110 protein-coding genes and 1 pseudogene (1 of these 111 cut by a window edge) are annotated in these 109,459 nt (G+C 69.6%); 55 read left to right on the top strand and 56 right to left on the bottom strand.

Features of this window, described 5'->3' with window-relative positions:
- The first annotated feature begins 168 nt into the window (after nt 1-168).
- Nucleotides 169-1,122 (top strand): J domain-containing protein, encoded by a 954-nt coding sequence (locus ACYVO6_RS48695; RefSeq protein WP_461073346.1) that lies wholly within the window; start codon nt 169-171, stop codon nt 1,120-1,122.
- A gap of 92 nt (nt 1,123-1,214) precedes the next feature.
- Entirely contained in the window at nt 1,215-1,544 is a 330-nt protein-coding gene (locus ACYVO6_RS48700; protein ID WP_461073585.1) for a rhodanese-like domain-containing protein, read from the top strand.
- A gap of 260 nt (nt 1,545-1,804) precedes the next feature.
- Here ACYVO6_RS48700 and ACYVO6_RS48705 read toward each other — a convergent pair whose 3' ends face one another.
- The 6 genes from ACYVO6_RS48705 to paaA form a co-directional block, all read right to left on the bottom strand.
- The gene (locus ACYVO6_RS48705) at nt 1,805-2,941 is read right to left on the bottom strand and encodes an acyl-CoA dehydrogenase family protein (RefSeq protein WP_461073348.1); all 1,137 of its coding nucleotides are present in this window, start codon (nt 2,939-2,941) and stop codon (nt 1,805-1,807) included.
- 164 nt (nt 2,942-3,105) lie between these two features.
- A complete protein-coding gene (locus ACYVO6_RS48710; RefSeq protein ID WP_461073350.1) occupies nt 3,106-4,173 on the bottom strand; it encodes a 2Fe-2S iron-sulfur cluster-binding protein in 1,068 nt (355 codons plus the stop codon).
- Entirely contained in the window at nt 4,173-4,787 is a 615-nt protein-coding gene (gene paaD / locus ACYVO6_RS48715; protein WP_461073352.1) for a 1,2-phenylacetyl-CoA epoxidase subunit PaaD, read from the bottom strand. Before paaD ends, ACYVO6_RS48710 begins: the two co-directional genes overlap by 1 nt.
- Complete coding sequence (gene paaC, locus ACYVO6_RS48720; protein WP_461073354.1) at nt 4,781-5,500, bottom strand: 1,2-phenylacetyl-CoA epoxidase subunit PaaC; 720 nt, start codon at nt 5,498-5,500, stop codon at nt 4,781-4,783. The genes paaD and paaC overlap by 7 nt, the downstream gene beginning before the upstream one ends.
- A complete protein-coding gene (paaB, locus tag ACYVO6_RS48725) occupies nt 5,497-5,784 on the bottom strand; it encodes a 1,2-phenylacetyl-CoA epoxidase subunit PaaB (RefSeq protein WP_033320367.1) in 288 nt (95 codons plus the stop codon). Before paaB ends, paaC begins: the two co-directional genes overlap by 4 nt.
- Complete coding sequence (paaA, locus tag ACYVO6_RS48730; RefSeq protein WP_461073356.1) at nt 5,781-6,791, bottom strand: 1,2-phenylacetyl-CoA epoxidase subunit PaaA; 1,011 nt, start codon at nt 6,789-6,791, stop codon at nt 5,781-5,783. Before paaA ends, paaB begins: the two co-directional genes overlap by 4 nt.
- Nucleotides 6,792-7,061: 270 nt before the next feature.
- Here paaA and ACYVO6_RS48735 point away from each other — a divergent pair, with 270 nt between their 5' ends.
- From ACYVO6_RS48735 to ACYVO6_RS48745, 3 genes are all read left to right on the top strand, one after another.
- Nucleotides 7,062-7,841, top strand: coding sequence for a DUF5819 family protein (locus tag ACYVO6_RS48735; protein ID WP_461073358.1), 780 nt, complete (start codon nt 7,062-7,064; stop codon nt 7,839-7,841).
- A 65-nt stretch (nt 7,842-7,906) separates the two neighbouring features.
- Entirely contained in the window at nt 7,907-9,106 is a 1,200-nt protein-coding gene (locus ACYVO6_RS48740) for an HTTM domain-containing protein (protein ID WP_461073587.1), read from the top strand.
- A complete protein-coding gene (locus ACYVO6_RS48745) occupies nt 9,103-9,903 on the top strand; it encodes a TrmH family RNA methyltransferase (protein WP_461073360.1) in 801 nt (266 codons plus the stop codon). The genes ACYVO6_RS48740 and ACYVO6_RS48745 overlap by 4 nt, the downstream gene beginning before the upstream one ends.
- A gap of 13 nt (nt 9,904-9,916) precedes the next feature.
- On the opposite strand, the gene paaN is transcribed toward ACYVO6_RS48745, so the two are convergent.
- Nucleotides 9,917-11,608, bottom strand: coding sequence for a phenylacetic acid degradation protein PaaN (paaN, locus tag ACYVO6_RS48750; RefSeq protein ID WP_461073362.1), 1,692 nt, complete (start codon nt 11,606-11,608; stop codon nt 9,917-9,919).
- 148 nt (nt 11,609-11,756) lie between these two features.
- Here paaN and ACYVO6_RS48755 point away from each other — a divergent pair, with 148 nt between their 5' ends.
- Together ACYVO6_RS48755 and ACYVO6_RS48760 are read left to right on the top strand one after the other, a co-directional pair.
- Complete coding sequence (locus ACYVO6_RS48755) at nt 11,757-13,271, top strand: 3-hydroxyacyl-CoA dehydrogenase (protein WP_461073364.1); 1,515 nt, start codon at nt 11,757-11,759, stop codon at nt 13,269-13,271.
- Nucleotides 13,268-13,858 carry a TetR/AcrR family transcriptional regulator gene (locus tag ACYVO6_RS48760; protein ID WP_461073366.1) on the top strand — a complete coding sequence of 197 codons (591 nt, stop codon included), beginning with the start codon at nt 13,268-13,270 and terminating at the stop codon, nt 13,856-13,858. The genes ACYVO6_RS48755 and ACYVO6_RS48760 overlap by 4 nt, the downstream gene beginning before the upstream one ends.
- Before the next feature lie 36 nt (nt 13,859-13,894).
- Here ACYVO6_RS48760 and ACYVO6_RS48765 read toward each other — a convergent pair whose 3' ends face one another.
- The gene (locus ACYVO6_RS48765) at nt 13,895-14,380 is read right to left on the bottom strand and encodes an Lrp/AsnC family transcriptional regulator (RefSeq protein WP_461073589.1); all 486 of its coding nucleotides are present in this window, start codon (nt 14,378-14,380) and stop codon (nt 13,895-13,897) included.
- 188 nt (nt 14,381-14,568) lie between these two features.
- Between ACYVO6_RS48765 and pdhA (ACYVO6_RS48770) the strand changes: the two genes are divergently transcribed.
- The 7 genes from pdhA (ACYVO6_RS48770) to ACYVO6_RS48800 are packed head-to-tail and all read left to right on the top strand — an operon-like array spanning nt 14,569 to nt 22,678.
- Nucleotides 14,569-15,720: a pyruvate dehydrogenase (acetyl-transferring) E1 component subunit alpha gene (gene pdhA, locus ACYVO6_RS48770; protein ID WP_461073368.1), complete on the top strand. Its 1,152-nt coding sequence runs from the start codon at nt 14,569-14,571 to the stop codon at nt 15,718-15,720.
- Entirely contained in the window at nt 15,717-16,721 is a 1,005-nt protein-coding gene (locus ACYVO6_RS48775) for an alpha-ketoacid dehydrogenase subunit beta (protein ID WP_461073370.1), read from the top strand. Before pdhA (ACYVO6_RS48770) ends, ACYVO6_RS48775 begins: the two co-directional genes overlap by 4 nt.
- On the top strand, nt 16,721-18,244 hold the full coding sequence (locus ACYVO6_RS48780; protein WP_461073372.1) for a dihydrolipoamide acetyltransferase family protein: 1,524 nt from the start codon (nt 16,721-16,723) through the stop codon (nt 18,242-18,244). The genes ACYVO6_RS48775 and ACYVO6_RS48780 overlap by 1 nt, the downstream gene beginning before the upstream one ends.
- Before the next feature lie 25 nt (nt 18,245-18,269).
- Nucleotides 18,270-19,202, top strand: coding sequence for an NTP transferase domain-containing protein (locus tag ACYVO6_RS48785; RefSeq protein WP_461073374.1), 933 nt, complete (start codon nt 18,270-18,272; stop codon nt 19,200-19,202).
- Nucleotides 19,199-20,482 (top strand): molybdopterin molybdotransferase MoeA, encoded by a 1,284-nt coding sequence (locus ACYVO6_RS48790; RefSeq protein ID WP_461073376.1) that lies wholly within the window; start codon nt 19,199-19,201, stop codon nt 20,480-20,482. Before ACYVO6_RS48785 ends, ACYVO6_RS48790 begins: the two co-directional genes overlap by 4 nt.
- Before the next feature lie 39 nt (nt 20,483-20,521).
- Nucleotides 20,522-21,646 carry a potassium channel family protein gene (locus ACYVO6_RS48795; RefSeq protein ID WP_461073378.1) on the top strand — a complete coding sequence of 375 codons (1,125 nt, stop codon included), beginning with the start codon at nt 20,522-20,524 and terminating at the stop codon, nt 21,644-21,646.
- A gap of 51 nt (nt 21,647-21,697) precedes the next feature.
- Nucleotides 21,698-22,678, top strand: coding sequence for an NAD(P)H-quinone oxidoreductase (locus ACYVO6_RS48800; RefSeq protein ID WP_461073380.1), 981 nt, complete (start codon nt 21,698-21,700; stop codon nt 22,676-22,678).
- A gap of 96 nt (nt 22,679-22,774) precedes the next feature.
- On the opposite strand, the gene ACYVO6_RS48805 is transcribed toward ACYVO6_RS48800, so the two are convergent.
- A complete protein-coding gene (locus ACYVO6_RS48805) occupies nt 22,775-23,203 on the bottom strand; it encodes a hypothetical protein (RefSeq protein ID WP_461073382.1) in 429 nt (142 codons plus the stop codon).
- Between the two features lie 189 nt (nt 23,204-23,392).
- Here ACYVO6_RS48805 and ACYVO6_RS48810 point away from each other — a divergent pair, with 189 nt between their 5' ends.
- Nucleotides 23,393-23,932, top strand: a complete 540-nt coding sequence (locus ACYVO6_RS48810; RefSeq protein ID WP_461073384.1) for a bacterial proteasome activator family protein — start codon at nt 23,393-23,395, stop codon at nt 23,930-23,932.
- A gap of 109 nt (nt 23,933-24,041) precedes the next feature.
- Here ACYVO6_RS48810 and ACYVO6_RS48815 read toward each other — a convergent pair whose 3' ends face one another.
- Nucleotides 24,042-25,682 (bottom strand): protein kinase domain-containing protein, encoded by a 1,641-nt coding sequence (locus ACYVO6_RS48815; protein ID WP_461073386.1) that lies wholly within the window; start codon nt 25,680-25,682, stop codon nt 24,042-24,044.
- Nucleotides 25,683-26,016: 334 nt separating this feature from the next.
- Here ACYVO6_RS48815 and ACYVO6_RS48820 point away from each other — a divergent pair, with 334 nt between their 5' ends.
- Complete coding sequence (locus ACYVO6_RS48820) at nt 26,017-27,588, top strand: protein kinase domain-containing protein (RefSeq protein WP_461073388.1); 1,572 nt, start codon at nt 26,017-26,019, stop codon at nt 27,586-27,588.
- Nucleotides 27,589-27,708: 120 nt separating this feature from the next.
- Here the strand turns inward: ACYVO6_RS48820 and ACYVO6_RS48825 are convergent.
- Nucleotides 27,709-28,053 (bottom strand): annotated as a pseudogene (locus ACYVO6_RS48825) (phosphotransferase); the annotation flags it as partial.
- Nucleotides 28,054-28,506: 453 nt separating this feature from the next.
- On the opposite strand from ACYVO6_RS48825, the gene pdhA (ACYVO6_RS48830) reads away from it, so the two are divergent.
- Genes pdhA (ACYVO6_RS48830) through ACYVO6_RS48840 form a run of 3 tightly spaced genes read left to right on the top strand, consistent with a single transcriptional unit; the run spans nt 28,507 to nt 32,157 of the window.
- Entirely contained in the window at nt 28,507-29,673 is a 1,167-nt protein-coding gene (gene pdhA, locus ACYVO6_RS48830) for a pyruvate dehydrogenase (acetyl-transferring) E1 component subunit alpha (protein ID WP_461073390.1), read from the top strand.
- 2 nt (nt 29,674-29,675) lie between these two features.
- On the top strand, nt 29,676-30,656 hold the full coding sequence (locus ACYVO6_RS48835; RefSeq protein ID WP_461073392.1) for an alpha-ketoacid dehydrogenase subunit beta: 981 nt from the start codon (nt 29,676-29,678) through the stop codon (nt 30,654-30,656).
- A gap of 10 nt (nt 30,657-30,666) precedes the next feature.
- Nucleotides 30,667-32,157 carry a dihydrolipoamide acetyltransferase family protein gene (locus ACYVO6_RS48840; RefSeq protein WP_461073394.1) on the top strand — a complete coding sequence of 497 codons (1,491 nt, stop codon included), beginning with the start codon at nt 30,667-30,669 and terminating at the stop codon, nt 32,155-32,157.
- Nucleotides 32,158-32,484: 327 nt separating this feature from the next.
- Here ACYVO6_RS48840 and ACYVO6_RS48845 read toward each other — a convergent pair whose 3' ends face one another.
- The 3 genes from ACYVO6_RS48845 to ACYVO6_RS48855 form a co-directional block, all read right to left on the bottom strand.
- Nucleotides 32,485-32,739: a type II toxin-antitoxin system RelE family toxin gene (locus ACYVO6_RS48845; protein ID WP_165338890.1), complete on the bottom strand. Its 255-nt coding sequence runs from the start codon at nt 32,737-32,739 to the stop codon at nt 32,485-32,487.
- A complete protein-coding gene (locus tag ACYVO6_RS48850; RefSeq protein ID WP_461073397.1) occupies nt 32,736-33,083 on the bottom strand; it encodes a hypothetical protein in 348 nt (115 codons plus the stop codon). Before ACYVO6_RS48850 ends, ACYVO6_RS48845 begins: the two co-directional genes overlap by 4 nt.
- A 64-nt stretch (nt 33,084-33,147) precedes the next feature.
- Nucleotides 33,148-33,567, bottom strand: coding sequence for an ATP-binding protein (locus tag ACYVO6_RS48855; RefSeq protein WP_461073399.1), 420 nt, complete (start codon nt 33,565-33,567; stop codon nt 33,148-33,150).
- Nucleotides 33,568-33,833: 266 nt separating this feature from the next.
- On the opposite strand from ACYVO6_RS48855, the gene ACYVO6_RS48860 reads away from it, so the two are divergent.
- Together ACYVO6_RS48860 and ACYVO6_RS48865 are read left to right on the top strand one after the other, a co-directional pair.
- Complete coding sequence (locus tag ACYVO6_RS48860; protein ID WP_461073401.1) at nt 33,834-34,715, top strand: helix-turn-helix domain-containing protein; 882 nt, start codon at nt 33,834-33,836, stop codon at nt 34,713-34,715.
- 6 nt (nt 34,716-34,721) lie between these two features.
- A complete protein-coding gene (locus ACYVO6_RS48865) occupies nt 34,722-34,913 on the top strand; it encodes a DUF397 domain-containing protein (protein WP_461073403.1) in 192 nt (63 codons plus the stop codon).
- 80 nt (nt 34,914-34,993) lie between these two features.
- Here ACYVO6_RS48865 and ACYVO6_RS48870 read toward each other — a convergent pair whose 3' ends face one another.
- Entirely contained in the window at nt 34,994-36,223 is a 1,230-nt protein-coding gene (locus ACYVO6_RS48870) for an MFS transporter (protein ID WP_461073405.1), read from the bottom strand.
- A gap of 94 nt (nt 36,224-36,317) precedes the next feature.
- Here ACYVO6_RS48870 and ACYVO6_RS48875 point away from each other — a divergent pair, with 94 nt between their 5' ends.
- Nucleotides 36,318-36,746 (top strand): helix-turn-helix domain-containing protein, encoded by a 429-nt coding sequence (locus ACYVO6_RS48875; protein ID WP_461073407.1) that lies wholly within the window; start codon nt 36,318-36,320, stop codon nt 36,744-36,746.
- Nucleotides 36,747-36,827: 81 nt separating this feature from the next.
- Here ACYVO6_RS48875 and ACYVO6_RS48880 read toward each other — a convergent pair whose 3' ends face one another.
- Nucleotides 36,828-37,676, bottom strand: a complete 849-nt coding sequence (locus tag ACYVO6_RS48880) for a D-alanyl-D-alanine carboxypeptidase family protein (RefSeq protein WP_461073409.1) — start codon at nt 37,674-37,676, stop codon at nt 36,828-36,830.
- A 254-nt stretch (nt 37,677-37,930) separates the two neighbouring features.
- Between ACYVO6_RS48880 and ACYVO6_RS48885 the strand changes: the two genes are divergently transcribed.
- From ACYVO6_RS48885 to ACYVO6_RS48895, 3 genes are all read left to right on the top strand, one after another.
- Nucleotides 37,931-38,632 (top strand): GntR family transcriptional regulator, encoded by a 702-nt coding sequence (locus ACYVO6_RS48885; RefSeq protein WP_461073411.1) that lies wholly within the window; start codon nt 37,931-37,933, stop codon nt 38,630-38,632.
- A complete protein-coding gene (locus ACYVO6_RS48890; RefSeq protein WP_461073413.1) occupies nt 38,629-39,942 on the top strand; it encodes an MFS transporter in 1,314 nt (437 codons plus the stop codon). Before ACYVO6_RS48885 ends, ACYVO6_RS48890 begins: the two co-directional genes overlap by 4 nt.
- Before the next feature lie 220 nt (nt 39,943-40,162).
- The gene (locus tag ACYVO6_RS48895; protein WP_461073415.1) at nt 40,163-40,960 is read left to right on the top strand and encodes a hypothetical protein; all 798 of its coding nucleotides are present in this window, start codon (nt 40,163-40,165) and stop codon (nt 40,958-40,960) included.
- A gap of 97 nt (nt 40,961-41,057) precedes the next feature.
- Here the strand turns inward: ACYVO6_RS48895 and ACYVO6_RS48900 are convergent, their stop codons facing one another.
- Nucleotides 41,058-41,882: a maleylpyruvate isomerase family mycothiol-dependent enzyme gene (locus tag ACYVO6_RS48900; protein WP_461073417.1), complete on the bottom strand. Its 825-nt coding sequence runs from the start codon at nt 41,880-41,882 to the stop codon at nt 41,058-41,060.
- Nucleotides 41,883-42,018: 136 nt separating this feature from the next.
- On the opposite strand from ACYVO6_RS48900, the gene ACYVO6_RS48905 reads away from it, so the two are divergent.
- The gene (locus ACYVO6_RS48905; RefSeq protein WP_461073419.1) at nt 42,019-42,813 is read left to right on the top strand and encodes a carbon-nitrogen family hydrolase; all 795 of its coding nucleotides are present in this window, start codon (nt 42,019-42,021) and stop codon (nt 42,811-42,813) included.
- 37 nt (nt 42,814-42,850) lie between these two features.
- On the opposite strand, the gene ACYVO6_RS48910 is transcribed toward ACYVO6_RS48905, so the two are convergent.
- From ACYVO6_RS48910 to ACYVO6_RS48920, 3 genes are all read right to left on the bottom strand, one after another.
- Nucleotides 42,851-43,030: a hypothetical protein gene (locus tag ACYVO6_RS48910; protein ID WP_461073421.1), complete on the bottom strand. Its 180-nt coding sequence runs from the start codon at nt 43,028-43,030 to the stop codon at nt 42,851-42,853.
- 148 nt (nt 43,031-43,178) lie between these two features.
- Entirely contained in the window at nt 43,179-43,673 is a 495-nt protein-coding gene (locus ACYVO6_RS48915; protein WP_461073423.1) for an LURP-one-related/scramblase family protein, read from the bottom strand.
- Nucleotides 43,670-44,695, bottom strand: coding sequence for a GlxA family transcriptional regulator (locus tag ACYVO6_RS48920; protein ID WP_461073425.1), 1,026 nt, complete (start codon nt 44,693-44,695; stop codon nt 43,670-43,672). Before ACYVO6_RS48920 ends, ACYVO6_RS48915 begins: the two co-directional genes overlap by 4 nt.
- 53 nt (nt 44,696-44,748) lie before the next feature.
- Between ACYVO6_RS48920 and ACYVO6_RS48925 the strand changes: the two genes are divergently transcribed.
- The gene (locus ACYVO6_RS48925; RefSeq protein ID WP_461073427.1) at nt 44,749-45,147 is read left to right on the top strand and encodes a cupin domain-containing protein; all 399 of its coding nucleotides are present in this window, start codon (nt 44,749-44,751) and stop codon (nt 45,145-45,147) included.
- A 36-nt stretch (nt 45,148-45,183) separates the two neighbouring features.
- On the opposite strand, the gene ACYVO6_RS48930 is transcribed toward ACYVO6_RS48925, so the two are convergent.
- On the bottom strand, nt 45,184-45,579 hold the full coding sequence (locus ACYVO6_RS48930) for a DUF397 domain-containing protein (RefSeq protein ID WP_461073429.1): 396 nt from the start codon (nt 45,577-45,579) through the stop codon (nt 45,184-45,186).
- Between ACYVO6_RS48930 and ACYVO6_RS48935 the strand changes: the two genes are divergently transcribed.
- Nucleotides 45,578-45,718, top strand: a complete 141-nt coding sequence (locus tag ACYVO6_RS48935; RefSeq protein ID WP_461073431.1) for a hypothetical protein — start codon at nt 45,578-45,580, stop codon at nt 45,716-45,718. The two genes, ACYVO6_RS48930 and ACYVO6_RS48935, sit on opposite strands and share 2 nt — an antisense overlap.
- A 30-nt stretch (nt 45,719-45,748) precedes the next feature.
- On the opposite strand, the gene ACYVO6_RS48940 is transcribed toward ACYVO6_RS48935, so the two are convergent.
- From ACYVO6_RS48940 to ACYVO6_RS48950, 3 genes are all read right to left on the bottom strand, one after another.
- Entirely contained in the window at nt 45,749-46,000 is a 252-nt protein-coding gene (locus ACYVO6_RS48940) for a DUF6458 family protein (RefSeq protein ID WP_461073433.1), read from the bottom strand.
- 130 nt (nt 46,001-46,130) lie between these two features.
- Nucleotides 46,131-47,429 (bottom strand): M18 family aminopeptidase, encoded by a 1,299-nt coding sequence (locus tag ACYVO6_RS48945; RefSeq protein ID WP_461073435.1) that lies wholly within the window; start codon nt 47,427-47,429, stop codon nt 46,131-46,133.
- Between the two features lie 175 nt (nt 47,430-47,604).
- Nucleotides 47,605-49,431, bottom strand: coding sequence for an acyl-CoA dehydrogenase (locus tag ACYVO6_RS48950; RefSeq protein WP_461073437.1), 1,827 nt, complete (start codon nt 49,429-49,431; stop codon nt 47,605-47,607).
- Nucleotides 49,432-50,040: 609 nt separating this feature from the next.
- On the opposite strand from ACYVO6_RS48950, the gene ACYVO6_RS48955 reads away from it, so the two are divergent.
- The 3 genes from ACYVO6_RS48955 to ACYVO6_RS48965 all read left to right on the top strand — a co-directional run bounded on the left by ACYVO6_RS48955 (nt 50,041) and on the right by ACYVO6_RS48965 (nt 51,883).
- Nucleotides 50,041-50,514, top strand: coding sequence for an SseB family protein (locus tag ACYVO6_RS48955; protein WP_033320399.1), 474 nt, complete (start codon nt 50,041-50,043; stop codon nt 50,512-50,514).
- 110 nt (nt 50,515-50,624) lie between these two features.
- Nucleotides 50,625-51,596: a pirin family protein gene (locus ACYVO6_RS48960; protein ID WP_461073440.1), complete on the top strand. Its 972-nt coding sequence runs from the start codon at nt 50,625-50,627 to the stop codon at nt 51,594-51,596.
- 20 nt (nt 51,597-51,616) lie between these two features.
- Entirely contained in the window at nt 51,617-51,883 is a 267-nt protein-coding gene (locus ACYVO6_RS48965) for a hypothetical protein (RefSeq protein ID WP_461073442.1), read from the top strand.
- Here ACYVO6_RS48965 and ACYVO6_RS48970 read toward each other — a convergent pair whose 3' ends face one another.
- On the bottom strand, nt 51,884-54,058 hold the full coding sequence (locus ACYVO6_RS48970; protein WP_461073444.1) for a SpoIIE family protein phosphatase: 2,175 nt from the start codon (nt 54,056-54,058) through the stop codon (nt 51,884-51,886).
- A gap of 244 nt (nt 54,059-54,302) precedes the next feature.
- Between ACYVO6_RS48970 and aspS the strand changes: the two genes are divergently transcribed.
- Nucleotides 54,303-56,060 carry an aspartate--tRNA ligase gene (aspS, locus tag ACYVO6_RS48975; RefSeq protein WP_461073446.1) on the top strand — a complete coding sequence of 586 codons (1,758 nt, stop codon included), beginning with the start codon at nt 54,303-54,305 and terminating at the stop codon, nt 56,058-56,060.
- A 250-nt stretch (nt 56,061-56,310) separates the two neighbouring features.
- Nucleotides 56,311-57,288, top strand: a complete 978-nt coding sequence (locus ACYVO6_RS48980; RefSeq protein WP_461073448.1) for an intradiol ring-cleavage dioxygenase — start codon at nt 56,311-56,313, stop codon at nt 57,286-57,288.
- An 89-nt stretch (nt 57,289-57,377) separates the two neighbouring features.
- Here ACYVO6_RS48980 and ACYVO6_RS48985 read toward each other — a convergent pair whose 3' ends face one another.
- The gene (locus ACYVO6_RS48985) at nt 57,378-58,130 is read right to left on the bottom strand and encodes a phosphotransferase (protein ID WP_461073450.1); all 753 of its coding nucleotides are present in this window, start codon (nt 58,128-58,130) and stop codon (nt 57,378-57,380) included.
- A gap of 231 nt (nt 58,131-58,361) precedes the next feature.
- Between ACYVO6_RS48985 and ACYVO6_RS48990 the strand changes: the two genes are divergently transcribed.
- From ACYVO6_RS48990 to ACYVO6_RS49010, 5 genes are all read left to right on the top strand, one after another.
- A complete protein-coding gene (locus ACYVO6_RS48990) occupies nt 58,362-58,970 on the top strand; it encodes a DUF4956 domain-containing protein (RefSeq protein ID WP_461073452.1) in 609 nt (202 codons plus the stop codon).
- Complete coding sequence (locus ACYVO6_RS48995) at nt 58,967-59,749, top strand: polyphosphate polymerase domain-containing protein (RefSeq protein WP_461073454.1); 783 nt, start codon at nt 58,967-58,969, stop codon at nt 59,747-59,749. Before ACYVO6_RS48990 ends, ACYVO6_RS48995 begins: the two co-directional genes overlap by 4 nt.
- Entirely contained in the window at nt 59,746-61,581 is a 1,836-nt protein-coding gene (locus ACYVO6_RS49000) for a carbohydrate-binding domain-containing protein (protein ID WP_461073456.1), read from the top strand. Before ACYVO6_RS48995 ends, ACYVO6_RS49000 begins: the two co-directional genes overlap by 4 nt.
- Before the next feature lie 189 nt (nt 61,582-61,770).
- Complete coding sequence (locus ACYVO6_RS49005) at nt 61,771-63,099, top strand: pectate lyase family protein (protein WP_461073458.1); 1,329 nt, start codon at nt 61,771-61,773, stop codon at nt 63,097-63,099.
- Between the two features lie 223 nt (nt 63,100-63,322).
- A complete protein-coding gene (locus ACYVO6_RS49010) occupies nt 63,323-64,033 on the top strand; it encodes a class E sortase (protein WP_461073460.1) in 711 nt (236 codons plus the stop codon).
- A gap of 61 nt (nt 64,034-64,094) precedes the next feature.
- On the opposite strand, the gene ACYVO6_RS49015 is transcribed toward ACYVO6_RS49010, so the two are convergent.
- The 3 genes from ACYVO6_RS49015 to ACYVO6_RS49025 all read right to left on the bottom strand — a co-directional run bounded on the left by ACYVO6_RS49015 (nt 64,095) and on the right by ACYVO6_RS49025 (nt 66,301).
- On the bottom strand, nt 64,095-64,442 hold the full coding sequence (locus ACYVO6_RS49015; RefSeq protein WP_461073591.1) for a hypothetical protein: 348 nt from the start codon (nt 64,440-64,442) through the stop codon (nt 64,095-64,097).
- A 322-nt stretch (nt 64,443-64,764) separates the two neighbouring features.
- Entirely contained in the window at nt 64,765-65,649 is an 885-nt protein-coding gene (locus ACYVO6_RS49020) for an RpnC/YadD family protein (protein ID WP_461073462.1), read from the bottom strand.
- A gap of 157 nt (nt 65,650-65,806) precedes the next feature.
- Nucleotides 65,807-66,301, bottom strand: coding sequence for an ATP-binding protein (locus ACYVO6_RS49025; RefSeq protein WP_461073464.1), 495 nt, complete (start codon nt 66,299-66,301; stop codon nt 65,807-65,809).
- A 154-nt stretch (nt 66,302-66,455) separates the two neighbouring features.
- Between ACYVO6_RS49025 and ACYVO6_RS49030 the strand changes: the two genes are divergently transcribed.
- The 4 genes from ACYVO6_RS49030 to ACYVO6_RS49045 all read left to right on the top strand — a co-directional run bounded on the left by ACYVO6_RS49030 (nt 66,456) and on the right by ACYVO6_RS49045 (nt 69,008).
- Nucleotides 66,456-67,331 (top strand): helix-turn-helix domain-containing protein, encoded by an 876-nt coding sequence (locus ACYVO6_RS49030; RefSeq protein ID WP_461073466.1) that lies wholly within the window; start codon nt 66,456-66,458, stop codon nt 67,329-67,331.
- A complete protein-coding gene (locus tag ACYVO6_RS49035) occupies nt 67,328-67,600 on the top strand; it encodes a DUF397 domain-containing protein (protein WP_461073468.1) in 273 nt (90 codons plus the stop codon). The genes ACYVO6_RS49030 and ACYVO6_RS49035 overlap by 4 nt, the downstream gene beginning before the upstream one ends.
- A 374-nt stretch (nt 67,601-67,974) precedes the next feature.
- A complete protein-coding gene (locus ACYVO6_RS49040; RefSeq protein ID WP_461073470.1) occupies nt 67,975-68,421 on the top strand; it encodes a hypothetical protein in 447 nt (148 codons plus the stop codon).
- A gap of 17 nt (nt 68,422-68,438) precedes the next feature.
- Nucleotides 68,439-69,008, top strand: a complete 570-nt coding sequence (locus ACYVO6_RS49045) for a hypothetical protein (protein ID WP_461073472.1) — start codon at nt 68,439-68,441, stop codon at nt 69,006-69,008.
- 51 nt (nt 69,009-69,059) lie between these two features.
- Here the strand turns inward: ACYVO6_RS49045 and ACYVO6_RS49050 are convergent, their stop codons facing one another.
- Nucleotides 69,060-69,566, bottom strand: coding sequence for a MarR family winged helix-turn-helix transcriptional regulator (locus ACYVO6_RS49050; RefSeq protein WP_461073474.1), 507 nt, complete (start codon nt 69,564-69,566; stop codon nt 69,060-69,062).
- Between the two features lie 131 nt (nt 69,567-69,697).
- Here ACYVO6_RS49050 and ACYVO6_RS49055 point away from each other — a divergent pair, with 131 nt between their 5' ends.
- Both ACYVO6_RS49055 and ACYVO6_RS49060 read left to right on the top strand, forming a co-directional pair.
- Nucleotides 69,698-70,231: an ester cyclase gene (locus ACYVO6_RS49055; RefSeq protein ID WP_461073476.1), complete on the top strand. Its 534-nt coding sequence runs from the start codon at nt 69,698-69,700 to the stop codon at nt 70,229-70,231.
- A gap of 175 nt (nt 70,232-70,406) precedes the next feature.
- The gene (locus ACYVO6_RS49060; RefSeq protein WP_461073478.1) at nt 70,407-71,369 is read left to right on the top strand and encodes an SMP-30/gluconolactonase/LRE family protein; all 963 of its coding nucleotides are present in this window, start codon (nt 70,407-70,409) and stop codon (nt 71,367-71,369) included.
- Between the two features lie 233 nt (nt 71,370-71,602).
- Here ACYVO6_RS49060 and ACYVO6_RS49065 read toward each other — a convergent pair whose 3' ends face one another.
- The 4 genes from ACYVO6_RS49065 to ACYVO6_RS49080 form a co-directional block, all read right to left on the bottom strand.
- On the bottom strand, nt 71,603-72,007 hold the full coding sequence (locus ACYVO6_RS49065) for a hypothetical protein (RefSeq protein WP_461073480.1): 405 nt from the start codon (nt 72,005-72,007) through the stop codon (nt 71,603-71,605).
- Nucleotides 72,008-72,292: 285 nt separating this feature from the next.
- On the bottom strand, nt 72,293-74,017 hold the full coding sequence (metG, locus tag ACYVO6_RS49070) for a methionine--tRNA ligase (RefSeq protein ID WP_461073482.1): 1,725 nt from the start codon (nt 74,015-74,017) through the stop codon (nt 72,293-72,295).
- 259 nt (nt 74,018-74,276) lie between these two features.
- Nucleotides 74,277-75,884 carry a methionine--tRNA ligase gene (metG, locus tag ACYVO6_RS49075; protein ID WP_461073484.1) on the bottom strand — a complete coding sequence of 536 codons (1,608 nt, stop codon included), beginning with the start codon at nt 75,882-75,884 and terminating at the stop codon, nt 74,277-74,279.
- 132 nt (nt 75,885-76,016) lie between these two features.
- The gene (locus tag ACYVO6_RS49080; protein ID WP_461073486.1) at nt 76,017-77,885 is read right to left on the bottom strand and encodes a VWA domain-containing protein; all 1,869 of its coding nucleotides are present in this window, start codon (nt 77,883-77,885) and stop codon (nt 76,017-76,019) included.
- A 263-nt stretch (nt 77,886-78,148) separates the two neighbouring features.
- Here ACYVO6_RS49080 and ACYVO6_RS49085 point away from each other — a divergent pair, with 263 nt between their 5' ends.
- Entirely contained in the window at nt 78,149-80,227 is a 2,079-nt protein-coding gene (locus ACYVO6_RS49085; RefSeq protein WP_461073488.1) for a PhoX family protein, read from the top strand.
- A 69-nt stretch (nt 80,228-80,296) separates the two neighbouring features.
- Here ACYVO6_RS49085 and ACYVO6_RS49090 read toward each other — a convergent pair whose 3' ends face one another.
- Both ACYVO6_RS49090 and ACYVO6_RS49095 read right to left on the bottom strand, forming a co-directional pair.
- Complete coding sequence (locus ACYVO6_RS49090; protein WP_461073490.1) at nt 80,297-81,313, bottom strand: endonuclease/exonuclease/phosphatase family protein; 1,017 nt, start codon at nt 81,311-81,313, stop codon at nt 80,297-80,299.
- A 260-nt stretch (nt 81,314-81,573) separates the two neighbouring features.
- Nucleotides 81,574-82,365: an alpha/beta fold hydrolase gene (locus ACYVO6_RS49095; RefSeq protein ID WP_461073492.1), complete on the bottom strand. Its 792-nt coding sequence runs from the start codon at nt 82,363-82,365 to the stop codon at nt 81,574-81,576.
- Nucleotides 82,366-82,452: 87 nt separating this feature from the next.
- On the opposite strand from ACYVO6_RS49095, the gene ACYVO6_RS49100 reads away from it, so the two are divergent.
- Entirely contained in the window at nt 82,453-83,847 is a 1,395-nt protein-coding gene (locus ACYVO6_RS49100) for an aminotransferase-like domain-containing protein (RefSeq protein ID WP_461073494.1), read from the top strand.
- On the opposite strand, the gene ACYVO6_RS49105 is transcribed toward ACYVO6_RS49100, so the two are convergent.
- The 10 genes from ACYVO6_RS49105 to ACYVO6_RS49150 all read right to left on the bottom strand — a co-directional run bounded on the left by ACYVO6_RS49105 (nt 83,762) and on the right by ACYVO6_RS49150 (nt 90,476).
- On the bottom strand, nt 83,762-84,676 hold the full coding sequence (locus ACYVO6_RS49105; protein ID WP_461073496.1) for a hypothetical protein: 915 nt from the start codon (nt 84,674-84,676) through the stop codon (nt 83,762-83,764). The genes ACYVO6_RS49100 and ACYVO6_RS49105 overlap by 86 nt on opposite strands.
- A 106-nt stretch (nt 84,677-84,782) precedes the next feature.
- The gene (locus ACYVO6_RS49110; RefSeq protein WP_461073498.1) at nt 84,783-85,634 is read right to left on the bottom strand and encodes an ABC transporter permease; all 852 of its coding nucleotides are present in this window, start codon (nt 85,632-85,634) and stop codon (nt 84,783-84,785) included.
- A complete protein-coding gene (locus tag ACYVO6_RS49115) occupies nt 85,631-86,659 on the bottom strand; it encodes an ATP-binding cassette domain-containing protein (RefSeq protein ID WP_461073500.1) in 1,029 nt (342 codons plus the stop codon). The genes ACYVO6_RS49110 and ACYVO6_RS49115 overlap by 4 nt, the downstream gene beginning before the upstream one ends.
- 165 nt (nt 86,660-86,824) lie before the next feature.
- Nucleotides 86,825-87,217: a hypothetical protein gene (locus tag ACYVO6_RS49120; RefSeq protein WP_461073502.1), complete on the bottom strand. Its 393-nt coding sequence runs from the start codon at nt 87,215-87,217 to the stop codon at nt 86,825-86,827.
- Between the two features lie 80 nt (nt 87,218-87,297).
- A complete protein-coding gene (locus ACYVO6_RS49125; RefSeq protein ID WP_461073504.1) occupies nt 87,298-87,660 on the bottom strand; it encodes a DUF805 domain-containing protein in 363 nt (120 codons plus the stop codon).
- Nucleotides 87,661-87,830: 170 nt separating this feature from the next.
- On the bottom strand, nt 87,831-88,013 hold the full coding sequence (locus ACYVO6_RS49130; protein ID WP_461073506.1) for a hypothetical protein: 183 nt from the start codon (nt 88,011-88,013) through the stop codon (nt 87,831-87,833).
- A gap of 9 nt (nt 88,014-88,022) precedes the next feature.
- Nucleotides 88,023-88,232 carry a DUF397 domain-containing protein gene (locus ACYVO6_RS49135; RefSeq protein ID WP_461073508.1) on the bottom strand — a complete coding sequence of 70 codons (210 nt, stop codon included), beginning with the start codon at nt 88,230-88,232 and terminating at the stop codon, nt 88,023-88,025.
- Nucleotides 88,233-88,429: 197 nt separating this feature from the next.
- Nucleotides 88,430-88,606: a hypothetical protein gene (locus tag ACYVO6_RS49140; RefSeq protein ID WP_461073510.1), complete on the bottom strand. Its 177-nt coding sequence runs from the start codon at nt 88,604-88,606 to the stop codon at nt 88,430-88,432.
- 35 nt (nt 88,607-88,641) lie between these two features.
- A complete protein-coding gene (locus tag ACYVO6_RS49145; protein ID WP_461073512.1) occupies nt 88,642-88,818 on the bottom strand; it encodes a hypothetical protein in 177 nt (58 codons plus the stop codon).
- A 446-nt stretch (nt 88,819-89,264) separates the two neighbouring features.
- The gene (locus tag ACYVO6_RS49150) at nt 89,265-90,476 is read right to left on the bottom strand and encodes a helix-turn-helix domain-containing protein (RefSeq protein WP_461073514.1); all 1,212 of its coding nucleotides are present in this window, start codon (nt 90,474-90,476) and stop codon (nt 89,265-89,267) included.
- Nucleotides 90,477-90,678: 202 nt separating this feature from the next.
- On the opposite strand from ACYVO6_RS49150, the gene ACYVO6_RS49155 reads away from it, so the two are divergent.
- Nucleotides 90,679-91,212, top strand: a complete 534-nt coding sequence (locus tag ACYVO6_RS49155) for an NUDIX hydrolase (protein ID WP_461073516.1) — start codon at nt 90,679-90,681, stop codon at nt 91,210-91,212.
- Between the two features lie 88 nt (nt 91,213-91,300).
- Here the strand turns inward: ACYVO6_RS49155 and ACYVO6_RS49160 are convergent, their stop codons facing one another.
- Complete coding sequence (locus ACYVO6_RS49160; protein ID WP_461073593.1) at nt 91,301-92,683, bottom strand: hypothetical protein; 1,383 nt, start codon at nt 92,681-92,683, stop codon at nt 91,301-91,303.
- A 234-nt stretch (nt 92,684-92,917) separates the two neighbouring features.
- On the opposite strand from ACYVO6_RS49160, the gene ACYVO6_RS49165 reads away from it, so the two are divergent.
- Nucleotides 92,918-94,150 carry a molybdopterin-dependent oxidoreductase gene (locus tag ACYVO6_RS49165; RefSeq protein ID WP_461073518.1) on the top strand — a complete coding sequence of 411 codons (1,233 nt, stop codon included), beginning with the start codon at nt 92,918-92,920 and terminating at the stop codon, nt 94,148-94,150.
- A 343-nt stretch (nt 94,151-94,493) separates the two neighbouring features.
- Here ACYVO6_RS49165 and ACYVO6_RS49170 read toward each other — a convergent pair whose 3' ends face one another.
- From ACYVO6_RS49170 to ACYVO6_RS49180, 3 genes are read right to left on the bottom strand one after another with little or no spacing between them, the layout of a single operon-like run.
- The gene (locus tag ACYVO6_RS49170) at nt 94,494-95,282 is read right to left on the bottom strand and encodes a class I SAM-dependent methyltransferase (RefSeq protein WP_461073520.1); all 789 of its coding nucleotides are present in this window, start codon (nt 95,280-95,282) and stop codon (nt 94,494-94,496) included.
- Complete coding sequence (locus ACYVO6_RS49175) at nt 95,279-95,959, bottom strand: TIGR04282 family arsenosugar biosynthesis glycosyltransferase (RefSeq protein ID WP_461073522.1); 681 nt, start codon at nt 95,957-95,959, stop codon at nt 95,279-95,281. Before ACYVO6_RS49175 ends, ACYVO6_RS49170 begins: the two co-directional genes overlap by 4 nt.
- Complete coding sequence (locus ACYVO6_RS49180) at nt 95,956-96,711, bottom strand: glycosyltransferase family 2 protein (protein ID WP_461073524.1); 756 nt, start codon at nt 96,709-96,711, stop codon at nt 95,956-95,958. Before ACYVO6_RS49180 ends, ACYVO6_RS49175 begins: the two co-directional genes overlap by 4 nt.
- 164 nt (nt 96,712-96,875) lie before the next feature.
- Between ACYVO6_RS49180 and ACYVO6_RS49185 the strand changes: the two genes are divergently transcribed.
- Together ACYVO6_RS49185 and ACYVO6_RS49190 are read left to right on the top strand one after the other, a co-directional pair.
- The gene (locus tag ACYVO6_RS49185) at nt 96,876-97,631 is read left to right on the top strand and encodes a response regulator transcription factor (protein ID WP_461073526.1); all 756 of its coding nucleotides are present in this window, start codon (nt 96,876-96,878) and stop codon (nt 97,629-97,631) included.
- Between the two features lie 26 nt (nt 97,632-97,657).
- On the top strand, nt 97,658-98,770 hold the full coding sequence (locus ACYVO6_RS49190; protein ID WP_461073528.1) for a sensor histidine kinase: 1,113 nt from the start codon (nt 97,658-97,660) through the stop codon (nt 98,768-98,770).
- Between the two features lie 103 nt (nt 98,771-98,873).
- Here ACYVO6_RS49190 and ACYVO6_RS49195 read toward each other — a convergent pair whose 3' ends face one another.
- Both ACYVO6_RS49195 and ACYVO6_RS49200 read right to left on the bottom strand, forming a co-directional pair.
- On the bottom strand, nt 98,874-99,659 hold the full coding sequence (locus tag ACYVO6_RS49195; protein ID WP_461073530.1) for a sensor histidine kinase: 786 nt from the start codon (nt 99,657-99,659) through the stop codon (nt 98,874-98,876).
- The gene (locus ACYVO6_RS49200; RefSeq protein ID WP_461073532.1) at nt 99,647-100,378 is read right to left on the bottom strand and encodes a response regulator transcription factor; all 732 of its coding nucleotides are present in this window, start codon (nt 100,376-100,378) and stop codon (nt 99,647-99,649) included. Before ACYVO6_RS49200 ends, ACYVO6_RS49195 begins: the two co-directional genes overlap by 13 nt.
- Before the next feature lie 202 nt (nt 100,379-100,580).
- Between ACYVO6_RS49200 and ACYVO6_RS49205 the strand changes: the two genes are divergently transcribed.
- Nucleotides 100,581-101,942 carry a hypothetical protein gene (locus ACYVO6_RS49205; protein ID WP_461073595.1) on the top strand — a complete coding sequence of 454 codons (1,362 nt, stop codon included), beginning with the start codon at nt 100,581-100,583 and terminating at the stop codon, nt 101,940-101,942.
- Nucleotides 101,943-101,965: 23 nt separating this feature from the next.
- On the opposite strand, the gene ACYVO6_RS49210 is transcribed toward ACYVO6_RS49205, so the two are convergent.
- From ACYVO6_RS49210 to ACYVO6_RS49220, 3 genes are all read right to left on the bottom strand, one after another.
- On the bottom strand, nt 101,966-102,967 hold the full coding sequence (locus ACYVO6_RS49210) for an NAD-dependent epimerase/dehydratase family protein (protein WP_461073534.1): 1,002 nt from the start codon (nt 102,965-102,967) through the stop codon (nt 101,966-101,968).
- Between the two features lie 85 nt (nt 102,968-103,052).
- On the bottom strand, nt 103,053-104,297 hold the full coding sequence (locus ACYVO6_RS49215) for an amidohydrolase (protein WP_461073536.1): 1,245 nt from the start codon (nt 104,295-104,297) through the stop codon (nt 103,053-103,055).
- A 24-nt stretch (nt 104,298-104,321) separates the two neighbouring features.
- Nucleotides 104,322-104,750: an ATP-binding protein gene (locus tag ACYVO6_RS49220; protein WP_461073538.1), complete on the bottom strand. Its 429-nt coding sequence runs from the start codon at nt 104,748-104,750 to the stop codon at nt 104,322-104,324.
- An 84-nt stretch (nt 104,751-104,834) separates the two neighbouring features.
- Here ACYVO6_RS49220 and ACYVO6_RS49225 point away from each other — a divergent pair, with 84 nt between their 5' ends.
- From ACYVO6_RS49225 to ACYVO6_RS49240, 4 genes are all read left to right on the top strand, one after another.
- Nucleotides 104,835-105,683 carry a helix-turn-helix domain-containing protein gene (locus ACYVO6_RS49225; RefSeq protein ID WP_461073540.1) on the top strand — a complete coding sequence of 283 codons (849 nt, stop codon included), beginning with the start codon at nt 104,835-104,837 and terminating at the stop codon, nt 105,681-105,683.
- Nucleotides 105,643-105,903, top strand: a complete 261-nt coding sequence (locus tag ACYVO6_RS49230) for a DUF397 domain-containing protein (RefSeq protein ID WP_461073542.1) — start codon at nt 105,643-105,645, stop codon at nt 105,901-105,903. The genes ACYVO6_RS49225 and ACYVO6_RS49230 overlap by 41 nt, the downstream gene beginning before the upstream one ends.
- Before the next feature lie 81 nt (nt 105,904-105,984).
- Nucleotides 105,985-107,787, top strand: a complete 1,803-nt coding sequence (locus tag ACYVO6_RS49235) for a bifunctional serine/threonine-protein kinase/glutamate ABC transporter substrate-binding protein (protein ID WP_461073544.1) — start codon at nt 105,985-105,987, stop codon at nt 107,785-107,787.
- Between the two features lie 323 nt (nt 107,788-108,110).
- Nucleotides 108,111-109,061, top strand: coding sequence for an SGNH/GDSL hydrolase family protein (locus ACYVO6_RS49240; RefSeq protein WP_461073546.1), 951 nt, complete (start codon nt 108,111-108,113; stop codon nt 109,059-109,061).
- Nucleotides 109,062-109,115: 54 nt separating this feature from the next.
- Here ACYVO6_RS49240 and ACYVO6_RS49245 read toward each other — a convergent pair whose 3' ends face one another.
- Nucleotides 109,116-109,459, bottom strand: partial view of a helix-turn-helix domain-containing protein gene (locus ACYVO6_RS49245; protein ID WP_461073548.1) — the 3' end only. The gene runs 1,000 nt beyond the window's last position; only the last 344 of its 1,344 coding nucleotides appear in the window; the start codon falls outside the window, past its right edge — the gene reads right to left on this strand; its stop codon occupies nt 109,116-109,118.

Raw genomic sequence — 109,459 nt, forward strand, 5'->3', positions numbered from 1 at the left:
AGGGACGGGCGGGGGGAGGGGAGGGGGAGCCCCCTCGGGCCTGTCCGGCGGACCGGGACTCCAACACTCACTTGCGCAGCAGACCAAGGCCTTTGATGAGCCGGGCAGCTCAGGATCCCGTGCACGGGTGCTCCGGTGGGCGGTCGGCTCGTGACCTAGGCTGGGTGGGTGATGACCCCGGAAGCTGAGCAGTCCCAGTCCGAGCCGCCTGTTGAGGAAGGGGCTCCGGAGCCGTCGGCGGATGATGCTCCGCCGGCCGGGGACGAGGCGACGGCTGGGGACAAGGCATCGGCCGATGAGGGTACCGCCGGCGAGGATTCCACCAGCGAAGGTTCCGGTGAGGAGCAGGTGCGGCCGGAGGAGCGGCTGGAGCGGGCCGTGCGTGCGGCCGAGCAGGCGTTGATCGAGTACGAGATCGCGGTGGAGACCTTCCGCGTCGAGGTGGAGAACTTCTCCCGGTTGCACCACCAGAGGCTCGGGCCGATGTACGCGCGGCTCGACGAACTGGACGCGCAGATCGCCGAGGCCCGGGCCGCCCGCACCGGCGACCCGGAGGACATGCGCAAGGCGCAGGAGGCGCGGGCCAGGGTCATGCCGATGCCGGGGGTCGAGGAGCTGTTCCACGGCTGGCTCGACTCGGACGGGCTGTCCCCGGAGGCCTCGGCCATGCTGACCGAGCAGCCGGTACGGCCACCGCAGCGCGTGCGCCCGAGCGACGAGGCCCGCAAGCTCTACCGCGAACTGGTCCGCAAGGCGCACCCCGACCTGGCGCAGGACGACGCCGAGCGCCGACGGCGCGACGAGTTCATCGCCCGGGTCAACGCCGCGTACGCCCGCGGAGACGAGGCCCTGCTCCAGGAGCTGTCCGAGGAGTGGGCCGCCGGGCCCGTACCCAAAGAATGGCGTCCGAGCCGCAGCGAGGAGCTCTACGTCCGCCTCGAATGGCTGGCCCAGCGCAAGGAACTGCTCAGCATCGTGGCCCGCGACCTGGAGGAGAGCGCGATCGGCTCGATGCTCAAGCTGGCCCCGGACGACCCCGACCGGCTGCTGGAGGAGATCGCCGAGCAGCTGCTGACGCAGGTGAACGAGCGCGAGGCGGAGCTGGCGGAGTTGCTCGGCTAGCTTCGCCGGGCTGTGGAGCCGCACGGTGGATGGGCCGGCCGCAGGTGGTGGGTGAGTCGGGTAGCGTCGGGGGTATGCATTTCGGAGCTGGTGTGCCCACGGTCGAGGTCGGGGATCTCGCGGACGGAGACTTTCTGCTGGACGTCCGGGAGGACGATGAGTGGCAGGCCGGTCACGCGGCGGGGGCGCTGCACATCCCCATCAGTGAATTCGTGGCGCGCTACGGCGAGTTGACCGAGGCGGCGCCGCAGGATGGCAGGATCCATGTGATCTGCCGCTCGGGCAGCCGTTCCGCGCAGGTCGCGATGTACCTCGTCCAGCAGGGCATCGACGCGGTGAACGTCGACGGCGGTATGCAGGTCTGGGCAGCCACCGGCCGCCCCGTGGTCGACGACAAGGGTCAGCCGGGCTTCGTGCTTTAGCGCTCCGCTGGGGATGCGGTTTGAAGCTGCGGGTCCGTTGTGGCTGGTCGTTCCCCCACTCTCGGCTTCTCCTCCACTCTCGGCTTCGCTCGAGGGGGATCCCCGTCGCGGCGCAGCCGCACATTGATACAGCACCGCGCCTCTGAAGGGGCGCGGTGCCGCACCGTACTTCAGCAAGTCCGCTCAGCGCGTCACCCACGGCCCCCCGTGAGGCGCCTGGTCCTCAGCGACTCCAGCGGCTACGTGCCGCACTCCGCCGCTCACCCCAGCGCATGCGCCGCCAGCAGATCCCCCAGCGTCTCCTCATGGGCTGCTGCCGGGCCGAGGGAGAGCTCCAGGTGCTTGGCCCAGGCGTGGTAGCGGTGCAGCGGGTAGTCGGTGTCGGCGCCGAAGCCTCCGTGCAGATGTTGCGCGGTCTGCACGACGCGTCGTACGCCCTCGGAGGCCCAGACCTTGGCCACGGCGATGTCGCCGGACGCGGGCAGCGCCCCGCCTGCCCCCGTGCTGATCCGCCATGCAGCCTGCCAGAGGGTCGCCTCCATGGCGCGCAGGTCGATATAGCGGTCGGCGGCCTGCACGGCCACCGCCTGGAACGTGGCGACCGGGAACCCGAACTGCTCCCGCTTGCTGGTGTATTCACTCGTCATCCCGAGGACGCCCTCGCCGAGGCCGAGCGCCAGCGCACACGTTCCGGTGGCGAGCAGATCCCGCAGTGATTCCCAGGCGCCGTCGGCGTCGATGACGTCACGGGCGGCGAGGCGTACGGAGTCCAGCCGGAGTTCGCCGAGCCGTTCACCCGTCGTGGAGAACTGCTCGGCGAGTACGGCGCCTTCGTGGACGCGCGGCACGAGGGCGAGCACGGCGCGGCCCGAACCGGTGCTCAGCGCGGGCACCACGACGAAGTCCGCGTTGTACGCCCAGGGCACCGCTGTCTGCGCCCCGTCCAGCACCCACGCGTCGCCTTCCCGGTGTGCGGTGACGGCCAGTTCGGCACCGTCGTGTCCGGTACGGCCGTTCGCGGCGACGGTCAGCACCACCTCGCCCCGCCCGGCCCTCGCCAACAGCTCCGCCTTCAACTCCTCACCGCCGTACGTCTGCACGGCAAGCGCCGCCGCACTGCTCTCCAGCAGCGGCACCCGCGCGAGCACCTTCGCTGACTCGCGCAGCACCAGGCACAGCGCGATGGCGTCCAAGCCTGCCCCGCCATAGCGCGCGTCGAGCAGCAGGCTCAGCAGGTCGGCGTCGGCGAGCTTGGCCCACAGCGCCCGGTCGAAGTCGTCCGCGACGGCGCCCGCGGTGAGCGCGGGTGAGGGCACCCCGTCCGGCGCTACCCCGGCGAACACCGCCTTCGCCGCCTCCACGGCCGCCTGCTGCTCCTCGCTGAAGGTGAAGTCCACAGCCTGTCCTCCCACGTACCTGATCCATCGGACGGATCTGATGGACCGACGATGGATCTGACGGAGCGTCAAGGTAGAACAGGTTCTACGAAAAGGGAACGGCGCGACAGGAAGGGAGCCGTCGGCGAGCGAACCTTCACCCGCCGAAGCTCACGGGCCAAAGGTCACCGGTCGAAGTCCAACTCCACCCTCTCCGTGGCCGGATGGGACTGGCACGCCAGCACATACCCCGCTTCCGTCTCCTCCGGCTCCAGCGCGAAGTTGCGGTCCATCCGGACCTCGCCGGAGACCAGGAACGCCCGACAGGTTCCGCACACCCCGCCCCGGCAGGCGTACGGCGCGTCAGGGCGGTTGCGCAGCACCGTCTCCAGGAGCGGCTCGCCGTCCCGCACCGGCCAGGTGCCCGCGCGCCCGTCGAGCCGCGCGGTCACCGTGCTGTGCGCGGGAGTCGGCACGGTGGCAGCCGGTGTGGCCCCGTCGTCCACATGGAAGATCTCCTCATGGATACGGCTCCGCGCCACCCCGAGATCGCGCAACGCCCGCTCTGCCCCCTGCACCAGCCCGAACGGCCCGCACAGAAACCAGCCCGCGACCGCGTCGATGGGCAGCAGCGCCGGAAGCAGCCCCGTGAGCCGCTCCCGGTCGAGCCGCCCGGAGGGCAGACCGGCCTGCTGCTCCTCCCGGGAGAGCGCCGTCACCAGCTGGAACCGCTCCGGAAAGCGGTCCTTCAGATCGGCGACCTCCTCCAGGAACATCGTCGAGGCGGACGTACGGTCGCTGCGTATGAGGCAGAACCGCGCCTCGGGCTCCCGAGCCAGCAGCGTCGTGACGATCGACAGCACGGGGGTGATGCCACTGCCGCCGACCACCGCCGCATACAGCCCGGGCGCCGGTTCGAGTGTGAAGCGGCCGGCCGGCGTCATCACCTCCAGCTCGTCGCCTACACCGATCTCCTTGAGGGCGTACGCCGAGAAGGCCCCGCCCTCGACCAGCCGCACCCCGACCCGCAGCGTCCGGGGGCCGTCGCCCTCCGCGGGGACGGGCGCCGGCGAGCAGATCGAGTACGTACGCCGTATCTCCGCGCCGTCGATCGTGTGCCGCAGCGCCAGGTGCTGGCCCGGCGCGTACCGGTACTCCTCGCGCAGCTCCGGCGGCACCGCGAAGGTCAGAGCGACGGAGTCGTCGGTGAGCCGGTCGACCGCGGCCACCGGGAGCGTGTGGAAGCGGGCCATCACAACTCCTTGAAGTGGTCGAACGGTTCACGGCAGGACAGACAGCGCCGCAGCGCCTTGCACGCGGTGGACGAGAAGCGGCTGAGCAGTTCGGTGTCGGCACAGCCGCAGTGCGGACAGCGCACGGGGTCCGCCTCCGGGCCCGTATCCGGTGGGGCGTCGGCCACCCTGCCCGGAGTGTGCGCGGCCGTCCGCGTCGGGCCGAGCGATATCGGAACCGGCCCTGTCGCCCGCTGTGTACGCGGCGGCGCTATCCCGAACTCCTGCAGCTTGCGGCGTCCTTCGTCCGAGATGTCGTCCGTCGTCCAGGCAGGGGAGAGCACGGTCTGGACGGTCACTTCCAGCACCCCGTGCTCGTGCAGCACCCTCTCGATGTCCGCCGACATGGCCTCGACGGCCGGGCAGCCGGTGTAGGTGGGCGTCAGTTCGACCTCGACCGAGCCGGCCCCACGGATGTGGACCGCGCGGAGCACGCCCAGCTCCTCCAGGGTGAGGACGGGCAACTCGGGATCGGGCACGGAACCGGCGAGCCTGCGCAGCTCCTCTTCGAGGACGGTCGTCTCCTCTTCGAGGAGAGTCGCCTTCTCTTCGATGGGCGTCGTCCTGGTCACCATGACGCCCCCGGGTGACTGCGGTGCAGATGCTGCATCTCGGCGAGCATCCGTCCGAAGGGTTCGGTGTGCAGCCCCTGGCGTCCGGCGCCCGCGGTCCACGCCCCGGACCGCGGTCCCTCCGGAACGTCGAGGGTCGCCCGGCGCAGGACGGCGGAGACGGACTTCAGCCAACTGGTCTCCAGAGTCGCCCAGTTGACGTCCACCCCCTCGACCGGCTGGAACATCTCACCGGTGTACCGCCACAGCGCCTCGCACGCCCGTCGCATCCGCTGATGGCTCTCGGCCGTGCCGTCGCCCAGTCGCAGCGTCCACTGCTCGGCGTGGTCCTGGTGGTAGGCGACCTCCTTGACGGCCTTGGCCGCGAGCGGGGCGAACTCGCTCTCTGAGGTGGCCAGTTCCGCGTACAGCAGCCGCTGGTAGGTGGAGAAGTACAGCTGGCGGGCGATCGTGTGGGCGAAGTCGCCGTTCGGCTGCTCGACCAGCTGGAGGTTGCAGAAGGCGCGCTCCTCGCGGAGATACGCCAGCTCGTCCTCGTCGCCGGCCATCGACAGGAGCACCCGCGCCTGGCCCAGCAGGTCGAGGGCGATGTTGGCGAGGGCCACTTCCTCTTCGAGGACGGGCGCCTTGCCCGCCCACTCCCCCAGCCGGTGCGACAGCACCAGGGCGTCGTCGCCGAGGGCGAGGGCGGCTGCGGAACCGGCGGTGACCGTCACAGGTGCTTCACTCCTTCCGGGATGTCGTAGAACGTCGGATGGCGGTACGGCTTGTCGGCGGCCGGTTCGAAGAAGGGGTCCTTCTCGTCCGGTGAGGACGCCGTGATCGCGGCGGAGGGGACGACCCAGATGGAGACGCCCTCGCCGCGCCGGGTGTACAGATCGCGGGCGTTGCGCAGCGCCAGCTCGGCGTCCGGTGCGTGCAGGCTGCCGGCGTGGGTGTGCGAGAGTCCGCGGCGCGAGCGCACGAAGACCTCCCACAGGGGCCAGTCGTTGGTGGTCATGCTCGCGCCTCCCCGTTGCCCGCGGCGTGTTTGCCGGCGTATGCCGCGGCCGCTTCCCGTACCCATGCGCCTTCTTCGTGCGCTTGCCTGCGCTGCGTTATCCGCTGTTCGTTGCACGGGCCGTTGCCCCTGAGGACCTCCCGGAACTCCGTCCAGTCGATCGCTCCGAAGTCGTGGTGCCCCCGCTCCTCGTTCCACTTCAACTCCGGGTCGGGGAGCGTGAGTCCGAGGGACTCGGCCTGGGGGACGCAGATGTCCACGAAGCGCTGGCGCAGTTCGTCGTTCGAGTGCCGCTTGATCTTCCAGGCCATCGACTGCGCGGAGTGCGCGGACTCGTCGTCGGGCGGGCCGAACATCATCAGCGAGGGCCACCACCAGCGGTTCACCGCGTCCTGCGCCATCTCGTGCTGCTCCGGCGTGCCGCGGCTGAGGGCCAGCAGCAGCTCGTATCCCTGGCGCTGGTGGAAGGACTCCTCCTTGCAGATGCGCACCATCGCGCGCGCGTACGGCCCGTAAGAGCAGCGGCACAGGGGCACTTGGTTGGTGATCGCGGCGCCGTCCACCAGCCAGCCGATGGCGCCTACGTCCGCCCATGTCAGCGTCGGGTAGTTGAAGATCGACGAGTACTTCTGGCGGCCGGTGTGCAGCTTGTCGAGCAGCTCCTCCCGGCTGGTGCCGAGTGTTTCCGCCGCGCTGTAGAGGTAGAGCCCGTGGCCGGCCTCGTCCTGGACCTTGGCCATCAGGATCGCCTTGCGGCGCAGGGAGGGCGCGCGCGTGATCCAGTTGGCCTCCGGCTGCATGCCGATGATCTCGGAGTGGGCGTGCTGCGCGATCTGCCGGACCAGTGTCGAGCGGTAGGCGTCAGGCATCCAGTCGCGCGGCTCGATGCGGTCGTCGGCGGCCACGGCGGCGTCGAAGACAGCCTCGTACGCCGCTGTCCGCGCGGCCTCGTCCGCCGTCCCGTCCGCCTGTGCGCGGGCGGTGCGGTGCTCGGCTGCTGTCGCCATGTGGTCCCCCTCGACCTAGATCAAGCTACCGACCGATCGTTCGGTTCGTCCGATTCAATGGTGGGACGAGGGCCCTAAGGTGTCAACCGCTGTGGATAACCCGCTGTGGACAACGTCACGGTCATGGCCGCTGTGTTCGTTGGGGCTGTGCCGGGCGGGCGGCCTTAAGTACCGTGCCGGTGCGAACGTCGCGGCGCGGCACCCCGCGGGCGGTACGGCACCTCGCCGGCCGGCGACAGGAATCTGGCGGACATCGGGAAACGGGGCGGAATGGACGCGTACGACGAGGGCTCGAACCCCCGGCACGAGCTGCCGGACGAGCCCGAGCCCGCCGCTGCCGACTTTCACCCACCGAACGACCCCGCGCCCCCTCCCCCCACCGGAATAGCCGTCCTTTCCCTCCGCTACCAGATCGCCGTCGCCCTGGCCCTCGCCGTCGTCACGGTCGCCGCCTGTGTGCACTTCGGCACGATGTTTCTGCACGTCGCGCCCTCGAACACGGTCACCAAGCAGCATGGACAGGCGATCGACGAGTGGGTCTATCCCGAGTTCGAGCAGAACTGGAAGCTCTTCGCCCCCAACCCGCTGCAGCAGAACATCGCGGTCCAGGTCCGCGCCGAGGTGCGGGCCGCGGACGGCGGCATACGGATGACCCGCTGGTACGACCTCTCGGCGCTGGACGGCGCGGCCATCGACGGCAATCTGCTGCCCAGTCACACCCAGCAGAACGCACTGCGCCGCGCCTGGGACTTCTATGTGGCCACGCACGACAACGAGAACCGTCCCGACGGACTGCGCGGCGCCCTCGCCGAGCGCTATCTGCGCCGCCTCGTGGTGCTGCGCCTGGACCGTGAGCAGGCGGGCGGCCGGGGCGCGGTCGTCCAGCAGGTCCAGGTCCGCTCCCGTACGACTAACGTGCCGCCTCCGGAGTGGAGCACAGAGCAGGTGTCCGACAAGCCCGTCTTCCGTGAACTGCCCTGGTGGCCGGTGACCGAGACCGACAGGGCGGCGGGCACGCGCGACGCCGGCACAGAGGCGGGGGCCCAGTGAGCAGCGACGACCGCACCGGCACCCTCGACCACAAACCCCGCCTCGACCGGAAACTCGCGCACGGCATCGCCTGGGTCACGGGTTCGGCGCTCGGCCCGTACCAGACCGCCGTGATACGCATCGGCTTCGCCGCCACCTGGCTGCTGTTCCTGCTGCGGGAGTTCCCGCACCGCCGGGACATGTACGGGCCCGACGGCCCCTGGAGCTGGGACCTCGCCCAGCAGCTCATCGCGGACAACCACGCCTTCACGGCCCTGATGTGGTCCGACAGCCAGACCTGGTTCGAGATCGTCTACGCACTGGCCGTGCTGTCGAGCGCCCTGCTGATGCTGGGCTGGCGCACCCGTGCCATGTCGGTGCTCTTCATGATCGGCGTGCTCTCGCTGCAGAACCGCAGCGTCTTCATGGGCGACGGCGGCGACAACGTCATCCATCTGATGGCGATCTACCTGGTGTTCACGCGCTGCGGTCAGGTGTGGTCCCTGGACGAGCGGCGGGAACGTCGCGCGCGTGAGGCACGCGCGCGTGGAGAACGTTCCGGCCCGGACAGGGTGGGTCCCGCCCTGTGGGGCGTGCTCGGATTCCTGCTGGCGGCGGCCACGCTCGCGGGGAGGATCGACGGCGGCTTCCTGGGCGGCTGGCTGACGGTCTTCTGGGGGCTGTGGGCGGTGCAGGGCCTGTGGTGGGTCGTCTCACGCCGTGCGCGGACCGCCGAGCCGCGGATCTTCCTGGACGTCGTCGCCAATCTCGTCCACAACGCCGCCCTGTTCATGATCATGGCCGAAGCGTGCCTGATCTATGCGACCGCCGGCTGGTACAAGATCCAGGGCTCGCGCTGGCAGGACGGCACCGCCGTCTACTACCCGCTCCACCTCGACTACTTCTCGCCCTGGCCCGCCCTCTCCGACCTGCTGTCCGCGAACGGCACGCTGGTGATGCTGGTGACGTACGGGACGGTCGTCGTGCAGGTCGCCTTCCCCTTCACGCTGTTCAACCGGCGGGTGAAGAACATCCTGCTGGCAGCCATGATCACCGAGCACGCCGTGATCGCCGTGGTTCTCGGCCTGCCGTTCTTCTCGCTCGCCATGATCGCGGCGGACGCGGTCTTCCTGCCGACGTCCTTCCTGCGACGCCTCGGCGGACGGGCGGCACGCGCGCGCGTGCGGCTGTTTTCGCGCGGCCGCCCTACGCTGCCGGGACCCCGCAAGGGTGATCAGCGCACCCCGGAGGAGGCCGAGCACCCGCACGTAGGCTTCACCGCATGACGGCCCCGCACCACGACCCCGTACGCGCCTGGCACCGGCTCGCCGACACCGCCGTACTGCTCGACGGCTTCCATGCCCTCAAGCACGCCGTACGCTTCCACGCCGAGGTCCCGGTGGCCGTCACCCCCGACCGGCAGGCCGCCCTCGCGCTGGCCGAGGAACTGGCCCCGGACGTACGGGACACGCTTGACGGGCTTCTGGCGGAGGTCCCGGAGGACGTCTTCAAAGCCCTCGTCTCCCGTCCACACCCCACCGCGGTGGCCGCTTTGGCGGTACGTCCCTCCCGTGCGGCCAACCTGGAGACGCTGGCCCGCGTCCCCCGGCCCACCCCCGTCGTAGTCCTCGACAATCCGCGCAACCTGGGCAACGCCGGAGCCGTGATCCGTCTCGCCGCCGGCTTCGGAGCGACCGGTGTGGTCACCACGGGCACCCTCGACCCCTGGCATCCCACCGTCGTACGCGGCGGGGCGGGGCTGCACTTCGCGACGGCCGTGGAGCGGCTCGCCGTGCACGAACTGCCCCCGGGCCCGGTGTTCGCCCTCGACCCGGAGGGCGAGGACATCCGTGGCCTCAAGCTCCCGGACGACGCCCTGCTCGCCTTCGGCTCCGAGCGCAGCGGACTGTCGCCCGGACTGCGCGCCCGCGCCGACCACTTGGTGTCCCTGCCGATGCGCCCCCAGGTCTCCAGCTACAACCTCGCCACCAGTGTGGCCATGACGCTGTTCCACTGGAGCGCGACCGGGGGCGGAGCCGGAAGCGGGCCGGTGCCGGGCGGCCCTGACGTCCGCCCGGCCTGAGCATCCGGAAGGCTCACGCCTCCCGACGCACCTCCACCACCCGGAAGCGGTTCGCCACGAACGCTCCGTCGCACAGCGCCGCGTTCGCCGCCGGGTTGCCGCCCGAGCCGTGGAAGTCCGAGAAGGCCGCCGTCTGGTTGACGTACACCCCGCCGGTCAGGTTCAGCGAGAGCTGGGCGCACTCCTCCAGGCAGGCCTCCTGCACGATCTGCTCGACCTCCTGGGAGGTGGTGTACGCGCCGACGGTCATCGCACCCTTGTCCCTGATCGTCCGCCGCAGCAGCTCCACGGCCTCCTCGGCCGAGTCGACCGCGACCGCGAAGGACACCGGCCCGAAGCACTCGCTCATGTAGGCCGCCTCGGCATCGGGCTTGGCGCCGTCCAGCTTCACGATCACGGGTGTACGGACGACCGCGTCCGGGAACTCCGGGTTGCGGATCTCCCTTGAGGCCAGGGCGACTTCGCCGAGGCCCGACGCGGCCTCCAGGCGGGCCTTCACGTCCGGGTTCACGATCGCGCCGAGCAGGGCGTTCGCGCGGGCGTCGTCCCCGAGGAGTCCGCCGACCGACTTCGCGAGATCGGCGACCACCTCGTCGTACGACTTGGGGCCCTCCTCCGTACGGATGCCGTCGCGGGGGATCAGCAGGTTCTGCGGGGTCGTGCACATCTGGCCGCTGTAGAGGGACAAGGAGAAGGCCAGGTTCGACAGCATCCCCTTGTAGTTGTCGGTCGACTCCACGATCACCGTGTTGACGCCGGCCTTCTCCGTGTAGACCTGCGCCTGCCGGGCGTTGGCCTCCAGCCAGTCGCCGAACGCCGTCGAGCCCGTGTAGTCGATGATCCGGATCTCCGGGCGCACGGCCAGGGTCTTCGCGATGCCTTCCGAGTCACGCTCGGCGGCCAGGGCCACCAGGTTCGGGTCGAAGCCCGCCTCGGCGAGCACCTCGCGCGCGACCTGCACGGTGAGGGCGAGTGGCAGCACCGCGCGCGGGTGGGGCTTCACCAGGACCGCGTTGCCTGTGGCCAGGGAGGCGAACAGGCCCGGATAGCCGTTCCACGTCGGGAAGGTGTTGCAGCCGATCAGCAGCGCGATGCCGCGCGGCACCGGCATGAACTGCTTGTTCAGCGCGAGGGGCTCACGCTTGCCCTGGGGCTTGGTCCACTCCGCGGTGTCCGGGGTGCGGACCTGCTCCACATACGCGTACGCCACCGCCTCCAGTCCGCGGTCCTGGGCGTGCGGGCCGCCCGCCTGGAACGCCATCATGAAGGCCTGGCCACTGGTGTGCATGACGGCGTGCGCGAACTCATGCGTGCGGTCGCTGATCCGCTTGAGGATCTCCAGGCACACCACCGCGCGCATCTCCGCACCCGCGTCACGCCAGGCCCGCTGACCCGCGCGCATGGCGGGCAGCAGCACGTCGATGTCCGCGTGCGGGTACGTGACACCCAACTCGACGCCGTACGGGGAGACTTCGCCGCCCACCCAGTCGTCAGTGCCGGGCTGGCCCAGGTCGAGGCGGCTGCCCAGGAGGGCATCGAAGGCGGCCTTGCCCTCCGCCATGCCCAGGCTGCCGTTCTCGCCATACGCCTTGGGGTGCTCGGGGTGCGGGGACCAGTACGCGCGCGTGCGGATCGTTTCCAGCGCTTGGTCGAGAGTGGGCCGGTGCTGGGCGATCAGCTGGTGCGCGGTGAGTTCGGCGGCCATCAGGGACCAACTCCTCGTCTCTAGAGCTCTCCGTTGAGCTCGCGACCTGGGCACAAATGGGCAGACAGGGCTAGAGTAACCGAACGATCGGTCGGGACAAGGGGGTCCGCTGAAGCTGTGGAAAACCCCGTGCGGGAGGATCGCGAGCATGACAGCACTCGACCTCGCCGACCCGGTGGCCGTCGTCGGCACGGGCACCATGGGCCAGGGCATCGCCCAGGTCGCACTGGTCGCGGGCCACCCCGTGCGGCTGTACGACGCCGTCCCCGGCCGGGCCCGGGCCGCGGCCGAGACCATCGGCGCCCGCCTCGACCGGCTGGTCGAGAAGGACCGGCTGACCGGCGCCGACCGGGACGCCGCGCGCGCCCGCCTGCGCCCCGCCGAGAGCCTTGCCGAACTGGCCGACTCCCATCTCGTCGTCGAGGCCGTCCTGGAGCGGCTCGACGTCAAGCAGCAGCTACTGCGCGAGCTCGAGGAGATCGTCACACACGACTGCCTGCTCGCCACCAACACTTCCTCCCTGTCGGTGACCGCCATCGGCGGCGCCCTGCACAACCCCGGCCGCTTCGTCGGCCTGCACTTCTTCAACCCCGCGCCGCTGCTGCCGCTCGTGGAGGTCGTCTCCGGGTTCGCGACGGACGTCACGTCGGCCACGCGCGCGTACGAGACGGCACGCGCCTGGGGGAAGACCCCGGTCGCCTGCGCCGACACCCCCGGCTTCATCGTCAACCGCATCGCGCGGCCCTTCTACGCCGAGGCCTTCGCGGTGTACGAGGCCCAGGCCGCCGACCCCGCCACGATCGACGCCGTCCTGCGCGAATCCGGCGGTTTCAAGATGGGCGCCTTCGAGCTGACCGACCTCATCGGGCAGGACGTCAACGAATCGGTCACCCGCTCCGTGTGGGAGGCCTTCTTCCAGGACGTGCGGTTCACGCCCTCGCTCGCCCAGCGGCGGCTCGTCGAGTCGGGCCGGCACGGCCGCAAGACGGGACGCGGCTGGTACGCGTACGGGGACGACGCCGAGCGGCCCGAGCCGCACACCGCGGAGAAGGCCCAGCCGCCCGCGTACGTCGTCGCCGAAGGCGACCTGGGCCCTGCGGCCGAACTGCTCCCGCTGATCCGCGAGGCGGGCATCCAGGTCCGCGAGGACGAGGAGGACCACGGCACCCGCCTGGTGCTGCCCGGCGGCGGACAGCTGGCCCTCGCGGACGGCCAGACCTCCGTCGAGTTCCGTGACGTCGTCTACTTCGACCTGGCGCTCGACTACCGGAAGGCGACCCGCATCGCCCTGTCCGCCTCGCAGGACACCCAGCCGGGGACCCTCGCCGAGGCCACCGGGCTCTTCCAGGCGCTCGGCAAGGACGTCAGCGTCATCGGGGACGTACCCGGCTCGATCGTCGCCCGCACCGTGGCCCGCATCATCGACCTGGCGCACGACGCGGTCACCAAGGGGGTGGCCACCGAGGAGGACATCGACACGGCGATGCGCCTGGGCGTCAACTACCCGCTGGGGCCCTTCGAATGGAGCCGCAAGCTCGGCAAGAGCTGGGCCTACGACGTCCTGGAAGAGCTGCATCTGCGCGATCCCTCCGGGCGGTACGCGCCGTCCCTCGCGCTCTACCGACATGCGTACGCATCCGAGAAGCGGGAGGGCACCCCATGACCACCGCCAAGCGCGACACGTACACGCCGGAGACGCTGCTCTCCGTCGCCGTACGGGTCTTCAACGACCGCGGCTACGACGGCACGTCCATGGAGCACCTCTCCAAGGCGGCCGGCATCTCCAAGTCGTCGATATACCACCACGTCGCGGGCAAGGAGGAGCTGCTGCGCCGGGCCGTCAGCCGGGCGCTGGACGGCCTCTTCGGGATCCTCGACGAGGAGCACGCGCGCGTGGGGCGTGCCGTGCAGCGACTCGAGTACGTCACCCGGCGCATGGTCGAGGTGCTCACCGCCGAACTGCCCTACGTGACGCTCCTGCTCCGGGTGCGCGGCAACACCGGCACCGAGCGCTGGGCCCTGGAGCGGCGCCGGGAGTTCGATCACCGGGTGGCCGAGCTCATGAAGGCGGCGGCAGCCGACGGGGACGTCCGCGCGGACGTGGAGTTCGGGCTCGCCACCAGGCTGGTCTTCGGGATGATCAACTCGCTCGTCGAGTGGTACCGGCCCGACGGCCGGGGTGTGGGCGAGCGTGAAGTCGCCGACGCCGTCGTGCGGTTGGTCTTCGAAGGGCTGCGCAAGGAGGAGTGAGATCCGGGCCGCACGCCGCGAAGGAGACGGCTGGGGTCAGCCCTCCGGCTCCACGTCCTCCTCTTCGAAGACGAGCAGCGTCCGGGTGCTGAGCACCTCCGGGATGGACTGGAGGCGGGTCAGCACCAGGTCGCGCAGATTCCTGTTGTCCGGTGTGTGCACCAGGAGCAGTACATCGAAGTCCCCGCTGACCAGGGCGATATGGGCAACCTCGGGGAGCGCGCGTAGTTGTTCGCGCACCGTGCGCCAGGAGTTCTGCACGATCTTCAGGGTGATGTAGGCGGCGGCGCCCTTCCCGGCCCGCTCATGGTTGATGCGGGCACCGAAGCCGAGGATCACGCCGTCCTCGATGAGCCGGTTGATGCGCGCGTAGGCGTTGGCCCGGGACACATGGACGCGCTCGGCGACGGACCGTATCGAGGCGCGGCCGTCGGAGCGCAGCATCTGGAGGATGTCCTGATCGATGGCGTCCAGCGGACGCGGAGGAGTGTCGGCGCGGCCGCCCTCCGGTTCCTCGGCCATTTGTTCAGGTGCCATGTCCCCCCGCCTCCATACCATGGACGTACTGCGTCCATCCCAGGCTGTGGAGAACCGTTTGTCCACAGCCTGAAGCTGCCTGTAGCCAAAATGTGCCGACGACCGAACAATCGGTAGGTGAGGCGCATCGCAGCCGGTGTGCCGCCGAACCACTCCCATGAGGAGGTGCCGTCATGACGGTCATGGAGCAGCGGGGCGCCTATCGGCCCACCCCGCCGCCTGCCTGGCAGCCCCGCACCGACCCCGCCCCACTGTTGCCGGACGAGGCTCCGCACCGCGTCCTCGGCACGGACGCGGCGGCCGAGGCCGACCCGGGGCTGCTGCGTCGTCTGTACGGGGAGCTGGTGCGCGGCCGTCGCTACAACGCGCAGGCCACCGCCCTCACCAAGCAGGGCCGACTCGCGGTCTACCCCTCCTCCACCGGCCAGGAGGCCTGCCAGGTCGCTGCCGCGCTCGTCCTCGAAGAGCGCGACTGGCTCTTCCCCAGCTACCGCGACACGCTCGCCGCCGTCGCCCGCGGCCTCGACCCCGTCCAGGCCCTGGGCCTCCTGCGTGGCGACTGGCACAGCGGATACGACCCCCGCGAGCGCCGTATCGCGCCCCTCTGCACCCCCCTCGCGACCCAACTCCCGCACGCCGTGGGCCTGGCGCACGCCGCGCGTCTTCAGGGCGACGACGTGGTCGCGCTCGCCCTGGTCGGCGACGGCGGCACCAGTGAGGGCGACTTCCACGAGGCGCTGAACTTCGCCGCCGTCTGGCAGGCCCCGGTCGTCTTCCTCGTCCAGAACAATGGCTTCGCGATCTCTGTCCCGCTCGCCAAGCAGACCGCCGCGCCCTCCCTCGCCCACAAGGCGGTCGGCTACGGCATGCCGGGCCGCCTGGTCGACGGCAACGACGCGGCCGCGGTGCACCAGGTCCTCGGCGAAGCCGTGGCCCACGCGCGCGCGGGAGGCGGACCGACGCTCGTGGAGGCGGTGACGTACCGCATGGACGCCCACACGAACGCCGACGACGACAAGCGCTACCGCGGCGACTCCGAGGTCGAGGCCTGGCGCGCCCACGACCCGATCGCCCTCCTGGAGCACGAGTTGACTGAGCGCGGACTCCTCGACGAGGCCGGCATGCAGGCCGCGCGCGAGGACGCCGAGGTGATGGCCGCGGACCTGCGCGAACGCATGAACCAGGACCCGGCGCTCGACCCGATGGACCTCTTCGGGCACGTCTATGACCGGCCCACGACCCAGCTCCTGGAGCAGGAGGCACAGCTGCGGGCCGAACTGGCCGCCGAGGAGCGTCACCACGAGTCGGAGGGAGCGCCGCGATGACCACGGTCGCCGTGAAACCGGCCACCATGGCGCAGGCCCTCGGCCGCGCCCTGCGCGACGCGATGGCCGCCGACCCGACTGTCCACGTCATGGGTGAGGACGTCGGCACCCTCGGCGGTGTCTTCCGGGTCACCGACGGGCTCGCCAAGGAGTTCGGCGAGGACCGCTGTACGGACACGCCGCTGGCCGAGGCGGGAATCCTCGGGACGGCCGTCGGCATGGCCATGTACGGGCTGCGGCCGGTCGTGGAGATGCAGTTCGACGCCTTCGCCTACCCCGCCTTCGAGCAGCTGATCTCGCACGTGTCGCGGATGCGCAACCGCACGCGCGGCGCGATGCCGCTGCCGCTCACGATCCGTGTCCCCTACGGGGGAGGCATCGGCGGCGTCGAGCACCACAGCGACTCCTCCGAGGCGTACTACATGGCGACTCCGGGGCTCCACGTCGTCACGCCCGCGACGGTCGCCGACGCCTACGGGCTGCTGCGTGCCGCCATCGCCTCCGACGACCCTGTGGTCTTCCTGGAACCCAAGCGTCTGTACTGGTCGAAGGATTCCTGGAACCCCGACGGGCCACCGGCCGTTGAACCGATAGGCCGTGCGGTGGTGCGGCGCTCGGGCCGGAGCGCCACGCTGATCACGTACGGGCCGTCCCTGCCCGTCTGCCTGGAGGCGGCCGAGGCGGCGCGGGCCGAGGGCTGGGACCTCCAAGTTGTGGATCTGCGCTCCCTGGTGCCGTTCGACGACGAGACGGTGACCGCGTCCGTACGGCGCACGGGGCGGGCCGTCGTGGTGCATGAGTCCGGGGGCTTCGGCGGACCGGGTGGCGAGATCGCCGCCCGGGTCACCGAGCGGTGCTTCCACTACCTGGAGGCGCCGGTGCTGCGGGTGGCCGGGTTCGACATCCCGTACCCGCCGCCGATGCTGGAGCGGCACCATCTGCCCGGCGTCGACCGCATTCTGGACGCGGTCGCGCGGCTGCAGTGGGAGGCGGAGAACTGATGCCCCAGGTCCTCGAATTCAGGCTGCCCGACCTCGGCGAAGGGCTCACCGAGGCCGAGATCGTCCGCTGGCTCGTACAGGTCGGCGACGTCGTCGCCGTCGACCAGCCGGTCGTCGAGGTCGAGACGGCCAAGGCGATGGTTGAGGTGCCCTGCCCGTACGGCGGCGTGGTCACGTCCCGCTTCGGCGAGGAGGGCACGGAACTACCCGTCGGAGCACCGCTGTTGACGGTGGCGGTCGGAGCACCCGCCTCCAGTGACGCGGACGAGGGATCCGGCAACGTACTCGTGGGGTACGGCACGGGAACGTCGCCCGCGCGACGCGGAAGGGTGCGGCCGACCGGCCCGGCGTCTGCTGGGCGACAGCCGCACGGTGGGCCCACGGAGGGTCCAGGCGGCGCGGATGTGGCGTCCCCCGGTCGCGGTGCGGACACGTCGGCAGTCGACCGCGGTGCGAACAGCGCTGCCGTGGGAACGGCGGCGCACGACACCGCTGCCCACCGCCTCGCGCAGGACGTGGCGTCCACCGAGGGCCGGCCGGGCGGCGGGGGCGAAAGCCGCGTCGACGGCCCCGTGCCGGTGATCTCTCCGCTCGTGCGGCGGCTGGCCCGGGAATACGGCCTGGATCTACGGGAGTTGGCGGGATCCGGACCCGAAGGGCTGATTCTGCGGGCGGACGTGGAGCACGCGGCGCGCGCCGCCGGTGCACGCGTCCGGGGGACAGAGACCAGGGCTGTGCCGTACACGCCGGTGGTGCCGGAGCCCTCGGCCGCCGCCCACGCGCGCGTGCCCGCCGCTGAGACTCCTGCGGGCGCGGCAAGCGTTCCCGCAGCCGCAGGCACCCGCATCCCCCTGCGAGGCGTACGCGGTGCCGCCGCCGACAAGCTCACCCGCAGCCGTCGCGAGATCCCCGACGCGACCTGCTGGGTGGACGCCGACGCGACGGAACTGATGCACGCGCGCGTGGCCATGAACGCGGCCGGCGGACCGAAGATCTCCCTCCTCGCGCTGCTCGCCCGAATCTGCACCGCCGCTCTCGCCCGCTATCCCGAGCTCAACTCCACGGTCGACATGGACGCCCGGGAGGTCGTACAACTCGACGAGGTGCACCTCGGGTTCGCGGCGCAGACCGAGCGCGGGCTCGTGGTGCCGGTGGTGAAGGACGCGCATGCGCGGGACGCGGAGTCGTTGAGCGCGGAGTTCGCGCGGCTCACCGAAGCGGCGCGTACGGGGAAGCTCACCCCCGGGGAACTCACCGGCGGGACCTTCACGTTGAACAACTACGGCGTGTTCGGCGTCGACGGCTCCACGCCGATCATCAACCACCCCGAGACGGCCATGCTCGGCGTCGGCCGGATCGCCCCCAAGCCCTGGGTTTACCAGGGCGAGCTGGCGGTGCGGCAGGTCGTACAGCTCTCGCTCACCTTCGACCACCGGGTGTGCGACGGCGGTACGGCCGGCGGGTTCCTGCGGTATGTCGCGGACTGCGTGGAGGAGCCGACGGTACTCCTGCGTTCCCTGTGATCGCCGTGGCACGCATACTCGTGGGGTGACCGCGTACCAGCCCCCCGGCGATCCCGGCGATCCCGAGGTCGACGTACACGACGCCGTCGTGCTCGCCGGAGGTGCCGCCCGGCGGCTCGGCGGCGCCGACAAGCCCGGTGTGCGCGTGGGCGGTCGCCCACTGCTCGACCGGGTCCTGGCCGCCTGCTCCACTGCCGCGACCACCGTGGTCGTGGCGGACCGCAGGGCCACCGCGCGCCCGGTGCTGTGGGCGCGCGAGGACCCGCCCGGCGCGGGTCCGCTGGCCGCGCTCGACGCGGGGCTCCGGCGGACCTCGGCGGCGTACGTCGTGGTGCTCTCCGCCGATCTGCCGTTCCTCGACGAGGAGACGGTACGACGGCTGCTGGCGGCCCTTCGGTCGACCGACACCGAAGGCGTGCTGCTCACCGACCCCGCCAGCCGCGACCAGCCGCTCGTGGCCGCGTACCGGAGTTCGGCGCTGCGCCGTGAGCTGGCGGCGCTCGACGCCGAGCACGGTGGTCTGGCCGGACTGCCGCTGCGGCTGCTCACCGGTGCGCTCGACCTCACCCGTATCACCGACCCCGTCGCGTCCTTCGACTGCGACACCTGGGACGACATTGCTGCCGCCCGGGCACGTATCAGGGAGCATGGGCACGTGTTGGATGAATGGATTTCCGCAGTCAAGGAAGAGTTGGGCATCGACCTCGATGTCGACACCGGCGTCCTGCTCGATCTCGCCCGCGACGCCGCGCACGGTGTGGCCAGGCCCGCGGCACCGCTGACGACGTTCCTCGTCGGATACGCGGCTGCCCAGGGCAAGGGCAGCCCCGAGGCAGTGGCCGAGGCTGCCCGCAAGGCGACAGCGCTCGCGCTGCGCTGGGCGGAGGAGGACGCCACCGCGGGACCGTCCGACTCCGGGACCGGCACCGCCACCGATGCGCGCCCGGACGCCGGATGACCGCTCACGGGCAGTACGAGGACGTCGACCTCGACGTGGAGGAGGCCCTCGCTTTGGTCAAGGACAGCGATGCCCACCGGCCCGGCGAGGCCACCCACTGGCCAGAAGCGCGCGCCACCGCCGAGCGAGCCCCCCGCACTCCGGCCGCTCCCGTCTCCGTCCCGCTCGACACCGCGCAGGGCCTCGTTCTCGCCGCCTCTCTCACCGCCCTCACGGACCTCCCGTCGTTCGACACCTCCGCGATGGACGGCTGGGCGGTCGCCGGACCCGGCCCCTGGCACGTCCGGCCGGAAGGGGTGCTCGCCGGGCGCGCCGAGCCGGCGCCGCTCACCGACGGCGAGGCGGTCCGGATCGCCACCGGCGCACGCATCCCGCAGGACGCCACCGCCGTCCTGCGCAGCGAGCACGGCCGCACCGACGACAAGGCCCGGCTGCACGCGACCCGGGACGTCGTGCACGGCCAGGACATCCGCCCACGCGGCCAGGAATGCCGCTCCGGTGACGCCCTCCTGCCTCCCGGGACGCTGATCACCCCACCCGTGCTCGGGCTCGCGGCAGCCGCCGGATACGACACCGTCTCCGCCGTCCCGCGCCCCCGCGCCGAAGTCCTTGTCCTGGGCGACGAGTTGCTCACCGAGGGCCTGCCTCACGAGGGCCTGATCCGCGACGCGCTCGGCCCGATGCTGCCGCCCTGGCTGCGCGCGCTCGGCGCGGACGTCATCGCGGTGCGCAGGCTCGGCGACGACGCCGAGGCGCTGCACAAGGCACTGCAGCACTCCGAAGCCGACCTCATCGTCACCACCGGCGGCACCGCCGCGGGCCCCGTCGACCACGTCCACCCCACCCTGCGCCGCATCGGTGCCCAGCTTCTGGTGAACGGCGTCAAGGTGCGCCCCGGCCACCCCATGCTGCTGGCCCGCACCAAGGAGAACCAGCACCTCGTCGGCCTGCCCGGCAACCCCCTCGCCGCCGTCTCCGGCCTGCTCACGCTCGCCGAACCTCTGCTGCGTACCCTCGCGGGACGCCCGGCCCTGGAGCCGTACACGCTGCCCCTGGGGGACGCGGCGCACGGGCATCCGTACGACACCCGGCTGATCCCCGTCATGCTGCGCGAGGACCGTGCCGTGCCGCTGCACTACAACGGCCCGGCCATGCTGCGCGGCATCGCCGTGGCCGACGCGCTCGCGGTCGTCCCGCCCGGCGGTGGCCGCCCCGGCCAGAAGCTGGAGATCCTCGAGCTGCCGTGGGCGACGGCCGGGATTGGGGCAGGCCTCGCATGAATCGGGTCAGGGTGACTCTCATATGAACCGGATCGGGGAGTGTTTCACGTGAAACTTCCGGGCCATGACGCCATCGCCCGCCAGGCGGACGAACGTCTTGTGACCCACCGGGTGGCACTTCCCCGCAGAACGGTGGAGCGCCCGATACGGCAGGTCACCAAGCGGGTCGTGATGGCGCTGCTGTTGCTGGTCGGCACCGCTTTCATCGTCTACCTCGACCGCGACGGCTACAACGACAGCTCCGACGGCTCGGTCGACCTGCTCGACGCGTTCTACTACGCGACCGTCACCCTCTCCACCACCGGGTACGGCGACATCTCCCCGGTCAGCGACGCCGCCCGGCTCGCCAATATCTTTGTGATCACGCCGCTGCGCGTGCTCTTCCTGATCATCCTGGTCGGCACCACTCTCGAGGTCCTCACCGAACGCACCCGGGAGGAATGGCGACTGAACCGCTGGAGGACCGCTTTGAGAGAGCACACCGTTGTCATCGGCTTCGGGACGAAGGGCCGCTCGGCGATTCAGACCGTGTGTGCGACGGGCCTGAAGAAGGAGCAGGTCGTGGTCGTCGACCCCAGCTCGAAGGTGGTCGACGCGGCGACGGCGGACGGGTTCGCGGGCGTGGTCGGCGATGCCACGCGCAGCGACGTACTCCTCAGGGCCGAGGTGCAGAAGGCGCGGCAGATCATCATCGCGACCCAGCGCGACGACACCGCCGTACTCGTGGCGCTGACGGCCCGGCAGCTCAATCGCGGGGCGAAGATCGTGGCCGCGGTCCGCGAGGAGGAGAACGCGCCGCTGCTGCGTCAGTCCGGCGCCGATGTCGTCATCACCAGCGCGAGCGCGGCGGGACGGCTGCTCGGACTCTCGGTGCTCAGCCCCAGCGCGGGCATGGTCCTGGAGGACCTCATCCAGCAGGGCAGCGGGCTCGACATCGTCGAACGGCCCGTTGTGAAGGCCGAAGTGGGGCGCGGGCCGCGGGATGTGGACGACCTGGTGGTCAGTGTCGTACGAGGGCATCGCGTGCTCGGATACGACGATCCGGCCATCGACAAGCTCCAGTTGACGGACCGTCTGATCACCATCGTGCGGAAGTCGCCGCATACGCAGGTCGCGCCCGACACCAAGCGCCTGCCCGACATCCGGCGCCTGCCCGGGACCTAAGCGGCAGGAGGGGCCATCGGTCCGCCGAACCCCCGGGAGTAGCCTCGCCGCATGCGTGCGATCACGATTCCTGAACCTGGTGGGCCCGAGGCACTGGTGTGGGACGAGGTCCCGGATCCGGTGCCCGGAGAGGGCGAAGTGCTGGTCGAGGTGGTGGCCGGGGCGGTCAACCGCGCCGATCTGCTCCAGCGGAAGGGCTTCTACGATCCGCCGCCCGGCACCTCCCCGTACCCGGGACTCGAATGCTCCGGACGGATCGCCGGGCTCGGCCCCGGCGTCTCGGGATGGGCCGTCGGCGATGAGGTGTGCGCGCTGCTCGCGGGCGGCGGGTACGCCGAGAAGGTCTCCGTACCGGCCGGACAGCTGCTGCCCGTGCCCGAGGGCATCGAGCTTCAGCAGTCGGCCGCGCTGCCCGAGGTGACCTGTACCGTCTGGTCAAACGTCTTCATGATCGCCCACCTCCGCCCCGGCGAGACCCTCCTCGTGCACGGTGGCGCGAGCGGCATCGGCACCATGGCGATCCAGCTGGCGAAGGCGGTCGGCGCGAAGGTCGCCGTCACGGCGGGCAGTAAGGAGAAGCTGGCGTACTGCGCGGAGCTGGGCGCGGACGTCCTCATCGACTACCGCGAGCAGGACTTCGTCGAGGAGATCAAGGCCGCCACGGACGGTGCGGGCGCGGACGTCATCCTCGACATCATGGGCGCCAAGTACCTGGACCGGAACGTCAAGGCCCTCGCCACCAACGGCCGCCTCGCGATCATCGGCATGCAGGGCGGCGTCAAGGGCGAGCTGAACATCGCCACGCTCCTCAACAAGCGGGCCGCCGTCACCGCCACCTCGTTGCGTGGCCGGCCCGTCGCCGAGAAGGCGGCGATCGTCGCGGCCGTACGCGAGCACGTCTGGCCGCTGATCGCCGGCGGTCATGTACGTCCGGTCGTCGACCGTGAGCTGCCGATGAGCGAGGCAGCCGCGGCGCACCGAGTGCTGGAGGAGAGCGGGAACATCGGGAAGGTGCTGCTGACACTCCCGTAAGGCCCTTCAGCACGCTCCCGTCAGGCAGCACCCAGCGTGCCCCTGCAGGCGCCCAGCACGCCCCCGTACGGCACCGTGCATGTCCCGTACGGCGCCTCAGCCGCGCCGTACGCGCAGGCCGAGGAACGCGAGCCCCAGACCGAGGCCGATGAGGACCAGTCCGCTGCCCAGGGGGAGAACGCGCAGCACGGGTTCCGAGGGGGGCGGCGGTGCGGCGTGCGGTGACGGCTCGGAGCCCACGTCGGCGCTGGCAGTGGTCAACGGGCCGACCGGAATATCCGGCACCTCTGGGACGCCGGGGTCGATCTCCGGGCGTAGGTCATCCTCCCCCGGCGCAGGCTCCCGGCCCGGCCTCTCCCGCCCCACGCCCGCACGGCTGCCGGCGCGCGACTCGGCGGGGTCGGGCTCGACGGCGTACGAAGCGGCGGGCGGCGCGACGGACGAGGTGTACGAAGCATGGGTGGGGGCCGCCGCCAGGAGCAGCAGCAGGCCGGCTGAGCTCAGCGTACGAAGCCACGGAGCCATGTCGATGACCCCCTCCCGATGCTCGGGCGCCAAGACGCATCAAGCGTCACACGGGCCCCGTGCTCCGGCATCTCGGTCACGAGCGAACCCACTGTCCGCCCGACGCGAACACCGGCTCCGTACACGGTGGATCACTTTCGCGAGGGGGCACCAGGGTGGTGAGGTGTACGGGTGCGAGAGAATGGCGGCATGGAGATGCCGAGGAACGAAAGGTCGCCGGAGAACCCACAGATCCTGGTCGTTGGCCAGGACGGAATGGCTCTCGGCGGCGGAGGAGACGACGACTCCCGCGAGGTCCCGGTGACGGAGATGGTGGAGCAGCCCGCCAAGGTCATGCGCATCGGGAGCATGATCAAGCAACTGCTGGAGGAGGTGCGCGCGGCACCTCTCGACGAGGCGAGCCGGGTCCGACTCAAGGAGATCCACGCCAGCTCGGTGAAGGAGCTGGAGGACGGTCTGGCTCCCGACCTCGTCGAGGAACTGGAGCGGCTGTCCCTGCCGTTCACGGAACAGGCGATCCCCTCCGACGCGGAGCTGCGTATCGCGCAGGCCCAGTTGGTGGGCTGGCTTGAGGGCCTCTTCCACGGAATCCAGACGACCCTGTTCGCCCAGCAGATGGCGGCCCGTGCCCAGCTGGAGCAGATGCGCCGCGCCCTGCCGCCGGGCGTCGGAGGCGAGGGCGACGACGAGCCGCACAAGGGTGGCCGCTCGGGCGGGCCGTACCTGTGAGTGCCGTACCTGTAGAGCCGTACGCGTAAGACGGCAGCGCGCAGAGACAAGGGGCCCGGCACGGATGCCGGGCCTCTTCGTGTGTCCTTGAGGATCGATGTCCGGAGGATCAGGCGGGATTGCCCGTCGAGACATCGAGCTGGATCTTCGGCATGTCCTTGGGGTCGACGTCCGTGTCCTTCGCGGGGAACTGCTTCATGACCGTGCCGTCGCCGAAGGTGTTCTCGTCGACCGGATTCTCTTCGTACAGCCAGCCCGCTTGCTGCAGGCACTTTTTCACCGACTCGATGTTCTTGAAGGAGAAGTCGGGCAGTTTGATCTTGTTGGGGTCGTTGTACGACTCGTCCGGCTCCGTGCACTCCTCCGCCTCGATCGTCTTCGAGGGATCCGGAGCCTTGTACTCGGCCTCCTGCGTCGCCGACGCGCTGGCGCTGGCGTCGTTGTCACCACCCTCGTCGTTGCCGTCCCCACCCAGGTTCAGCGCCACGATCAGGCCGACGACGGCGGCCAGCGCGACGACGGCCGAGCCGATGATCACCGGCAGGTTGCTCTTGCGGCCGCCGCCCGGGGAGGGGGCCGAGGGCTGCTGCGGGGAGACCGTGTACGGCGGCGGGGTCGACAGGCCCTGCTGCGGGGAGTACGCCGCGGTCTGCGGAGGCGTCTGGTAGCCGCCCTGCTGCGGATAGCCGTAGGCCGGGGAGTGCGGCGCGGGCGAGGGGGTCGGCGGGCCGTACGGACCGGGCGTGTACGGCGTCTGGACGTTCCCCGCCTGGCTCGGGCCAGTCGGGTCGATCGGCGGGAAGACCGCGGAGCCGACGCCGGCGCCGCTCGGCGTCTGGGCGCCGGGGACGATGCTGGGCGCGGCCGTGTGCAGCGACTGGGCCACGCGCTGGCACTCGTCGCGCATCGACTCGGCGCTCGGGAAGCGCTCGTTCGGGTTCTTCTTCAGCGCGCGGGCGATCAGCGCGTCCACGGCCGGCGGCAGCGAGCGGTTGACCGAGGAGGGCGCGACGGGCTCCTCCTGGACGTGCGCGTACGCGATCGCGAGCGGCGAGTCCGCGTCGAACGGCAGCCGTCCGGTGACCAGCTGGAAGAGCATGATGCCGACGGAGTACAGGTCGGAGCGGGCGTCCACGCCCCGGCCCAGCGCCTGCTCCGGGGAGAGGTACTGCGGGGTGCCGACCACCATGCCGGTCTGGGTCATGGAGGTGACACCGGACTGCATGGCGCGGGCGATGCCGAAGTCCATCACCTTGACGACGTTCCGCTTCGTCATCATCACGTTGCCCGGCTTGATGTCCCGGTGGACCAGGCCCATCTCGTGGCTGATCTCCAGCGCCGCCAGCACGTACGCGGTGATCTTCAGGGCCTTGTCGGAAGGCATCGCGCCGTACTGCGCGATGTCCGCCTCGAGGACGGAGCCGAGCGGCTTGCCCTCGATGTACTCCATGACGATGTACGGGGTGGTCACACCGCCAAGATCGTCCTCGCCGGTGTCGAAGACCGAGACGATGTTCGTGTGCGTGAGTTTGGCCACTGCCTGGGCCTCGCGGCGGAAGCGCTCACGGAAGGCCTGTTCGCGTCCCAGCTCGGTGTGAAGTGTCTTGATCGCTACTTGTCGGTCGAGCACCGAGTCGTATGCGAGATGGACCGAGGCCATGCCGCCTTCGCCGAGCAGATCACGCAGTTGATAGCGGCCGCCGGCGACCGCACGCCCCGCGTACCGGCCCTGTGCGCCGTCCTGGCTCATGTTCTGCGTCCCCCATCGGCGTGCGCCGTCGCGCGGGCCAAAGCTGCTGGCGTGCTCCCGCGGCCGGTGATCCTTTGTCCATTCCCGGCCAAGTCTGCCCGAGGGCACTGACACGTCAAGCGCGGTGCCCGATCCGTGACCGTACGCGAAAGAAGCGTCGCGGAAGCGTTACAGGTTACGTGCGGCCGGTACACAGAATTTGCACCCGGAGACCCGCTACGGGTTTCATGACCCGTCCATCTCGGACCGGCGCCTCGTGTGGAGGCTGTAGCGTGGCCCGTTGGAGACGGTAACAACCACCGCGCGGACGCGGGTGAAACGACGGCGAGGACTGATGGCACAGCAGCAGCGCGCTCAGGGCCCGTCCGACCCCGAGGCGACTGGCGGCGGTATGTCAGATGCGCCGGACATGTGGGGTAACGGCGGGCTTGTCGGGGACGGCCGGTATCGGCTGACCCGCAGACTCGGCCGGGGCGGCATGGCCGAGGTGTTCGCCGCCGAGGACGTACGCCTGGGACGTACGGTCGCGGTCAAGTTGCTCCGTTCCGACCTGGCCGAGGACCCGGTGTCCAAGGCCCGCTTCACGCGCGAGGCCCAGTCGGTGGCGGGCCTCAACCACCATGCGGTGGTGGCGGTCTACGACTCCGGCGAGGACGTGATCGCCGGCAACACCGTGCCGTACATCGTCATGGAGCTCGTCGAGGGCCGTACGATCCGCGATCTGCTGCTCAACGCCGAGGCACCCGGGCCCGAGCAGGCGCTGATCATCGTCTCCGGTGTCCTTGAGGCGCTGGCGTACTCGCACCAGCACGGCATCGTGCACCGCGACATCAAGCCCGCGAACGTGATCATCACCAACACCGGCGCGGTGAAGGTGATGGACTTCGGTATCGCGCGCGCCCTGCACGGCGCGCAGTCGACGATGACGCAGACCGGCATGGTCATGGGCACGCCCCAGTACCTCTCGCCCGAGCAGGCGCTCGGAAAGGCCGTCGACCACCGCAGCGACCTGTACGCGACGGGCTGTCTGCTGTACGAACTCCTCGCGCTGCGGCCGCCGTTCACGGGTGAGACCCCGTTGTCGGTGGTCTACCAGCACGTTCAGGACATTCCGGTGCCCCCGTCCGAGGCCTCGGACGTGGCGCCGCCGGAGCTGGACGGCCTGGTCATGCGCTCCCTCGCGAAGGAGCCGGACGACCGGTTCCAGACCGCCGAGGAGATGCGCGGGCTTGTCCAGTACGCGCTGCAGATGCTGTACGACCAGGGCGGCCACACCGGCACCTGGAACACCGGCCCCGTGATGATGCACGAGGGCGGGAACACCCCGGCGATGGGCATGGCGGGCACCAACGTCATGCCGCACCCGAGCGACTCGGGCACCTCGCAGATCCCGTCACCGATCCTGCCGAACCGCGGCTCTGGCGGCGACGACGGAGGCTTCGAGGGCAACGGCAACCGGGGCAGCGGGCGCGGCAAGCTGTGGATCCTGGCCGTACTCGCGGTGATCGCCATCGGTGCGGGCGTCGCGCTGGCCCTCAATGGCAACAACGGTGACAGTGGCGGGGGCGGCGACACCACACAGTCGCCGACGACCTCGCAGACCGAGAAGGACCCGACGCCGAGCGAGAGCCCCTCGTCCGAGGCGACGGAAGAGGAAACGCAGGACGACGGCGCCGGCACGGGCGGTGACCAGGACTACACGCCGCCGACCCAGGAGCCGACCCAGGAGCCGACCCGGGAGCCGACGCAGGAGCCGACCGAGCCCACGAACGAGCCCACGACTCCGGCGCCCACGGAGACGGAGCCGACGGAGGAGCCGACGGAGGAGCCGACGGAGGATCCGACGCTGCCGACGGAGGATCCGACGGACGCCGCCGCCGGTGGCAATACCGCCGGCCAGGGCTGACCGACCTCGAAGCTCACCCCACGCGCGCGTGCGGCCCGAAAACGGGCTCCACGCGCGCGTGCCGTTTGGCAGCCTCGAGCACAGCCCTGTGGACATCGACCGCCCTGAGCACAGGGCGCCTCAGCCCACGAACGCCCCGCAGACCGCGGCGTACTCCTTCGTCCACCACACGGCGAGCGCGGAAGCCGCCGGGAACTGCGCGTCGGCGCGGGTGTCCCCGCGCTCGTAGTGCCAGCGCAGTATCCAGAAGTCGTTGAGCCGCTCCCACCACACGCGGTGCACGGCCGCCGAGAGTTCGGCCGGGCCGGCATGCGCGGAACGCCGGTACGCGCGCGCGTAGGCCCGCACTTTCGCCAGATCGAGAGCACCGTCGGGACGTACGAAGAAGATCACCGCGGCGCGTACGGCCTCCTCGGCCCGTGGCTGGACGCCGAGGCGGTCCCAGTCGACGATCGCAGCACGCGCCAGATGTTAGGGCACTCGACACGCCGTTGACCTTGCGTTTGTCACAGACGGTGTCCATGTGGTTCTGGATGGTTCTGGGTGGCGTCCTCGATCGGCCACAAGTGCGCTCACTGCTCCACCAAGGCGAACTCTTCCCGTCCCCAGGGTGACCGGGATAACGTGCCGGTGTTCCGGCCCCCCTGCAAGGCTGTGACCAGCGGCTGTTCCCGATCTGCGCGAACTGTGAGGAAATCCGACTAGAGGTTACTTGGATATCCAAGCAAAAATGCAGGTCAGGAGGGGTTTCCCACGGGTGTGGGGCACTGGGTAACGTGCCTGTTGCAGGGCGCTCGCCGGGGCACCTGTCACGCCTGTTCCCGGCCGAGGGCACCTACCTGTGCACGGGTACCGGAACAGGCGAGCCGCACTGGTCACCCGGCAATCCCGGGGGGCCGGACCGACGGAGGAGCACACGTGACCGTGGAGAGCACTGCCGCGCGCAAGCCGCGACGCGGCGCCGGTACGAAACGCACCAGCGCCAAGAAGCCACCGAGCCCGAGCACCGAGCTCGTGCAGCTGCTGACGCCGGAGGGCAAGCGCGTCAAGCACGCCGAGTACGACCCGTACGTCGCCGACATCACCCCCGAAGAGCTGCGCGGTCTGTACCGCGACATGGTGCTCACCCGCCGCTTCGACGCCGAGGCGACCTCGCTGCAGCGTCAGGGCGAGCTGGGCCTGTGGGCCTCGCTCCTCGGCCAGGAGGCCGCCCAGATCGGCTCCGGGCGGGCCCTGCGCGACGACGACTACGTCTTCCCGACCTACCGCGAGCACGGCGTCGCCTGGTGCCGCGGCGTCGACCCGACCAATCTGCTCGGCATGTTCCGCGGCGTGAACAACGGCGGCTGGGACCCGAACGGCAACAACTTCCACCTCTACACGATCGTCATCGGCTCGCAGACCCTGCACGCCACCGGCTACGCGATGGGCGTGGCCAAGGACGGCGCGGACTCGGCCGTGATCGCGTACTTCGGGGACGGCGCCTCCAGCCAGGGCGATGTCGCCGAATCGTTCACCTTCTCCGCGGTCTACAACGCCCCTGTGGTGTTCTTCTGCCAGAACAACCAGTGGGCGATTTCCGAGCCCACCGAGAAGCAGACCCGCGTCCCGCTCTACCAGCGCGCGCAGGGCTACGGCTTCCCGGGCGTACGCGTCGACGGCAATGACGTACTGGCCTGCCTCGCTGTCACCAAGTGGGCCCTGGAGCGGGCCCGCCGGGGCGAGGGACCCACGCTCGTCGAGGCGTACACGTACCGCATGGGCGCGCACACCACCTCCGACGACCCGAGCCGCTATCGGCACGACGACGAGCGGCTTTCCTGGGAGGCGAAGGACCCGATCCAGCGCCTGCGCAGCTATCTCGCGTCCGAAACTGACACGAATGAGGGATTTTTCGGGGAACTCGAAGCCGAGAGCGAGGCGTTGGGCAGGCGAGTGCGCGAAGTGGTACGTGCCATGCCGGACCCGGACCACTTCGCCATCTTCGAGAACGTGTACGCGGACGGGCACGCGCTCGTCGACGAGGAGCGGGCCCAGTTCGCCGCCTACCAGGCGTCGTTCGTTGCGGAAGGGGAGGGCGAGTAGCGATGGCGGCAGAAAAGATGGCGCTGGCCAAGGCGATCAACGAATCGCTGCGTACGGCCCTCGACGCCGATCCCAAGGTTCTGATCATGGGCGAGGACGTCGGCAAGCTCGGCGGTGTCTTCCGTGTCACCGACGGTCTGCAGAAGGACTTCGGCGAGGACCGGGTCATCGACACCCCGCTCGCCGAGTCGGGCATCGTCGGCACGGCGATCGGCCTGGCACTGCGCGGCTACCGCCCGGTGGTGGAGATCCAGTTCGACGGCTTCGTGTTCCCCGCGTACGACCAGATCGTCACGCAGCTCGCGAAGATGCACGCGCGAGCGCTCGGCAAGATCAAGCTGCCGGTCGTCATCCGTATTCCGTACGGCGGCGGAATCGGCGCCGTCGAGCACCACTCCGAGTCCCCGGAGGCGCTGTTCGCGCATGTGGCGGGCCTGAAGGTGGTCTCGCCGTCGAACGCGAGCGATGCCTACTGGATGATGCAGCAGGCCATCCACAGCGACGACCCGGTGATCTTCTTCGAGCCCAAGCGGCGCTACTGGGACAAGGCCGAGGTCGACCCCGAGGCGATCCCCGGGCCGCTGCACAAGGCCCGTGTGGTGCGCGAGGGCGGCGACCTGACGCTGGCCGCGTACGGCCCGATGGTGAAGGTCTGCCAGGAGGTCGCGAACGCCGCCCAGGAGGAGGGCAAGTCGCTGGAGGTCCTGGACCTGCGCTCGGTCTCGCCGATCGACTTCGACACCGTCCAGGCCTCGGTCCAGAAGACCGGCCGCCTGGTCGTGGTCCACGAGGCCCCGGTGTTCTTCGGCTCCGGCGCGGAGATCGCCGCCCGCATCACGGAGCGGTGCTTCTATCACCTGGAGGCACCTGTCCTGAGGGTCGGCGGCTACCACGCCCCGTATCCGCCGGCGCGCCTGGAGGACGAGTACCTGCCGGGCCTGGACCGGGTGCTCGATGCCGTCGACCGCTCGCTGGCGTACTGAGGAGAGGGTCGTGACGACGATGACTGAGACTGCCCCCGGCCTCCGCGAATTCAAGATGCCCGACGTGGGCGAGGGGTTGACCGAGGCGGAGATCCTCAAGTGGTACGTCCAGCCCGGTGACTCCGTCACGGACGGGCAGGTGGTCTGCGAGGTCGAGACGGCGAAGGCGGCCGTCGAGTTGCCGATTCCGTACAACGGGGTGGTGCGGGAGCTTCGGTTCCCCGAAGGGGCGACGGTCGACGTGGGCACGGCGATCATCACGGTTGACGAGGGCGGTGGGGATGCCGGGGCCGGTGGTGCTACTTCGGTCGCGGAGTCCGAGACCCTTGCCGAGGCTCCGGCTCCGCCCGCACCACAGGCGCCGAAGTCCGAGGGGCGCAAGCCGGTCCTGGTCGGGTACGGCGTGGCCGAGGCGTCGACGAAGCGGCGTCCCCGTAAGGGGGTTCCGGCTCAGCAGGCCCAGGCTCAGGCACGGCCCCAGCAGCCCGAGGCGGCGGCTGCGGTCCAGGGCGAGCTGAACGGGCACACCACGCCGGTGGACCGCCCGTCTCCGGTGGCCAGTCCGCCTTCGGCCGGCAGTGCGCCTCCGGTGGGCCGCCCGCTGGCGAAGCCGCCGGTGCGCAAGCTGGCCAAGGACCTGGGTGTGGACCTGGCGACGGTCACCCCGTCCGGGCCGGACGGGATCATCACGCGCGAGGACGTGTACGCGGCGTCGGCGCCCCCGGCTCCCGAGCCGGTGCAGACTCCCGTAGCCGCTCCATCACCGGCGCAGGCACCGGCGGCGGTGTCGTACGAAGGCGCCCGGGAGACCCGTATCCCCATCAAGGGCGTCCGCAAGGCGACGGCGACCGCGATGATCGACTCGGCCTTCACGGCGCCGCATGTCACGGAGTTCGTGACGGTCGACGTGACCCGCACGATGAAGCTCATCGAGGAGCTCAAGCAGGACAAGGACCTCGCGGGCCTGCGCGTGAACCCCCTCCTGCTCATCGCCAAGGCCCTCCTGGTGGCAATCAAGCGGAACCCCGAGGCGAACGCGTCCTGGGACGAGGCCGCCCAGGAGATCGTCATCAAGCACTACGTGAACCTTGGTATCGCGGCGGCCACCCCCCGCGGCCTGATCGTCCCGAACATCAAGGACGCCCACACCAAGACCCTGCCCGAACTGGCGCAGGCACTCGGCGAGTTGGTGTCAACGGCCCGCGACGGCAAGACGTCCCCGGCAGCCATGCAGGGCGGCACGGTCACGATCACGAACGTCGGCGTCTTCGGCGTCGACACCGGCACGCCGATCCTCCCGCCCGGGGAGTCCGCGATCCTCGCCGTCGGCACCATCAAGCTCCAGCCGTGGGTCCACAAGGGCAAGGTGAAGCCCCGCCAGGTCACGACACTGGCCCTCTCCTTCGACCACCGTCTGGTGGACGGCGAGCTGGGCTCCAAGGTCCTGGCGGATGTGGCGGCGATCCTGGAGCAGCCGAAGAGGTTGATCACCTGGGCCTGACGGTCGTCGGTTGGACAGGTTCGACGCAGAGGGGTCGGCCGCAAGTTGGGATTGCGGTCGACCCCTCTGTCGTACCCGCTTCAGTGGCCCAGGGGCAGGGCTGGTTGAGCACGGCGGGCTGCACCTCGGCCTCCTCAAGGGGTCTCGGCGCCAATCCCTACCTGCGGGAATGCTGAGACAGTGACTTCCAGTCACTGTCTCGAGAAAGTCTCGATGCTCCTCTGGTATGGCGGAGGGCGCCCGGCGTCTGCGGATGAGGAACATGTGAAGAGGGCTACTCAGTCGTCACCGCGACGGGGCAGCCCACTTGTGGGTCCTGTGCCGAGTTCAGACGGCTGTGCTGCCGACCATGAGGATTTTGATGGCGACGGTCCCGCCGTCGATCTCGTATGTGGCCCGGTAGGCGCCGACGCGCAGTCGTCGCAGGCTGGTGCCGCCGAGTTTGCTGCTTGTGGCGGGCTCAGGGTTCCGGGCAAGTTCGTTGATCGCTTTGACGAGTGGCTTCACCGAGTCACCGTCGCGCGCCCGGAGTCGCTTGAGGCCCTCGGACGCGGTCCTCTCCCAGATGATCGTGTAGGTCAAGAGACTTCCGATCCGGCGGCGATGGCCTCGATCTGTTCCGGGGTGGACGTTGGGCCGCCCACGGCGCGCGCATACAGGGAGACGGTCACGTCGGCGAAGTCGATCGCCGCCCTGCGGGTCTCCTCGTCCGCCGCCGAGTCGGCGAGTGCCTGGGCCCACCAGTGGTTGAGGAACGCGTCGAAGCTGCCGGAGTCGGTCAGAGTGCCCAACTCCGTGTAGAAATCAGCCCGGTGGTCGAGCCGCAGGGCTGCCCCGATGCCGTCAACGGTGCGTTGGACGACCTCGCCGGTGAATCCGCTGGCTTCCTGAGCCTCTGCCACTGCGACCTGCCACTCGGCTGCCATCTGCATCCCCTTTCGCCGTGCCGCCAAGGTACCGCCCCGGCACCTTCGCAGACGGCCGAGCAGCCTACGCATTCGGTGCTCCCGGAATGTCCAGCTCCGCCCACACCGTCTTTCCCACGGTGAGCTTCTCCACGGCCCATCGGCTGGAGAACGTACGGACGATGAGCAGCCCGCGCCCGAACTGGTCGCCGTCGTTCGCCGCACGGGGTTCCGGCAGCCGCTCGCCCTTCGGGTCGGTGACGGCGATACGGAGCACCTTGGCGGTGAGTGAGGTCTCCACACGGAACAGTCGGTCGTGCAGGCACCCGTACAGCAGGGCGTTGGTGCACAACTCGCTTGTCAGCAGCGCCGCGTCGCCGGCTACGCCGGGTTGGCCCCAGTCGACTGCGAGCTGGGCGACGCGTCTGCGGGCGACGGGGATGTTCTGCGGATACGGGATGTAGCTGATGGCGTCGTGACGGTCCGGGTCACAGGAGCCGGTCATGGGCGTGCACCTCCTTGTGCGGGGCTGGATGCCCGGGGCGGCCGTCAGATGGGTGGGGGGAGGTGGCTCTGCCGTACGAGCCCTGGAGTGGGCAGCACAGTGCACTTCCGCCAACTGGTGTCGCTGGGTGGGCGATTGAGCACTGACCGTAGCGGCGAGTCGAGTAGGCCATCAAGTCGGGAGGCCATAAATTTCTACTCGAACTTGCTTGCTCACAGTGCGGTGACGGCACAGACTGTGACCAACTCGCCGGGAGGGAGCGCGATATGGCAGGCAGGAACCCTGATCGCGGTGTGTCTGTGTCGACGGTGCTGGCGCGCCGACTTGGCGGGGAGTTGCTGCGCATGCGCGAGGGGTGCGGGATGCGTCAGACGCATGCGGCTGAGGCTCTGTCGGCGTCGGTGGCCAAGGTCGCGAAGATGGAGCGTGGTCTCGTGCCCGTGAGGGATCCGGACGTCCGGGCGCTCTGCCATCTCTACGGGCAGGACGATCCGAAGGGCATCGACCGCCTATTGGCGCTGGCCAAGGCTGATCGGGACCGCCGCAAGGCCAAAGGTTGGTGGAACCAGTACCCGCATCTGAAGGCGCAGATCGAGTACGTCGCTTTGGAGGACATTGCTACAGAGCTCCGCACCTGGCAACTCGCCTTCGTTCCGGGCCTCTTGCAGACCGCCGACTACGCCCGCGCCCTCGCCGTCGGCAACGGAGCCTGGCAGGACCTCGCCGAGATCGAGTCCTTCGTCGAGGCGAGGATGGCGCGGCAGGCGAGGCTGACCGGTGAGCGTCCGCTGCACCTATGGGCAGTGCTGCATGAAGGTGCGCTGCGGCAGCTGGTCGGTGGAAGGGATGTCATGCGCGCCCAGTTGGAGCACCTTCTCGATGCGGCTCAACTGCCCAACGTACGCGTCCAGATCGTCCCGTTCATCGCGGGCGCTCACCCCGGGATGACCAGCGCCTTCACCCTGGTTTCCTTCGCCGAGCCCGGTGCTCTGGACGTCGTCCAGGCGGATACCGTGTCGACGAAGGTCTGGCTGGAGAGTGAGACTGATGCCGCACACCACGACGCGATTTTCGATCGCATCACGCGGCTGGGGTTGGCGCAGCACAACTCCGTCAGCCTCATCGACAGCATCCGCAAGGAGATGTAGGCCAACGTGTCCGAGTTCCAGTTCGCGAAGTCCACGTACAGCAGCGGCGACCCGCACGGTGAGTGCGTCGAAGTCGCCCGCAACATCCCCGGCACCATAGCCGTCCGCGACTCCAAGGATCTCGACGGCCCGATACTCCGGCTTGCGCCGGAGGCGTGGTTGTCTTTCATCCAGTCCACCATGAGGTGCCGGCCCTGAGCCGGGAGACCTTTTCGCCACCACTCTCCACCTGCGGAAATGCTGAGACCGTAAACTCCAGTTACGGTCTCGAGAATCTCTCAGGGCCCTTCGGGGACACGGCCGGAGAATGCCTGCCTCGATTTCTTGGAAGCCAAGACAGGCACGGCGACCAGTGCGAGCGCGCTGATGGTGTTGAGTGCCGGGGTGAGGCCGAGAGCTGTGACGAGCGCCGGTGCGCACAGTGCGCCGACGACGGCGGCGAGGGAGTCCACGGCGAAGAACAGGGCGCTGATGCGGCCGAGCATGGCGGGTGGGGCGGTTCGCTGGATGTGGGTTTCCACGGAGATGAGCAGGATGCTGCCGGGTAAGCCGATCAGAGCTGCGGCCGCGATGGCGGTCGGCAGGTTCGGTGCGTTGAACAGGGCGAAGTACGCCGCGCCGTTGGCCAGTTGAGTCGCACCCAGTATGTGCCGGGTGCCGAACCTGGCGATGACGCGGCGGCTGACCGCCGAGCCCACGACGAAGCCTGCGCCGAGCCCCGAGATCAGGTAGCCGACGGTGTATCCGGGCGCGTTCAGATGCCCGGTGACGAACGGGACGAGGAGCACGGTCAGCGCTGCGTTCGCGGTCAGGAACACTCCGTTGGCGGCCAGCGGGCCGCGCAGCGAAGGGGCTCGGACGACGTGCGTGAGGCCGGCGCGAAGCTCGACCAAGGTGTTCCGTTCGCCCTCGGGCGCTCTGGGTGCGGGAACGCGGCGTCCCACCCCGGCGATCAGGACGGCCGAGATCAGATAGCTGGCGATGTCGACGAGCAGGACCGAAGTGATGCCGGGACCCGCCAGCAGCAAGGCGCCGAGTGGAGGCACTGCCAGGCGGAGCGCGCTGCCGGTAAGGGCGTTGAGGGCGTTCGCCGCGACGAGTTCCGGACCGGTGCCGAGGACAGCCGGGGTCAGCGCGCGGGCGGCGGGTCGGAAGACTGTGGTGGCCAGGTTCTCACCGAGTACGGCCACATAGATCAGCCATACGTCTGCCGCGCTGTCGGCCAGCAGGATCAGGGCTACGGCACCCGCGCTCGCGAGGTCGGCCAGCCACATGGCGCGGGTCAGGTTCCAGCGGTCGAGGAGAGTACCGATCCAGGGGCCTACCAGCAGCGCGGGCAGTGCCTCCAGGGCCAACGTGAGTCCCGTCGCGGCCGGTGAACCGGTGAGCTGGAAGACGTGGAAGGGCAGAGCGACCACGAGAAGCCATGAGCCCAGCCCGGAGACGGTGCTGCTGGCCCACAGGAGGCGGAAGCTACTGTGCCGGAGCACGGACGTGGACGGGGTCACGCCGAGAAAAGTATCTTCCTGAGATACTTAAATTCAAGAGTGTTCTGTAGGAATAGTCAGTGGGGTCAGGTTGGACAAGGTTGAACTCGGGCGGATGCTCCGCAACCGACGGCAGGCGGCCGGGCGGACGATCGCCTCCGTGGCGGTGGACGCGGGCCTGTCGGTGCCGTACATCGCCAACTTGGAGAACGGCCGCGGCAATCCGACGCTGTCCGCGTTGCAGCAGTTGGCGGCCGCGCTCGGCTTTCGACTGGAGATCGGCCTGCTCGGCGACGGCGAGAGCGCGGTGGAGCCTGAAGTGCCGGACGTGGTGCGCAGGCTCATGGCATCACCGCGCGTGCTTGCAGTAGCCCAGCGACTGGCAGGGAAGCGCCGGGCGCATGTGTCGCTCGTGACGGAGCGCCTGCAGGATGCGTTGCTCGCGCTGGGTGCGGTGACCGGCGGTGAGCTCAGTGAGCGGGACCTGGATCGGCTCCTGGACCTGGTCCTGTTGTCCGGGGCGGGCCTTGAGGCCGAGGGGTGAGAGGCGAAAGGAGAGCCGCAGGGGAGTTGGACAGGGATGGCAGCTCTTGGCAGTGCCAGTCCAACTCCCCTGGATGTACGCCTACTTCTTGAACGCGTAATCCATCAGCTTCTTCGCGTCCGACGCCCGGTTGGCCGACGAGGTCGAGGCGAGCACCGTGCCGATGACCGTCTTGCCGTTGCGGGTGGCGGCGAAGACCAGGCAGTACTTGGCCTCCGGGCCGGAGCCGGTCTTGACGCCGATGGCGCCGGTGTAGGTGCCGAGGAGGGGGTTCGTGTTCGTCCACGGCGCCATCGTGCGGGTGCCGCCGGTCTTGGTGGTCGTCTTCGCCGTGTACTTCTTCGTCTTGACGATCGAGCGGAACGTGGAGTTCTTCATCGCGCTGCTGGCGATCTTCGTGAGGTCGCGCGGCGTGGAGTAGTTCGCGCCGTTGCCGATGCCGTCGAACGAGTCGAAGTGGGTGTTCGTCAGGCCGAGGTCCTTGGCCTGCTTGTTCATCTTGCCGATGAACGACTTCACGCGGGCGGCCCGCGTCGTGCCGGAGCCGAACTTGTCGGCGAGCGCGTACGCGGCGTCGCAGCCGGACGGCAGCATCAGCCCGTACAGCAGCTGACGGACCGTGACCTTGTCGCCGACGATCAGCTTGGCGTTCGAAGCCCAGTTGTTCTGGACGATGTAGTCGCTGTACGCCTTCTGGATGGTGACCTTGGCGTCCAGGTTGAGGTTCGGCTGCGACAGCACGACCTTCGCGGTCATGATCTTCGTGGTCGAGCCGGTGGAGCGGCGGGTGTCCGCGGCCTTCGTGTAGAGCGTCTTGGCCGTGCCGTTGTTCATCACGTAGCCGCCCTTGGCGGCGATCGTGGGCGCGGTGAGGGCCTGCGCGGGCGCCGCGGTGAGGGCGCCGGTCGCGAGCATGGCTCCGGTGGTCATGACCACGGCGGCAGCTCTGCGGAACCGTACGCTCTTAATGCCGGTTTTCAAGTCGAGTACCCCGATTGCGTTGAGTGCCTCAAATGCCCTGAGCGGGAGGTTACTTGAGTGGGTCGCCGTCTCCTGCGACACGTATGACACGTAAGTAGCACAGATGGATGTACCGCTCGTGAGGCGGGGTCCTCATTAATGCCACACGTCCGCATCCTGGACGGCCCACGACGATGCGTACGTGTTGTATCTATGCTGTGCGCATGCCTGCAGCGCCTTCTCCGACCTCGACCGAAACCGCGTCCGGACCCGCCCAGCAGCCACCCGCCAAACAACCCCCCGCCGCCGAACGCGTCTACGCCCACGTCAAGCAGGGCGTCCTGGAGCGCCGGTACGAGGGCGGGACGCTGCTCACCGAGGGCGAGCTGGCCGAGGCGGTCGGGGTGTCACGAACCCCTGTTCGCGAGGCGCTGCTGAAGCTCGAGGTCGAGGGGCTGATCAAGCTGTACCCGAAGAAGGGTGCGCTGGTCCTGCCCGTCTCCGCGCAGGAGATCGCCGACGTGGTGGAGACCCGGCAACTCGTCGAGGAGCACGCGATCCGCAAGGCGGTACCGGCCTCGCCCGCGCTCATCGAGCGCCTCACGGAACTCCTCGAGAAGCAGCGGAAGCAGGCCGAGGCCGGCGACCTGGCGGCAGCCGCCGTCACCGACCGCTGCTTCCACGCCGAGATCGTCCGCAGCGGGGGGAACGCCATCCTCTCGCGGCTCTACGACCAGCTCCGCGACCGGCAGTTGCGCATGGGCGTCGCCGTCATGCACGCCCACCCCGACCGCGTCACCAAGACGCTCACCGAACACCGCGAGATCCTCGAAGCGCTGCGCTCCGGCGACGCGGAGGCGGCCGTCGACCTGGTCCACCGGCATGTCAGCTGGTTCTCCAACCTCGCCCGGGGTGAGGTCCGATGACCGCTGGGGGACGCTCCACGACCGCGGCCCTCCCCGGCGATCCGCCCGGCGGCCGTCGCGCCGTCCTCGTCTGGTCCGTCGGCGTCGCCGTCTACTTCGTCGCGGTCATCTTCCGTACGTCCCTGGGGGTGGCCGGTCTTGACGCCGCCGACCGCTTCGACGTGGGCGCCTCCGCCCTGTCCACCTTCTCGATCCTCCAGCTCCTCGTCTACGCGGGCATGCAGATACCCGTCGGCCTGCTGGTGGACCGGCTCGGCACCAAGAAGGTGCTGACCATCGGCGTAGTCCTGTTCACGGCAGGTCAGCTGGGCTTCGCCTTCTCGCCCTCGTACGGGATGGCACTGGCCGCTCGCGCGCTGCTCGGCTGCGGTGACGCGATGACGTTCATCAGCGTGCTGCGGCTCGGCACACGCTGGTTCCCGGCCCGGCGCGGCCCGATGGTCGCGCAGATGGCGGGCCTGGTGGGCATGGCGGGCAACCTCGTCTCGACGCTCGTCCTGGCCCGGCTGCTGCACGGCGTCGGCTGGACCGCGGCCTTCGCGGGCAGCTCGCTCGCGGGCGTCCTCGTCCTCATACTCATGCTGCTGTTCCTCAAGGACCACCCCGAGGGACACGAGCCGGAGCCGTTCCCGCACTACGGCGCCGCGTATGTGCGCCGGCAGATCGCCGCGTCCTGGCGGGAGCCCGGGACGCGGCTCGGGCTCTGGGTGCACTTCACCACGCAGTTCCCGGCGATGGTGTTCCTGCTGCTGTGGGGCCTGCCGTTCCTCGTCGAGGCGCAGGGTCTTTCGCGGGCGACAGCCGGTGAGCTGCTGACGCTGGTCGTGCTCTCCAACATGGCCATCGGTCTGGTGTACGGGCAGATCGTCGCCCGGCACCACGCGGCACGGCTTCCGCTGGCGCTCGGCACGGTGCTGTCGACGGCGGCCGTCTGGGCTGCCACGCTTGCTTACCCTGCCGACCACGCCCCGATGTGGCTGCTGATCGTGCTCTGCACGGTGCTCGGCGCCTGCGGCCCCGCCTCGATGATCGGCTTCGACTTCGCACGGCCCGCGAACCCGCCCGAGCGTCAGGGCACGGCCTCCGGAATCACCAACATGGGCGGTTTCGTCGCCTCGATGACGACGCTGTTCGCGATCGGCGCGCTGCTGGACGCCACCGGTGACGACTACGGCATCGCCTTCTCCGCGGTGTTCGTGCTCCAGGCGCTCGGCCTCGGCCAGATCCTCCGCCTGCGCCGCCAGGCGGCCCGCCGCGAGCGTGAACGGCTGGTCGCGAGTCGGGTGGAGACGGTGCATGTGCCTGCGTGACCGGTGCACGTGCCGCGTGACACAGCGCGGTTCTTCGTAACTGGCCTTCGCATCCGAGGTGTTGCTCTGTCATGGCCGCGTGACAACGGTGTCGTGAAGCGGGGACGAGCGTGGCCTGAGGGGCCGTCGGGTCCTCATAGTGATCACACAGCGGGAAACGGCGAAAGCGCGCCGATGCCCCAACAGGTCCCGCAACTCCTCGCCTCAGGAAGGGTTTTCCATGATGAACCGCAACCTGCGCAAGGCCTTCGTCGTCACCGCCACGATCACCACCGCCGGGTTACTGATGACGGCATGTCAGAACGACTCCTCGTCCTCCTCCGGCAGCTCGTCGTCCAAGTCCTCCAAGACCTCCCAGTCGTCGGGGACCTCCAAGTCGTCGGGGCAGCAGGACTCGTCGTCGGGTCAGCAGGACTCGGCGGACTCGGCCGCGGTCGCGAACGACACGTCGGACTCCAAGTCGGGGGTCAGCGGGACGTTCAAGAACGGCACGGTCAGCTACCTCGCCCCGGGCAAGTACATGGTGAAGGTCCCGGGCAAGGTCCAGCAGGCGTTCTTCACCGCCGAGAACACCCTCGTGTACGGCGCGGGCCAGGTGTGCGGCAGCCCGCGGTCCGAGGCGCGTCCGCAGTGCACGCTCGACGAGCTGGAGACCGCCACCAAGAAGAAGGCCGTCACCGCCGACGTGACGATGAAGGACGGCATCGCCACCGTGGTCCGCGAACGGCACGACGCTCAGAACGGCATCACCGACGGCGTCAACGGGACCTGGCTCGGCAACGTCAGCTACCTCGCGCCGGGCAAGTACACGGTGTCCGGCATGAAGGGCGTCGAGCAGGCGTTCTACATTGCCGACGACACCCTGGTCTACGGCGCGGGCACCATCTGCGGAAGCCCGGGGTCCGCCGAGATGTCGCTGTGCACGCCGGCCGAGCTGGAGGCCGCCGCCAAGAAGGGTGTGTCCGCCAAGGTCAGGATCACCGACGGTGTCGCGACCAGCATCACCGAGGACCGCTGAGCACTGGCCGCTGAGCGCGACCGTACGATGGCGGGCCTCCCACGGCGGGGCGTGAGGCGAACACCTCCGCGCCCGCCGGGGCCCAACCCCTGGTGCACTACTGCGTGACCACGAAGTGCCGCAGGATCGCCGCCGCCAGCTCCGGATCGCCCTCCGTCTTGATGCGGTCGGCCACCGAGTCGACGGTGGCCCTGCCGCAGGCCAGCCGGAAGTACGTCTCCCAGTCGAGCGTGAGGGTGGCCGCCGGACCGAGCGAGGGAGCACCGTCTATCGTGCCGTGGCCCTCGGCGTCGACGCGGACCGTGCGCAGGAAGTCGACCGGTCCGTGCACGTCGAAGACGATCGCGGAGTTCGCGGGCGCGCCCGCTTCCTTGGCGACGACTCTCGGCAGTACGGCGAGCAGCTCGTCCCGCACGATGTACGCACCCGGCGAGTCCAGATTGCCCGGCCGGCCGAGCGCGGTGCGCAGGTCCTGCTCGTGTACCCAGACGTCGAACGCCCGGTACCGCATGGACTGTTCGAGGGTGATCTCCGTGCCCAGCGGACCGCGTACCTTGGCGTCGGGCCCGCGCGACTCGTTCCGCAGCTGCCGGTTGCGGCGGATGATCGTGTACTCCAGCTCCGACGTCATCTCCGGCGCCGTGTGGTGACGGCGTACGTCGACCTGCATCTCCATGTACCGCTGGTGCTCGTTCGACACGTGGTACAGATCGCGCGGCAGCGTGTGGATCGGGCGGGGGTCGCCGAGCATCTCGCAGTCCATACCGATCACATGCGAGACCACATCACGGACTGACCAGCCCGGGCAGGGGGTCCGCCGGTTCCACTCACCCTCCACGAGCGGCGACACCAGCTCGGATATCGCTTCCACTGAGTGGGTCCAGGCGTCGGCATAGGTCTGAAGGCTGGGATGGAGACTCACGGGACCCCTCGGGCGGTTCGTGCGCGGGCATGGGTGTCTTGGACCGCTAAGTTACGCTGCTGCAAGGCACCCCGGAGTGCTTTCGTGTGACGATCGTAGGCCCGTTTCGCGGGTCGAATGCCAGGACGGTGGTAGTGTGCGCGCCTCTTTGATGCAGATCGCCGTGAATGAGGGTGAATCGGTCGAATCGCGTCGGCGGCGCGTGGCCTCGCTGGTACGGGATCAGGCCGATGCCGATCTCGTCGTCCTGCCGGAGCTGTGGACCACGGGGGCGTTCGCCTTCGAGGAGTTCGGGCGCGAGGCCGAGCCGCTCGAAGGGCCGACGTACGAAGTCATGGCGAAGGCGGCGAGCGACGCGGGCGTATGGCTGCACGCGGGCTCGATTCCCGAGCGGGACCCTGACGGACCCCTCTACAACACCTCCCTCCTCTTCTCACCCTCCGGTGACCTGGCCGCCGCCTACCGCAAGATCCACCGCTTCGGCTTCGATAAGGGCGAGGCCGTGCTGATGGGCGCGGGGCGGGACCTGGTGACGGTCCGCCTGCCCGGGACCACGCTCGGCATGGCCACCTGCTATGACCTCCGTTTCCCCGAACTCTTCCGCGGTCTGGTCGACGCCGGTGCCGAGACCCTGGTCGTCCCCGCGGGCTGGCCGGAGCGCCGCCGGGCGCACTGGACGCTGCTGGCTCAGGCGCGGGCGGTGGAGAACCAGGCGTTCGTGCTGGCGTGTGGAACGGCCGGGACGCATGCGGGTGTTCCGCAGGCCGGTCACTCGATCGTGGTGGATCCGTGGGGTGAGGTGCTGGCGGAGGCCGGGCCCGACGAGGAGATCCTCACCATGGACTTCGACCCGGCGAAGGTGGGCGCGACGCGGGAGCAGTTCCCGGTGCTGAAGGACCGGGTGCTGGGGTCGGCTGCGCCCTGGCGCTGATGTCGCCGCACGGGGCCCGCTCCCGGCGCGGGGCGGGCTATCGGCAGACGAGTGTCTCGCCGGCCGAACTCGTCACGGTCTCGCCGACGTCGTAGCAGCGGTCACCCGGCTCGGCGTCACCGGGCTCGCACCCCGTGGCGCCCAGCCAGACGAGCCCCGCGATGAGGACGAGGAACACGATGCAGCCGCCGCAGGTCCGCCAGTCCCTCGCGGTCATCCGCGGACGTTCCGGCTGTCCGGCGGCACTACTGTCCCCCCTACCCGTATGCGAAGTCATGACGCCCCCCGTATGCCCCATGTGTCCTCTGTAAGGGGCGATTTCCGGGATGGTGGTCATTACGCGTACATCTCGAAAGATACGGAAATCAGTCTGATTCCCGCTCCTTGTCCGCCAGGTGGATCACGCACACCGTCACCGCGATCAGCAGCGCCGGGTCCGCGTCCTCCCGCACGACGTCCACGCCGTATGTCTCCCGCACCCGCAGCCACCGCCGCGAGATGTGGGCCAGCATCTCCCCGTCGTACTCGACGACGAACTCCCGGTCGAGGATCTTGCCGCTGACGTCGAGCTCGGTGCCGTCGGCGAGGGCCACGCGGTAGTGGTTGCGCAGGAGCGAGAGCCGCTTGCGGCGGATGGTCGCCAGGGGCTCGCCACCCCGCTCGATGACCATCGTGTCCCGCAGGGCGAGCATCTTCTTGTGGATGTCGATCAGCACCCGCCCCTGCGGATCCTTCAGCTCGAAGGTGTCCCGCAGCCGCATCGCCTTGCCGTCGACGAGGAAGGCCTTCCGGCCGTGCTCGTCCTCGATCCAGTAGTCGTCACCGATGCCGAGAAGCCGGTCGCGTACGAGGAATCTCATGTCCTCAGCACTTCCCCGGCGGCCGGTCCGAAACGCCGTCGGTAGGCCGACGGACTGAGCCCGGTCTCGCGTCGCAGCCGGGCCCGCAGGTTCGCGGCCGTTCCCAGCCCGCTCCTCGCCGCCACCACGTCCAGCCGCTCCTCGCCCCGCTCGATCAGCCGACAGGCGAGGGCCACCCGCTCTCCCGTCAGCCAGGCCAGCGGGGTCGTACCGAGCTGGGCCCGGAACCGTCGGTGCAGCGTGGCGGGGGAGACGGCCGCGTAAGCCGCCAGGTCCGTGACCGTCAGCGGCTCCCCCAGCTGCTCCCGTGCCCACACCAGCAGGGGCGCCAGCGACTCGTCGGGCACGTCCGGCACCGGACGCTCCACGAACTGCCGCTGCCCGCCGTCCCGGTGCGCGGCGAACACCAGTCGGCGGGACACCGCGTTGGCGATCTCGGCACCGTGATCACGCCGTATGACGTACAGACCGAGGTCGAGAGCCGCCGCGCTGCCCGCGGCCGTCAGGATGTCGCCCTCGTCGACGAAGAGGACGTCGGGCTCCAGCCGAACCCTCGGGTGCAGCTCGTGGAAGGCGGCGGTCCACATCCAGTGCGTCGTGGCCCGGCGGCCGTCGAGCAGACCGGCCTCGGCGAGCGCGAAGCTGCCGGTGCACAGGCTCATGACGCGGGCCCCGCGCGCGTGGGTGCGTCGCACGGCGTCCAGCACGGCGGCGGTTCGCGGCACGACGTTGTCGGGCCGCCCCGGTACGACGAGGGTGTCCGCGGTGTCCACGGCGTCCAGGCCGCGCACTCCGGTCACGGTGAAGAAGCCGTGGTTCATCCGCACCTCGGGGGTGGGCGCGCACAGCGTCACCTCGTACAGCGGCCCGGGCAGACCGAGTTCGGGCCGTGGCAGTCCGAACAGTTCGGTGGCGACACCGACCTCGAAGGGGTTGGTGCCCTCGTCAACGAGCACGGCGACCCGGTGTGGACGATGTGCTCCGTGTGCTTGGCGTACGCGGTGCGAGGATCCTTGCGGCATGTGCGATTCCTAGCACTCGTCCGGGCCGTGCGTCATCGACGACGATGGCCGGTATGAGCTCACCCACGGAACCTGTCTCTCTGTCCGCCGCCCTGGCCTCGTTCACCCAGCGGTGGAGTCCGCGCATCGTCACAGCCGTCAACGACTACGACGTCCGCGTGGCCAAGGTCGAGGGCGAGCACCTCTGGCACGTCCACGACCACACCGACGAGTTCTTCCTGGTCCTGAACGGCGAGCTGCACATCGCCCTGCGCGAGCCGGCCGGCGAGCGCACGGTCGTCCTGCCCCAGGGCGCCGTCTTCACAGTCCCGCGCGGCACCGAGCACAAGCCGTACGCTCCCGTCCCCACCGAGATCCTCGTCCTGGAACCGACCGGCACCTCCACCGTCGGCGACCGCCACGACGAGGTACCGGACCATGTGGACGCGACTACGGGGCACGCACTGACCTGACCCGTCACCGAGGGGACATCACCGCGCCCGGCCCCTTCACACGGAGGGGCCGGGCGCGGTGGTGCTTTTCACTGCCGTGAGCAGGGCGTGGAGGGCGGTGCGGGTGGGCGAGAGAATCGTGGCTGGGGTGTCGCTTTCGCGGAGATGGAGGGTCGGGAGAGGAGCGGCAGCTATCTCCAGGCAGTCGTTGTCGGAGTCGCCCGCGGAGAACGACGACTTCTGCCAGCGTCGGACGCCTTCCGGATAACCCGGCTCCACGAACGCCAAGGCCGCGCGTACGTGCTCCTCGGTCTGGAGCACTCCCGGAATGTGCACGACCTGAAAAGTGCGGACGTATGACGCGTGGTGCTCCAACTCGGCCAGGTCGAGTGCCTTGGTAGCCAGGGCACTTCGGTACTCCTCCCACCAGCCCTTTTCCCGCTCGTTGGCCATGCCGAGCCTGTATCTGGTGGACGCGCTCACGGAGGGCCACTGGGGGCACGGCCCTGACATCCCGTACGGCGGGCAGACGCACCCAGAGGGCAAGGCGGTGTGGTTCGACCTGCCCGTACGACTCCCCGCGAGGTCATGAGCGACCGGCTGCCACCCGAGGGAGTGGCGATCAGACGCCGTAACCGTCGCTGTATCCATCCCGGCGACTGTGGTGCCGTTCCTCGTCGATCACCGGTGTTGTGGGCGGTACCACCACGCGCCGGCGCCTGGCGACGCTGCTGAACGTCGCGACGCCGATCAGGCCGACGACGATCAGGATGATTCCGACCAGGTCGAGGTTGACTCCCTGCATGTCCCAGTCGGTCGCGAACGTGAGGATGGCCCCCACCGCGATCAGAATGATGCAACCACCAAGACCCATGAGTCCGGCCTCCCTGTGCTGTCCGTCTTCAACGGCTGTTGCGGACCCGGGCCGGGTACCCTCCGCCGGACCGGCCATGCGGAGGCGAGCACTCACTTCATGCGGAAGCTTGCGGAGAACCAATCCTGAACTAGCCCTCCAGGAACGCCACCAGCGCGTTCGCCAGCAGGAACGGGTCCTCGGTGGCGCACAGTTCGCGGGCGCTGTGCATGGAGAGGATGGCCACGCCGATGTCGACCGTCTTGATGCCGTGGCGGGCGGCGGTGATGGGGCCGATGGTCGTGCCGCAGGGCATCGAGTTGTTGGAGACGAAGGACTGGAAGGGTACGGCGGCCTTCTCGCAGGCGGCGGCGAAGACCGCGCGGCCTGAACCGTCCGTGGCGTAGCGGTTGTTGACGTTGACTTTGAGGATGGGGCCGCCGCCCGCGCGCGGGTGATGCGTCGGGTCGTGGCGCTCGGCGTAGTTCGGGTGGACGGCGTGGCCCGTGTCGGAGGAGAGGCAGACCGTGCCGGCGAAGGCGCGTGCCCGGTCCTCGTACGTACCGCCGCGCGCGAACACCGAACGCTCCAGCACACTTCCGAGCAGCGGACCGTCCGCCCCCGTGTCCGACTGCGAGCCGTTCTCCTCGTGGTCGAAAGCCACGAGCACCGGGATGTACGGGAGGGCCGCGTCGCAGGTCGCGACGGCCGCCAGCGCGGCCGTACCGGCGTGCACGGACAGGAGGTTGTCCATACGCGGGCCCGCGAGCAGCTCCCTGTCCCGGCCCAGGTACGACGGCGGCTCGATGGAGTGCGTCATCAGGTCCCAGCCGGTGACCTCGCCCTCGGCAAGCCCCGACTCGTGCTCCAGGAAACGGATCAGATCCCCGTCGCGTACGTCGTTGCCGAGGCCCCAGATCGGCTGCAGATGCCGCTGCTTGTCGAGCTTGAGGCCCTCGGAGGTGACCGATCGGTCCAGGTGGATGGCGAGCTGGGGGACTCGCAGCAGGGCGCGGTCGATGTTCACCAGGCGGGCCGTGCCGTCGCGCAGCGAGAGCCGGCCGGCCAGGCCCAGGTCGCGGTCCAGCCAGGAGTTGAGCAGCGGGCCGCCGTAGATCTCGACCGCGACCTGGCGCCAGCCGTGCGCTCCGCTGTCCGGCCGCGGCTTCACGCGCAGGTTGGGGGAGTCGGTGTGCGCCCCGACGATCCGGAAGGGCGTGTGCGGCTCGGCGCCCTCGGGCACGAACCAGGCCACGATCGCGCCCCCGCGCACCACGTACTTCCCGCCGTGCGCCCCCTCCCACGCGTCCGTCTCGACGACCTGCCGGAAGCCGGCCTTCTCCAGCCGCTCGGCCGCGTTCGCCACCGCGTGGTACGGGGACGGGCTTGCCGTCAGGAAGGACATGAGGTCGTCGGTATGGCCGCGATCGAAGCGTGGGGGTGTGCTCATGGGTTCACCTTAACGACGTACGAGGGCCCGCTCCCGGCGATGGGGAACGGGCCCTCGTAAGGGGTCTGTGGAGGGGGACGCTGACCGGAAGGTCACTTTCCGGTACGGCTCCGGTATGTATCCAGGCGCTCCTGGAAAGGCCGCCTCGTATGTACGGAAGCGTACTGAAGCGTTCCTAGAAGGCCGCTTCGTCGAGCTCCATCAGCTCCAGGTCGGTGCCCTCGGCGAGCTTGCGCGCACCGGTGACGCCCGGCAGGACGTTCGCCGCGAAGAACTTCGCCGCGGCGATCTTGCCGGTGTAGAAGGCCTTGTCCTTGGCCGGCGCTGTCTCCAGCTTCTCGGCGGCGACCGCGGCACCCTTCAGCAGCAGGTAGCCGACGACCACATCACCGGAGGCCATCAGCAGGCGGGTGGTGTTGAGCCCGACCTTGTAGATGTTCTTGACGTCCTGCTCCGTCGCTGCGAGGTCCGTGAGCATCAGGCCGACGATGGCTTCCAGCTCGACGGCCGCCTTGGCGAGCTGCTCGCGGGCAGCCGACAGCTCCTCGCCGCCCGTGCCGAGCGCCAGGAACTTCTTGATGTCCTCGGCGAGCGAGTTCAGCGCCGCGCCCTGGTTGCGGACGATCTTCCGGAAGAAGAAGTCCTGGCCCTGGATCGCGGTGGTGCCCTCGTAGAGGGTGTCGATCTTGGCGTCCCGGATGTACTGCTCGATCGGGTACTCCTGCAAGAAGCCGGAGCCGCCGAAGGTCTGCAGGGACTGCGCGAGCTGCTCGTACCCCTTCTCGGAGCCGTAGCCCTTGACGATCGGCAGGAGCAGGTCGTTCAGGGCCTCGAGGGCGGCGGTGTCCTCGCCCGCGGCCTCCTTGACCATGATCTCGTCCTGGATCGACGCGGTGTACATGACGAGGGCGCGCATGCCCTCCGCGTACGCCTTCTGCGTCATCAGCGAGCGGCGGACGTCCGGGTGGTGCGTGATGGTGACCTTGGGGGCGGTCTTGTCCATGAAGTTCGCGAGGTCCGGGCCCTGGACGCGCTCCTTGGCGTACTCAAGGGCGTTCAGGTAACCCGTCGACAGCGTCGAGATCGCCTTCGTGCCGACCATCATCCGGGCGAACTCGATGATCCGGAACATCTGACGGATGCCGTCGTGCTTGTCACCGATCAGCCAGCCCTTGGCGGGGTGGCGGTCGCCGAACGTCATCTCGCAAGTGTTGGAGGCCTTGAGCCCCATCTTGTGCTCGACGTTGGTGGCGTAGACGCCATTCCTTTCGCCCAGCTCGCCGGTCTCGAAGTCGAAGAGGTACTTCGGTACGAGGAAGAGGGACAGCCCCTTGGTGCCGGGACCGGCACCTTCCGGCCGCGCGAGCACATAGTGAAGGATGTTCTCCTCCATGTCGTGCTCACCGGAAGTGATGAAGCGCTTCACGCCCTCGATGTGCCAGGAGCCGTCCTCCTGCTGAACCGCCTTGGTGCGCCCGGCGCCCACGTCCGAGCCCGCATCGGGCTCGGTGAGCACCATCGTCGAGCCCCAGGTCCTGTCCACGGCTATCTGGGCGATGTGCTTCTGCTGCTCCGTGCCCTCCTCGAAGAGGATGCGGGCGAACGCCGGGCCGGAGGAGTACATCCAGACCGCCGGGTTCGCGCCCAGGATCAGCTCCGCGTACGACCAGATCAGGGACGGCGGGGCGGTCGTGCCGCCGATCTCCTCGGGCAGGCCGAGCCGCCAGTACTCGGAGTCCATGAAGGCCTTGTAGCTCTTCTTGAAGCTGTCCGGTACGGGCGCGGTGTTGGTCTCCGGGTCGAAGACCGGCGGGTTGCGGTCCGCGTCCGCGAAGGACTCCGCCAGCTCGTTCTCCGAAAGCCGGGTCAGCTCCTCGAGGATGCTCTTGGCGGTCTCGGTGTCCATCTCCGCGAACGGGCCGCTGCCGTACAGCTTGTCGCGCCCGAGCACCTCGAAGAGGTTGAACTCGATGTCGCGGAGATTCGACTTGTAGTGCCCCATGGCGACGGCTCCGTTAAGGGATCGGGTGAGGTGGTGATTCCTCATACCTCGTTCGTGTACCAGCAAGTAGTCACCGATGATGCTACCCGTGGGTAATAAGAATCAACCCCTAGCGGCTCAAGTGTGAGTTAACCCTCCGGGTTCGGGTTGGGTTGATTTGTAGGGGTTGGATTCGTTTTCTTACTGCGGTCCGCCGTGGCTGATCGCGCCCACGCGGCGGAACCGCACATTGATACAGCCCCGCGCCCCTGACGGGGCGCTCCCGGAACCGCCCGCCACCATGCTCACCAGCCCCCACGTGCCCGCAGCCTCCCACCGGCGGGAGGGGCCGTGGGCCGGTGCGTCGTATGCCCGTCGCTTAGGTTCTGTCTCGGGAAACCAGGACCGTGTACCAGTCCAGGGCCGTATGCCCGGCCTGCGACGGGCTGACGCACCGGCCCACGGCCCCGACCCACCCACGGACCCCAGGGGCGCGGGGAACGGCGCGAGCAACCACCACGCACCCGCACCCGCCCAACCGCCGGAGGCACCCCGCGGGGAACTGCGCGACCAGCCACAACCAACCCGCAGCCGCCCAACCGCCGGAGGCAACCGGCTACTCTGACCCCCATGTACGGCTACGACCAGACCGCGGGCCCCGGCCAGCAGCAGTACGCGCAGCCTCAGCCGCCGCCGCAGCCCGGTGGGTACGGCCAGCAGAGCGGGCCGCTGTACCCGGAGCCGTCGCCGCCCTCGCTCGCGGACGCGGTGCGCGCGTTCACCACAGGGGCGATCTCCGCCGAGGACTTCCAGCAGGTCTTCGCCACGTCCAAGGTCTACTGCCCGCGCGGTGACAACCCCGGCTTCCTGGCGCTGCACAACACCCAGCAGCCCGTGATCCCGATGTTCACCTCGCTCAAGGAGCTGCGCCGGTACGCAGGCAAGGAGTCCAAGTACTTCGTGATCACCGGCGCCGAGGTGATCGACCTGCTTCCCACCGGCTACGGCTTCGTCCTCGACATGGAGGGCGAGCACCGTATGGTCTTCGACGCGAAGGCGGTCGAGCAGATGGTCGACTTCGCGATGCGTCGAATGTACGGCTGACGTGCCCCGACACCGTGCGCGCCCGGAGGGAATTCCCTCCGGGCGTTCTCTGTTCCGGGTGGCAGGAAGTTCAAAAATCAACTAATCTCGGAACACAAGGAGGTACCGACATGCCTGCAGTGACCGTCGAGAACCCGCTGACGCTGCCCCGTGTGGTGGCGCCGGCCGAGGCCGTGGCGCGTCCCGTACTCGCCGTCACCACCGCGCCGAGCGGTTTCGAGGGCGAGGGCTTCCCGGTCCGCCGTGCGTTCGCCGGGATCAACTACAAGTACCTCGACCCGTTCATCATGATGGACCAGATGGGCGAGGTGGAGTACGCGCCAGGGGAGCCGAAGGGGACCCCGTGGCACCCGCACAGAGGCTTCGAGACCGTCACGTACATCATCGACGGGATCTTCGACCACCAGGACTCCAACGGTGGTGGCGGCACCATCACCAACGGCGACACCCAGTGGATGACGGCGGGTTCGGGGCTCCTGCACATCGAGGCCCCGCCGGAGTCGCTGGTCATGTCCGGCGGGCTGTTCCACGGCTTGCAGCTGTGGGTGAACCTGCCTGCCAGGGACAAGATGATGGCCCCGCGCTACCAGGACATCCGTGGTGGCCAGGTGCAGCTCCTCACCACCCCCGACGGCGGCGCGCTGCTGCGTGTGATCGCCGGTGAGCTGGACGGTCACCAGGGTCCCGGTATCACGCACACGCCGATCACCATGATCCACGCGACGGTGGCGCCCGGCGCCGAGCTCACGCTGCCCTGGCGCGAGGACTTCAACGGTCTGGCGTACGTCCTCGCCGGGCGCGGCAGTGTCGGTACGGACCGTCGGCCCATCCACAGCGGCCAGACCGCGGTCTTCGGCACCGGCTCCTCGCTGACCATCCGCGCGGACGAGACGCAGGACTCCCACACCCCGGACCTGGAGGTCGCTCTCCTGGGCGGGCAGCCGATCCGTGAGCCGATGGCGCACTACGGGCCGTTCGTGATGAACACCCGCGAGGAGCTTCAGCAGGCGTTCGAGGACTTCCAGAAGGGGCGACTGGGTACGATTCCGGCCGTGCACGGGATGGCCGAGGGCGGTCTCTGACGGACGGAAGGGCTAGGGGCATGGCGCAGGAGAATCCGGAGTTCCACTTGGTGTTCCACCCCGTCGTCGGGGAGCCGCTGGCCGTCAGGAGCCGTGACTTCGAGTCGCTGGAGTCGGCGGTGGACAGCGTGACCCTGGCGCTGGAGCAGGGGCACACCCTGCGCTTCGAGCAGAACGGCCGTGACGGCGTCGACAGTGGGACCGTGCTGGTCAACTGTTCCAACGTCGTCGCGGTCAAGGTGCGGCCGGTGTCGGCGACAGGCGCCGACGACGGCCAGTACCTGTGATCACGTGCCGGTGATCGTCTCGGGATCCCCGGCGCCGTCCGGCTCGTACAGCTCGAACCAGATGCTCTTGCCCTCGCCCCGCGGGTCCACTCCCCACGCGTCCGAGAGCAGCTCCATGAGCATCAAACCCCGCCCGGAGGACGCCAGTTCTCCGGGCTGACGCTTGTGCGGCAGGGCGTCGCTGCAGTCGGTGACCTCGACCCGGATCCGGCGGGAGCCCGCTTCGCCCGTCATCTCGGCGACGAGCAGCGCGTCGGCATCCGTGTGCACGAGTACGTTCGTGACCATCTCCGAGGCCAGCAGCACCGCCGAGTCGACCTGGTCCTCGGAGGCCCAGTCGTGCAGCAGCTCTCTCAGTTGCTGGCGGGTGCCCGCGACCCGCTCGGGCTCGTCCTGTGCGACGGTCAGTACGGTGCGGCGTACGGACGTCGGTGTTGCCAGCTGGTCGCCGCAGCCGCAGCCCTCACCCTGCCGGCACAGCAGCAGGACGGCGATGTCGTCCTCGCGGCGGTCCACCAGGGGCCCGGTCGTGTGGTGCGAGGAGGGTCCGTGCACGGCCTGGACCAGTGCGTCGGCCAGCGCCTCCAAGTCGCTCTTCTCGCCGTCATGGCTCTCCAGGATCTTGCGGATCCTGAGCCAGCCGGTGTCGAGGTCGTGCCCGCCGGTTTCGATGAGCCCGTCCGTGCAGATCAGCATGGTCTCGCCGGGTTCCAGGGCGAGCCGGGTCGTCGGATAGTCCGCGTCCGGGTCGATGCCGAGCGGCAGCCCGCCCGCGGTCGGCCGGGTCAGCACCGTCCCGTCGGCCATCCGGATCGCCGGGTCAGGGTGCCCGGCGCGGGCGATGTCCAGTACGCCGGTCGCGGGGTCGACCTCCACGTACAGGCAGGTCGCGAAGCGCAGGTCGGCGGCCTCCTCGTCGGACGTCATCCCGTACAGGAACCGCGAGGCGCGCGACAGTACGGCGTCCGGTCGGTGCCCTTCGGAGGCGTACGCCCTGAGCGCGATCCGCAGCTGGCCCATCAACCCGGCGGCGCGTACGTCATGGCCCTGGACGTCGCCGATGACGAGGGCGAATCTGCCTCCCCCGGGCTTGGCCGGGGAGGTCCCTCCGGGGAGCGGGATCATGTCGTACCAGTCGCCCCCGACCTGGAGGCCGCCGCCGGTGGGCACGTACCGTGCGGCCATGCTCATGCCCGGGATCTGTGGCCCCAGGTTGGGCAGCATCGAGCGCTGGAGGCCGTCGGTCAGCTCGCGCTCGGACTCGGCGGCACCGGCGCGCGAGAGGGCCTGCGCGAGCATGCGGGCCACGGTCGTCAGGACGGAGCGTTCGTCGGGCGTGAAGGAGACGCGGTAGGTGAAGGCCGCCATCCACGCGCCGATCGTGCGGCCGGCGACGACGAGCGGCAGAAATGCCCACGACTGCCGGCCGAAACCCTGGGCGAGCGGCCACCAGGCGGGGAAGCGTTTCCGGTAGTCCTTCGGGGAGGAGAGATAGACGGCACGGCCGGTGCGTACGACCTCCGCGGCCGGATGGTCCGTGTCCACGGACATCGCGGAGGACGGTCCCTCGTCGTCGGACTGGTGCCCGTGGTGGCCGATGAGCGTCAGCCGGTCGCCCTGCGTGCCGTAGACGGCCAGGCCGTCCGGTGAGAAGCCGGGCATCGACAGGCCGGCCGCGACCCGCAGCACCTCCTCCGTGGACCGGGCCTCTGCCAGTGCGCGCCCGGCGTCCAGCAGGAACGCCTCGCGGGAGCGGCGCCAGTCGCCGGTGACAGGCGTGCGGGCGGCGGCGCCCGGCGGTGGCTCCGAGACCTCCTGAAGGGTGCCGACCAGCTGGTAGGAGCGCGATTCCTGGTCGTACGACGGCTTGGAGCGGCTGCGTACCGTACGCAGTACGCGCCCCTGACCGTCCATGACCCGCATCCGGAGTTCGGCGATGGTGCCCTCGGAGGCGGCGAGCTGGACGACCGGTTTGACCTCGTTCCAGTCGACCGGATGGAAGCGGGCGCGGGCGCCGGCCTCCGACAGTGTTATCGGCTCGGCGGGCAGTCCGAGCAGCCGTGCGGCCTCGGCATCCAGAGTGACCAGTTCGGCCGCGTTGTCCCAACGCCACAGGCCGGTCGCGAGGGCGGCCAGGACGTCCCCCACGGCGGGCAGGGGCTCACCAGTGCGCATTGGGACACTGTAGGAAGAGGTGATCGTGAATAGCCACTGAAGGTGAAAAGGCCATCCTTCAGGGCATCAGACCGTGACCGCCCCGTAATGGTCGTGACCGGCCCGTAATGGTGGGGAGGCGGGCTTTGGCTCCCCGGTACGCTTGGGTCTGTGTTTCACGTGAAACACAGACCGTGACAACACAGGCCGTGACATACAGGCCGTGACACACAGACCCCGATCCGCGAAGACTGGATGAACGACGATGCATCGGTACAGGTCCCACACCTGCGGCGAGCTCCGCGCCTCTGACGTCGGCAGTGACGTCCGGCTGAGCGGCTGGCTGCACAATCGGCGCGACCTGGGCGGCATCCTCTTCATCGATCTGCGCGATCACTACGGCATCACGCAGCTGGTCGCCCGCCCCGGCACGGCCGCGTACGAGGCGCTGGACAAGCTCTCCAAGGAGTCGACCGTCCGCGTCGACGGCAAGGTCGTCTCGCGCGGCGCCGAGAACATCAACCCGGACCTGCCGACCGGCGAGGTCGAGGTCGAGGTGAGCGAGGTCGAGCTGCTCGGCGCCGCCGCCCCGCTGCCCTTCACGATCAACACCGAGGACGGGGTGAACGAGGAGCGGCGCCTGGAGTACCGCTTCCTGGACCTGCGCCGCGAGCGCATGCACCGCAACATCATGCTGCGTACGGCGGTCATCGCCGCGATCCGCAACAAGATGACGGCCCTCGGCTTCAACGAGCTGGCGACCCCGATCCTCACCGCCACCTCCCCCGAGGGCGCCCGCGACTTCGTCGTCCCGTCCCGGCTGCACCCGGGCAGGTTCTACGCCCTTCCGCAGGCCCCGCAGCAGTTCAAGCAGCTGCTGATGATCTCCGGCTTCGACCGCTACTTCCAGATCGCGCCCTGTTTCCGCGACGAGGACGCGCGCGCGGACCGTTCGCCGGGCGAGTTCTACCAGCTCGACGTCGAGATGTCCTTTGTCGAGCAGGAGGACGTGTTCCAGCCGATCGAGCAGCTGATGACGGAGCTGTTCGAGGAGTTCGGGAACGGCCGCCATGTCACCTCCCCCTTCCCGCGGATCCCGTTCCGCGAGGCGATGCTGAAGTACGGCTCCGACAAGCCGGACCTGCGGGCCCAGCTGGAGCTGGCCGACATCACCGACATCTTCGAGGGCTCGGAGTTCAAGGCCTTCGCGGGCAAGCACGTACGGGCGCTGCCGGTGCCGGACGTTGCCTCGCAGCCCCGTAAGTTCTTCGACCAGCTCGGTGACTACGCCGTCTCGCAGGGCGCGAAGGGCTTGGCGTGGGTGCGGGTCGCCGAGGACGGCTCGCTGACCGGCCCGATCGCGAAGTTCCTGACGGAGGAGAACGTCGCGGAGCTGACCAAGCGGCTGTCTCTCGCCGCTGGTCACGCGGTGTTCTTCGGCGCGGGCGAGTTCGACGAGGTCTCGAAGATCATGGGCGCGGTGCGGGTGGAGGCCGCTCGTCGCGCGGGTCACTTCGAAGAGGACGTCTTCCGCTTCTGCTGGGTCGTGGACTTCCCGATGTTCGAGAAGGACGAGGAGACGGGGAAGATCGACTTCTCCCACAACCCCTTCTCCATGCCGCAGGGCGGAATGGAGGCCCTGGAGACGCAGGACCCCCTCGACATCCTGGCCTGGCAGTACGACATCGTCTGCAACGGCGTCGAGTTGTCCTCCGGCGCCATCCGGAACCACGAGCCGGACATCATGCTGAAGGCCTTCGGTATCGCGGGCTACGAGGCGGAGACCGTCGAGCGTGAGTTCGCGGGCATGCTCCGCGCTTTCCGCTTCGGCGCCCCTCCGCACGGCGGCATCGCGCCGGGCGTCGACCGGATCGTGATGCTCCTGGCCGACGAGCCCAACATCCGCGAGACGATCGCCTTCCCGCTCAACGGCAACGCCCAGGACCTGATGATGGGCGCGCCGACGGAGCTGGAGGAGGCGCGGCTGCGGGAACTGCACCTTTCGGTACGGAAGCCGAAGTAGCTCCGCTGGAGGTGCAGTGATTCGGCTGCGGGCCGGTGGGGGCTGGTCGCGCAGTTCCCCGCGCCCCTTAGAGGCCTGCGGCCTCCTTCGGGGCGCGTACTGCACCGGACTTCGCCAAGGCCGCTTAGTGGCCCGGAACCGACGTCGGTTCCGGGCCACTATCGCGCGTGCGGGCAACCTGTGAGAACCCCGTGGAATCCCACAGCCCGTACCCACATTGCTGACAGGCGCTGTCCCTAACGTCCTGCCCATGACTGGGACCGAGCCTCATAAGACTCAACAGCCAAAGCACAAACGGAACCTGACGCGACGCAAGGTCATCGTGGCGGGTGGCGCGGCCGTGGCCGCGGTGGGCGTCGGCGGCGGTATCGCCGCGACCGCGAACGCGGGCCAGACGACCGGCACGGGCAAGGGCGCCACCGCGAAGGCCGCCGGCAGTGCCGCGGAGGAGTGCTACAAGCTCACCTCCGAGACCACCGAGGGCCCGTACTACATCGACGCGGACAAGATCCGTCGCGATATCACCGAGGACAAGGAGGGCATCCCGATGACCCTCCGCATCAAGGTGATCGACTCCGAGAGCTGCGAGCCGATCCGGGACGCGGCCGTCGACATCTGGCACTGCGACGCGCTGGGCATCTACTCCGGCTACGAGGACGCCTCCACCGGTGGCGGTGGCGGCGGTACGCCGCCCAGCGGCACCCCCTCCGACGTCCCGTCCGGTACGCCGACGGGCTCCCCGCCGGAGGGCGGCGGCGGTGGCGTCCACGAGGAGCCCACCGACGACGAGCGCTATCTGCGCGGCACCTGGCGGACGGACAAGCAGGGTTTCGTCACCTTCAAGACGATCTTCCCGGGCTGGTACGTGGGCCGTTGCGTCCACATCCACACCAAGGTGCACGTCAACGGCGAGTGGACCGACGCCGGTTACGAGGGCGGCAACACCTGCCACACCGGTCAGTTCTTCTTCGACGAGGAGTCCGTGCTCGCCTCCGCCGAGGTCGAGCCGTATTCGACGTCGACGACGGAGCGCACGACGCTCGAAGAGGACGGGATCTACGACCAGAGCGGTACCACGGGCGGTCTGCTCAAGCTGAAGTACAAGACGGGCAACATCGCCAAGGGCGTCGTCGGCACCATCACGGTGGGCGTGGACCCGGAGGCGACGAACACGGGCACGGGCGACTCCGTCCAGCCGGGGGCTTCGGCGTCCGCTTCGGCGAGCTGATGCCGGCCTCCCCTCCGGCGAGCTGACGGACATACGGCCCACTCACCACGGGCCCGGAACCCTCCCCCTGGTTCCGGGCCCGTTCGAGCTCACGTAACGCTCCAAAGAAGCCGGTAGAACTCCGTCCGCTCCGGGTCGGGAGCGATGCCGTACGCGTCGAGCAGGGTGTCGTCCCAGCCCGGGCCGTAGTTCCACTCGGTGCTCCAGGTGGCGACGGCCAGGTCGGCCCACCGGTCGGCGAGGCCGAGGGCGCCCATGTCCACGTGGCCGGACCATGAGCCGTCCTCGTGCAGCAGGGTGTTCGGGGCGCAGGGGTCGCCGTGGCAGACGACGAGACGGTCGACCGGCGGCGGTTCGGGCAGGTCCGCGGGTGCCTTGATGCCTGCTCGCCGGGCACGTTCCAGACGGTGATCGACCGACCAGCTGAACGGGCAGTCGGCCACGGGCAGTTGGTCGTGCAGGGCCCGCAGCCCTGCCCCCAGGGCTCGTACGGCCGTGGCGGGATCCGCCTGCCACCGGGGACTGACGGCACTCTCGCCGGCCAGCTCATCCGTGACGAGCCAGGCTCCGTCCGCACCGGCTCCGTGCTCCCGGACACGAGGTACGGGCGTGAAGTCCCCGGCCCAGCGCAGCCGCTCCACCTCGGCGCCCAGGTCCAGGCCGGAGCCCGCCGGCGCCCACTTGGCGAACAGCCGCCCCTGACCGTGGTCGTCGCCGATCCGGAAGGTCAGCCCGCCCAACTGGTTCTGCCACACGGGCAGGAGCGGCCGGTCCCCGGCCAGCGCGGCGATCGGCGCGGGCACGCGCACGGCGGAGGAAGGCGGTCCGGCGTAGGAGGGCATGGGCGCATGATCTCCGCCTACGGCTCCGCGAGCGAGCGGTTTTCCGCTCCCGCCGGACGTACGCGTGCGCAACGCCCCGCCGGTAGGGCGTGGTTCACCTCACGTCCGCCTCGCGTACTTCTCAAGCCGCCTTAAGGCAACCCAAAGGAACTTCACAGTCGGCCCACCGATCGTCGTGTCCATGAGCGAACCCATCGCATACGACGAGAGACCCGGGAAGAGGCAACGGCCATGAAGCAGCTGGTACTTGTCGGGACAGACCTGGTTGCCATAGCCGTCCTCACCTTCGCCGTGTACTTCCCGCGACACCACCGCCGGGACCTGGTCACCGCCTTCCTCGGCGTGAACGTCGGGGTGCTCGCCGTGGCGATGACGCTCAGCTCCGCCTCGGTGGGGATCGGCCTGGGGATGGGGCTGTTCGGGGTTCTGTCGATCATCCGGCTGCGGTCGTACGAGATCGCGCAGCATGAGATCGCGTACTACTTCTCCGCGCTGGCCATCGGCCTGCTCGCCGGGCTGCCGGAGACGGTGAGCGTGCTGAACACCGCGCTGATGGCGCTCATCGTCCTCACCCTGTACGTCGGCGACCACCCCCGGCTGTTCCCGCGGCACCGGCAGCAGAGCCTGCGCCTGGACTCCGCGTACACCGATGAGGACGCCCTCCGCTCGCACCTCGAAGTGCTGCTCGGCGGGCGGGTGGTGAACCTGTCGGTGAAGGACCTCGATCTCGTCAACGACACGACCCGTGTCGAGGTCCGGTACGTCGTGTCCGGCGCCGGTGCGCGGCTTCCCGAGAAGATCGAGTCGCCTTCCGCTTCCGCGCAAGGGATTCGGTCATGACCGGCATCGATCCCGTCGTGGGGGCGATGCGGCCGATCGGGCTTGCCGAACTCGTCGAGCGGGCCGGGCTGCTCACCCGCCTGGACCGCAAGTACATGCTGCCCGTCGCCGATCTGCCGTTCGTGCTCGCCGGACTGGACGACGACGTCCAGGTACTCGAAATGGGCGGCGGACAGCGGCAGTTCGGATATCGGTCCGTCTACTTCGACACCCCCGAGATGGACGGATATCTGGCCGCCGCGCGCCGCCGCAGGCGACGGTTCAAGCTCCGCATCCGTACGTATCTCGATTCCGGTCAGCACTTCTTCGAGATCAAGACGCGCGGGCCGCGCGGCATAACCGTCAAGCAACGTATCCCGTACGAAGGGGACTTCCGGCGGCTCGGGGGCGAGGCGCGGGCGTACGCCGACACGGTGCTCGCCGAGGCCGGGATCAACTCCGGGGGTTTCCGGTTCGTCCCGACGCTCACCACGTTCTACCGGCGTACGACGCTGTTCTTCCCGGCCACCGGGAGCCGGCTCACCGTCGACACCGGGCTGACCTGGACCCTGCCCGACGGCACCGCCCTCAGGACCGATGACCGGGCCATCGTCGAGACCAAGTCGGGCCGGGCGGGCTCGGGCGCCGACCGGCTGCTCTGGTCGCTGGGGCACCGGCCGTGTCCCGTGTCGAAGTACGGCACCGGGCTCGCCGCCCTGCGCCCCGAACTCCCCGCCAACCGCTGGCTGCCCGTCCTGCGGCGCCACTTTCCCACCGCACTCCACGGGAGCCTCGTATGAGCAAGAAGACGCGCATGAGCACGAAGATGAGAACGGCACGGCTGTTTCGTACGAAGGCGGCGGGCGCCCTCGCCTCGATGGCGCTGGCCACGGCGGTGCTGGCCGGGTGCTCGTCCGGTGACAGCGACAGCTCCTCCTCCGGCTCGGGCTCAGGCTCGAGCTCGAGCGAGTCGTCGGGCGCCGCCGCGGACGGGACGCAGACCGCCGCCGCCGTCCTCGCCGACAACAAGGCGGACCATGCCGAGGACGGTGACACGGACTGGGAGGAATCCGAGGCCGTGGACATCGAGCTGGACGGCGACTCCGCCTCCGCCGAGGGGGACGGGGTCACGGTCGACGGGGCCACGGTGACCATCACCGCCGGCGGTACGTACCGGATCGGCGGGAACCTCAGCGACGGGCAGATCGTCGTCAACGCCCCTGACGCGACCGTGAAGCTGGTCCTCGACGGCGTCGACATCTCCAGCTCCTCCGGCGCGGCGATCGCCGCCACCGAGGCGGAGAAGGTCGTGGTCCTCCTGGCCAACGGCAGCGAGAACACGCTCGGCGACACCGACTCGTACGCCGAGGACGCCGAGGCCAACGCCGCCCTCTACAGCGCCGACGACCTCACCGTCGCGGGCGGCGGAACGCTCACCGTGCACGGCAACGGCAACGACGGGATCGCGAGCGCGGACGGCCTGGTCATCGCCTCCGGGACGGTCACGGTCGACGCCGTGGACGACGGAATCCGGGGCAAGGACTACCTCGTCATGAGCGGCGGCGAGGTCACCGTCACCGCGAAGGGCGACGGGCTCAAGGCCGACAACTCCGAGGAGGCGGACGCCGGTTACATCGCCGTCGACGGCGGCACGGTCACCGTGACCGCCGAGGGCGACGGTGTCGACGCGGCCTCCGATCTTGTGGTCACCGGCGGGAAGCTGGACGTCACGAGCGAGGCCGCCGACGACACCTCCGCGCACGGGCTGAAGTCGGGGGTCATCACCGTCCTCGAGGGCGGCACCGTCGACGTGGACTCGTCCGCCGACGCCGTCCACAGTGACGCGGCCGTGCACATCAGCGGCGCCGAGGTCACCGTCTCGGCCGGGGACGACGGCGTACACGCGGAGGGTGAACTGGTCGTCAGCAAGGGCGAGTTGAAGGTCACCGGGTCGACCGAGGGACTCGAGGGGAAGGACATCACGGTCAGCGGAGGCACGGCGACCGTCACGGCCGGCGACGACGGCATCAACGCGTCGGGCGGTACGACCACGTCGGACAGCGGCGGCGGGCAGGGCGGCCGCGGAGGCGGCGGTGGTGAGTCGGCGGGCGACTACACCGCGAAGGTCACCGGCGGCACCCTCGTCATCAACGCCGACGGCGACGGCTTCGACTCCAACGGCACCGCCGAGATCACCGGCGGCACGGTCGTCGTCAACGGCCCGGAACAGGGCGGCAACGGCGCCCTCGACGTCAACGGCAGCTTCACCATCAGCGGCGGCACCCTCCTCGCCGCCGGCAGCGCGGGCATGGCGGTCGCCCCCGACAGCGAGTCCGAGCAGGGCTGGGTCTCGGCCACGCTCGACTCGACGGTGGAGGCGGGCACGACCCTCCACGTCGTCGATGCGGACGGCGAGGTCGTGGCCTCGTACGTCACCTCGAAGTCGATCCAGAACATCGTGTACTCCGGAGACGGGATCGAGAGCGGTCAGGAGTACTCGGTCCACGCGGGCGGCGAGACCTCGGGCGCCAGTACGGGGGGCCTGGCGGACTCGGGCGAACTGGGCTCGGCGGAGGAGATCGCGACGGTGACGGCGGGCGAGGCTCCGGAGGGCGGCTTCGGCCGGCGGTGAGGCGAAAGGCGGGGGCACGCGTGTGAATGACCGTCAACCCCCGCCTGCCGTCCCCTACTTGCCCCTGCTTGGCGGCAACCTTTCCGTCGTCCGTGACCACAGAAGAGTCGGAAGCCCTTCACCGGGCCTCCACGGACCATGTGCACGTCCCGCATCGCGTGCACCCGAACCATCCGTAAGGACTCATTCGTGGCATCCCCCTCCCACCGCCGGTCCCTCGGCCGGAGACGTACCGCGCTGATCTCGGCCGCTGCCGTGGCGGCCGCCGGCCTCGGCGCCATCCCCTTTGTGATGAACGCGAACGCGACTCCCGTCGAGCTGGCCCGCCAGTCGCTGCCCGCCAAGGACGGCTGGGCGGCGAGCGGTTCCGGTACGACGGGCGGCTCGAAGGCCGACTCCGCGCACGTCTACCACGTCAGCACCCGCGCCCAGCTGGCGAAGGCGCTGGGCAAGGGCACCGACTCCACGCCGAAGATCATCAAGGTCAAGGGCACGATCGACGCGAACGGCGGCAGCAGCTGCGCCGACTACGCCGCCGGTACGGGTTACTCGCTCGCCTCCTACCTCAAGGCGTACGACCCGAAGACGTACGGCAAGAAGATGCCGTCCGGCACTCAGGAGAACGCCCGCGAGGCCGCCGAGGCGAAGCAGAAGAAGAACATCGTGCTCCGGGTGCCGTCGAACACCACGCTGGTGGGCGTCCCCGGCACCAATGCCGGGATCAAGGGCGGCAGTCTGCTGGTGCAGGATGTGAAGAACGTCATCATCCGCAATCTCACCTTCTCCGCCACCGAGGACTGCTTCCCGCAGTGGGACCCGACGGACGGCTCGTCGGGCGAGTGGAACTCGAACTACGACTCGGTGACCCTGCGCGGCGCGACAAACGTCTGGGCAGACCACAACACGTTCACCGACGCGCCGAACTTCGACAAGTCGCTGAAGACGTACTTCGGCCGTAAGTACCAGATCCACGACGGCGCCCTCGACATCACCAACGGCTCCGACCTGGTGACCGTCGAGCGCAACGTCTTCACCTGCCACGACAAGACGATGCTGATCGGCAGCAGCGACTCCGACACCAAGGGCAAGCTGCGCGTGACGATCCACCACAACGTCTGGAACGGCATCGTCCAGCGCGCCCCGCTGGCCCGTATCGGCCAGATCCACCTCTACAACAACCTCTACGACACGGGCACGCTGAACGGCTACCAGCCGAAGTACAGCATCGACTCCCGCGCCAAGGCCCAGGTCGTCGCGGAGCACAACGCCTGGAAGCTGCCGTCCGGCGCCAAGGTCGCCAAGCTGCTGAGTGGCGACGGGACCGGCTCGATCGCCGGCACCGGCAACCTCGTCAACGGCAAGACGACCGATATCGTCGCCGCGTACAACGCCGCGTCGTCGAAGAAGATCAAGCCGACGGTGAACTGGAAGCCGACGCTGACCGCGGGCCTTCAGACCTCGGCGAAGAGCCTGCCGGCGGAGCTGCTGAAGACGACGGGCGCGGGGGTTCTTCACTGACCTCGCGCTGATCGCCCCTGCGGGGGCACCGGTTGCGAAAAGCGTGAGCACTCTCCTGGAGAGTGCTCACGCTTCGCTCGTTCGAGCACCTGAAGGGCATGCCCCCGCCGAGTGTTCACGCTTTTCACGTTGGCCTTCTGCGGCGGGGCCGTGAGCGGGGAACGCCTGGTCCGTTCTGGGCGTTGTTCTCTGTGTTGAGTCCCGGCTACCGGTCCCGAGTGCTATGTCCCGTTCCCGAGGTTTTTCCGTCGCGCTCTCGGGCGCTGTCATCGTCGTGCTCGTCGGCTGCTCCACCGGCGGCGCGGACACGGGCGCCGATGCGCGTGCCCCGAGCCCGCCGTCCACCACGAGCGAGCCGGCGACCACCTCCGCCGAGCCCTCACGGGACACTCCCTCCGCGACGCCGACTCCTCGCAAGACCAGCACCCGCGGCCAGACCGCGTCGCTCACCATCCCGGAAATCGGCCTCAAGGACCTGCGCGTCGTCCCCTACGAGGGCACGACCGATGACTGGCCGGGGACAAGGATCCAGAACGAGGGCGTTGCCGCCAGCCCGTACGGCAGCCGCGGCGGCGTCGGCCCCGGCGAGATCGGGAACTACCTCGTCACAGCCCATCGCCTCTCCGCCGGTGGCCCTCTGCGCGAGCTTCCGTCTCTCGACGAGGGCGACTCGGTGACCGTCACATCGGGCGGGACGGTCTACGAGTACGAGATCACCGACACCAGAAGCACGTCCTTCCGCTCCGAGCGCTCCCTGGCCGAACAACGGGCCGCCGTCCCGGGCCACCCGGGCCGCCAGCCCACCGAGGCCATGATCACCATCTCCACCTGCGCGACCCCCGAGGACAACGCGGCCGGAAACTTCTGGCGCGACGACAAGGGCAACCCCGAACACCGCATAGACAAGATCGGCGTGCTGACTTCGGCGGAGTAGGAGGGGGAAGCAGCGGTGCGGGCGGCTTCCTCCGCGCCGAAGGCGTACTCCCACTTCCAGCTCACTCGCGCACTGCCTTCATGGCCTCGTCCAGAACGGCGCTCAGCTCCCGCAGGGCTTCCTGTGCGACGACGGGATCGTCGTGCTCCAGGTTGCTCTTCGCACGAGCATGACGGGCGGACAGCTCGGGACGGCGGGCGATCTCGACGTCCCTGGCCCAGGCGAGTACCCAGCTCCGTACAGGACTGAGGGACTGCCACTCGACGGCCTTGGCGAAGGCTTCGTCCTTCGTGTTCTGCATCTCCTCCAGACGGCCGGGGGCGACGACGGCGAGGGCGGCGCGCAAGGCATCAGGAGTCTGCTCGGGACAGGGGATCAACTCATGTCCGTGATCGGCCTGGGTGCTCATGGTGTCCTCCAGAGGGTGCCCCGGCCAGAGTATCCGGGCAGGGGCACGGCAGAGCTGGTCCGCGAGCGGAGCGGGGCCCGGGTCCCGGCCGCCTTCTGCGTACTCGCGTGTCGCTGCGAGGAAGACGGCTCGATGCTCGGCCTCGATCTCCGCTTCCTCCCGTTCCTCGACGCCTAGCTCGGCGAGAAGACGAGCGGTCTTCTCGGCAACTGCTGGGTCGCCCCTCAGGAGCGCGCGCCTGCGCTCCTGCCAGCCCTCGCCGTTCATCGCGGCACCTCCAGGCGTCCGTGTACCGGGCCGGCTTTTCACCGGGATCCGTGAGCTACTCGGCTGTGAAGATGTCCTCAGCCGTCGGGGCGATGACGGCCCGCCGGAGCCATTGGCGCAGGGTGTCGGGGGCGTCACAGCTGGTGATGCGCTCGCGGACTGCTTCGGGGACGTCGATGCCGCGCACCTCAAAGACGTCCAGGATGTCCTCGGCCTGGCCCTGGGCTCGGCCCTGCTTCCGGCCTTCGTCGCGGGCTTCTTCGAAGATGGGCGACTTGTAGAAAGAAAGGTCCACGGCCACTAGTTTCCTCCAAAGTGCTGCGGCGGGCAGCTTGCCCAGGCCCTGAAAGATGATTTCGATGACGGGGTTCTTGACGGCGTCCGGAGTGTCCTGCAGAACGGCCGTCACTGCTTTGAGTATGGCTTCGATGTCCGGGTTCTTGCCGTGGGTGATTGCCGAGAGTGTGGCGAGGGCGAGGTCTTTGTGGACCTCGTCAGGGTCGGTGATCACCGGCATGTTGTGCGGGCCCGCGACGAGCGGGCGCAGGGTGAGCAGGGGCCATTGGGGAGGCCCGAAGGTGACCGGGCGGGCTGCCCACTCGGCGGTCGCCCGGTCCTGGCAGACGACCAGCAGCATTGGCTGCAGCCGGTATTTCGTGAGCAGGTACGAGGCGTAGTACGCCCAGCTCGCGGGCTTGTGCGGGTCCTTCTTGCCCTGGGCCTCGACGGCGAGGAGAAGCGGCTCCTCGTCCTCCGTCTCCAGTCGCAGCAACGTGTCGACGCGGCGTTCCAGCGGGCGGGTCTCGGTGAGGTCGGTCGGCAGGATGGTGACCGAGGTGGGAGGGGCGAAGCGGACGCCGAGCACCTCGGACACCCCGGAGAAGAGGCCCGGGTGGTCTTGGAAGATGCGGTGCATCGCCTCGTGGGGCGAGCTGACCATGAGGGTTCCCTGTGGGAGGGGGCGGACGGAAAGTTGATGGAAGCTGCTTTTGGCACATGCCCTTGGCAAGTGCTGTCGCGAGCGTAAGGCAGCAACACGCCCCAGATGGAGCCCAGTTGGTGATATTCACCCGCAGAGGTGAGCCTGCGGGCTTTCGTCAGATACGTGGTTCTTTGGGAAGAGCGCCAGGTCCACCGGAGCACACGGCGTCAGGTTCCGGTGAGTGCGGTGTCAGGTCGAGTTCCGCCCATACGGTTTTACGGGGGACGGGGCCCAGTTCGACGCCCCAGCGGTCCGCGAGAGCTTCGACGAGGAGCAGGCCGCGTCCGGACTCGGTGTCGGGGGACGGGGGTTGGCGGCGGGGGAGGTCGTCACCGCGTGTGTCCGTCACCTCGATGCGGAGGGTCCCGCCGCGGGCCAGGAGCGCGAGGCGGAAGTCCCGGCCGGTGACGCGGCCGTGGGTGGCGGCGTTGGCGGCGAGTTCCGCGACCAGATGCGCGGCGGTCTCGGTGACGCCGTACGGCAGGTCCCAGGTACGCAGCCACTCCGTGGCGAGGAGCCGGGCGAGGCGGGCGCCGCGTGGGGTGGGGGACAGCAGGACGCTGAAGTGGCGGGCGGGGGCGTGGAGTTGGGTGGAGCTTTCCTTGTTCACATCACTGAGCGTGGCGGTGCATGTTTACCGTGAACAGTGACGACGCCGATGCGTACGGTGACTGTCCGGAGCTTGTCCACTGCTGTCCGGGCTGTCGGAACCGGCCGTAGGGGTACGGGCGTTGCGGCACGGAGGTACGACGGAGGGGTGCGGTATGTCGGTGGACGGCGAGGTACAACGGCTCAAGAGCGAGGCGGACGAGCCGGGTTGGGAGGTCGACCCGGACGACGACTGGGGTTTGGCGGTCATCGCGACCGTGGGGCGGCAGCTGAAGCTGCGGCGGGAGGCGGTGGGGATGCGGGCCGCCGAGTTCGGGGCGGCGGTGGGGTACGGCGAGGACCTTGTCTACAAGATCGAGGGCGGCAAGCGGATCCCTCGGCTTGAGTATCTGGACAAGGCGGACGAGGTGTTGGGGGCGGATGGGCTGATCTCGGCGATGAAGGAGGATGTGGCCAAGGTCCGGTATCCGAAGAAGGTTCGGGACCTCGCACAGTTGGAGGCCAAGGCGGTCGAACTTCAGCTCTACGATCCGCTGAACATCCACGGGTTGCTGCAGACGCCGGAGTACGCACGCGGGCTGCTCATGATGCGGCGCCCGGCGTACACCGAGGACGAGGTGGAGCGGTTCATCGCCGCGCGTGTGGCCCGTAAGTCGGTGTTTGAGCGGGACCCGGCGCCTGAACTCAGCTTCGTCCTGGAGGAATGGACGCTTCGGCGCCCACTCGGAGGAAAGGCGCCGCTGCGCGGCCAGCTTGAGTACCTGCTGGAGGCCGGGCAGTTGCGGAACGTCGAGCTTCAGGTGATGCCGATGGAACGCGAGGAGCATGCTGGGGTGGACGGCGGGATCGAGGTGCTGAAGTTCGACGACGGCTCGGCGGTGGGACGTTCGTCAGTAGTGGCCAACGGTCGGCCGGTCTCCGAGCCGAGGCAGCTCCGTATCCTTGAACTGCGCTATGGCATCATCCGGGCTCAGGCTCTCACCCCGCGTGAGTCGTCGGCCTTCATCGAACAACTGCTGGGGGACACATGATCCGCAACGCCTCGGCCGGGGACACCTCCCGGCTGGCGTGGTTCAAGAGCAGCTACAGCAGTGGCAGCGAGGGCGACTCCTGCGTCGAAGTGGCGCTGGACTGGTTCAAGAGCAGCTACAGCGACAGCAGCAACCCGAACGACTGCGTCGAGGTCGCCACCACCCCCGGCACCATCCACGTCCGCGACTCCAAGAACATCGAAGGCCCCCAGCTGGTGCTGACGCCGGACGCGTGGGCGGACTTCGTCACGTACGCCTCGGGAAGCTGATCCCCCAACGCAGGGGCCCGGTGACGTCGTACGACGTGACGCTGTTGGTTGATTCGGCCCGTGTGTGACGTCGGCCTTCAAGACCTGGTTGGGGTCTTGAAGGCCGACGTTGTCGTATGGGGTGGGTGCGGGTGGCGCGGGCTGCGTTCCCGAAGAGGAGTCCGGGACCGGTCCCGAGATCCGTCGCTACCGTTGGGCCGAGCGGACAGGCTCTGCGTGGTCCGAGCCGCCTGCAACCGACTGGCCTGTCAGCGCAGAGATCTTCTTCCATAACTCAGACCTACTCGGCTTCCGAGCCTGAGTTTCACCTCCGGTCCCCGTTCGCGGCCCGAGGTCAAAACTCAAATTGAGTGGCGGGCAGGAAAGGAAGAACCATGAGCGCGACCCGGGAAGGGTTGAAGAGCGGAATCTGGTTCATCGGCAGCATCGCTGCCCTGGCCACAGTCGGCCTGATCACCACCCTCGTATTCGGTGGCGTCAGCTGGCTGACCGCCCCATTCCGCGGCGAAGTCGAAAAGCGCAACCGCACCGAAGGTTCAGGCGAGTTCCAGATCGCCACGTACGAGGAGTTCTTCGGACTCTGCACCACGGTGCAGACAAAGGAAGGGACCATCAGGACTCTGGAAGAGGAGAGCAAGACGGCCTCCGAGTCCAGGCAGGCTCAGATCAACACCTCCATCACCGCCCTGAAGTCGTCCCGGATCGAAGCGGTCAACGAATACAACGCCAAAGCCGCACAGGAGCACCGGAGCGCCTTCAAGGACAAGGACCTGCCGCCGCGGTTGGACGTGAACGACATGAACACCACGTGTGCGCCGTGACGAAGAGGAGAAAGGCCATGAAACGCATCACCCGCACCGCACTGGCCGTCACCGCCGTTCTGTTGGTCGGCTTCGGCGCCACCGCCTGCGAAGACGACTCCTCACAGGCGGCGGAGACGAAGGCGAAGGAGAAGGGCTACGACAAACTGGTGGCGAACCAGCCGATAGAGATCCCCGAGTACTCAACGACGCGAGAGACCATCAACAGGTGGATCAAGACCTGGGGGAAGGCCAGCTCGAAGGGCAAACTCAGCTACGTCTACCTTCAGAATGCCAAGGGTGAGTACGGCTACTTCGTTCTGAAAGGCCTCCCCGTCTCGTACTGTGCGCTGGGTACACCACCGTCGAAGACGAAAACGGGCAACAGCGGCATAGTCAACGTCCCGCTCCCGGAAATGGACGGCACCTACAGTGACGGGGCCGGGACCTGCAACACCTACTACGGCTTCGACGCCACCACGGGTGCCTACATGGAGTTCACCGTCGGTATGAACCAGAGCTTCTTCCTCTTCGACCAGCCTTCAACGCTGCCGGAGTTCAGCTCCGCGTCCCAGATGGGACCCAGCTCGATCAAAGACGTGTCCTGAAGTTACTGCCGGCAATGGGGATCGCCGGACGAGCCGTTTTCCTGTCGGACGTCAGTCTTGCTGGTAGGTGGGGCGGCGACTGCGGGCGGTCGGCTGTTCCCGGTCTGCGGCGAAGCTGCCGACCGCGCGGGCGAACGCGGCGAGGTCGAGGCCGGCGAGGTGGTCCATGACGTTGTTGCGTACGCTGGCCAACGCGTGCGGGTAAGCCTCCTCGAGCCGGCGCAGCCCGGCGTCGGTGAGGACGGCCATGAGCCCACGGCCGTCGGTCTCGGCGGGCCGGCGCTCCACGAGTCCCTGGCGGGCCATACGTTCGACCAGGCGGGTCGTGCCGCTGGTGGACAGAACCGACTCGGTGGCGAGTTCGTTCATGCGCATGGCCCGTCCGGGAGCCTCGGAGAGGTTCACCAGGACGATGTACTCGACCAGGCTCAGCCCGCACCCGGTGAGCAGATCGGCGTCCAGGACGCGCGGCACGACGAGCACGGCCCGGGCGAAGGCCCGCCAGGCGGCCTCTTCGTCGGCATCGAGGGGTGTTGTCCGGTCCGGCAGCTTGGTCACCGCCTCATCCTACGGAAACCGCAGAAGTTGTTGACGCAACAACTAGACGGGGCTAGTTTGTTGCTGCAGCAAGAAACTCACTGTGAGTGACGCACTGTACGTCACTTCACGTTCGGCATCAGGAGGAAGTCATGGTCAGTCGCCGTTCACTCCTCGGCACCGGCGCCGCCGTCGGCACCGCATCGGTCGCCGCGGCCGCCACCAGCCACGCCGCCACACCCCCCAAGCGCCACGGAAAGAGAACAGAGGCCAACAAGCAGCTCGTGCGGGACTACACCACGCAGGTGTTCAACGGTCACCAGCCTGAGCTGGTGCCCAAGTTCGTGACGCCGGACTTCGTCTGGCACGGCGGCTACATGGGCACCGTCTCCGGGGCGGAGGCCCATATGGGCCTGATCGGCTCGTTCGTCGACTCGATGCCCGACCTGAACGCCGAGGAGCTGGACATCCTCGCCGAAGGTGATCTCGTCACGGTGCGGTACCTCGTGACCGCGACGGTGAAGGGCTCCCTGCTGGGCGTACCCGCCGACGGCAAACAGCTGAGCTGGGAGTCCGGGACCATCTGGCGGATCACCGACGGGAAGATCAGCGAGGAGTGGGCCTTCGACGACACCGCCTCGGCCCTGGTCCAGCTCGGCGTCCTCACCTCGCCCTCGGCCGGCTGATCCATCGGCGATCGTCACCATCGCCTCTCAAACCACGTGACTGGGCCAAGGACGTCTGCGGCGGTGGGTCCGGATCACACGGCCGGCGCGCGGCATGGCCTGTCCCCCGCAGATCCCTGTCGGCATGCGCCGGAACCCCGGCACATGCCAGTCCAACGTCAACGGAGTGGAATCCATGCACAACCGTCGAGCATTCCTGGCGACCCTCGCAGGCGCCGGTGCGGCTCTGACCGCAGTCAGCGTCGGCACCTCGCCGGCAGCCGCCACACCCTCCCAGCCGCCGAAGGGCTCCAGACCCTTTCCCGAGACCATCGCGCTGCCGACCGGTTTCTTCCCCGAGGGAATCGCGATCGGTAACGATCCCACCGCGTACATCACCTCCCTGGCCAACGGCGATGTGTACCGGCTCAACCTGGTGACCGGCGCAGGTCGGGTCCTCACGCCCGGACCGGGGACGGGTGCGGTCGGCATCGCCTTCGACGCCTTTGGGCGCCTGTTCGTCGCGGGCGGGCAGGCAGGCACCGCCCGGGTGATCAACCCGGCCACGGGGCGAGTCGTCGCCACGTACCGGCTCGGAGCCGAAGGCACCGCGATGATCAACGACGTGGTCATCACCCGCGACGCGGCCTGGTTCACCGACTCGTTCACCCCCGTGCTGTACAAGCTTCCCCTCGGCCGTCGAGGCGCCCTGCCCTCTCAGGCGGACGTGGTCCCCATACCCCTCGGTGGTGACATCGCCTTCCAGAGTGGGTTCAACGCCAACGGCATCGCGCGAACCCCGGACGGCAAGGCGCTGCTCGTCGTGCAGTCCAACACCGGGCTGCTCTTCCGCGTCGACCCCCTCACCGGCATTGCCACGAGAGTCGACCTCGGCGGCGACGACCTGGCCTTCGGCGACGGGATGCGCCGCGAGGGAAGAACCCTCTACGTGGTGCAGAACATTTCCAATACCGTCGCCGTGGTCCAGCTCAACGAGGCAGGCAGCGCAGGCCGCGTCACCGGGCGCCGAACCGACCCGCGCTTCGACACCCCGACCACCATCGCGCGCTTCGGTGACCGCTTCTACCTGCCCAACGCCCGCTTCACCGTCCCCTCGCCGGTGAACGCCGAATACACCGTGGTGTCCATCCCGGCGTAGTCCCAGTAAGAAGTCATCTCATTTGGCGAGTCGGCGGTAGCAGTTGAGGGTGCAGGCGATGGCGGTGAAGGCCAGGTATCAGAGCGCGGTAGTCGACCCGCAGGTGGGCCGCCATCACGCCGAGGCGGCCCACGGGCCGGCCCGCAGGTCTCGCTCACCGGTAGCGGCGTGCAATGTGCCGAGTAGCCGGTGCGGTGGCCGCCGCCAGGGTGGCCACCGCACCGCATGTGTCACTACCAGATACGGCCGATGCCCACCCAGCGGTAACTACCGGCTGCCGCGGAGCCCGTGGACCAGCCCACGCGCTGCGCGTTCTGAGTGGTCTCCTCGCAGTTGTAGCCCGAGTAGGTCAGTGTGGTGGGAGTCCCGGAGAGGGCCACGGTCTCTTTGGGAAAGTAAATGTTCGTGATCCTCGAGTTCGAGCTAGTCACGGTACCCGTGCTGAATGGCGCGCAATCGCCGTCGACGCTGATGCTGTGGACCGGGGCTTTGGTTTCGATCGTGACGGACACGCAGGCGAGTGATGCGCCGGCCTGGCACGGGGGCACGTCCGCCGCCTGGGCCGGGCCGGTGGTCACGGCCAGTGCCGCGGCTGCCGCGCCGCCTGCGGCGATCATGCTGATGAGACGCTTCTTCATGAGATGCATACGCCTTTCATCTTCAACATCGTGGGGGTGCACGCGAGACCTGCTGCCCCAGGTGAGACGTGCCGGATTCAAGGTGATACATCATCTATCTGCCGCGACTCGGCGTCAAGCTCAACCAGGTTGACCAGCAGGCCGCTTCACGCCGCTCAACTTCCTCAAAAGTCAGCTCATTTGGGCGGGTCGGTAGCCTGGGGTTCGTGGTGATGGTCGAACGTCTGGTGCCCGATGAGCTGTGGGAACTCTTCCAGCGGGTGGTGCCTCCCGCTCCGAACGAGTTCAGCCTGAGTACTCCGGTGCGCCGCCGAAGCGCTCCTTGTACGTCTCCAGGTCTTCGTCCGTGATCTTGGCGAAGAGGACCGGGGGGACCGTGAAGGGGGTCCCGACCGGGACGGAGGACAGGGCGTGGGCCTCCTCCGGAGTGACCCACGCCGCCGTGTCGTCCGGCAGCGTGAACGCCGAGCGCATCGCCTTCGCCGAGGACGGGATGAAGGGCTCGGAGATGACCGCGTAGAGGTGGATGAGGTTCATGGCCGTACGGAGCGTCAGGGCCGCGCCCTCCGGGTTGGTCTTGATCTCCAGCCAGGGGGCCTTCTCCTCAAGGTACGAGTTGCCGGCCGACCAGAGCGCGCGCAGGGCCGCCGTCGCCTTGCGGAACTGGATGGCCTCCATCTGCTCCTCGTACTCCGCGAGCAGGCGGGCGATCTCCTCGCCCAGCTTCGCCTCCGACTCGCCGGGCTCGCCGCCCGCCGGGACGTCGTCGCCGAAGCGCTTGCGGGAGAAGGACAGTACGCGGTTGACGAAGTTGCCCAGCGTGTCCGCCAGGTCCTTGTTCACCGTGGCCGTGAAGTGCTCCCAGGTGAACGACGCGTCGTCCGACTCGGGGGCGTTCGCCATCATGAAGTAGCGCCAGTAGTCGGCGGGCAGGATCTCCAGCGCGTCGTGCGTGAAGACGCCGCGCTGCTGCGAGGTGGAGAACTTGCCGCCGTAGTAGTTCAGCCAGTTGAAGGCCTTGATGACGTCGACCTTCTTCCACGGGGCGCGGGTGCCCAGCAGGGTCGCCGGGAACATCACGCTGTGGAAGGGGACGTTGTCCTTGCCCATGAACTGCGTGTAGCGGACGTCCGCCTCCGACTCCCACCACCAGGAGCGCCAGTCGCGGTTCTCCGGGTCCTCGTCCGCCCACTCCTTTGTCGAGCCGATGTACTCGATCGGAGCGTCGAACCAGACGTAGAAGACCTTGCCGTCGGCGGCCAGCTCCGGCCAGGTGTCGGCCGGGACCGGGACGCCCCAGTCCAGGTCACGGGTGATCGCCCGGTCGTGCAGGCCTTCCGTGAGCCACTTGCGGGCGATGGAGGAGGCCAGCACCGGCCAGTTGTCGGCGCGCTCGTCGACCCAGGCCTCGACCTCGCCGGCCAGCGCGGACTGGAGGAGGAAGAGGTGCTTGGTCTCGCGGATCTCCAGGTCGCTGCTGCCGCTGATCGCCGAGCGGGGCTCGATGAGGTCGGTCGGGTCCAGTACGCGGGTGCAGTTCTCGCACTGGTCGCCGCGGGCCTTGTCGTAGCCGCAGTGCGGGCAGGTGCCGATGATGTAGCGGTCGGGGAGGAAGCGGCCGTCGGCGTTCGAGTACACCTGGCGGATCGCCCGCTCCTCGATGAAGCCGTTCGACTTCAGCTCGCGGGCGATCTCCTGCGTGATGTCGCGGTTCTGCGGGGAGGAGCTGCGGCCGAAGTAGTCGAAGGCCAGCTCGAAGCCGTCGTACACCGCCTTCTGCGCGTCGTGCGCCTGCGCGCAGAACTCGTCGACCGGGATGCCCTGCTCCTTGGCCGCCAGTTCGGCCGGGGTGCCGTGTTCGTCGGTCGCGCAGATGTAGAGGACGTCGTGGCCGCGCTGGCGCAGATACCGGGAGTAGACGTCCGCCGGGAGCATGGACCCCACCATGTTGCCCAGGTGCTTGATCCCGTTGATGTACGGAAGGGCGCTGGTGATGAGGTGTCGAGCCATTGCGGGTTGCTCCCGAGTCGCTACGTGGGGTGACGGATATCGATTCCGGCTGCACCGCCGGGCCGTCGTACGAACTTTGGAATCGTAGTCGACCGGGGCGATTGGGAATGAAATCGTCCATCCGGGCCGTCGGTGGACGCGCGCAACGATCGATGGCCGAGCCCGAGTCCTGAGAACGCCGGTGGGAATGACGGGCCCCGGGAACGAACTGTTCGTTCCCGGGGCCCCGTCATGTGCTCACGTACGTACGCAGTACGTACTACGCGCTCGGCTTCTCCTCCAGGCGCGGGAAGAGCACCGCGCCCTTGGTGATCGTCGCGCCCGCCGGGAGCCGGCCCCAGACGGCGGCGTCGGCGACCGTCTGGTCGGGGAGTGCGCCGAGGACGGCGTCCGCGCCGAGGGAGTCCCAGAGCTTCTGCGAAGTGTCCGGCATGACCGGGTTGAGCAGGACCGCCACCGCGCGGAGCGACTCCGCCGCGGTGTAGAGGATCGTCGCCAGGCGGGCCTGGCCCTCAGAGGATTCGTCCTTGGCCACCTTCCACGGCTCCTGTTCCGAGATGTAGCCGTTGACCTGCTTCACGAAGTCGAAGATCGCCAGGATGCCGCCCTGGAAGTCCAGGTCGTCGCCGATACGACGGTCCGCCTCGGCCACCGCCTTGGCCAGTCCGTCCTGGACGGCCTTCTCGGCCTCGCCCGCGGCCGTCGCCTCCGGCAGTGCGCCGCCGAAGTACTTGCCGACCATCGCGGCCACGCGCGACGCGAGGTTGCCGTAGTCGTTCGCCAGCTCGCTCGTGTAGCGGGCGGAGAAGTCCTCCCAGGAGAACGAGCCGTCCTGGCCGAACGCGATCGCGCGCAGGAAGTACCAGCGGTACGCGTCCACACCGAAGTGGGACGTCAGGTCCTGCGGCTTGATGCCCGTCAGGTTCGACTTCGACATCTTCTCGCCGCCGACCATCAGCCAGCCGTTGGCCACGATCCTGCCGGGCAGCGGCAGACCCTGTGCCATCAGCATCGCGGGCCAGATGATCGCGTGGAAGCGGAGGATGTCCTTGCCGACCAGGTGTACGTCGGCGGGGAAGGTGTTCTCGAACTTCTCCGGGTTCTCGTTGTAGCCGACCGCCGTCGCGTAGTTCAGCAGCGCGTCGATCCACACGTAGATCACGTGCTTGTCGTCCCACGGGACCGGGACGCCCCAGTCGAAGGTGGAACGGGAGATGGAGAGGTCCTGGAGGCCCTGGCGGACGAAGTTCACGACCTCGTTGCGGGCCGACTCGGGCTGGATGAAGTCCGGGTTCGCCTCGTAGTGGGCGAGCAGCTTCTCGCCGTACTCGCTGAGCTTGAAGAAGTAGTTCTCCTCCTTGAGGATCTCCACCGGCTTCTTGTGGATGGCACACAGCTTCGTGCCGTCCTCGGCCTCGATGAGGTCGCCGGGGAGCTTGTACTCCTCACAGCCCACGCAGTACGGGCCCTCGTAGCCGCCCTTGTAGATCTCGCCCTTGTCGTGGAGATCCTGGACGAATTCCTGGACGCGGTCCGTGTGACGCTTCTCCGTCGTACGGATGAAGTCGTCGTTCGCGATCTCCAGGTGCTCCCAGAGGGGCTTCCAGGCTTCGGTGACGAGCTTGTCGGCCCACTCCTGCGGGCTGACGCCGTTCGCCTCCGCGGTGCGCATGATCTTCTGACCGTGCTCGTCCGTGCCGGTGAGGTACCACACCTTCTCGCCGCGCTGACGGTGCCAGCGCGAGAGCACGTCGCCTGCGACGGTCGTATAGGCGTGGCCCAGGTGAGGAGCGTCGTTGACGTAATAAATGGGGGTGGAGACGTAGTACGCCTTCCCGCCCTGCTTCTCGGATCCAGTGGCCGCCATGGTCGAAATCGTACTGGCCCGGGGAAGATCGACTCACATCGATTACGGGTGGGGGATTACGGGACCACGAGGACAGGGCCCGGGGTAAAGCCGGGCCCTGTCGGTCGTTGTGCGGAAGGTTCTACGAGGGGGCTACGGGCGCCAGTTCGCCAGTACGCCCTCGTAGAGCTCCTGGTCGGTCAGCTCGCGCGGGGTTTCGCCGGCCAGGAAGTGGGCCGTGTTGTCCGTCTTGAGCTTGCGGAGGTAGTCGAAGGCCTTGTTCTCCGGGTCACCGAAGGCGACGAAGGAGAAGAAGACGGCGGGGTGGTTCTTCGCCGCGTCCGTGAGGGACTGGGTGGCGGGGGTCCTGGCGTCCGGGGCACCGTCCGTCTGGAAGATCACGAGTGCGGGGTCCGTGGTGGCGGACTTCTCGTAGTGGCTGACGACCTCTTCGACCGCTGTGTGGTAGCTGGTACGGCCCATGCGGCCGAGCCCTGCGTGCAGGTCGTCGATCTTGTTCTCGTGGTCGGTGAGGGTGAGTTCGCCTGTGCCGTCGAGTTCCGTGGAGAAGAAGACGACGTGGACCTTGGCCTCGGGGTCGAGGTGGGCGGCGAGGGCGAGGGCCTGCTCGCCGAGGGCCTGGGCGGAGCCGTCCTTGTAGTACGGGCGCATGGAGGCGGAGCGGTCGAGGACGAGGTAGACCTTGGCTCGGGTGCCGGTGAGGTTGCGGGTGGTGAGGGTTTCGCGGGCGGCGTTGTAGGCGGTGACGAGGGTGGCGGGCATGGCCTCGGCTTCGCCTTCGGCCTTGTCGTTCCCACCCGCACGGGTCGCCTGCGGCAGCGGGGCGTCGTCTACGGCCTCGGCTTCGCCTTCGACCTCGTCGTTCCCACCCGCACCACCCGTGGCGGTTTCGTCGTCGGGTGCGGGTGGCCCCTGTGGGGCCTGATCGCCGTCGGCGGCCGCGGGCTCGGCTGCCTGGGCGGCGACGGGGGTCGGCTCGGCGTCGGGAGCCACCTCGGCGGCGGCAGACTCCGGCTCGGGCTCCGGGCTGACGTCTGCGACAACGGGCTCGGGCGCGACGACCGCCTCCGGCTCGGGCGCGGGTGTCGCCTCGGCCGCGATGGGCTCGGGCTCGGGGGCGGCTTCCGGTGTCGCCTCAGCGGCGACCGGCTCGGGCTCGGGTGTTGCCTCGGCGGCGGGCTGGGCTTCGGCCTCCGGCTCGGGTTCCGGAGCCGCCTCGGCCGCGACGGGCTCCGGCTCGACGACCGGCTTCGGCTCGGGCGTGGGCTCGGTTTCAGTCTCCGGCTCGGGCACGGCTTCCGGCGTTACCTCAGCGGCGGCCGGTCCCGGCTCGGGCGCGGGTGCCGGTGTCGCCTCAGCGGCGGGCGCAGGCGCGGGCTGGGCTTCGGCCTGCGGTTCGGGTTCCGGAGCCACCTCGGCGGCGGCAGGCTCGGGCTCCGGGCTGACGACGGGCTCGGGCTCCGGCTCGACGACCGGCTCCGGCTCCGCCTCAGCCGCCGCAGGCTCCGGCTCGGGAACCGCCTCGGACACCGGCTCCTCGGCGGCAGCCTCAACTTCGGGCTCCGCCTCTGCAACCGAGGCCTTCTCCGTCACAGGCTCCGGCTCAACCTCGGCCGCCGCAGGCGTCTGCTCCGGCTTCGCCTCAACCTCCGGCTCCGCCTCACGCTCCTGCTCCCGCGCCGCAGGCACTGGCGCCGCAGGCACCGGCACCGTCACGTTGTCGAACGCCGCCGACACGAGGTCATCCACAGCGGACCCCTTGGGCCCAGCCGCCGGTGCCGGCACCGAAGTCTCCGGCGCGGAAGCCGACCGTTCAGCCGCCGGAGGCACCGACACCGGCTCGGATGCCGGTTCCGGCGCCGGAGCCGGAGCCGGGACCGAATTCGCCCGTTCAGCCGCCGGAGGCGTCTGCTCAGCTGCCGCAGGCACGTCGGCACCCTCGGACGTGCGCCCCTTGCGTGACTTTCCGAATGCGTTTCGCAGGAGGTTGAGAATGCCCATGTGCGCAACCCTTCGCATGAGGTCTTTCCGTCAATCCCTGGCCAGGACGGACACGTAAGGTTAGCCGCCAGGTTGGAAGATCTACTTCAGGGTCAGACCTCCAAACGGGCCTCGACCTGACCTTGACCCGAACCGCCGACGTCAACACCGCGTCAATGCCGCATCAACTCCCCCACGTTCACGCCTCGTTCACCTAAAGGCAGTGTGGCCGAACGCGCGTGCCCCTAGCGTCACGCCCGACCCAGGAAATATTGGGAGGGACCGTGCGCAACCTGCTGCCACTGATCGGCTCGACCGGCTCACACCCCGGTGGCCGTTCAGCGATGACCTGTAGATTCCGGTGTGGTGACGCCTGCTTCCACGAGGTGCCCAACACCACCACCAACGAGTACGTCGGCGACGTCATCGCCGGTGCGCTCAGCCGCCGCTCCATGATGCGGGCCGCCGCCGTGGTGACGGTCGCGTCGGCAGCCGGGGGTGCGGTCATTGGCGCCGGCGCCCCGGAAGCCGTCGCGCAGACCGCCGAGGGCGCGGCCCCCGCTGTGTACAACAAGGGCGGCAAGGGGGCACGCGGCCTGAGGTTCACGCCCGTCGCACCGAACACCGCCGACACCGTGACCATCCCCGAGGGCTACGCCCAGAACGTGGTCATCCGCTGGGGCGAGCCCATCCTCCGCGGCGCCCCCGCCTTCGACCCGGACAAGCAGAGCGCCAAGGCGCAGGCGGGCCAGTTCGGCTACAACTGCGACTACCTCGGCCTGCTCCCGCTGCCGGGCGAGCGCGGCCGTCAGGTGCTCGTGGCGAACCACGAGTACACCGACGAGATCCTGATGTTCAAGGGCTACGACGACGCCAAGCCCACCCGCGAGCAGGTCGAGATCGCCTGGGCGGCGCACGGCCTGTCCGTCGTCGTGGTGGAGGAGGACCGCAAGAGCGGCAAGCTCACCCCCGTACCCCGCCACCACCTCAACCGGCGCGTCACCGCGACCACCGAGTTCAAGGTCACCGGTCCGGCCGCCGGGTCCGACCTCCTCAAGACCTCCGCCGATCCGACCGGCACCAAGGTCCTCGGCACGCTCAACAACTGCGCGGGCGGCGAGACCCCCTGGGGCACGACGCTGCATGGCGAGGAGAACTTCAACCAGTACTTCGCCAACAGCAGCCGGGCGACGGACAAGCGCTACGGCATCGGCACCGCCGCCTCCGAGCGCAAGTGGGAGCTGTTCGACAAGCGGTTCGACGTGGCCAAGGAGCCGAACGAGGTCCACCGCTTCGGCTACGTCGTCGAGCTCGACCCGTACGACCCCACCTCCACGCCCCGCAAGCGCACCGCGCTCGGCCGCTTCAAGCACGAGGGCGCGACCGTCCGCCTCACGCACGACGGCCGCCCGGTCGTCTACACCGGCGACGACGAGCGCTTCGACTACTTCTACAAGTTCGTCGGCAGCAAGCGGATGGCTCACGGCCACAGCCGCTGGGCCCGCGAGCACAACCTGACGCTCCTCGACGAGGGCACGCTGTACGTCGCCAAGCTCACCGGCGACTCCCCGGCGATCGAGATCGACGGCACGGGCAAGCTGCCGAACGACGGCGAGTTCGACGGCAGCGGTACGTGGATCCCGCTGGCCACCGCCACGGCGAAGGGTGCCGTCTCGCACGTCGAGGGCATGACCGCCGAGGAGGTCTTCGTCTTCACGCGCCTCGCCGGTGACAAGGTCGGCGCCACGAAGATGGACCGGCCCGAGGACATCGAGCCGAACCCGCACACCGGCAAGGTGTACGTCGCCCTCACCAACAACAGCAACCGCGGTGTCGGTACGAACGCCAAGGTGGACGAGGCCAACCCGCGCAACGCCAACAAGCACGGCCACGTCCTGGAACTCACCGAGCGCTGGAACCGGCCGGAGAGCACGAGCTTCGCCTGGTCGCTGTTCCTCGTCGCGGGCGACCCGAAGGACCCGGCGACCTACTTCGCGGGCTTCCCGAAGGACAAGGTCAGCCCGATCTCCTGCCCGGACAACGTGGCCTTCGACCGGTACGGCAACCTGTGGATCTCCACCGACGGCGCCGCCCTCGGCTTCCACGACGGTCTGTTCGGCGTCGCGACCAAGGGTGACCGGCGCGGTGAGCTGAAGCAGTTCCTGACCATGCCGAACGGCGCCGAGACCTGCGGCCCGATCGTCCAGGAACGCCGCGTCCTGGTCGCCGTCCAGCACCCGGGCGAGATCGACGGTGCCACCGTCGAGGAGCCCGCGAGCACCTGGCCCGACGGCCCGGGCACGTACGTCCGCCCGTCCGTGGTCGCGGTGTACCGCAAGGACGGCCGCGACATCGGCGCCTGAGCGGCAACGTCAACTTCTGACGCGTACGTGTGTGGGCCGTCCCTTCTGCAGGGGCGGCCCACACCGCGCTCAGTCCTGCTCGTGGAGGGTCACGTCGAGGAGGAGGGAGCGGTGGTCCGTGTTCTTCAGGTCCAGGAAGCGGGACCGGTTCGCCGAGAAGTCCTGGGAGACGAGGATGTGGTCGATCTGGGTGCCGAAGGCCGGGAGCGTACGGGCCGGCCAGGTCGGGGTGCGGGCTTCGCCGGTGAGTCGGGCGCCGTCGCGCAGGCCCGTGTCCAGGATGCGGCGGAACGCGGCGTGGTCCTGGGAGGCGTTGAAGTCGCCCGCGAGGATGGTGGGGCGGGTCTTGTCCGCGGCGGCGTAGTCGCGTAGCGCGTCCAGTTCCCTCTGCCAGTCGTCCACGTGGGCCGAGAGCGGGGGCATGGGGTGGGCGAGCTGGACCCTCACCTCGCGGCCCTCCACGTCGGCGGTCGCGCCCGGCATGCCCATGGTGCCCTTGACGCCGGGGGCCGGCTTGAGGGGGTACCGGCTGAGGATGACGGAGCCGTCTGAGCCGTAGCCTTCCACGGCCTGCCGGTAGGGGTACGTGCTCTTTGCCCCCTCCGTCTGGAAGGCCTGCGTCAGCTTCTCGTCGCAGGTGGTCTCGCACTCCTCGACGAAGACCAGGTCCGGACGTTCGCTCCGTACGATCTCGATCAGCTCGTCGGTGGCCTGACCGAACTCCACGTTCGACGTCAGCACCCGCAGCTCCGCGACCGGCGTGCCCTTCGCCTCGGTCGTCTTGCCGTACGGCTCGATGAACCAGGCGATGGCCGCCAGCGCGACCACGCCCCACACGAGCCCGAAGCGCCATCGTGCGAGGCCGGCGAGGAGGAGAGCGAGGCCGGTGGGGGCGAGCAGCCAGGGCAGGAACGCGATGACTTGCGGTACGGGGGTGATGCCGTCCGTATCGGCGATCCGGCACCCTACGACGATGCTTACGCCGAGGAGCAGCAGGCCGGCGATCCAGGCGCCGGCCGCGCGTGCGGGGCGCCGCGCCAGCGGGGCGTCGGCCCACTCGTCCGTCTCCGCCGTGGCAGTACCCAAGTCCGCACCTTTCGCTCTGCGTGGATCCTCCCTCAAAGACGGGGTGGGTGGGGGGAGGGTTCCTTTCCCCAAGCCCGCCCCTTCCCGAAACGGGGGGCTGCGCCCCCAGGCCCCGCTGCCTCCGGCGGGTGGGGCGCCTAGCGGGGCGGGGGTTGGGATCGTGCGCGGGTGCGGGTTCGTTGTGGCTGGTCGCGCCCACGCGGCGGAGCCGCACATCGATACAGCCCCGCGCCCCTACGGGGCGCAGGCCCCTGCGCCCCTTATGGGGCGCTGCTGTCGACCTGTGCCAAGAACGTCGCCAGTGCCTCGTTGAACTCCTCCGGACGTTCCAGGTTCGGCATATGGGCCGCCCGAGCAATGACGTGCAGCGTGGAGTTGGGGAGGGCTTCGGCCATCGTCTTCGCGTCCGGGACGGGGGTGTATTCGTCGTCCTCGCCCACCACCACCAGGGACGGGACCGTGACCCGGGTCAGCAGGTCGCGGTAGTCGGGGCGTTCCGCCCGCCCCCGCAGAGCCGCTGCCGCGCCCGGTGAGGGCGTGGCGGTCATCATGTCGTGGACGTGGGCGGCCACGGACGCGTCGGCGTACGGGGCGACCATCTTGTGGAGGACCTCGTCCGCGTAGCCGCGCATGCCCTCCCTCAGGAGCCGGTCCGCCATCTCGTTGCGGGACTTCTTGCCGGACGGAGTCTCCGGAGAGGCGAAGGTGTCGGCCAGGATCAGGCCCCGGATGCGGTCCGGGTACTGGGCGTAGCACTCCATGACGATCTGGCCGCCCATCGACAGGCCGCCGAGGACGAAGTGCTCCACGTGCAGTTCGTCCAGGAGGGCCGCTATGTCCTCGGCGAACGTGGAGAGCGGCGTGAGGCCGGGGACGACCGGCGAGGCGCCGTAACCGCGCAGGTCCGGGGCGATCACCCGGCGCGTCGGGGAGAAGGCGCTCACCTGCGGCGTCCACATCGTGTGGTCGAAGGGGTGGCCGTGGATCAGGACAAGAGGCAGGGGAGTTGAGAGTTTCGCGCCTTTGTCCTCGTATGCGAGGAAGGGAGCCATGGGTGGACCCTAGGCGGCATCGACTACTCGGTGCAATGAGAACTTTGCCCTCGGTGCAATCCTGAGGGCGATGGGAGATGAGCGCGCGTGGAGGACTACCGGCGGATCGCCGACCGGCTGGCCGAGGAGATCCTCACCGGGCGGCTCAAGCCCGGTGAACGGCTGCCGCCGCAGCGGGTGTTCGCGCGGCGCCGCCGTATCGCCGGGTCCACCGCGGGGCGCGTCTACGCGGAGTTGGTGCGGCGAGGCCTTGTGGTCGGCGAGGTGGGGCGGGGGACGTTCGTACGGGCGGGGCCGGTGCCGTCGGGGCGGACGTTGGCCGAGGAGGACGAGGGGGACAAGGCCGCCGGGCCGCGTATCAATCTGGAGCTCAACTACCCCTTCGCGGAAGGGCAGTCGGAGCTGCTCGCCGCCGGGCTCGCGCCCCTGCTGCGCGCCGACGTGCTGGCCGAGGCCACGCGTACGGTGCCCGCCACCGGCACGTCCGCCGCACGCGAGGCCGTAGCCGGGCTCCTGGGCGGTGCGGGATGGCGGCCCGCCCAGGAGAGGGTCCTCTTCGCCGGGAACGCCCGCCAGGCGATCGCGGGCGCCCTCGCCTCACTCGTACGGCCCGGAGGGCGCGTCGGCGTGGAGGCGCTGACGTATCCGCTGGTCAAGGAGATCGCCGCACGGCTCGGCATCACGCTCGTACCGCTCGCGATGGATGAGGAGGGGGTACGGGCCGACGGCCTCCTCGCCGCTCATCGCGCCGCGCCGCTCTCCGCCGTGTACGTCCAGCCGACGCTCCACAATCCCACCTCCGTGACGATGGGGGACGGGAGGAGGCGTGAACTGGCCGGAGTGGTGAGGGAGTTGGACCTTCCTGTCGTGGAGGACCGGATCTGGTCCTTCCTCCGGGACGGCCAGGCGGGCCCCACTCCCCTGGCCTCGTACGCCCCCGAGCGCACCTACCTCGTCGACGGGCTGTCCAAGCGCGTCGCCCCCGGCCTCACGGTCGGTTTCCTCGTCGTGCCGCCGGGGCGGGTGGACACGGTCGCCGAGGCGCTGAGGTCGGGCGGGTGGACGGCGGGACGGTTCGCGCTGGAGGCCGCGGTGCGGTGGATCGGCGACGGGACGGTCGAGCGGCTCGTCGCGGCCAAGCGGGCGGACGCGCGGGCGCGGCAGCGGCTCGTCGAGGAGTGGCTGGGGGAGTTCGCCGTACGGGCCGATCCGTACGCGTACTACACCTGGTGGGAGCTGCCGCCGCCCTGGCGCGCGGACACGTTCACGGCGGCGGTGGCGGCACGCGGGGTGGCTCTCACGCCGGGGCGGGCGTTCGCTGTGGAGCCCCAGCGCACGCAGGCCGAGCGTACGCAGGCCGCGCGCCCCACCACGCCGGGCTCCCCGGCGGACGCCGTCAGGCTCGGGCTCGCGTCTGTTTCTGTGCCGGTGCTGGAGGAGGCTCTGCGGATCGTGCGCGATGTCGTGCGACACGGCCCGTGAGCCAGGTCGCCGCCGCCACCGTGAGGCCGAGGACGAGGATGATCCACGTCGCCGTGCGGAGGGTGGACGTGAGGGCGTCGTAGACCGTGGCCGCGGCGTCGCGGGAGACGTGGGGCGGGAGATCGGCGAGTGTCAAGGTGCGGCCCACCGCGATTGCCAGGGTGAGGAGGGCGGCGCCCAGCGCCGTGCCCAGTGCCGTCGCCATGATCGCGCGGCGGCGGCGTACGGCAAGGAGGATGCCGCCCACCGCCAGCATCACCGCCGCGAGCGGCAGCCAGAAACCCGCGAACTCCAGCATGCGGAAACTCTTCCGGAGCGTGGCCACTTCCCGGCCCTCGAGAACCGTGATCTGGGTGTGCGCGACGGGGATACGGTGCGCCAGCGGCACCCGGTCGGCGGCCAGCCGGTCCTTGAGTTGCTGCGTGACGGGCGCGAGATCGAGCGTGACCGCGTTGTCGCGGTCGCCGCGCAGGGCCCGTAGAACGGCGTCGTGCGCGGCCCGGTTCGCGGTGTCCCAGGCGGCGCGGAAGGCCGGCGTCCCGGTGAAGGACAGCACCGCCTCGTGCACGAACGCACGGACCTCGTCCTCGAGCGGACCGGCCTCCACCTTGGCCATGATCCCGTCGGTGACCGTGTCCGTGACCGCCCCGCGCACATCGGGCCCGGCGGCGAGCGGTCCCATCGTGGCGACGTACCGCCGGGTGTCGCCGATCTCGTACTTCGCCCACGCCGAGAGCCCGCCGAGCGGCACGAGGAGGCAGCCGAGGACGATCAGTACCGCCGAGAGGACTCCCCGAACACCGACTTTCCGAACACCGACTCTGCGCACAGCTCAAGAAAGAACCCCGGCCGTGCCCCGTAGTCATCGGGACACGGCCGGGGTGACTGCATCCGGACGTGGATTGCGTTCTTCCGGGGGACACCCCGGCGGGCTGTCACTTGCGGTTGTACAGCCGCATCGTCACCGGCCCGAGTACCGCCACGAACACCGCCGCCCAGCCCAGCGTCCACGCGATCTCCTCGGTCGGCCAGGAGCCGGCCATCAGATCGCGGACCGCCGAGGCGACGTGCGTGATCGGGTTGTTGTTGACGAAGGCCTGGAGCCAGCCGGGCATCGTCTCGGGCTCGACGAAGATGTCGCTGAGGAACGTCAGCGGGAACAGCACCATCATGCTGACGCTCATCACGCCCTTCTCCGTACGCATCAGCAGACCGACCATCGTCCACACCCACGAGAAGGCGAAGCAGAAGATGATCAGCAGCACCACGCCCGCCACGACGCCGGAGAAGCCGCCGTCCGGGCGGAAGCCCATGATCAGGCCGACCGTCAGCATCACGATCGACGCGAGCGTGTAGCGCACGGCGTCCCCGAGCAGGTAGCCGACCATGGTCGACGGCCGCCAGATCGGCAGGGAACGGAAGCGGTCGAAGACGCCCTTCTCGATGTCGATGTTGACCGCGAGGCCCGTATACATCGTGATCATGGTCACGGACATCACGAGGATGCCGGGCAGCAGATACTGGATGTACTCGCTGGGGGAGCCGGCCAGGGCGCCACCGAACAGGTACGTGTACATCAGCACCATCATGATCGGGAACGCCGTCACATCGAAGAGCTGCTCCGGCACGTGCTTGATCTTGAGCATCGCCCGCCAGCCGAAGGTGAGGGACGTCTGGATCGCGTTCGGCCGCGGCGGCCGCTCCCGGGCGACGAGCAGTTCGGCCAGGCTCTCGGTGCGGACCGGGGCGAGTTCCGTGCTCTCGGTGGTCTGGGTCGCGGTGCTCATGCCGTGGCCTCCTTCGTCTGCGCCTCGGTCGTCGGTTCGTGGTCGGTCGGGCTGCCGGTGAGGGCCAGGAACACCTCGTCCAGACTCGGCTGGCCCAGCGAGAAGTTGTCGACGATGATGCCCGCGCGGGCGAGTTCGGCGAGGGCCCGAGAGGCTTTCTCGGAGGGGCCGCAGCCGTTCGCGTCTCCGTTGCTTCCGACCCGGGCGGTCAAGGCAACCGGATCCGGTTCCAGCTGAACGTCCGCGTCGAGGGCCTGCCTGAGCAGGAGCTCGGCGTCGGGGCGCTGGTCTGCGTCCCGTAGCCGTACGTGGACCGCGCCCGCGCCGACCGAGGCCTTCAGCTCGCCCTTGGTGCCCTCGGCGATGACCTTGCCCTTGTCGATGACGGCGATCCGGGACGCCAACTGGTCGGCCTCGTCGAGGTACTGCGTCGTCAGCAGCACCGTCGTGCCCTGGGCGACGACCGCCCGGACGATCTCCCAGACCTGGTTGCGGCTGCGCGGGTCCAGGCCCGTCGTCGGCTCGTCCAGGAACAGCAGGTCCGGGGTGTTGAGGATCGACGCGGCGATGTCGATACGGCGCCGCATACCGCCGGAGTAGTGCTTCACCTGACGGCCGGCCGCCTCCGACAGGCCGAACGCGGCGAGGAGTTGGGCCGCGCGGTCGTACGAGGCCTTCTTGCTGTGGCCGGTCAGGCGGGCCAGGAGTACGAGGTTCTCCGTGCCGGTGAGGTCCTCGTCGACCGAGGCGTACTGCCCGGTGAGGCTGACCCGGCTGCGGACCGCGTCCGCCTCCCGTACGACATCGTGGCCGAAGACGTGGGCCTCGCCGCCGTCGGGGCGGAGCAGGGTCGCCAGCATCCGTACCGTGGTCGTCTTGCCCGCGCCGTTCGGACCGAGCAGGCCGTACACCGTGCCCCTCTCGATGCGCAGGTCGACGCCGTCCACGGCGCGGTTGTCGCCGAAGGTCTTCACCAGGCCGGCGGTCTCGATGGCCGGCCCTCCAGCCAGGTGGTCGCTTTTCATGTCCGCCCCATCCAGTCCTCTACGAGTGCTGTGCGTGTCTGCTTGTTCTCTGTGCGGCGTACTGTCGCTGAGATGTAGACCCCTGCCGGGCAGCAAACTCATCGTAGGTTTCGACACTGGATGCGTCGTGGGCTTTTTGTCCTAGTCCCGCGGTCGCCCCGCGGGTCAGTCCTCCGTCGTGTAGAAGCGGTAGAACACCACCGCGAAGACCCCTGCCGCCACCACGAACGCCACGGCCGCCGACCTCAGGACGCTCGAGCCGGTGAGGCCGTGCAGGAACCCGACCGCGACGCCCGCGAAGCCCGCCCACGCGGCGGCACGCGGCTCGCGCAGCAGGTGCGGGGCGAGCAGGCGCAGCCCGAGGTACCCGGCCGCGAAGGCGACCGCGGCCACGACCCCCAGCAGCACGTTCCAGCCGGTGATCGGTCCCGCGTCCCGTCCGATCGCGGCGGCCCACAGGCCGTAGACGATCCCGCCGAGCACGGGGGCGGTGAGCTTCAGCGCGAGCTGTACGGGGCTGCCGTACCACCGCGCGGCACGAGGCGCTGTGTGAGCCATGACCCCACTCCTCTCTCCTCGCCCCTGCCTCCAGAGCACACCTGGGGGACGGGGCGGGCAAGTCGGAGTTGCCTACTCGCTCACCAGTCCGCCCTCGAGCCCGGCGGCCAGCCGTACTCGTTGGTCTCCGAGTCGCCCCGGTCGCAGAGGAGCGCGAGGAGCACGATGACCCCGATCAACGGGATACAGGGCCACAACCAGTTCCAGCCGCTCCGGCCGCAGTCGTGCATCCTGCGCACGAAGACGCCCAGACTCGGCACGAACAGGAACAGCCATACGGGGAGGACGACCGGGACCTCCCATGCGACGGTCAGAGCGACGCTCGGGATGAGGCAGGCGAGAGAGAAGAGGTAGAACCACCAGTACTCGGCCCGAGAGGCCCGGCCCTCCCAGGAGAAGGTCTTCGTAAAACCCCGCTTGACGGCCTCCGAGAAGCCCACCATCGCCCACCTCCGTCATCGACGCCGACGAGCACGGTAGGCCGCCCCTACGGGGACCCCTCCCGGCGTTGGGGTCCGTTGTCGGGTGCGTGTGAGCCCTGCAAGGGGCGCGGGTCTGTAGGAAGCCCCCGTCGTGCGCCGTGGTGCAGCACACGACGGGGCCTGTACGGGACTCAGCGGTGCAGGTCCCGGTACTCGTCCAGCTTGCGGAGTGCAGTGATCAGCCGGGGGCGGTAGCCGGGACAGGACGACTCACGCGGCAGTGACCAGACGTCCCAGCACGACATGCAGCGCATCACCCCGGAGTGCTCCGGGTCAGGCTCGGCGCTGCCGCCGCACTGTGGGCACTGCCCCATGAGGACTCCCTACGCCGACAGGTCGAACTCGCCCAGCTTGGCACCGGCCAGGAAGCCGGTCCACTCGACCGCTGTGAACTCGACGCTCTGTCCGGTCGCGGAGTTGCGGACCGCCACCTTGCCGGGAACGTTCGTCGCGACTTCCACACAGCGCGGGTCGTCGTTGTTGTACTTGCACGCGTTGGACGTGCGGAACTCGAACTCGGGGATTGCGCTCATGGTGTCTATCCCTTCGCTGCACGTGCGGGGAATCGGTCCCCGCGCCGTTTTGGTGTACGCCCCCAACTGTGGCTGTAGCTCCGGCAGTTGGGGCGTTGCCCGTACCAGTCGGGGACGGTCGGTACGGGAGTCAAGCGCGCTGCCCTTGGGTCCCCGGAAACGGCAGCCATCGAGGGTTGTGCTGGTCTTGCAGGAGGTCAGGTTTCCGGCTGGATCTTCTCGGCCCAGATACGGAGCATGATCCGCAACAGGTCGTCGTCGATCAGGTCGACCAGGTCGGCGTGATCACGGTGAGCCCAGATGTCCCGCCCTGGACCGGAGTTGCCGAGTTCGTGAGCGACGATCACCCCGTCATTCGCCGGATCAGTGATCACCTCTTGGCAGTATCGGCACACGCGTACGGGAGTCGTCACGACGCCCCCCTGCCGATGCGCGCGAGGCGGTATGCGCCCCACAACTCCCGCCCGACGTCACAACCGTCCGACGGATTGGGCGAGTTGCTGCACTGGCCGCACTCGGCCGCGTGCTCCATCCACCCGCGATAGGTGCGCCGCATGCCGGTCTCGTCGGTTTCCTGAGTGGTCATCAGGCACATCCCCAAGGGCTGGCCGTTGTGCCTACGCGGGCCTTCCTAGGCACCTCGCCCAGGTGTGTCACGTACAGACGCACCATGGCGCCGGGTGCTTCCCAGGACTGCGGCGCGAACCACTGTGCATGCGGCTGGAGTTGGGGCGCCTGCGGTGACGCTGCGTGGCTGCGGGCGTTGACCAGCCTCGCGCCCAGCACGTCCGGAGCGAGGCGCCTAGAGGGCGCGGGGGGCGTAGATGCGCGGCGGTACCGGGCGGGCGTACGGCGCCCGCGTAGGGCGGCTCTCGCCCTTTCGATCAGACGTGATACGAACATGTGTGGCTGCCTGCTCTCTCAGGTGGTCCATGCCCCCGGCCGTTCGCGCGGTGCGGGGGTCTTGCATCCGTCCAGCGAACCGGGCGGAACAAGAGAGAGACAGGGACGCAACGGCCTAGTTTTGTGGCCTTAGTTGGCGATGCCCAGGAACTCAACGAGGCGGCGCAGTCCAGGCGGATGGTTAGGCCCTGCCCAAAGGTCACTGACGATGGCGACGGCCAGCGTGTGGTGGCGCATCCAGGCGGGGGCGATCTTCCGCAGCCTTTCAAGGGCCTTGACGGCGCCCTCGGCATTCCCCAGATCGGTATGGGCACGTGCCACGTCGAGCAGTAGCCACGTACGCCACGAGGGGGGCGTATCGGCGCTGAGGCGCATTCCCTTGGCGAGGCTCAGCGCCTCTTCCGGTCGTGCGTGCTGGACGGCCAGACGGACGCGCTCAATGCGGACGGATGAGCGGCTGAAGACAGAGAACATCTTCCCGTCTTCCGGCTGCGGAAGCGTCGCAAGACGACGCGTTGCATTCTCCGCGGTGGTCATCATTTCACTGGCTTTTTCGTAATCGCCGGAACGCGCGGCACTGGTCGCCGCAGACATAAGCAACCCGCCCCATACGCGGACGCCTTCCGCAGTATCCCCGTGTTCCCGCTCGACTGAATCCGCGGTATGGACGGCCAGATTCTCCGCATCGTCCAGCCGGTTCTGCCTCTGATAGTTCCACGCAACGGAATTCGAGATCATGCCCGGCAGCAGCGGGTCCGACGAGTCGGAAGCGGCATTCATCGCGCGCTCCAGGGCGCTCAGAGCCAGGTCAATCTTTCCGAGACGGATTGCCAAGTGCCTGGCAAGTTGAAGGGACTTGCCCAACGCAGCCTGCCCCGCTGCTCTTTCATCGGCAGTGCCTACAGCGGCGGCGAACCGAGCGTCAGCAATGATGCCGGGCAACACGTCCATAAGGCGCCTGAATTCGGCATTGTGGTAGAGGGTCCAGCCGTCGGAAATCTCGCGGCGCAGAAGCGGCAGGGACAAGCTCTCCACCCCGGACGGTTCCGGGGGCGGAGCGAACAGCGGGGGCATGATGGCGCGGCGCACCGCAACCAACTGGGGTGGGTCCGCTTCGCCGTTGGACGGCACGCCCGGAGGGTCGCCCAGTAGCGCCGTCAGCTCCACCCCCAGCCCCCGAGACAGAGAGTGCAGGGTGGGCAGGCGTGCCGAGTGCTTCCGCTTCTGCTCAAGCTTGCGCACCACGTCAACGGATACGTCGGACCGTTCGGCCAACTCCTCCTGCGTGAGATCCGCCATGCGGCGCAGGCGCGCTACGCGGTCCCCGAGATGCTCGCTCATGCCATCGAGGCTACGCCCGCGGTGGCCGGCACGTCAGCGGCTCTGTTAACGGGCTGGGACGCTGGTCCCGCCGTTGGCCGCCTTCGGGAAGGCGGTGCGAGGCGCGGGCGTGGATGGCAGCCAGCCTGCGTGGGACAGGCCATTACCACTCCGTAGATGGGTTTGTGCTGGGGTGGGTTCATATCCGACGAGAGGTCTGAGCGTGTCTGTGTGGCGGAACCTCGGCGAGCGCATCGTGTACGAGAACCGGTGGGTGAAGGTCGCGATGGCGGACGTTGAGCTGCCCGACGGCCGACACCTGGACCACACCGTGATCCGATTGCGGCCCGTCGCGGTGGCCACAGTCGTCAACGAGGCAAACGAAGTGCTGCTGTTGTGGCGGCACCGGTTCATCACCGAGGCGTGGGGGTGGGAGCTCCCGTCCGGCGGCACCGGCGAAGGCGAGGACCCGGCGGTCGCGGCGGCGCGCGAGTTCGAGGAGGAGACCGGTTGGCGGCCGGGTCCGATGCAGCCGCTGCTCGCCGTGGACCCGATGCCGGGCATCTCGACGTCGCACCATCAGGTGTTCTGGTCGGACCAGGCTGAGCATGTGGGAGATCCCGAGGACGGGTTCGAGTCGGCGCGCCGGGAATGGGTCCCGCTGGAGAAGGTGCCGGAGTTGGTGGCGCGTGGTGAGATCCGGTCGGCAAATGCAGTCGCCGCACTGCTGATGTTGCGCTATCTCCGCCTCGGCTGATGCTGGGCATGCCGAGAAGCCCCAGCCCGACGTTGGCTGGGTTCGTTGTCGGGTGAAGGGGTGGGCTTGGGGGAAGAAAAACCCGCGCTCACCACCCCGTGTGGAACAGGTGGTTCACCGTCAGCGCCACCGTCACCTGGGCGGCGAGCCAGCCCCGTTGGCCGGACCGCGGCAGCAGGGCCGTAGCGGGCAGGAGCCAGAAGGCGAAGGGGAGCCAGATGCGTTCCGTTTCGGCCTTGCTCATGCCGGAGAGGTCGGCGACAAGCACCATGATGAGCCCGGCGAGGATCAGGCCGAGAAGCCGGTCGGTGGAGGTCGGAGTGCCGCCACGCAGGCGGCGGAAAGCGGTCGGCACAGTGGCAAACGTGCGGCGCAGGCCCGCCACCCCCGCCAGCCCCACAAGAAGCACCGTGCACGCGAGGTTGGCCCAGACGAAGTACCAGTACGGGCGGATGGCGGCCGCGCCCTGGTAGTAGCGTTCGACCAACAGGTGGTACGCCTCCCACCAGTTGAAGCCCGCGAGGGTGAAGGCGACGGGGACGACGGCCGCGCCCGCCAGTAGCGGGAGGAGGAGGGTGAGTGGCCACTGTCGCCAGGTCAGTAGGAGCACGGCTGCGGCGATGATCGCGAACAGGGTCAGGCCGTAGGAGAGATAGACGGTGAGGCCCAGCAGCAGTCCGGAGCCGAAGGCGAGTGTCCTGCGCCCACCGGTCGCCGCCAGTGCCAGCAGTGCCACCGCCCACGCCGCCACCGCCGCGAAGTAACCGTCCGCCGACGCCCCCACCCAGATCGCCGCCGGGGCCAGGGCGACGAAAGGCGCGGCTCGGCGGGCCAGCGTTTCGTCAGCGAGGGTGCGTACGGCGATGAGGACCGCCGCGGCGGCGGAAGCGCCGACCGTGATGCAGAAGACGCCCGCCCAGCCACCGCCGCCGAGGCCGATACGGTCCAGCCAGACGAAGGTGAGCGTCGCGGCCGGTGGATGGCCGGCGATGTGCGGGGGCCAGTGGTCGGGCGAGTCGATCAGGATGTGCTGGGTGAAGCCGCGCAGGGTGGCCCCGATGTCGTCGAAGCGGTCGATGACCGTCAGGTACTCGTAGCGGGTGGTGAGCCGTCGCTCGATGCCGTAGTACCAGCCGTCGATCAGCGCGAGCGACCACGTCCAGGCCATCGCGACGAACCAGGTCACCGGCACGAGCACCCGCCACGGCAGACGGGCCGCGAGCGAAGGACCGTACGCGATCACCGCCACGGCCAGCGTGATCGCGGCCGGAGTGCCGGGCCCCACCTGCGGCGACCACCAGGCGTACAGCGGCGCCCAGGCGAGGTGCAGGGAGCCGGCGGAGTTCTCGATGGCGTGGCCTACGACAGCGGCCGTGGCGAAGAGGAGCACCGCGGCTCCGGCGGCGTACAGATCACGGCGAAGGTTCCGGCGGGAGCCAAGGCCGGTGTCTTGCCCGACGTCTTGGCCCACGTCTCGGCCGGCGTCCTGCCCGATGTCCTGGCCGGAGGCATGCCCGACGTTCTGGCGGAGGTCATCGCGCTGGTCCTGGTTCCGCTTCCGGCCAGCTTCCCGGAGAAGGTCACGGTTCACAGCGGAAACGCTAGGGCGGAAGCCGGCCCGTAGCGTCCCGGCCAGCACGGACGTCAGCGTTTCGTCATGAGTCCAGCCCCTCTCGGCCCGCCCGTACCGGCCTACCGTCGGGGCATGAGCGAACGGCTCCCCACTTCCCCCGCCTTCTGGCGCAGCCCGCTGCGCGGCCCTCGGCTCACCTCGTTACTCGGTGTCGTGCTGCTCGCCGGGCTCACCGTCCTGTTTGTGACGGGCCTCGTGTCGTACGCCGCGTACAACCCGAACCTCTCGCCGGTCAACGACAAGACCCCGGACAAGGGCCTCCTCGGCTTCTACCTCTTCGCCTGGCCCACCGACCCGCCCTGGCTGTACCGACTCAACCAGGGCGCGCACGTCACGCTCGGCATCGCCCTGATCCCCGTACTCCTCGCCAAGCTGTGGTCGGTCATTCCGAAGCTGTTCGAGCTGCCGCCCGCGCGCTCGCTCGGCCACGCGCTGGAACGGCTCTCGCTGCTCGTGCTGGTCGGCAGCGCGCTGTTCGAGTTCGTGACGGGAGTGCTGAACGTCCAGCTGGACTACCTCTTCCCCGGCTCCTTCTATCCCCTGCACTTCTACGGCGCCTGGGTCTTCTTCGCCGCCTTCGTCGCGCACACGGTGCTGAAGACGCCGACGGTGCTGCGCAACATTCGGCGCGAACGGGGCGAGGAGAAAGGGGAGTTGGTGGCGCCCCGGCCCGACGCGACGCCCACCGTCTCCCGGCGCGGGGCGCTCCAACTCGTCGGCGGTTCGTCGTTGTTCCTGCTCGCCACGACCGCGGGCCAGAGTTTCGACGGGCCCCTGCGCCAAACGGCGGTGCTCGCGCCGCACGGCGGTTCCAACCCGGGCTCGGGACCCGGCGGCTTCCAGATCAACAAGACGGCCGCGGCCGTGGGGATCCAGGCGACCGAGACGAGTGAGGAGGCGTGGCGGCTCGTCGTCGAAGGGCGTCATACGGTCCGGCTCAGCCGGGCCCAGCTCCATGAACTGCCCCTGTACAGCGCCGCGTTGCCGATCGCCTGTGTGGAGGGCTGGTCGACGGGCGACCAGTGGTGGCGGGGCGTACGGCTGCGGGATCTGGCGGAGTTGGCGGGGTACGAGCAGGGCCAGGAACCCGATCTGTTCGTGGAGTCCCTCCAGCGAGCGGGTTCCTTCCGCCGGGCCGCCCTGCGTGACAACCAGGTCCGCGACCCGCGCTCGCTGCTCGCCCTGTACGTCAACGGCGAGCCGCTGACCCCCGACCACGGCTACCCGGCGCGCATCATCGTCCCCGCCGCACCCGGAGTGCTGAACACCAAGTGGGTGGCCCGCCTGACGTTCGGAGACCTGTGATGCACGTACGAATGACGAACGTACGGAACCGGTGGCGCCGCTGGTACGGCGAAAGCCCCCTCCAACTCCTGCTCCTCACCTGCTCGTTCGCACTCGTGGCGTATGCCGGCGTACAGCTGCTCGCGGGGGACTGGTGGGGCGTACTGATGTGGATGGTCGGGGCGGCGTTGCTGCACGACCTCGTGCTGCTGCCGCTGTACGCCGTTGCCGACCGGGTCGTCGGGGCGGCGCTCGGGGCGGTCGGGCGCCGGGAGTGGCTGATGTTCGTGCGCGTCCCGGCGGCCCTGTCCGGACTTCTGCTGCTGGTGTGGTTTCCGCTGATCAGCGGGCGAGTCAAGCGGCGTTACGAGGCGTCCACCGGTTCGTCCGCCGATGTGTTCCTGGCCCGCTGGCTGCTGATGACGGCCGTGCTCTTCGGGGTGTCGGCGCTGTGGATGCTGATCCGTTCGGTGCGGGCGCGGCGCAGGGCCACGAAGCAGCGTCCGTCCGCCGTCCACTGACCGGCCGTACCGTCCGTACGCCAGCCGAGCCGGCGTGCGCGCCTCAGCAGGGCGCGGCTGCCGAGCCGGGCCCAGGGGAACGGGGTTCCCGCGGCTCCCTGGGCGTCGGTGACATGGACCTGCACCTGCTCGTCGACGTCCACGGGCGCCGTCTCGGCGATCAACAGGCCGCCCGGAGCGAGGAGTTGGGCGATCCTGCGGAGAAGGGCGTCCGGGTCGCCGCCGATCCCGATGTTCCCGTCGATGAGCAGCGCCGTGTCCCAGCGCCCCTCCCCCGGCAACGGCTCGAACACCGACCGGCGCAACGCCTGCCCGCCGAGCCGGACGGTGTGTGCGACGGCCGCCTCGCTGACGTCGATCCCGAGCACGGTCCGCCCCCGTAAGGCGAGCGCCGCGACCAGCCGCCCGGGTCCGCAGCCCACATCCAGTACGGCCCCTTCGCACCGCTGCAGCGCCGAAAGATCGGCGCCGTCGGCCCGCGCACACCACCGCTCGACCTCCAGCGGGAGCAGCCAGCCGTCGGTGCGGCGGAGGAAGAGGGGGCCGCGCCCGTCGCGGAGAGCGTCCGCGTACGGGTCGACGCACCACGCGGTCGCTGTACTCGCCGTACCCGTCGCACTCGCCGTGCTCACCGCCCCACGACCGCTCGCTCGACGTCCGGTCGCTCCACGTCCGCTCGCCGCACGCCCGCCGACACCCGGTCGTACTCCGCCGCGAACCGGCCGCCCTGCCCCTGAACCATGACCTGTTCGGCGACCAGCCAGGCGTCGTACGCCGTGTCGACGTCCCGCAGCCGCGGCAGATCGCGTACGCGCAGTCCGGCGGTGGTGAGCCGGGCCCGCTGCACGGCTCCTGTCGTGGGCGTCGACATCGGTACGCCACGCAGCAGCGCGGGGTCGGGCGAGGCGAGCCCCAGCGCCCAGAAGCCGCCGTCCTCCGCGGGCCCGAACCAGGCGTCGCAGTCTGTGAAGTCCGCCCCGAACGCGAGGAGTTCGGCGGTCATCTGCGGGGTGTCCATGCCGACGAGCAGCGTCGGCCCCGCGCAGTCCGCGAACGCCGCGGCCAGCCGTTCGTCGAGCCCGCCCGCGCTCTGGGGGACCACCTCGACGCCGGGCGGCAGCCATGGCCCCGGCTCCCCGTCGAGCACCAGGACCCGCCGGTCCGCGGGCGTCGCGAGCACCGCGCTCAAGGTGTCGGCCAGCGCGGCCTCCGCCAGCGCCGCCGCCTCCTCGGGCGTGAACGGCGGGGTGAGCCGGGTCTTCACGCGTCCGGGGCGCGGTTCCTTGGCGATGACGAGCAGGGTGGTCATCGGTGGGCTCCTCCTTGGAAGGGTCCTTGGCCGGTTCCTCGGCCGGAGTCGTGGACGGTGGCGTACGCCGGCTCCGTCAGCACCCGGCGCATGTCCCGTACCGCGTGCCAGGTCCCGCGCCAGGTGCCGGTGACCTTGGAGGTGCCGGTGCGCGGCAGGTACGGAACGTCGTGCTCGGCGATGCGCCAGCCGGCGTCGGCGGCGCGGACGACCATCTGCAGGGGGTAGCCGCTGCGGCGGTCCGTGAGCCCGAGGCCGAGCAGGGCCTCGCGGCGGGCGGCACGGAGCGGGCCCAGGTCGTGCAGGCGTACGCCGGTACGGCGGCGGAGCATCCGGGACAGCGCGAGATTGCCCGCGCGGGCGTGCGCCGGCCAGGCGCCACGGCCCTGCGGGCGCCGCCGCCCGAGCACCAGATCGGCCTCACCGTCACGGATCTCGCGTACGAAGGGCACGAGCAGGGACGGGTCGAGCGAGGCGTCGCAGTCGCAGAAGCAGACGATGTCCGCGCTCGCGGCGAGCAGCCCCGCGTGGCAGGCCGCCCCGAAGCCGCGTCGCTCCTCGTGGACGACACTCGCGCCGAGGTCGCGGGCCACGTCGGCGGAGCCGTCGGTGGAACCGTTGTCCACGACGAGCGCGCGCCAGCCCTCGGGGATGAGGGCCAGCACCCAGGGGAGCGCGGCGGCTTCGTTCAGACAGGGCAGGACGACATCGACGTCGGGTTTCGTGGTGGGGTTGGGGTACACGGCTTTCACAGTACGAACGTGAAGCGGACATAACAGACAGCGGCTCCTTACGAAACACGGACGTCGGTCCGCTGAGGGGATTCCTGAGGGATCTCCGGACGGATCTCCTTACGAATCAAGGACGGACGAAGCGGGGCAGGACATCCGCGCGCCCGTGGTGCGACCCTGACGTCATGCACCAGCCGCAGCCGTACGACAACCCCGGCCCCTCCGGCACCCGCGTCCTCGTCGTCGACGACGACCCCACCGTCGCCGAGATCGTCTCGGGCTACCTCGACCGCGCCGGATACGTCGTGGACCGCGCCGTCGACGGCCCCGCCGCGCTCGCGCAGGCCACCGCGCACTGGCCCGACCTGGTCGTACTGGACCTGATGCTGCCCGGCATGGACGGCCTTGAGGTGTGCCGCCGGATGCGCGGGCGGGGCCCCGTACCCGTGATCATGCTGACCGCCCGCGGCGACGAGGACGACCGGATCCTCGGCCTGGAGGTCGGCGCCGACGACTACGTCACCAAGCCGTTCAGCCCCCGCGAGCTGGTCCTGCGCGTCGAGTCCGTACTGCGCCGCAGCCGGCCCTCCGCCGAACCGCGCGGACTGCTGCGCGCGGCCGGACTCAGCGTGGATCCCGAGGGCCGCCGCGCCACCAAGGACGGTACGGAACTCGCCCTCACCGTCCGCGAGTTCGACCTCCTCGCCTTCTTCCTGCGGCACCCCGGACACGCGTACAGCCGCGAGGAGCTGATGCGCGAGGTCTGGGGCTGGGACTTCGGCGACCTCTCCACGGTCACCGTCCATGTCCGCAGACTGCGCGCCAAGATCGAGACGGACCCGGCGCGGCCCGCGCTGATCCAGACGGTGTGGGGGGTGGGGTACCGCTTCGACACGGCCGGTGCTGACGCGGCCGGTGTTTCCGACGGAGGGGAGGGCTGATGATCGCCATGGAGGAAATACCCCCCATGCAGGACATACTCCTCATCGCCTTCTTCGCCTTCCTCGGAGCGGCGGCCGCCGGGCTGTTCGGGGCGCTCACGCTGCGGCTCGTCCGGCGGCGGTCCCTGACCGTCTCGCTGGGCGTGGTCACCGCCGTCGCCGTGACCGCGATGCTCGCCGGAACACTGGCAGTGGCGCAGGCGATGTTCCTGAACGATCACGACCTCACCGTCGTGACGACCGTCGTCGCGATGGCGGCCGTGGTCTCCTTGGCGACGGCGATGCTCCTGGGCCGCTGGGTGGTCGCCCGCAGCCGGGCGCTCACGCTCGCCGCCCGCTCCTTCGGCGACGGCGGTGACTTCGCCGCGCCCGCAGGGCACGCGACCGCCGAACTCGAAGCACTGAGCCGGGAGCTGGCGGCCACCAGCGCGAAGCTTCACGAGTCCCGGGAGCGCGAACGCGCCCTGGAGACCTCCCGGCGCGAGCTGGTCGCCTGGATCTCGCACGACCTGCGCACGCCGCTGGCCGGCCTGCGCGCGATGTCGGAGGCGCTGGAGGACGGGGTCGCGGCGGAGCCGGAGCGCTATCTGCGGCAGATCCGTACGGAGGTCGAGCGGCTCAACGACATGGTCGGCGACCTCTTCGAACTCTCCCGCATCCATGCGGGCGCGCTGGCGCTGAGCCCTTCACGGATGTCGGTGTACGACCTCGTCGGGGACGCGCTCGCGGGGGCGCACGCGCTCGCCCGCGAGCATGGCGTACGGCTGGTCGGCGCCGGCATCGATCCGGTGCCGGTCGAGGTCGACGGCAAGGAGATGAGTCGCGTACTCGGGAATCTGCTGGTCAACGCGATTCGGCGGACGCCGTCGGATGGGACGGTGGCCGTTTCCGCGCACCGGTCCCCGGAGGGGGTTGTGTTGTCGGTGACGGACGGCTGCGGAGGCATTCCCGAGGAGGATCTGCCGCGCGTCTTCGATACGGGGTGGCGGGGTACCCATGCGCGGACGCCTCCGGCGGGGGCGGGGCTTGGGCTCGCTATCGTGCGCGGGATTGTGGAGGCTCACCAGGGGCGGGCGGTTGTACGTAACGTGTCGGGGGGTTGCCGGTTCGAGGTGACGCTGCCGACGGTCGATGCGTAAGCGCTCCGCTGGCGGGCCGGTTCGAAGCTGCGGATTCGTTGTGGCTGGTCGCGCAGTTCCCCGCGCCCCTAAAAGAAGAGGCCCGCTTTAGCACAACGAGTAATCAAGGCGCCGCCGGCAGTCGCACCCTGAACCACGCCCCCGCGTCCGACGGTTCAAGACTCGCCGTGCCGCCGTGGGCCACGGCTATCGCCGCTACGACGCTGAGCCCGAGACCCGTGCCGGAGGCGGAGGTGCCCGAGTCGCCCCGTACGAAGGGGTCGAAGACATGGGCCCGGAGGTCGGGCGGCACCCCTGGGCCCTCGTCCTTCACCTCCAGGACCCGGTAGCCGTCTTCCGTGCCGACCGCCAGGGTGGTCGCGGTGCCCACGGGGGTGTGTCTGCGGGCGTTGGCCAGCAGGTTGGCGATCACCTGGTGGAGGCGCAGGGTGTCGGCGCGGACGATGTGGTCGCCGGGGGCGACGAGGAGCCGTACCGGATGCTCGGGGTGGAGGTCGCGGGCGGAGGTGACCGCTTCGCGGCACAGGTCGGCCAGGTCGATCCGTTGGGGTTTCAGTGCGCGGCGCAGGTCGTGGCGGGACAGCAGGACCAGTTCGTCGATGAGCGAGTCCATGCGCACGATCTCGTCGTGCACGCGCCCGAGCGCCTCGGTGCGCAGCTCCTCGTTGAAGCGGTCGCCGACGAGGGCCATCTGGGCGTAACCGGAGATGGTGGTCAGCGGGTTGCGCAGCTCATGCCCCGCGGTGACCAGGAACTGCCGCAGCCGCAGCTCCGACTTCTCCCAACGCTGGGCCTCCCGCCGGTGCATCACCAGCACACCGGCCGGCGTCGCCGCGAGCAACAGCGCGAGGCTCAGCTGGATCCAGAGCTCGAGGCTCAGGTCGCGCACAGCTGATAGCCCACACCGCGGACGGTCCGGATCAGTGACTGGTCCCCGTCGCCGAGCTTGCGGCGCAGGTAGTAGACGTATGTGTCCACGATGCCGGAGCTCTCGTCGCGGTGGTTCCAGACGCGTTCCTGGATCTGGAGGCGGGTGAGCACCCGGCCCGCGTTCTCCATCAGATAGCGCAGCAGGGAGAACTCGGTGTGGGTGAGCCCGACGGGCTGCCCGGACGCCCACACCTGGTAGGTGTCGGGGTCGAGTTGTACGTGTCCGGCCCTCAACTGGCTGCTCTGCTCGGGCCGTTCGCCGGTGCGGCGCAGCAGGGCGCGGATGCGGGCCACCACTTCCTTCAGTTCGAACGGCTTGGTGACGAAGTCGTCGCCGCCGAGGTCGAGTCCGCGTACCCGGTCGTCGACGTCGGTACGTCCGGTGAGGAACAACACCGGTACGTTCAGGCCGCGTTCGCGCAGGCTGCTGCAGACCTCGAAGCCGTCGAGGTCGGGAAGGTTGACGTCGAGCAGGACGAGGTCGGGGGCGCGGCGGGTGACGGCGTTCAGGGCCTGGCAGCCGGTGGCGGCGCAGGTCACCTCGAAGCCGACGAACTCCAGGGCCATGGTGAGCATGGCGCGGACGCCGTCCTCGTCGTCCACCACGAGGAGGTGGCCGGTGGCGGGGGCGGTGTTGGTGGCAGTGGTGGCTTGTGTGGTGGGGACAGGGTGAGTCATGTCCTGTTCCTTTGCTGGCCGAGGTACTTCAGCTGGCCTTGATACTTCAAGTTTCACAGGAGCACCCATAGTCACACGTACCCGCAGGTAGGGTGAGGGACTTCGTCCGCTTGCTCGAACCCCATGGTTCCCTCTGTCCCCGCTTTGCACGCGCAGCGGTTACGGTGCTGACGTGCTGATCGATGGGGAGGGGGCGGGAACGATGCCTGGAACGGTGCTGCTGCTCGCGGCTTCGCCGGCGGGCAAGGGGTGTCTGGTGGACGCGGCGTCGGTGCTTCCCGTGCTCGCGGCGGTGGCGCCCGCGGTGCTCTCCGGCGCGGACACCGCGAACGTCGTCGAACTGGCCGACCCCTTGGAACCCCAGGCCGTCCTGACCCGCCTGCGCGCCGCCGCGACGGCTCCCGGCCCGCTGACGGTCTTCCTCACCGGCCAGCTCCAACTCGACCGCCGCCAACGGCTTCCGCACCTGGCCCTGGCCCGTACGACCCCGTCGACCGTCCGCTACACCGGCTTCCCCTGGCACTGGATCCGCGAGGAGCTGCGGCTGCGCGCCCCCGGCAGCACAACGGTGTTCGTCGACCTCCACACCGACGCGGAGACCTGGCAGCACCTGGTCACGCAGCCGCTCGCCGTCGGTCCGGGAGCCCGGCTGTACGGACGGGTCGCCCCGCCCCCGCCCCGACGGACGCTCGCGGTGCCGACATACATGAAGTCCGTCGCGACGATCCTGCGCAGCGGGCACCGCCCGGCGCCGGGCCAGTTGCACCAGCAGGCACTGACGCGGGTGTCGGGGGAGGAGCCGGAGGCGATACGGCGGGACCTCGTGCTGGCGGTGGAGTCGGGGGCGGTACGGGGGCCTTGGGAGACCGCGGTGACGGGGTCGGGCGCGATACCGGGTGCGCCCGCGGTGCCGGAGCCCGGCGGGATGCCGGGCACGGCCGCGGCTGCGATGGCCTCCGCGCCTGCGGTGCCGACGTCGGCTGCGGCGCGGGGTGCGGGTGCGGTACCTTCCGCGCCCGCACCCTTCGTGCCAGCCCCCGCCGTTCCCGCGCCCTTCGTCCCCGCCGCCTCTCCGCCGGAGGCGCCCGCGCCCTTCGTCCCCGCCGCCCCGCCGCCGGAGGCATCCGCCCCCTCCGACCCCCACGCCGAGATCGCCTCCGCCGTGGAGGCCGGACGGCACGGTGACGCCGACGGGATGGCCGGCCGCTGGGAGGAGGAGGCTCTGCGTACGTACGGGCCCGGTTCGGACGAGGTCGTGCACTGGATGGAAGTGCGGGCCGATCTGGCCATGTTCGCCGGGGACGCCGTGCGCAGCTGCCGGACCTGGCTGGCCGTGGCCGATGTACGGCTCGGCGCGGGTCAGTCCCCGGACGCCCCCGGTGTCGAGGCGGCCGTCGACCGGGCCCACCACCAGTGGGGCCGTATCGCCGACGCGGGCCCGGCTCGCGAACTGGGCGCCGCCCTCGCCGAGTTGCGCGCACGCGTACCGGGCCGCCGCGAGGGCGCGCTCCAGCACATACACCGGCGTCTGGAGCAACTGAGGGCGACGCAGCAGGTGGGCTGACGAACTACCCGGTCGTTACCTGGTCAGCCGGGATCCCTCAGCCCCGCCGCCGTGGCGAACTCCCGTACGCCCTCCTCGAACCCCATCTCCGGCTTCCACCCCAACTCCCCGCGCACCCGCGCCGAATCCGCCGTGATGTGCCGGACGTCGCCGAGCCGGTACTCCCCGGTGACGACGGGCGCCGGACCCCCATGGGCGGCGGCCAGCGCTTCGGCCAGCTCGCCCACGGTGTGCGGATCGCCGCTGCCCACGTTGTAGGCGGTGAAGGGGGCGGCGTCCGAAAGGGCCTCCAGAGCCAGCACATTGGCGGAAGCCACATCACGCACATGCACGAAGTCCCGCCGCTGCCCCCCGTCCTCGAAGACCCGAGGCGACTGACCACGTGCCAGCGCGGAACGGAAGAAGGAGGCGACCCCCGCGTACGGAGTGTCGCGCGGCATCCCCGGCCCGTACACGTTGTGGTACCGAAGCGAAACCGTCCGTCCGCCCACCGCACGGGCCCAGGAGGAGGCCAGATGCTCCTGGGCGAGCTTGGTCGTGGCGTACACGTTGCGGGGATCGACGGGAGCGTCCTCACCCACAAGCCCCGGCGCCAACTCGGCACCGCAGACAGGGCAGTTGGGCTCGAAGCGCCCGGCGTCGAGATCGGCGACATCCCGAGGCCCCGGCCGCACGACCCCATGCCGCCCGCACTCGTACCGCCCCTCCCCATAAACGACCATCGACCCGGCGAGCACCAGCCCCCGCACCCCCACATCCGCCATGGCCGACAACAACACGGCGGTCCCAAGATCATTGCTGCTCACATACGCGGCCGCATCCTCGAACCCCTTCCCCAGCCCCACCATGGCGGCCTGATGACACACGGCATCCACCCCGTCGAGCGCCCGCCCCACGGCGTCCCGATCCCGCACATCGCCCCCGGACACGAGGTCGTAGACGACCCCCTCATGCCCCCGCGCCCGAAGCGCCTCCACGATCGCCGACCCGATGAACCCGGCTCCGCCGGTGACCAGTACTCGCATAACGGGAACGCTAGGCCCGCACCCCGCCGAACACCGCTTCCGCGCCCAGCACGTCACGGCTCCGTAAGAACAGGTGCGGGACTGGTCACCGCCCCGCCAGCATCTCCAGCGCCCCCGACACCAACGTCCGCACCCCCGGCCCCACCGTCCCCAGGTCAGGGGCGAAGTGCGGGCTGTGGTTGCTCGGGACCGCTGCGAGCTGTTGCATCAGGTCGCCGGCCGTGGCCGCCTCGTTCCATACGTCGGCGGGGGTGCTCGTCACGAACCAGTACGCGTACGGGAGGCCGCCCTCGGCGAGGAAGGGGAAGTCCTCGCTGCCCATCACGGGGCCGAAGTCGAGGACCGTGCCCGCGCCGAAGACCTCGCCGTGGACGGCGGCGACGCGGCGGTCGGTGTCCATGTCGTTGACGGTGACCGGGAAGCTGCTGCCGACGGTGACCGTGGGTTCGCGCGGGCAGCCCGCCGCCGCGCACTCGCCCGCGGCGATGCGACGGATCGCGGCGAGCATCCGGTCGCGTACGTCGGCGGACTGCGTACGGAGGTTGAGGGCGATGTGCGCCTCGGACGGGATGATGTTGTGCCGGGTGCCCGCCTCGATCCGCCCGACCGTCAGGACGGCGGACTCCCGGGCCGCCAACTCCCTTGATACGACGGTCTGCAGACGCGTCACGATGTACGCCGCCGTCACCACCGGGTCGACCGTCGCCTCGGGCCGGGACCCGTGGCCGCCCACCCCGTGCACGACGATGTCGACGTCCGTCGCGGCGGACATGATCAGGCCGGGCGAGTGCGCGTACAGCCCGGTCGGCCCGGGCGCCGCGTGCTGCGCGAGCAGGACGTCGGGGCGCGGGAAACGTTCGTACAGCCCGTCCCCGACCATCGCCGCCGCCCCCATGCCGGTCTCCTCGGCGGGCTGGCCCACCACGAGCAGCGTGCCGGACCAGGTGTCGCGCCCGTCGGCGAGCGCGGACGCGGCGCCCGCGAGCCAGGTGACGTGCAGGTCGTGCCCGCAGGCGTGCATGACACCGGGCGTCTCGGAGGCGTACGGCAGCCCGGTCTCCTCGGCGACCGGCAGCGCGTCCATGTCGCCGCGCAGCAGTACGGTCGGCCCGTCGCCGTTGCGCAGCAGCCCCACCACCCCCGTACCGCCGACGTCCTCGGCCGTCTCGTACCCGGCCGCCCGCAACCGCTCCGCGAGCCGCGCCGCCGTGCGGTGTTCGGCGAGGGACAGCTCCGGATGGCGGTGCAGGTCGCGGTAGAAGTCCTCCAGCGCGGGGAGCGGGAGGTCGGCGGTGAGGTCCAGCGCGGTACGGGCGGCGGGAGAGGTCACGAGTTGCAGCGTACGGTCATGTCTTCATGTCTGTGCCTTGGCGTCGCACTCGAACCACACCGTCTTGCCGGGGCGGCCGTCCGTCAACGGCTGCCAGCCCCACCGGTCCGTGACCGCCTCTGTGATCAGCAGACCCCGGCCGCCCTCCGTCAGTTCGTCCACAGCTGTGGACAACGGCGGCGAGGGGCAGGGGTCCGTCACCTCCACCCGCACCCCCTCCGGCCGCCGCAGTATCAGCAGCGAACAGCGCCGCCCCGGTACGTGCCGTACGACATTCGCCACCAGCTCGGTGAGTGCGAGGCCCGCCGCGTCGATCAGTTCGGGCATCTGCCATGCCATCAGGTACGCCCGGAGAATGCGGCGCAAGTACCGGGCCGAGTGGTCACCGACGGTGAAGTTGCCGCCATACCTGGCGCCAAGTCCCGCCTCTGGAAGGTCAGTTGCGTGATTCACGCCACCAGAGTGGAGTCGATTGACTACGCTCGGCTACACCTGGAACGAAACGATGTGCCGTGTGCACTTGGGAGTTGGCGCCCCATGGTCAATATCCGCAACCTCGATCCCAGCGCGAGCCCGCTGGACTACTACGGCGCGGAGCTGCGCCGCTTCCGCGAAGCGGCGGGGCTCAGCCAGAAGCAGTTGGGTTCCGCCGTGTTCTGTACGGGGTCCCTGATCGGTCAGATCGAGACGGCGCACAAGGTTCCGACGCGGGAGTTCAGCGAGCGGGTGGATGTGGCGTTGGAGACGGGGGGCGCCTTCTCGCGGTTGGTCGGGCTGGTACTCCGGTCCCAGCTGCCGAGTTGGTTCCAGCCGTACGCGGAGATGGAGGCGCGAGCCACGTACATCTCCACGTTTCAGGCGCAGGTGGTCTACGGGCTCCTGCAGACGGAGGAGTACGCACGTGCCGTGCTCGGTGCCCCGGAGCCGGAGAACCTCGACGAGTTGGTCGCGGCCCGGATGGAGCGGCAACGCATCCTGCGGAAGGAGAATCCGCCGCTGGTCTGGGTGGTACTGGACGAGGCAGTGCTGTATCGCCCCATGGGCGGCCGGAAGGTCATGCGAAACCAACTCGCGCACATGTTGAGCTGCGGCAGCCAACGGCGAGTGAAGATCCAGGTGTTGCCCTTCTCGGCTGGCCAACACCCGGGTCTCCCGGGCGCGTTCAACCTCCTGCGCTTCGACGACGACCCGGACATCGTCTACACCGAGGACTTCATCCAGGGGCACATGACCGCCAACCCGGACAGCGTCAGCGAGGGCTGGCTCCATTACGATCAACTGCAGGCTGCCGCACTCTCGGTGCAGGACTCGGCAGCGCTGATCGCCCACGTAATGGAGGAGCGCTATGGAGACCAGCCAGGGGCTGACAGCCGCGACGTGGCGTAAGTCCAGTTACAGCAGCAGCAGTGGCGGTGACTGTGTCGAGTGCGCCCCGCTCGGCACCGCCGAGTGGCGCAAGTCGACGCACAGCGGCAGCACCGGAGGTGACTGCGTCGAGGTCGCCGACCTCACCCCCCACATCGCCGTCCGCGACTCCAAGAACCCCGAAGGCGGAGCCTTCACCGTCACCCCCGACGCCTTCTCCGCCTTCGTCACCTCGCTGTAGACCGGTCGAAGTTATCCGGAGTGCTTTGGCAGTCCGATCTTCTACCTCCCTCGTGCCCGCCTCTCTGCCAGAGTGGTGCGCGTGGAGACGTTGAGAAGCCAGGATCCCAAGCGCCTGGGCGAGTTCACACTGCTGGCCCGGCTGGGCAGCGGCGGCATGGGGCGGGTGTATCTGGGGCGGTCGCCGGGTGGGATGCAGGTGGCGGTCAAGGTGATCCGCGAGGACTTCGCGGAGGATGCCGACGTCCTGACCCGGTTCCGGCGTGAGGTGGCGACGGTGCGCGCGGTGCGCAGCCCGTACACCGCTCGTCTCGTCGGCGCTTCCCTGGACGTGCCGCCGTACTGGCTGGCGACGGAGTTCGTGCCGGGCCCGACGCTGCTGAAGGCAACACGCGGCACGTCCCTCGAACCCACCCTGTGTATGGGGCTGTTCGCCGCGCTTGCGGAGGCCCTGGCGGCGGTGCACGGGCATGGGGTGGTGCATCGGGACGTGAAGCCGCACAACGTCATCCTGGCCCCGGGCGGGCCGCAGTTGATCGACTTCGGGATCGCCCGGGCGGCGGAGCACACGGAGCTCACGCGCACCGGCCAGACGCCAGGTACCCCCGGCTATACCGCGCCCGAGGTGCTGCTGGGCGGCGAGGCGGGCCCGGCGGCGGATGTGTTCGCGCTTGGCGCGACGATGGCCGCCGCCGCGACCGGCCGGGCGCCGTACGGCGGCGGGGAGTGGCCGGCCGTCAGCTACCGCGTCGTGCACGGCGAGATCGACGTCGACGGGGTGGAGCCCGGGCTCGCCGAGCTCATACGGCAGTGCGTCGACCGGGAACCGGCGCGGCGGCCCGCCCCGCTGGAGATCGTCCGGCGGTGTGGCGTCACCGACGCGTTGGCGGAGTTACCGGCGTACCAGCGGCTGGCCGGGCCGGCGCCGGCGCCGACGCCGGCACCGGCGCTCCCGGCACGGCGCCGACGCCGGGTCCCGTTGGCGGCCACGGCTTCCCTGGCGGTCGGAGGGCTCGCATTGGCGACGGTGATATGGCTGCTGCCGGGGGGCGGTGACGGTGCGAAAGCGGGCGGTTCGCCAACCGGGTCCGCGACCGGCTCTCCGACCGGCTCCCCGACCGCGTCCGCGTCCGGCTCCGGTGGCCGTAGCTGGCCGGATAGCCTGACGATCGGCATCATGACCGACCGGCCGGGCATGAGTACGGGACTCTCGAGCGGGAAGTACGAGGGCTTCGACATCGACGTCGCCCGGTACATTGCCGCCGAACTCGGCGTCAAAGCCGAGGACATCGCGTGGCGGGAGGCGTCGGCCGCCGAGCGTACGAACCTCCTGGTAGACGGCGAGGTCGACTTCGTCGTCGCCGGCTATCAGATCACCGACGCACGGAAAAAAGAGGTCGACTTCTCCGGCCCCTACCTCTCCGCCAGCCAGGACGTGCTGATGCGCGCCGACAACCCGACCTCCGTGAGGGACCTCAACGGCAGGAAGGTGTGCTCGGTCACCGGCTCCAACTCCGAGTCCGCGGAGATCGTGAAGAAGCTGGCACCGGAGGTGCAGCTCACGGTGTACCCGTCCTACTCGGAATGCCTCACTGCCCTGGACAGAGGCGAGGTCGATGCCCTGACCGCCGACGACGCCCTCCTCGCCGGATACGCCGCCGATAGCGGGAATCCCGGTAACTACCGGCTGGCCGGACAGGAACTCAGCGCCGAGAACCTCTACGGCGTCGGGGTGCCCAAGGGCGAGACGGAACTGCGCGACGACATCGACGCGGCGATCGACAAGATGATCGCGGACGGCTCCTGGGCGAAGGCCGCCGATGAGAACCTCGGCGGCGTGGTCAACTACGATGCCCCGCAGCCCGCGCGGAACGCGACCGGCTGACCTGGTGCGAAGCGGCTCCCAGGGGGCGTCGTCCGGCGACGTGTCCAGGGTCGCCCAGCGATCACTTCCGGCCGTCGGGATCAGTTCGGCACGGACGGGCCTACGCGTCAGCCCCGTATGCCGGAAGGAACCATTCGGGACCGAGCCTCGTGCCTGCTGACGCTCTGGAAGGTTCAGCCCCCTCAAAGGCCTTCCGCCCTCCGGATGTCATGCTTCTGTCACGCATCGGCCATCACCTTGTTTCACCGGGATCCCGTCAGTCCCAAGAGTGGTCTCCTCTGACAACCGGAGCGGACCACACCTCTTGAATACGGGAGCAGCTCGTGACGAAGCAGAACAAGACCCGACGAAACGCCCTGACGGCTTGTGCGGTCCTGGCGGTCGGTGCCCTCACCCTCACGGCCTGCGGCGGCAGCGCCACCGGGGACATCAGCGGCGGTACGAAGAACACCGGCTCGGCCGCGGCGAAGACGAAGACCGGACAGGCGGGGGTCGAAGCGCGCAGCCACGCCGCGACCTCGGTGGCCGGGGTCGAGTATGTCGCGATGGGCAGTTCGTTCGCCGCGGGCCCGGGCATCCCGCCGGGGTCCACCAGTGGGGGCACGGCGTGCGGGCGGTCGGACGCCAACTACGCCGGCATCGTGGCCCGCGACACCGGGGCGAACCTGACGGAGGTCTCGTGCAGCGGCGCCACCACGGCGAACATCCTCACCTCCGCCCAGGGTGCGCACCCGCCGCAGATCGACGCTGTGACCAGCTCGACCCGCTTAGTCACGATCACCATCGGGGGCAACGACGTCAACTACCTCGGCAGCCTCAGCACGTACTCCTGCCAGACCAGCGGCGGCACGAACTGCGGCACCGTGGACCAGTCTGCGATCAACCAGACCTTCGACGTGCTGACCGACCGGCTCGAGAGCGTCGTGAACGCCGTCTATGACAAGGCCCCGGAAGCGGACGTCTACCTGGTGAACTACCTCACCGTCCTGCCCGACGCCGGTACCTGCGCCAATGTGCCGCTCACCGCCGACCAGCTGGCGTTCGGGCAGAGCATCGCCACCCGCCTGGCGGACGCGACCGCCACCGCGGCGGACGACACCGGGGCGACCCTGGTCGACGTCGCCGCCGCCAGCCAGGGCCACGACGCGTGCTCGTCCGACCCGTGGGTGGAGACGTACCGGCCCGCCTCGGGGCGGACTCCGTACCACCCGAACGAGAGGGGCATGGAGGCCGCGGCCTCCATGGTGAAGTCCGCACTCGAGGCGTCGGAGTAGTTGGAGTAGCAGAGCAGTGGGAGCAGTCAGAGCTGCTGCGGCGTCTCGCGGCTCTCAGAGTGGAGGATGCGCCGGCGCCGGCCCCAGCGTCGTAGTCCCCGGCGCGGTCTGGTGCCCCAGACCCGTCCGGTACGCGTCCAGCGCCGCCTCGGTCCGGCCCGTACGCCGCAGCAGGTCGCCCAGCAACCGGCACAGGTCGGCCAGATCCCCCGCCGCCCCCGCCCGCTCCAACAGGCTCAGCGCACGCACATAGTGCTCCTCGGCCGCCTCCGTATCCCGTGCGTCCTCGGCGATGATCCCCAGCAGCCGATGAGCCGCAGCCGAATGAACAGCACCCCGCTCCGAACTCAGATCCCCCAGCACATCCCGAAGCAGCTTCGCCGCCTCGGCCGACTTCC

It is taken from the genome of Streptomyces pseudoechinosporeus (assembly GCF_054783935.1).

What these genes read in the sequence shown, in the direction of transcription:
- ACYVO6_RS48710 (WP_461073350.1), bottom strand. Translation starts at nt 4,173, where the DNA reads ATGGCCCGCTTCCACACGCTCCCGGTGGCCGCGGTCGACCGGCTCACC.
- paaD (WP_461073352.1), bottom strand. Translation starts at nt 4,787, where the DNA reads ATGGTGACCAGGACGACGCCCATCGAAGAGAAGGCGACTCTCCTCGAA.
- paaB (WP_033320367.1), bottom strand. Translation starts at nt 5,784, where the DNA reads ATGACCACCAACGACTGGCCCCTGTGGGAGGTCTTCGTGCGCTCGCGC.
- paaA (WP_461073356.1), bottom strand. Translation starts at nt 6,791, where the DNA reads ATGGCGACAGCAGCCGAGCACCGCACCGCCCGCGCACAGGCGGACGGG.
- ACYVO6_RS48735 (WP_461073358.1), top strand. Translation starts at nt 7,062, where the DNA reads ATGGACGCGTACGACGAGGGCTCGAACCCCCGGCACGAGCTGCCGGAC.
- ACYVO6_RS48745 (WP_461073360.1), top strand. Translation starts at nt 9,103, where the DNA reads ATGACGGCCCCGCACCACGACCCCGTACGCGCCTGGCACCGGCTCGCC.
- paaN (WP_461073362.1), bottom strand. Translation starts at nt 11,608, where the DNA reads ATGGCCGCCGAACTCACCGCGCACCAGCTGATCGCCCAGCACCGGCCC.
- ACYVO6_RS48755 (WP_461073364.1), top strand. Translation starts at nt 11,757, where the DNA reads ATGACAGCACTCGACCTCGCCGACCCGGTGGCCGTCGTCGGCACGGGC.
- ACYVO6_RS48760 (WP_461073366.1), top strand. Translation starts at nt 13,268, where the DNA reads ATGACCACCGCCAAGCGCGACACGTACACGCCGGAGACGCTGCTCTCC.
- ACYVO6_RS48765 (WP_461073589.1), bottom strand. Translation starts at nt 14,380, where the DNA reads ATGGCCGAGGAACCGGAGGGCGGCCGCGCCGACACTCCTCCGCGTCCG.
- pdhA (WP_461073368.1), top strand. Translation starts at nt 14,569, where the DNA reads ATGACGGTCATGGAGCAGCGGGGCGCCTATCGGCCCACCCCGCCGCCT.
- ACYVO6_RS48775 (WP_461073370.1), top strand. Translation starts at nt 15,717, where the DNA reads ATGACCACGGTCGCCGTGAAACCGGCCACCATGGCGCAGGCCCTCGGC.
- ACYVO6_RS48780 (WP_461073372.1), top strand. Translation starts at nt 16,721, where the DNA reads ATGCCCCAGGTCCTCGAATTCAGGCTGCCCGACCTCGGCGAAGGGCTC.
- ACYVO6_RS48790 (WP_461073376.1), top strand. Translation starts at nt 19,199, where the DNA reads ATGACCGCTCACGGGCAGTACGAGGACGTCGACCTCGACGTGGAGGAG.
- ACYVO6_RS48800 (WP_461073380.1), top strand. Translation starts at nt 21,698, where the DNA reads ATGCGTGCGATCACGATTCCTGAACCTGGTGGGCCCGAGGCACTGGTG.
- ACYVO6_RS48805 (WP_461073382.1), bottom strand. Translation starts at nt 23,203, where the DNA reads ATGGCTCCGTGGCTTCGTACGCTGAGCTCAGCCGGCCTGCTGCTGCTC.
- ACYVO6_RS48810 (WP_461073384.1), top strand. Translation starts at nt 23,393, where the DNA reads ATGGAGATGCCGAGGAACGAAAGGTCGCCGGAGAACCCACAGATCCTG.
- ACYVO6_RS48815 (WP_461073386.1), bottom strand. Translation starts at nt 25,682, where the DNA reads ATGAGCCAGGACGGCGCACAGGGCCGGTACGCGGGGCGTGCGGTCGCC.
- ACYVO6_RS48820 (WP_461073388.1), top strand. Translation starts at nt 26,017, where the DNA reads ATGGCACAGCAGCAGCGCGCTCAGGGCCCGTCCGACCCCGAGGCGACT.
- ACYVO6_RS48835 (WP_461073392.1), top strand. Translation starts at nt 29,676, where the DNA reads ATGGCGGCAGAAAAGATGGCGCTGGCCAAGGCGATCAACGAATCGCTG.
- ACYVO6_RS48850 (WP_461073397.1), bottom strand. Translation starts at nt 33,083, where the DNA reads ATGGCAGCCGAGTGGCAGGTCGCAGTGGCAGAGGCTCAGGAAGCCAGC.
- ACYVO6_RS48855 (WP_461073399.1), bottom strand. Translation starts at nt 33,567, where the DNA reads ATGACCGGCTCCTGTGACCCGGACCGTCACGACGCCATCAGCTACATC.
- ACYVO6_RS48860 (WP_461073401.1), top strand. Translation starts at nt 33,834, where the DNA reads ATGGCAGGCAGGAACCCTGATCGCGGTGTGTCTGTGTCGACGGTGCTG.
- ACYVO6_RS48875 (WP_461073407.1), top strand. Translation starts at nt 36,318, where the DNA reads ATGCTCCGCAACCGACGGCAGGCGGCCGGGCGGACGATCGCCTCCGTG.
- ACYVO6_RS48880 (WP_461073409.1), bottom strand. Translation starts at nt 37,676, where the DNA reads ATGACCACCGGAGCCATGCTCGCGACCGGCGCCCTCACCGCGGCGCCC.
- ACYVO6_RS48885 (WP_461073411.1), top strand. Translation starts at nt 37,931, where the DNA reads ATGCCTGCAGCGCCTTCTCCGACCTCGACCGAAACCGCGTCCGGACCC.
- ACYVO6_RS48890 (WP_461073413.1), top strand. Translation starts at nt 38,629, where the DNA reads ATGACCGCTGGGGGACGCTCCACGACCGCGGCCCTCCCCGGCGATCCG.
- ACYVO6_RS48895 (WP_461073415.1), top strand. Translation starts at nt 40,163, where the DNA reads ATGATGAACCGCAACCTGCGCAAGGCCTTCGTCGTCACCGCCACGATC.
- ACYVO6_RS48910 (WP_461073421.1), bottom strand. Translation starts at nt 43,030, where the DNA reads ATGACCGCGAGGGACTGGCGGACCTGCGGCGGCTGCATCGTGTTCCTC.
- ACYVO6_RS48915 (WP_461073423.1), bottom strand. Translation starts at nt 43,673, where the DNA reads ATGAGATTCCTCGTACGCGACCGGCTTCTCGGCATCGGTGACGACTAC.
- ACYVO6_RS48920 (WP_461073425.1), bottom strand. Translation starts at nt 44,695, where the DNA reads ATGCCGCAAGGATCCTCGCACCGCGTACGCCAAGCACACGGAGCACAT.
- ACYVO6_RS48925 (WP_461073427.1), top strand. Translation starts at nt 44,749, where the DNA reads ATGAGCTCACCCACGGAACCTGTCTCTCTGTCCGCCGCCCTGGCCTCG.
- ACYVO6_RS48935 (WP_461073431.1), top strand. Translation starts at nt 45,578, where the DNA reads ATGCCGAGCCTGTATCTGGTGGACGCGCTCACGGAGGGCCACTGGGGG.
- ACYVO6_RS48930 (WP_461073429.1), bottom strand. Translation starts at nt 45,579, where the DNA reads ATGGCCAACGAGCGGGAAAAGGGCTGGTGGGAGGAGTACCGAAGTGCC.
- ACYVO6_RS48940 (WP_461073433.1), bottom strand. Translation starts at nt 46,000, where the DNA reads ATGGGTCTTGGTGGTTGCATCATTCTGATCGCGGTGGGGGCCATCCTC.
- ACYVO6_RS48945 (WP_461073435.1), bottom strand. Translation starts at nt 47,429, where the DNA reads ATGAGCACACCCCCACGCTTCGATCGCGGCCATACCGACGACCTCATG.
- ACYVO6_RS48950 (WP_461073437.1), bottom strand. Translation starts at nt 49,431, where the DNA reads ATGGGGCACTACAAGTCGAATCTCCGCGACATCGAGTTCAACCTCTTC.
- ACYVO6_RS48955 (WP_033320399.1), top strand. Translation starts at nt 50,041, where the DNA reads ATGTACGGCTACGACCAGACCGCGGGCCCCGGCCAGCAGCAGTACGCG.
- ACYVO6_RS48960 (WP_461073440.1), top strand. Translation starts at nt 50,625, where the DNA reads ATGCCTGCAGTGACCGTCGAGAACCCGCTGACGCTGCCCCGTGTGGTG.
- ACYVO6_RS48965 (WP_461073442.1), top strand. Translation starts at nt 51,617, where the DNA reads ATGGCGCAGGAGAATCCGGAGTTCCACTTGGTGTTCCACCCCGTCGTC.
- ACYVO6_RS48970 (WP_461073444.1), bottom strand. Translation starts at nt 54,058, where the DNA reads ATGCGCACTGGTGAGCCCCTGCCCGCCGTGGGGGACGTCCTGGCCGCC.
- aspS (WP_461073446.1), top strand. Translation starts at nt 54,303, where the DNA reads ATGCATCGGTACAGGTCCCACACCTGCGGCGAGCTCCGCGCCTCTGAC.
- ACYVO6_RS48980 (WP_461073448.1), top strand. Translation starts at nt 56,311, where the DNA reads ATGACTGGGACCGAGCCTCATAAGACTCAACAGCCAAAGCACAAACGG.
- ACYVO6_RS48985 (WP_461073450.1), bottom strand. Translation starts at nt 58,130, where the DNA reads ATGCCCTCCTACGCCGGACCGCCTTCCTCCGCCGTGCGCGTGCCCGCG.
- ACYVO6_RS48990 (WP_461073452.1), top strand. Translation starts at nt 58,362, where the DNA reads ATGAAGCAGCTGGTACTTGTCGGGACAGACCTGGTTGCCATAGCCGTC.
- ACYVO6_RS48995 (WP_461073454.1), top strand. Translation starts at nt 58,967, where the DNA reads ATGACCGGCATCGATCCCGTCGTGGGGGCGATGCGGCCGATCGGGCTT.
- ACYVO6_RS49000 (WP_461073456.1), top strand. Translation starts at nt 59,746, where the DNA reads ATGAGCAAGAAGACGCGCATGAGCACGAAGATGAGAACGGCACGGCTG.
- ACYVO6_RS49010 (WP_461073460.1), top strand. Translation starts at nt 63,323, where the DNA reads ATGTCCCGTTCCCGAGGTTTTTCCGTCGCGCTCTCGGGCGCTGTCATC.
- ACYVO6_RS49015 (WP_461073591.1), bottom strand. Translation starts at nt 64,442, where the DNA reads ATGAGCACCCAGGCCGATCACGGACATGAGTTGATCCCCTGTCCCGAG.
- ACYVO6_RS49020 (WP_461073462.1), bottom strand. Translation starts at nt 65,649, where the DNA reads ATGGTCAGCTCGCCCCACGAGGCGATGCACCGCATCTTCCAAGACCAC.
- ACYVO6_RS49030 (WP_461073466.1), top strand. Translation starts at nt 66,456, where the DNA reads ATGTCGGTGGACGGCGAGGTACAACGGCTCAAGAGCGAGGCGGACGAG.
- ACYVO6_RS49035 (WP_461073468.1), top strand. Translation starts at nt 67,328, where the DNA reads ATGATCCGCAACGCCTCGGCCGGGGACACCTCCCGGCTGGCGTGGTTC.
- ACYVO6_RS49040 (WP_461073470.1), top strand. Translation starts at nt 67,975, where the DNA reads ATGAGCGCGACCCGGGAAGGGTTGAAGAGCGGAATCTGGTTCATCGGC.
- ACYVO6_RS49045 (WP_461073472.1), top strand. Translation starts at nt 68,439, where the DNA reads ATGAAACGCATCACCCGCACCGCACTGGCCGTCACCGCCGTTCTGTTG.
- ACYVO6_RS49055 (WP_461073476.1), top strand. Translation starts at nt 69,698, where the DNA reads ATGGTCAGTCGCCGTTCACTCCTCGGCACCGGCGCCGCCGTCGGCACC.
- ACYVO6_RS49060 (WP_461073478.1), top strand. Translation starts at nt 70,407, where the DNA reads ATGCACAACCGTCGAGCATTCCTGGCGACCCTCGCAGGCGCCGGTGCG.
- ACYVO6_RS49065 (WP_461073480.1), bottom strand. Translation starts at nt 72,007, where the DNA reads ATGAAGAAGCGTCTCATCAGCATGATCGCCGCAGGCGGCGCGGCAGCC.
- metG (WP_461073482.1), bottom strand. Translation starts at nt 74,017, where the DNA reads ATGGCTCGACACCTCATCACCAGCGCCCTTCCGTACATCAACGGGATC.
- metG (WP_461073484.1), bottom strand. Translation starts at nt 75,884, where the DNA reads ATGGCGGCCACTGGATCCGAGAAGCAGGGCGGGAAGGCGTACTACGTC.
- ACYVO6_RS49080 (WP_461073486.1), bottom strand. Translation starts at nt 77,885, where the DNA reads ATGGGCATTCTCAACCTCCTGCGAAACGCATTCGGAAAGTCACGCAAG.
- ACYVO6_RS49095 (WP_461073492.1), bottom strand. Translation starts at nt 82,365, where the DNA reads ATGGCTCCCTTCCTCGCATACGAGGACAAAGGCGCGAAACTCTCAACT.
- ACYVO6_RS49110 (WP_461073498.1), bottom strand. Translation starts at nt 85,634, where the DNA reads ATGAGCACCGCGACCCAGACCACCGAGAGCACGGAACTCGCCCCGGTC.
- ACYVO6_RS49115 (WP_461073500.1), bottom strand. Translation starts at nt 86,659, where the DNA reads ATGAAAAGCGACCACCTGGCTGGAGGGCCGGCCATCGAGACCGCCGGC.
- ACYVO6_RS49120 (WP_461073502.1), bottom strand. Translation starts at nt 87,217, where the DNA reads ATGGCTCACACAGCGCCTCGTGCCGCGCGGTGGTACGGCAGCCCCGTA.
- ACYVO6_RS49125 (WP_461073504.1), bottom strand. Translation starts at nt 87,660, where the DNA reads ATGGTGGGCTTCTCGGAGGCCGTCAAGCGGGGTTTTACGAAGACCTTC.
- ACYVO6_RS49130 (WP_461073506.1), bottom strand. Translation starts at nt 88,013, where the DNA reads ATGGGGCAGTGCCCACAGTGCGGCGGCAGCGCCGAGCCTGACCCGGAG.
- ACYVO6_RS49135 (WP_461073508.1), bottom strand. Translation starts at nt 88,232, where the DNA reads ATGAGCGCAATCCCCGAGTTCGAGTTCCGCACGTCCAACGCGTGCAAG.
- ACYVO6_RS49145 (WP_461073512.1), bottom strand. Translation starts at nt 88,818, where the DNA reads ATGACCACTCAGGAAACCGACGAGACCGGCATGCGGCGCACCTATCGC.
- ACYVO6_RS49150 (WP_461073514.1), bottom strand. Translation starts at nt 90,476, where the DNA reads ATGAGCGAGCATCTCGGGGACCGCGTAGCGCGCCTGCGCCGCATGGCG.
- ACYVO6_RS49165 (WP_461073518.1), top strand. Translation starts at nt 92,918, where the DNA reads ATGAGCGAACGGCTCCCCACTTCCCCCGCCTTCTGGCGCAGCCCGCTG.
- ACYVO6_RS49175 (WP_461073522.1), bottom strand. Translation starts at nt 95,959, where the DNA reads ATGACCACCCTGCTCGTCATCGCCAAGGAACCGCGCCCCGGACGCGTG.
- ACYVO6_RS49185 (WP_461073526.1), top strand. Translation starts at nt 96,876, where the DNA reads ATGCACCAGCCGCAGCCGTACGACAACCCCGGCCCCTCCGGCACCCGC.
- ACYVO6_RS49190 (WP_461073528.1), top strand. Translation starts at nt 97,658, where the DNA reads ATGCAGGACATACTCCTCATCGCCTTCTTCGCCTTCCTCGGAGCGGCG.
- ACYVO6_RS49200 (WP_461073532.1), bottom strand. Translation starts at nt 100,378, where the DNA reads ATGACTCACCCTGTCCCCACCACACAAGCCACCACTGCCACCAACACC.
- ACYVO6_RS49205 (WP_461073595.1), top strand. Translation starts at nt 100,581, where the DNA reads ATGCCTGGAACGGTGCTGCTGCTCGCGGCTTCGCCGGCGGGCAAGGGG.
- ACYVO6_RS49210 (WP_461073534.1), bottom strand. Translation starts at nt 102,967, where the DNA reads ATGCGAGTACTGGTCACCGGCGGAGCCGGGTTCATCGGGTCGGCGATC.
- ACYVO6_RS49225 (WP_461073540.1), top strand. Translation starts at nt 104,835, where the DNA reads ATGGTCAATATCCGCAACCTCGATCCCAGCGCGAGCCCGCTGGACTAC.
- ACYVO6_RS49230 (WP_461073542.1), top strand. Translation starts at nt 105,643, where the DNA reads ATGGAGACCAGCCAGGGGCTGACAGCCGCGACGTGGCGTAAGTCCAGT.